95 protein-coding genes, 1 other RNA gene and 3 pseudogenes (1 of these 99 running past the window's edge) are annotated in these 115,343 nt (G+C 64.5%); 56 read left to right on the top strand and 43 right to left on the bottom strand.

Annotation, left to right across the window (positions count from 1 at the left end; genetic code table 11):
- A protein-coding gene (locus ACYVNQ_RS07185) for a hypothetical protein (RefSeq protein WP_460901796.1) crosses the window boundary here: on the top strand, positions 1-285 show its 3' end. It extends 1,695 nt beyond the left edge of the window; 285 of the gene's 1,980 nt are visible here — the last part of the coding sequence; its start codon lies off the left edge, out of view; the stop codon is at positions 283-285.
- Between the two features lie 464 nt (positions 286-749).
- On the opposite strand, the gene ACYVNQ_RS07180 is transcribed toward ACYVNQ_RS07185, so the two are convergent.
- The 3 genes from ACYVNQ_RS07180 to gcl form a co-directional block, all read right to left on the bottom strand.
- A complete protein-coding gene (locus tag ACYVNQ_RS07180) occupies positions 750-1,658 on the bottom strand; it encodes a 2-hydroxy-3-oxopropionate reductase (protein ID WP_460901795.1) in 909 nt (302 codons plus the stop codon).
- 53 nt (positions 1,659-1,711) lie between these two features.
- Complete coding sequence (hyi, locus tag ACYVNQ_RS07175; RefSeq protein WP_460901990.1) at positions 1,712-2,503, bottom strand: hydroxypyruvate isomerase; 792 nt, start codon at positions 2,501-2,503, stop codon at positions 1,712-1,714.
- A gap of 206 nt (positions 2,504-2,709) precedes the next feature.
- Positions 2,710-4,485 carry a glyoxylate carboligase gene (gene gcl, locus ACYVNQ_RS07170; RefSeq protein WP_460901794.1) on the bottom strand — a complete coding sequence of 592 codons (1,776 nt, stop codon included), beginning with the start codon at positions 4,483-4,485 and terminating at the stop codon, positions 2,710-2,712.
- Between the two features lie 215 nt (positions 4,486-4,700).
- On the opposite strand from gcl, the gene ACYVNQ_RS07165 reads away from it, so the two are divergent.
- Complete coding sequence (locus ACYVNQ_RS07165) at positions 4,701-5,609, top strand: LysR family transcriptional regulator (RefSeq protein ID WP_460901793.1); 909 nt, start codon at positions 4,701-4,703, stop codon at positions 5,607-5,609.
- Positions 5,610-5,854: 245 nt separating this feature from the next.
- Here ACYVNQ_RS07165 and ACYVNQ_RS07160 read toward each other — a convergent pair whose 3' ends face one another.
- Both ACYVNQ_RS07160 and ACYVNQ_RS07155 read right to left on the bottom strand, forming a co-directional pair.
- Positions 5,855-6,253, bottom strand: coding sequence for a cupredoxin domain-containing protein (locus tag ACYVNQ_RS07160; protein ID WP_460901792.1), 399 nt, complete (start codon positions 6,251-6,253; stop codon positions 5,855-5,857).
- Between the two features lie 9 nt (positions 6,254-6,262).
- Positions 6,263-7,159 carry a metallophosphoesterase gene (locus ACYVNQ_RS07155; protein ID WP_460901791.1) on the bottom strand — a complete coding sequence of 299 codons (897 nt, stop codon included), beginning with the start codon at positions 7,157-7,159 and terminating at the stop codon, positions 6,263-6,265.
- A 210-nt stretch (positions 7,160-7,369) separates the two neighbouring features.
- Here ACYVNQ_RS07155 and ACYVNQ_RS07150 point away from each other — a divergent pair, with 210 nt between their 5' ends.
- The 9 genes from ACYVNQ_RS07150 to ACYVNQ_RS07110 all read left to right on the top strand — a co-directional run bounded on the left by ACYVNQ_RS07150 (position 7,370) and on the right by ACYVNQ_RS07110 (position 15,519).
- A complete protein-coding gene (locus ACYVNQ_RS07150) occupies positions 7,370-8,176 on the top strand; it encodes an RNA polymerase sigma factor (RefSeq protein ID WP_460901790.1) in 807 nt (268 codons plus the stop codon).
- On the top strand, positions 8,166-9,236 hold the full coding sequence (locus tag ACYVNQ_RS07145) for an anti-sigma factor family protein (RefSeq protein WP_460901789.1): 1,071 nt from the start codon (positions 8,166-8,168) through the stop codon (positions 9,234-9,236). Before ACYVNQ_RS07150 ends, ACYVNQ_RS07145 begins: the two co-directional genes overlap by 11 nt.
- Positions 9,237-9,680: 444 nt before the next feature.
- Positions 9,681-10,055, top strand: a complete 375-nt coding sequence (rpsF, locus tag ACYVNQ_RS07140; protein WP_460901788.1) for a 30S ribosomal protein S6 — start codon at positions 9,681-9,683, stop codon at positions 10,053-10,055.
- Positions 10,056-10,103: 48 nt separating this feature from the next.
- Positions 10,104-10,403: a primosomal replication protein N gene (priB, locus tag ACYVNQ_RS07135; RefSeq protein ID WP_460901787.1), complete on the top strand. Its 300-nt coding sequence runs from the start codon at positions 10,104-10,106 to the stop codon at positions 10,401-10,403.
- A 2-nt stretch (positions 10,404-10,405) separates the two neighbouring features.
- On the top strand, positions 10,406-10,681 hold the full coding sequence (gene rpsR / locus ACYVNQ_RS07130) for a 30S ribosomal protein S18 (RefSeq protein ID WP_460901786.1): 276 nt from the start codon (positions 10,406-10,408) through the stop codon (positions 10,679-10,681).
- Positions 10,682-10,708: 27 nt separating this feature from the next.
- A complete protein-coding gene (rplI, locus tag ACYVNQ_RS07125; RefSeq protein WP_460901785.1) occupies positions 10,709-11,161 on the top strand; it encodes a 50S ribosomal protein L9 in 453 nt (150 codons plus the stop codon).
- Between the two features lie 163 nt (positions 11,162-11,324).
- Entirely contained in the window at positions 11,325-13,754 is a 2,430-nt protein-coding gene (gene dnaB, locus ACYVNQ_RS07120; protein ID WP_460901784.1) for a replicative DNA helicase, read from the top strand.
- 128 nt (positions 13,755-13,882) lie between these two features.
- Positions 13,883-14,509, top strand: coding sequence for a DUF47 domain-containing protein (locus ACYVNQ_RS07115; protein WP_460901783.1), 627 nt, complete (start codon positions 13,883-13,885; stop codon positions 14,507-14,509).
- Positions 14,509-15,519: an inorganic phosphate transporter gene (locus ACYVNQ_RS07110; RefSeq protein WP_460901782.1), complete on the top strand. Its 1,011-nt coding sequence runs from the start codon at positions 14,509-14,511 to the stop codon at positions 15,517-15,519. The genes ACYVNQ_RS07115 and ACYVNQ_RS07110 overlap by 1 nt, the downstream gene beginning before the upstream one ends.
- Positions 15,520-15,563: 44 nt before the next feature.
- Here the strand turns inward: ACYVNQ_RS07110 and ACYVNQ_RS07105 are convergent, their stop codons facing one another.
- The 12 genes from ACYVNQ_RS07105 to ACYVNQ_RS07050 form a co-directional block, all read right to left on the bottom strand.
- Positions 15,564-16,370, bottom strand: a complete 807-nt coding sequence (locus tag ACYVNQ_RS07105; protein ID WP_460901781.1) for an SDR family NAD(P)-dependent oxidoreductase — start codon at positions 16,368-16,370, stop codon at positions 15,564-15,566.
- Between the two features lie 134 nt (positions 16,371-16,504).
- A complete protein-coding gene (locus tag ACYVNQ_RS07100; protein ID WP_460901780.1) occupies positions 16,505-18,094 on the bottom strand; it encodes a C40 family peptidase in 1,590 nt (529 codons plus the stop codon).
- 309 nt (positions 18,095-18,403) lie between these two features.
- Positions 18,404-20,278: a PhoH family protein gene (locus ACYVNQ_RS07095; RefSeq protein WP_460901779.1), complete on the bottom strand. Its 1,875-nt coding sequence runs from the start codon at positions 20,276-20,278 to the stop codon at positions 18,404-18,406.
- 364 nt (positions 20,279-20,642) lie between these two features.
- The gene (locus ACYVNQ_RS07090) at positions 20,643-21,104 is read right to left on the bottom strand and encodes a peroxiredoxin (protein WP_460901778.1); all 462 of its coding nucleotides are present in this window, start codon (positions 21,102-21,104) and stop codon (positions 20,643-20,645) included.
- 165 nt (positions 21,105-21,269) lie between these two features.
- A complete protein-coding gene (locus tag ACYVNQ_RS07085) occupies positions 21,270-22,166 on the bottom strand; it encodes a polysaccharide deacetylase family protein (RefSeq protein ID WP_460901777.1) in 897 nt (298 codons plus the stop codon).
- A 57-nt stretch (positions 22,167-22,223) separates the two neighbouring features.
- Complete coding sequence (locus ACYVNQ_RS07080; protein WP_460901776.1) at positions 22,224-23,264, bottom strand: bifunctional UDP-4-keto-pentose/UDP-xylose synthase; 1,041 nt, start codon at positions 23,262-23,264, stop codon at positions 22,224-22,226.
- Positions 23,261-24,289 (bottom strand): formyltransferase, encoded by a 1,029-nt coding sequence (locus tag ACYVNQ_RS07075; RefSeq protein WP_460901775.1) that lies wholly within the window; start codon positions 24,287-24,289, stop codon positions 23,261-23,263. The genes ACYVNQ_RS07080 and ACYVNQ_RS07075 overlap by 4 nt, the downstream gene beginning before the upstream one ends.
- Positions 24,286-25,329, bottom strand: coding sequence for a glycosyltransferase (locus tag ACYVNQ_RS07070; protein WP_460901774.1), 1,044 nt, complete (start codon positions 25,327-25,329; stop codon positions 24,286-24,288). Before ACYVNQ_RS07070 ends, ACYVNQ_RS07075 begins: the two co-directional genes overlap by 4 nt.
- A 115-nt stretch (positions 25,330-25,444) precedes the next feature.
- Entirely contained in the window at positions 25,445-26,596 is a 1,152-nt protein-coding gene (locus ACYVNQ_RS07065) for a DegT/DnrJ/EryC1/StrS family aminotransferase (protein WP_460901773.1), read from the bottom strand.
- 160 nt (positions 26,597-26,756) lie between these two features.
- A complete protein-coding gene (locus ACYVNQ_RS07060) occupies positions 26,757-27,128 on the bottom strand; it encodes an SMR family transporter (protein ID WP_460901772.1) in 372 nt (123 codons plus the stop codon).
- A gap of 19 nt (positions 27,129-27,147) precedes the next feature.
- The gene (locus ACYVNQ_RS07055; protein ID WP_460901771.1) at positions 27,148-29,013 is read right to left on the bottom strand and encodes a glycosyltransferase family 39 protein; all 1,866 of its coding nucleotides are present in this window, start codon (positions 29,011-29,013) and stop codon (positions 27,148-27,150) included.
- Between the two features lie 274 nt (positions 29,014-29,287).
- The gene (locus ACYVNQ_RS07050) at positions 29,288-29,662 is read right to left on the bottom strand and encodes an Mth938-like domain-containing protein (RefSeq protein WP_460901989.1); all 375 of its coding nucleotides are present in this window, start codon (positions 29,660-29,662) and stop codon (positions 29,288-29,290) included.
- 522 nt (positions 29,663-30,184) lie between these two features.
- Between ACYVNQ_RS07050 and ACYVNQ_RS07045 the strand changes: the two genes are divergently transcribed.
- The 6 genes from ACYVNQ_RS07045 to moaE all read left to right on the top strand — a co-directional run bounded on the left by ACYVNQ_RS07045 (position 30,185) and on the right by moaE (position 36,780).
- Complete coding sequence (locus ACYVNQ_RS07045) at positions 30,185-31,432, top strand: pyridoxal phosphate-dependent aminotransferase (RefSeq protein WP_460901988.1); 1,248 nt, start codon at positions 30,185-30,187, stop codon at positions 31,430-31,432.
- Between the two features lie 56 nt (positions 31,433-31,488).
- Complete coding sequence (locus ACYVNQ_RS07040; protein WP_460901770.1) at positions 31,489-32,820, top strand: homoserine dehydrogenase; 1,332 nt, start codon at positions 31,489-31,491, stop codon at positions 32,818-32,820.
- Between the two features lie 64 nt (positions 32,821-32,884).
- The gene (gene thrC / locus ACYVNQ_RS07035) at positions 32,885-34,336 is read left to right on the top strand and encodes a threonine synthase (protein WP_460901769.1); all 1,452 of its coding nucleotides are present in this window, start codon (positions 32,885-32,887) and stop codon (positions 34,334-34,336) included.
- A 354-nt stretch (positions 34,337-34,690) separates the two neighbouring features.
- On the top strand, positions 34,691-35,977 hold the full coding sequence (locus tag ACYVNQ_RS07030) for a molybdopterin molybdotransferase MoeA (RefSeq protein WP_460901768.1): 1,287 nt from the start codon (positions 34,691-34,693) through the stop codon (positions 35,975-35,977).
- Positions 35,978-36,029: 52 nt separating this feature from the next.
- Entirely contained in the window at positions 36,030-36,287 is a 258-nt protein-coding gene (gene moaD / locus ACYVNQ_RS07025) for a molybdopterin converting factor subunit 1 (protein ID WP_460901767.1), read from the top strand.
- A gap of 10 nt (positions 36,288-36,297) precedes the next feature.
- Positions 36,298-36,780 (top strand): molybdopterin synthase catalytic subunit MoaE, encoded by a 483-nt coding sequence (moaE, locus tag ACYVNQ_RS07020; RefSeq protein WP_460901766.1) that lies wholly within the window; start codon positions 36,298-36,300, stop codon positions 36,778-36,780.
- Between the two features lie 21 nt (positions 36,781-36,801).
- Here moaE and ACYVNQ_RS07015 read toward each other — a convergent pair whose 3' ends face one another.
- Entirely contained in the window at positions 36,802-37,368 is a 567-nt protein-coding gene (locus ACYVNQ_RS07015) for a group III truncated hemoglobin (protein WP_460901765.1), read from the bottom strand.
- Between the two features lie 246 nt (positions 37,369-37,614).
- On the opposite strand from ACYVNQ_RS07015, the gene ACYVNQ_RS07010 reads away from it, so the two are divergent.
- The 4 genes from ACYVNQ_RS07010 to ACYVNQ_RS06995 all read left to right on the top strand — a co-directional run bounded on the left by ACYVNQ_RS07010 (position 37,615) and on the right by ACYVNQ_RS06995 (position 43,273).
- A complete protein-coding gene (locus ACYVNQ_RS07010; RefSeq protein ID WP_460901764.1) occupies positions 37,615-38,121 on the top strand; it encodes an Rrf2 family transcriptional regulator in 507 nt (168 codons plus the stop codon).
- A 177-nt stretch (positions 38,122-38,298) separates the two neighbouring features.
- Positions 38,299-40,896, top strand: coding sequence for an ATP-dependent chaperone ClpB (gene clpB / locus ACYVNQ_RS07005; RefSeq protein WP_460901763.1), 2,598 nt, complete (start codon positions 38,299-38,301; stop codon positions 40,894-40,896).
- 312 nt (positions 40,897-41,208) lie between these two features.
- Positions 41,209-42,090, top strand: coding sequence for a hypothetical protein (locus tag ACYVNQ_RS07000; RefSeq protein WP_460901762.1), 882 nt, complete (start codon positions 41,209-41,211; stop codon positions 42,088-42,090).
- A gap of 76 nt (positions 42,091-42,166) precedes the next feature.
- On the top strand, positions 42,167-43,273 hold the full coding sequence (locus ACYVNQ_RS06995) for a hypothetical protein (RefSeq protein WP_460901761.1): 1,107 nt from the start codon (positions 42,167-42,169) through the stop codon (positions 43,271-43,273).
- A gap of 10 nt (positions 43,274-43,283) precedes the next feature.
- Here ACYVNQ_RS06995 and ACYVNQ_RS06990 read toward each other — a convergent pair whose 3' ends face one another.
- The 6 genes and pseudogenes from ACYVNQ_RS06990 to ACYVNQ_RS06965 all read right to left on the bottom strand — a co-directional run bounded on the left by ACYVNQ_RS06990 (position 43,284) and on the right by ACYVNQ_RS06965 (position 56,068).
- Positions 43,284-43,718 (bottom strand): YidB family protein, encoded by a 435-nt coding sequence (locus tag ACYVNQ_RS06990; RefSeq protein ID WP_460901760.1) that lies wholly within the window; start codon positions 43,716-43,718, stop codon positions 43,284-43,286.
- Positions 43,719-44,074: 356 nt separating this feature from the next.
- A pseudogene (locus ACYVNQ_RS06985) lies at positions 44,075-44,521 on the bottom strand (ComEA family DNA-binding protein); the annotation flags it as partial.
- Between the two features lie 176 nt (positions 44,522-44,697).
- Complete coding sequence (gene pbpC, locus ACYVNQ_RS06980) at positions 44,698-47,265, bottom strand: penicillin-binding protein 1C (RefSeq protein WP_460901759.1); 2,568 nt, start codon at positions 47,263-47,265, stop codon at positions 44,698-44,700.
- Positions 47,266-47,284: 19 nt separating this feature from the next.
- The gene (locus ACYVNQ_RS06975) at positions 47,285-53,458 is read right to left on the bottom strand and encodes an alpha-2-macroglobulin family protein (protein ID WP_460901758.1); all 6,174 of its coding nucleotides are present in this window, start codon (positions 53,456-53,458) and stop codon (positions 47,285-47,287) included.
- Between the two features lie 572 nt (positions 53,459-54,030).
- A pseudogene (locus ACYVNQ_RS06970) lies at positions 54,031-54,630 on the bottom strand (TetR/AcrR family transcriptional regulator); the annotation flags it as partial.
- A gap of 64 nt (positions 54,631-54,694) precedes the next feature.
- A complete protein-coding gene (locus tag ACYVNQ_RS06965; protein WP_460901757.1) occupies positions 54,695-56,068 on the bottom strand; it encodes an AraC family transcriptional regulator in 1,374 nt (457 codons plus the stop codon).
- Here ACYVNQ_RS06965 and ACYVNQ_RS06960 point away from each other — a divergent pair.
- On the top strand, positions 56,052-56,996 hold the full coding sequence (locus tag ACYVNQ_RS06960; protein ID WP_460901756.1) for an AraC family transcriptional regulator: 945 nt from the start codon (positions 56,052-56,054) through the stop codon (positions 56,994-56,996). The two genes, ACYVNQ_RS06965 and ACYVNQ_RS06960, sit on opposite strands and share 17 nt — an antisense overlap.
- A 108-nt stretch (positions 56,997-57,104) precedes the next feature.
- On the opposite strand, the gene ACYVNQ_RS06955 is transcribed toward ACYVNQ_RS06960, so the two are convergent.
- Positions 57,105-57,893 (bottom strand): alpha/beta fold hydrolase, encoded by a 789-nt coding sequence (locus ACYVNQ_RS06955; protein WP_460901755.1) that lies wholly within the window; start codon positions 57,891-57,893, stop codon positions 57,105-57,107.
- A gap of 234 nt (positions 57,894-58,127) precedes the next feature.
- On the opposite strand from ACYVNQ_RS06955, the gene ACYVNQ_RS06950 reads away from it, so the two are divergent.
- Together ACYVNQ_RS06950 and ACYVNQ_RS06945 are read left to right on the top strand one after the other, a co-directional pair.
- On the top strand, positions 58,128-58,628 hold the full coding sequence (locus ACYVNQ_RS06950; RefSeq protein ID WP_460901754.1) for a MerR family transcriptional regulator: 501 nt from the start codon (positions 58,128-58,130) through the stop codon (positions 58,626-58,628).
- 35 nt (positions 58,629-58,663) lie between these two features.
- Positions 58,664-59,062, top strand: a complete 399-nt coding sequence (locus ACYVNQ_RS06945) for a carboxymuconolactone decarboxylase family protein (RefSeq protein ID WP_460901753.1) — start codon at positions 58,664-58,666, stop codon at positions 59,060-59,062.
- Positions 59,063-59,146: 84 nt separating this feature from the next.
- On the opposite strand, the gene ACYVNQ_RS06940 is transcribed toward ACYVNQ_RS06945, so the two are convergent.
- The 6 genes from ACYVNQ_RS06940 to trxA form a co-directional block, all read right to left on the bottom strand.
- Positions 59,147-60,523, bottom strand: coding sequence for an MATE family efflux transporter (locus tag ACYVNQ_RS06940; protein WP_460901987.1), 1,377 nt, complete (start codon positions 60,521-60,523; stop codon positions 59,147-59,149).
- Positions 60,524-60,643: 120 nt separating this feature from the next.
- Positions 60,644-62,404 carry an ArnT family glycosyltransferase gene (locus ACYVNQ_RS06935; protein WP_460901752.1) on the bottom strand — a complete coding sequence of 587 codons (1,761 nt, stop codon included), beginning with the start codon at positions 62,402-62,404 and terminating at the stop codon, positions 60,644-60,646.
- Positions 62,405-62,676: 272 nt separating this feature from the next.
- Positions 62,677-62,940, bottom strand: a complete 264-nt coding sequence (locus ACYVNQ_RS06930; protein WP_460901751.1) for a type B 50S ribosomal protein L31 — start codon at positions 62,938-62,940, stop codon at positions 62,677-62,679.
- Between the two features lie 209 nt (positions 62,941-63,149).
- Positions 63,150-63,980 carry a M90 family metallopeptidase gene (locus ACYVNQ_RS06925; RefSeq protein WP_460901750.1) on the bottom strand — a complete coding sequence of 277 codons (831 nt, stop codon included), beginning with the start codon at positions 63,978-63,980 and terminating at the stop codon, positions 63,150-63,152.
- A gap of 165 nt (positions 63,981-64,145) precedes the next feature.
- Positions 64,146-65,414 carry a transcription termination factor Rho gene (gene rho, locus ACYVNQ_RS06920; protein ID WP_460901749.1) on the bottom strand — a complete coding sequence of 423 codons (1,269 nt, stop codon included), beginning with the start codon at positions 65,412-65,414 and terminating at the stop codon, positions 64,146-64,148.
- A 442-nt stretch (positions 65,415-65,856) separates the two neighbouring features.
- A complete protein-coding gene (trxA, locus tag ACYVNQ_RS06915) occupies positions 65,857-66,183 on the bottom strand; it encodes a thioredoxin TrxA (RefSeq protein ID WP_006048864.1) in 327 nt (108 codons plus the stop codon).
- 452 nt (positions 66,184-66,635) lie between these two features.
- Between trxA and ffs the strand changes: the two genes are divergently transcribed.
- The 11 genes and pseudogenes from ffs (at position 66,636) to ACYVNQ_RS06860 (ending at position 78,001) form a co-directional block, all read left to right on the top strand.
- Positions 66,636-66,734: signal recognition particle sRNA small type (gene ffs / locus ACYVNQ_RS06910), an RNA gene on the top strand.
- Positions 66,735-66,925: 191 nt separating this feature from the next.
- Entirely contained in the window at positions 66,926-69,943 is a 3,018-nt protein-coding gene (dnaX, locus tag ACYVNQ_RS06905) for a DNA polymerase III subunit gamma/tau (protein WP_460901748.1), read from the top strand.
- Positions 69,944-70,019: 76 nt separating this feature from the next.
- Complete coding sequence (locus ACYVNQ_RS06900; protein ID WP_460901747.1) at positions 70,020-70,346, top strand: YbaB/EbfC family nucleoid-associated protein; 327 nt, start codon at positions 70,020-70,022, stop codon at positions 70,344-70,346.
- A 308-nt stretch (positions 70,347-70,654) separates the two neighbouring features.
- Entirely contained in the window at positions 70,655-71,251 is a 597-nt protein-coding gene (gene recR / locus ACYVNQ_RS06895) for a recombination mediator RecR (protein WP_460901986.1), read from the top strand.
- A 108-nt stretch (positions 71,252-71,359) separates the two neighbouring features.
- Positions 71,360-72,589 (top strand): CaiB/BaiF CoA transferase family protein, encoded by a 1,230-nt coding sequence (locus tag ACYVNQ_RS06890; protein ID WP_460901746.1) that lies wholly within the window; start codon positions 71,360-71,362, stop codon positions 72,587-72,589.
- A 13-nt stretch (positions 72,590-72,602) separates the two neighbouring features.
- Positions 72,603-72,722, top strand: a pseudogene (locus ACYVNQ_RS06885) (ABC transporter permease); the annotation flags it as partial.
- 276 nt (positions 72,723-72,998) lie between these two features.
- Positions 72,999-73,757, top strand: coding sequence for a 5'/3'-nucleotidase SurE (surE, locus tag ACYVNQ_RS06880; RefSeq protein ID WP_460901745.1), 759 nt, complete (start codon positions 72,999-73,001; stop codon positions 73,755-73,757).
- Positions 73,758-74,020: 263 nt separating this feature from the next.
- On the top strand, positions 74,021-75,169 hold the full coding sequence (locus ACYVNQ_RS06875) for a protein-L-isoaspartate(D-aspartate) O-methyltransferase (RefSeq protein ID WP_460901985.1): 1,149 nt from the start codon (positions 74,021-74,023) through the stop codon (positions 75,167-75,169).
- Positions 75,170-75,180: 11 nt separating this feature from the next.
- On the top strand, positions 75,181-76,104 hold the full coding sequence (locus ACYVNQ_RS06870; protein WP_460901984.1) for a peptidoglycan DD-metalloendopeptidase family protein: 924 nt from the start codon (positions 75,181-75,183) through the stop codon (positions 76,102-76,104).
- A gap of 12 nt (positions 76,105-76,116) precedes the next feature.
- Positions 76,117-77,208 (top strand): RNA polymerase sigma factor RpoS, encoded by a 1,092-nt coding sequence (rpoS, locus tag ACYVNQ_RS06865; RefSeq protein ID WP_460901744.1) that lies wholly within the window; start codon positions 76,117-76,119, stop codon positions 77,206-77,208.
- A 7-nt stretch (positions 77,209-77,215) separates the two neighbouring features.
- Positions 77,216-78,001 (top strand): 3'-5' exonuclease, encoded by a 786-nt coding sequence (locus tag ACYVNQ_RS06860; RefSeq protein ID WP_460901743.1) that lies wholly within the window; start codon positions 77,216-77,218, stop codon positions 77,999-78,001.
- Positions 78,002-78,109: 108 nt separating this feature from the next.
- On the opposite strand, the gene ACYVNQ_RS06855 is transcribed toward ACYVNQ_RS06860, so the two are convergent.
- A complete protein-coding gene (locus tag ACYVNQ_RS06855; protein WP_460901742.1) occupies positions 78,110-78,973 on the bottom strand; it encodes an endonuclease/exonuclease/phosphatase family protein in 864 nt (287 codons plus the stop codon).
- A 227-nt stretch (positions 78,974-79,200) separates the two neighbouring features.
- On the opposite strand from ACYVNQ_RS06855, the gene rlmD reads away from it, so the two are divergent.
- Positions 79,201-80,505, top strand: a complete 1,305-nt coding sequence (gene rlmD, locus ACYVNQ_RS06850) for a 23S rRNA (uracil(1939)-C(5))-methyltransferase RlmD (RefSeq protein WP_460901983.1) — start codon at positions 79,201-79,203, stop codon at positions 80,503-80,505.
- A 78-nt stretch (positions 80,506-80,583) separates the two neighbouring features.
- Here the strand turns inward: rlmD and ACYVNQ_RS06845 are convergent, their stop codons facing one another.
- Positions 80,584-81,516: an outer membrane protein assembly factor BamD gene (locus ACYVNQ_RS06845; RefSeq protein WP_460901741.1), complete on the bottom strand. Its 933-nt coding sequence runs from the start codon at positions 81,514-81,516 to the stop codon at positions 80,584-80,586.
- A gap of 52 nt (positions 81,517-81,568) precedes the next feature.
- Here ACYVNQ_RS06845 and ACYVNQ_RS06840 point away from each other — a divergent pair, with 52 nt between their 5' ends.
- The 6 genes from ACYVNQ_RS06840 (at position 81,569) to phaR (ending at position 89,261) form a co-directional block, all read left to right on the top strand.
- Positions 81,569-82,834: an RluA family pseudouridine synthase gene (locus ACYVNQ_RS06840; protein WP_460901740.1), complete on the top strand. Its 1,266-nt coding sequence runs from the start codon at positions 81,569-81,571 to the stop codon at positions 82,832-82,834.
- A gap of 198 nt (positions 82,835-83,032) precedes the next feature.
- Complete coding sequence (gene pgeF, locus ACYVNQ_RS06835) at positions 83,033-83,866, top strand: peptidoglycan editing factor PgeF (protein WP_460901739.1); 834 nt, start codon at positions 83,033-83,035, stop codon at positions 83,864-83,866.
- Positions 83,867-84,387: 521 nt separating this feature from the next.
- A complete protein-coding gene (gene phaC, locus ACYVNQ_RS06830) occupies positions 84,388-86,385 on the top strand; it encodes a class I poly(R)-hydroxyalkanoic acid synthase (RefSeq protein WP_460901738.1) in 1,998 nt (665 codons plus the stop codon).
- 150 nt (positions 86,386-86,535) lie between these two features.
- On the top strand, positions 86,536-87,717 hold the full coding sequence (locus ACYVNQ_RS06825) for an acetyl-CoA C-acetyltransferase (protein WP_460901737.1): 1,182 nt from the start codon (positions 86,536-86,538) through the stop codon (positions 87,715-87,717).
- A 100-nt stretch (positions 87,718-87,817) separates the two neighbouring features.
- Positions 87,818-88,558 carry a 3-ketoacyl-ACP reductase gene (locus ACYVNQ_RS06820; RefSeq protein ID WP_460901735.1) on the top strand — a complete coding sequence of 247 codons (741 nt, stop codon included), beginning with the start codon at positions 87,818-87,820 and terminating at the stop codon, positions 88,556-88,558.
- Between the two features lie 130 nt (positions 88,559-88,688).
- Positions 88,689-89,261 (top strand): polyhydroxyalkanoate synthesis repressor PhaR, encoded by a 573-nt coding sequence (phaR, locus tag ACYVNQ_RS06815; protein WP_460901733.1) that lies wholly within the window; start codon positions 88,689-88,691, stop codon positions 89,259-89,261.
- Between the two features lie 200 nt (positions 89,262-89,461).
- Here phaR and ACYVNQ_RS06810 read toward each other — a convergent pair whose 3' ends face one another.
- Entirely contained in the window at positions 89,462-89,794 is a 333-nt protein-coding gene (locus tag ACYVNQ_RS06810; protein ID WP_460901731.1) for a helix-turn-helix domain-containing protein, read from the bottom strand.
- Positions 89,778-90,113, bottom strand: coding sequence for a type II toxin-antitoxin system RelE/ParE family toxin (locus ACYVNQ_RS06805; RefSeq protein ID WP_460901729.1), 336 nt, complete (start codon positions 90,111-90,113; stop codon positions 89,778-89,780). The genes ACYVNQ_RS06810 and ACYVNQ_RS06805 overlap by 17 nt, the downstream gene beginning before the upstream one ends.
- Before the next feature lie 217 nt (positions 90,114-90,330).
- Here ACYVNQ_RS06805 and rimO point away from each other — a divergent pair, with 217 nt between their 5' ends.
- From rimO to ACYVNQ_RS06785, 4 genes are all read left to right on the top strand, one after another.
- Positions 90,331-91,674 carry a 30S ribosomal protein S12 methylthiotransferase RimO gene (gene rimO / locus ACYVNQ_RS06800; protein WP_460901727.1) on the top strand — a complete coding sequence of 448 codons (1,344 nt, stop codon included), beginning with the start codon at positions 90,331-90,333 and terminating at the stop codon, positions 91,672-91,674.
- On the top strand, positions 91,671-92,630 hold the full coding sequence (locus ACYVNQ_RS06795) for a sugar kinase (RefSeq protein ID WP_460901982.1): 960 nt from the start codon (positions 91,671-91,673) through the stop codon (positions 92,628-92,630). Before rimO ends, ACYVNQ_RS06795 begins: the two co-directional genes overlap by 4 nt.
- Positions 92,631-92,700: 70 nt before the next feature.
- Positions 92,701-93,327: a hypothetical protein gene (locus ACYVNQ_RS06790; RefSeq protein ID WP_460901725.1), complete on the top strand. Its 627-nt coding sequence runs from the start codon at positions 92,701-92,703 to the stop codon at positions 93,325-93,327.
- Positions 93,328-93,421: 94 nt separating this feature from the next.
- Positions 93,422-94,609 carry a cystathionine beta-lyase gene (locus ACYVNQ_RS06785; protein WP_460901723.1) on the top strand — a complete coding sequence of 396 codons (1,188 nt, stop codon included), beginning with the start codon at positions 93,422-93,424 and terminating at the stop codon, positions 94,607-94,609.
- A 119-nt stretch (positions 94,610-94,728) separates the two neighbouring features.
- On the opposite strand, the gene serB is transcribed toward ACYVNQ_RS06785, so the two are convergent.
- On the bottom strand, positions 94,729-95,574 hold the full coding sequence (gene serB, locus ACYVNQ_RS06780; RefSeq protein WP_460901721.1) for a phosphoserine phosphatase SerB: 846 nt from the start codon (positions 95,572-95,574) through the stop codon (positions 94,729-94,731).
- Between the two features lie 443 nt (positions 95,575-96,017).
- Between serB and ACYVNQ_RS06775 the strand changes: the two genes are divergently transcribed.
- The 3 genes from ACYVNQ_RS06775 to ACYVNQ_RS06765 all read left to right on the top strand — a co-directional run bounded on the left by ACYVNQ_RS06775 (position 96,018) and on the right by ACYVNQ_RS06765 (position 98,191).
- Positions 96,018-96,923 (top strand): LysR substrate-binding domain-containing protein, encoded by a 906-nt coding sequence (locus tag ACYVNQ_RS06775; RefSeq protein ID WP_460901719.1) that lies wholly within the window; start codon positions 96,018-96,020, stop codon positions 96,921-96,923.
- Between the two features lie 106 nt (positions 96,924-97,029).
- A complete protein-coding gene (locus ACYVNQ_RS06770; RefSeq protein ID WP_460901717.1) occupies positions 97,030-97,536 on the top strand; it encodes a GNAT family N-acetyltransferase in 507 nt (168 codons plus the stop codon).
- A gap of 43 nt (positions 97,537-97,579) precedes the next feature.
- Positions 97,580-98,191 carry an alpha/beta fold hydrolase gene (locus ACYVNQ_RS06765; RefSeq protein ID WP_460901715.1) on the top strand — a complete coding sequence of 204 codons (612 nt, stop codon included), beginning with the start codon at positions 97,580-97,582 and terminating at the stop codon, positions 98,189-98,191.
- Between the two features lie 32 nt (positions 98,192-98,223).
- Here the strand turns inward: ACYVNQ_RS06765 and ACYVNQ_RS06760 are convergent, their stop codons facing one another.
- Both ACYVNQ_RS06760 and ACYVNQ_RS06755 read right to left on the bottom strand, forming a co-directional pair.
- Entirely contained in the window at positions 98,224-98,610 is a 387-nt protein-coding gene (locus ACYVNQ_RS06760; RefSeq protein WP_460901713.1) for a hypothetical protein, read from the bottom strand.
- Positions 98,611-98,933: 323 nt separating this feature from the next.
- The gene (locus tag ACYVNQ_RS06755; protein WP_460901711.1) at positions 98,934-99,230 is read right to left on the bottom strand and encodes a hypothetical protein; all 297 of its coding nucleotides are present in this window, start codon (positions 99,228-99,230) and stop codon (positions 98,934-98,936) included.
- Positions 99,231-99,403: 173 nt separating this feature from the next.
- On the opposite strand from ACYVNQ_RS06755, the gene ACYVNQ_RS06750 reads away from it, so the two are divergent.
- The 4 genes from ACYVNQ_RS06750 (at position 99,404) to ACYVNQ_RS06735 (ending at position 103,854) form a co-directional block, all read left to right on the top strand.
- Positions 99,404-100,207 carry a lipid II flippase Amj family protein gene (locus ACYVNQ_RS06750; RefSeq protein WP_460901709.1) on the top strand — a complete coding sequence of 268 codons (804 nt, stop codon included), beginning with the start codon at positions 99,404-99,406 and terminating at the stop codon, positions 100,205-100,207.
- A 328-nt stretch (positions 100,208-100,535) separates the two neighbouring features.
- Positions 100,536-101,837, top strand: a complete 1,302-nt coding sequence (locus tag ACYVNQ_RS06745; RefSeq protein WP_460901707.1) for an NAD(P)/FAD-dependent oxidoreductase — start codon at positions 100,536-100,538, stop codon at positions 101,835-101,837.
- The gene (locus ACYVNQ_RS06740) at positions 101,834-102,640 is read left to right on the top strand and encodes a DUF1365 domain-containing protein (protein ID WP_460901705.1); all 807 of its coding nucleotides are present in this window, start codon (positions 101,834-101,836) and stop codon (positions 102,638-102,640) included. Before ACYVNQ_RS06745 ends, ACYVNQ_RS06740 begins: the two co-directional genes overlap by 4 nt.
- A 2-nt stretch (positions 102,641-102,642) precedes the next feature.
- Positions 102,643-103,854, top strand: a complete 1,212-nt coding sequence (locus ACYVNQ_RS06735; RefSeq protein WP_460901703.1) for a class I SAM-dependent methyltransferase — start codon at positions 102,643-102,645, stop codon at positions 103,852-103,854.
- Positions 103,855-103,891: 37 nt separating this feature from the next.
- Here the strand turns inward: ACYVNQ_RS06735 and ACYVNQ_RS06730 are convergent, their stop codons facing one another.
- From ACYVNQ_RS06730 to ACYVNQ_RS06710, 5 genes are all read right to left on the bottom strand, one after another.
- Positions 103,892-104,503 (bottom strand): lipocalin family protein, encoded by a 612-nt coding sequence (locus ACYVNQ_RS06730; RefSeq protein WP_460901701.1) that lies wholly within the window; start codon positions 104,501-104,503, stop codon positions 103,892-103,894.
- A gap of 4 nt (positions 104,504-104,507) precedes the next feature.
- On the bottom strand, positions 104,508-105,605 hold the full coding sequence (locus tag ACYVNQ_RS06725; RefSeq protein WP_460901699.1) for an SAM-dependent methyltransferase: 1,098 nt from the start codon (positions 105,603-105,605) through the stop codon (positions 104,508-104,510).
- Positions 105,606-105,655: 50 nt separating this feature from the next.
- Positions 105,656-106,435 (bottom strand): DUF1295 domain-containing protein, encoded by a 780-nt coding sequence (locus tag ACYVNQ_RS06720; RefSeq protein ID WP_460901697.1) that lies wholly within the window; start codon positions 106,433-106,435, stop codon positions 105,656-105,658.
- A 95-nt stretch (positions 106,436-106,530) separates the two neighbouring features.
- Positions 106,531-107,829, bottom strand: a complete 1,299-nt coding sequence (locus ACYVNQ_RS06715; RefSeq protein WP_460901695.1) for an Nramp family divalent metal transporter — start codon at positions 107,827-107,829, stop codon at positions 106,531-106,533.
- Positions 107,830-107,929: 100 nt separating this feature from the next.
- Positions 107,930-108,907, bottom strand: coding sequence for a ferritin-like domain-containing protein (locus ACYVNQ_RS06710; protein ID WP_460901693.1), 978 nt, complete (start codon positions 108,905-108,907; stop codon positions 107,930-107,932).
- 184 nt (positions 108,908-109,091) lie between these two features.
- On the opposite strand from ACYVNQ_RS06710, the gene ACYVNQ_RS06705 reads away from it, so the two are divergent.
- From ACYVNQ_RS06705 to ACYVNQ_RS06695, 3 genes are all read left to right on the top strand, one after another.
- Positions 109,092-109,913 (top strand): sigma-70 family RNA polymerase sigma factor, encoded by an 822-nt coding sequence (locus ACYVNQ_RS06705; protein ID WP_460901691.1) that lies wholly within the window; start codon positions 109,092-109,094, stop codon positions 109,911-109,913.
- Positions 109,910-110,629 carry an anti-sigma factor gene (locus tag ACYVNQ_RS06700; protein WP_460901689.1) on the top strand — a complete coding sequence of 240 codons (720 nt, stop codon included), beginning with the start codon at positions 109,910-109,912 and terminating at the stop codon, positions 110,627-110,629. The genes ACYVNQ_RS06705 and ACYVNQ_RS06700 overlap by 4 nt, the downstream gene beginning before the upstream one ends.
- Before the next feature lie 375 nt (positions 110,630-111,004).
- Positions 111,005-115,343: two-partner secretion domain-containing protein (locus tag ACYVNQ_RS06695; RefSeq protein ID WP_460901687.1), on the top strand; the 4,339-nt coding region annotated here is incomplete at its 3' end.

Here is a 115,343-nt window from a genome sequence, read left to right as displayed (position 1 = left end):
AACGCGGCGCCTTATCACGTGCAGGACACGCTCGCCGATCTGAAGGCGCGCATTGCCAGCACGCATGCCGGCTCGTGTGTAATCGACTACACGCCGTTTCACACCCGCCAGCAACTGCAGGACTACGTCGACCAGACCTATCCGGTGGAATTCAGCTTCGCGCCGCTCGCGGCGCAACGCTGGCGCGCGCCGGACACGATCCAGCAGCCGGATTTCGATCCGTCGGTGAAGGGCTATCTGCTGAAGATGTTTCAGCCCGGGCAATACGTGCCGTGCGCGGTGTGATGAGAGGGATCGTGACGTGTCGCGTATGCGCGCGGCGTGCTGCGGAAGGTGCGTGACCTACCGCGTATGCGCGCATTGTGATGCAGAGGAGAGAGGGCGTAATGTACCGCGCACATGCGCGGCTTGCAGCGGGCGCCGGGCTATCCGACAAGCGGACACCCGGCGACGACGTCTGACCGACCAAGGCTTCCCCGTCGCCACCGGGTGCCGCTGCGGACCCCAACATAGCCGCTCTCAGCCCAGAGCGGCCCGATTTGTCCAGCTACCAGGCATTGCACCCGGCGCCGGACGCCCCGCATTAGGGCTGCTGCGCGAACCTGCGGTCGCCCTGGATTCGACCGCAGGCCCGGCACGGCAGCCCGTGTTGCTCGTTGCTCGACGCGTTGCTTGAATCGTTGTTGCTTGAATCGTTATTGCTTGAAACGCTGTTTGTTCGCTATTCAACAGCGGTGTCCAGCGTTCTCTCAGGCCGTCTTGGCATCCGTTGCCGGCGCCTTCGCCACTTCGAAATTACCCATGATCTCGAGCGCACGCACCATCGCCGAGTGATCCCATGCCTTGCCGCCGTTCGCCGCGCACACGCTGAACAACTGCTGCGCGCTCGCGGTATGCGGCAACGCGATACCGAGCTTGCGCGCGCCATCGAGCGCGAGGTTCAGGTCCTTCTGATGCAGTTCGATCCGGAAGCCCGGGTTGAAGGTGCGCTTGGTCATCCGTTCGCCATGCACTTCGAGAATCCGCGACGAAGCGAAGCCGCCCATCAGCGCCTTGCGTACGCGCTCCGGATCCGCGCCCGAGCGTGCCGCGAACAGCAGCGCTTCAGCCACCGCTTCGATATTCAGCGCGACGATGATCTGGTTGGCGACCTTGCAGGTCTGGCCGGCGCCGTTATCGCCGATCAGCGACACGTTCTTGCCCATCAGGTCGAACAGTGGCTTCGCGTCGTCGAAGGCCTTTTGCGGGCCGCCGACCATGATCGTCAGCGTCGCATCGCGCGCGCCGATTTCGCCGCCGGACACCGGCGCGTCGAGATAATCGCAACCGAGTTCGTTGATGCGTTTCGCGAAAGCCTGCGTCTCGATCGGCGCGATCGAGCTCATGTCGATCACCAGCTTGCCTTTGCTGAGACCCTTGGCGACGCCGTCGTCGGCGAACAGCACGTTGGCGACGTCAGGCGTATCCGGCACCATCACCACGACGATGTCGGCGGCCTGTGCGACCGCGGTCGAATCCTTCACCACGCTGGCCGATTTCGCGAGATCGTCCGGTACCGGATAGGCGCCCGTGACGATCAGCGAGTGACCGCCTTTTTGCAGATTGCGCGCCATATGCGAGCCCATGATGCCGAGGCCAATGAAACCGATCTTTGCCATTGCGTGTATCTCCAGTAAAAAGTTGAAAGGTCCTGTGAGCTTCGCTTGCGCGCTTAAGCGCGGCGCTCGCCGGCGACGTGTTGTAGCCAGCCAAGCCCCTCGGCGGTCGTCGTGCGCGGCTTGTACTCGCAGCCGATATGGCCTGCATAGCCCAGCGAATCGAGCAGCTCGAACAGGAACGGGTAATTGATCTCGCCGGTGCCCGGTTCGTTGCGGCCCGGGTTGTCGGCCAGCTGGATGTGTGCGATCGATGCGAAGTTCTTTTTGATCGTCGCGGCGAGTTCGCCTTCCATCCGCTGCATGTGATAGATGTCGTACTGCAGGAACAGATTGTCGGAGCCGACTTCGCGGATCACGTCGAGGCCTTCGGCCGAACGGTTCAGCGCGAAGCCCGGAATATCGTACGAGTTGCACGGCTCGACCAGCAGACGGATGCCTTCCTTCTTCAGTTCGGCAGCGGCATAACGCAGATTGCCGACGATGGTCTTGCGCGCGTTATCGGCGCTGACGCCCGCCGTCGGAATACCGACCAGGCAATTCAGCTGCGGCACCTTGAGCGCCTTCGCATATTCGATTGCGCGGCCCACACCTTCCTGAAACTCGCCGACCCGATCCGGCAAACACGCAATGCCGCGTTCGCCGGCTTCCCAGTTGCCCGCGGGCAGGTTGTGCAGCACCAGCTTCAGCTTGTGCGTTTCAAGCAGATCGGCCAGTTCGGCCGCCTTGTACGGATACGGAAACAGGAATTCGACCGCATCGAAGCCTGCGTTCGCAGCGGCGGCAAAGCGCTCGAGGAACGGCACTTCGTTGAACAGCATGGTCAGATTGGCAGCGAATTTCGGCATGTCGTTGTTTCTCTCGAGGTCGGTCAGGTTGAGCAACAGCGCTCCGGCGGCGGGCAGTGCCGCCGGAGTGAGACCAGCAGATTGTTAGAACGTGAAGCAGGACAGGACGCGTGAAGACGCAGCACATGTCGCACGTGTTGGTACGTGTCGCCACGTCCGAGCTCAGCCGCAGGCAGCCGCGCGTGCGGCTGCGTACAGAGCCTTATTTAGTCCAGCGCGTTGATCGCGGTCGGTGCGTCCTTACGCGACGCAGCCAGTTCCTCGAACTCGTTGACCGCGTCGATTTCGGCGCCCATCGAAATGTTGGTCACCCGTTCGAGGATCACTTCGACCACCACCGGCACGTTGAACTCGGACAGCATCGCCTGCGCCTTCTTCAGCGCCGGTGCGATCTCTTCCGGTTTGAACACGCGCAGCGCCTTGCAGCCGAGGCCTTCGGCGACGGCCACGTGGTCGACGCCGTAGCCTTCCAGTTCAGGTGCGTTGATGTTGTCGAATGCGAGCTGCACGCAGAAGTCCATATCGAACGCGCGCTGCGCCTGGCGAATCAGGCCGAGGTACGAGTTGTTGACCACCACATGCACGTACGGCAGCTTGAACTGCGCGCCCACCGCCAGCTCTTCGATCATGAACTGGAAGTCGTAGTCGCCGGACAGCGCGACGATCGGCCGTTGCGGATCTGCTGCGCGCACGCCGAGCGCAGCCGGAATGGTCCAGCCGAGCGGGCCCGCCTGGCCGCAGTTGATCCAGTTGCGCGCCTTGAACACATGCAGGAACTGCGCACCGGCGATCTGCGACAAGCCGATCGTGCTGATGTAGCACGTATCGCGGCCGAACACCTTGTTCATTTCTTCGTACACGCGCTGCGGCTTGATCGGCACATTGTCGAAGTGCGTCTTGCGCAGCATCGTGGCCTTGCGCTCCTGGCATTCTTCGACCCACGCGCCGCGATGCTTCAGCTTGCCGGCAGCCTTCCATTCCTTCGCCACTTCGACCAGCAGTTCGAGCGCGAACTTCGCATCGGACACGATGCCCAGATCCGGGCCGAACACGCGGCCGATCTGCGTCGGTTCGATATCGATGTGCACGAATTTGCGGCCCTTCGTGTACACCTCGACGCTGCCGGTGTGGCGGTTTGCCCAGCGGTTGCCGATGCCGATCACGAAGTCGGACGCGAGCAGCGTTGCGTTGCCGTAGCGGTGCGACGTCTGCAGGCCGACCATACCGGCCATCAGCGGGTGATCGTCGGGAATCGCGCCCCACGACATCAGTGTCGGGATCACCGGCACGCCGAGCGTTTCGGCGAATTCGACCAGCAGGTCTTCGGCTGCTGCGTTGAGCACGCCGCCGCCTGACACGATCAGCGGCTTGTCGGCGTTGTTGAGCATCGTCAACGCGGCTTCGATCTGCTTGCGGGATGCTTTCGGCTTGTAGACCGGCAGCGGCTCGTACGTGTCGATGTCGAATTCGATCTCGGCGAGTTGCACGTCGATCGGCAGGTCGACCAGCACCGGGCCCGGGCGGCCCGAGCGCATCAGGTGGAATGCCTGCTGGAACACGCGCGGCACCAGAGCCGGCTCGCGCACCGTCACCGCCCACTTGGTGACGGGCTTGGCGATCGATTCGATATCGACCGCCTGGAAGTCTTCCTTGTACAGACGCGCACGCGGCGCCTGGCCGGTGATCGCGAGAATTGGAATCGAATCCGCGGAAGCCGAATAGAGGCCGGTAATCATGTCGGTGCCCGCCGGGCCCGACGTGCCGATACACACACCGATATTGCCGGGCGCTGCACGCGTATAGCCTTCGGCCATATGCGACGCACCTTCGACGTGGCGCGCCAGCACGTGGCTGATGTTGCCGGCTTTGCGCATGGCCGAATAAAACGGATTGATCGCGGCGCCTGGTACGCCGAACGCGGTGTCGATACCTTCTTTTTCGAGCACCAGAACGGCTGCGTCGACGGCTCTCATCTTGGCCATGATGTCTCCTCGATGTGCTGCGGATGTGGGAAATGGGATGTTCTCCGCACTTTAGGCGGGCGCTTAAGGTTTGATAAGATCAGTCCGGGTCGCTTATTCCGAAACAAAAAGTATCGAATCCGTCAGACGGGTAACGGCAGGGCACAGCGGGCGGCGCGGCATGCGCCACCCGGGCGCGCCCCGTGCCATCAACCCGCGCGCCGCAGGAGACAAAGATGGACCGCTTTAAACAGATCGAAACCTTTGTGCGCGTCGCGGACGCCGGGAGCCTCGCCGCCGCGGCGCTGGAGGAGGGCGTGTCGCCGGTGATTCTCGGGCGGCGCATCGACGCGCTCGAAAAACGCCTCGGCGTGAAGCTGATGTACCGCTCGACGCGGCGTCTGGTGGTCAGCGAAGAGGGCGCGGCGTTCCTGGAGCGCTGCCGGGGCCTGCTCAGCGAGTGGGATCAGGCGGAAAACGAACTGAGCGCCGGGCGCCGCGCGGTGTCCGGGCATCTGATCGTGTCGGCGCCGGCCGCGTTCGGGCGCAAGCATGTGGCACCGCTCGCGCCGGTGTTCGTCGCCGACAAGCCGGAACTGCAGGTGTCGTTCAATCTGACCGACCGCGTGGTGGATCTGGTGCGCGAAGGCTATGACCTGTCGATCCGCATCGGCGGCGCGGTCGATCCGAACTTCGTCGCGGTGAAGCTGGCGTCGAATCAGCGCGTGGTGTGCGGCACGCCCGCGTACTTCGAAAAGCACGGCCGGCCGAAAGCGCTCGAAGACTTGCCGCAGCACAACTGCCTCGCGTTCAACCTGCAGGGTGGGCAGAACCGCGGCTGGTACTTCCGGCGCAACGGCAAGCTGGTTACGGTGCGGGTTGGCGGGTCGCTCGACTGTAATGATGGCGAGCTGCTGCACCGCTGGGTGGCCGAAGGTCTCGGGCTCGGCTGGCGCTCGACGTGGGAGGTGCAGGCGCAGCTCGCGCGCGGCGAACTGGAAACCGTGCTCGACGAATACGCGCTGCCGGAGTACGACATTCTCGCGGTGTATCCGCAGCAGCGTTATGTGCCGGCCAAGGTGCGCTACTTCATCGATTATCTGAAAGAGGTGTACGCGCGGCCGGGGTACTGGACTGGCGGGTAGCGCGGTGGTGCGGGCGGCGCGGGTAGTGCGGTAGTGCGGTGGTGCGCGCGGTGCGGTTAGTGCGGGTAGTGCAACCGGTTACTGCGCCGCGCTGGCCGGCGGCAAGGTAGACCGGAAGTGCACGCCGCCATGCACCGCCAGGGCCGCGTCGCTGCGTCCAGCGCGCGCTGCGTAGCGCGCAACTAGTGGCGCGCAAGCGTCCGGCACGGCACCGCGTTGCCACAAGCGCCGTGCCGCTGCCCCGTCTAGCCGACAATCAGCGCGCCATTCATCGTCTCATGCCCCGAGCCGCAAAAAATGTCGCACAGAAACTCGACGGTGCCGGCGCCGCCCGCCTGCGCGGCAACCCGCACCGGCGGCCCGGGCGGCACGTCGACGCGCACGCCGTACTGCGGAATGGCGAAGCCCATCATGATGTCTTCCGACACCAGTTCGAACACGACCGCTTCGTGCGGCGCGAGCTTGATCTGGTTCGGCGTGAACACGAAGCGCCTGGCGCGCACCTGGATCACGCGGGGCTCGGCCGCGCGCGCCGGCATGCGCGCCAGCACGGCAAGCGCCACGCCGGCGCCGGCGAGTGTCAGCATTCTGCGGCGCGCGAGGCGGCGCGGCGTGTCGGCGATAGCGATGGTGTCGTTTGCCATGACGTGTCCTCACGAAACAGTGCGGATCGGCTTTTCGTTCAGCGCGAACGCGCGCGCCTCCCGGTCGACTTCCACCTGCCGCCAGCCAAGGCCGCGATACGGCGCCGACGCATCCCACGGAACGGGCAGCCGTTTTTCCTGCGAGCCTGCCACGGGCAGCGGGAACATCAGCGAGCGCGCCGCATGGTGCGCGATGTTGCCGGTTATCGTGTGATTCTCCTGATGGATGTGACCGTAGAACACCGTGACGTTCTGCCGCCGCGTCAGCACGTCGATCACCTTCGCGCCGTCGCGCGTCGCCCAGTCCCACTGCGGCGCGAGGTCGAACAGCGGCCGGTGCGTGAAGACCACGATGCGCGCATCCTTCGGCTGTTTGTCGAGATCGGCGGCGAGCCACTCGATCTGCTCGTCGCCGACCTTGCCGGCCGGGTCCGACACGTTGTCGAGCGTGATGAAGTGCACACCTTTGTGATCGAACGTGTAATGCGTCGCGCCGAACATCTCCTTATAGGCGGCGCCCGCGTCGAGGCTCGCGTCGTGTTCGCCGGGCATCAGGTAGAGCGGCTTCACGTTCAGCTGCGAGACGATCGACTGAAACTGCTTCATCCGTTCGCGGCGCACCGTCGGGTCGTCGGTGGTGTGCGTGAGGTCGCCGGTGAAGATCACGAAGTCCGGCTTGACCGGCAGCGCGTTGACCGCGGCGACCGCCTTGGGCAGCGTGCCTTTCGAGTCCGGATTGATCGCCGGGCCTTCGAAGCCCCAGTGCGAGTCCGATAGCTGCACGAAGTAAAAATCCTGGTCGCGCCCGTAACTGAAGCCGGGCAACGCCGACGCAAATGCCGCGCCGCCGACCGCAGCCAGTTTCAGGAAATCGCGCCGTTTTATGTGACGTAGGGTGGTTTTCATGGGTTTGCTCCTCGTAGAGTCCGGTTTGCCTGTGGTACCTGGCGGGCGCGGCTTTTATTCCGGTTTTGTTTTTTTCTGTGGAGAGCAAAAAGCGTCAGAAAGCGGGAATAAACTTTTTGGGCAGCCGGTATAGCTGCGGTAACGTTCGGAGGAACCCCGGTGATCGAAACAGAGTGTGATGCCGCGCAGCGTAGCGCCAGGTTTCAGCAGATGGCGCTGCCGCACCTCGACGCGGCCTATAACCTGGCGCGCTGGTTGTCCGGCAATCCGAACGATGCCGAAGACATCGTTCAGGATGCGTACATCCGCGCCTTCCGTTATTTCGACATGTTCCGCGGCGACAACGCGCGGCCGTGGCTGCTGACGATCGTGCGCCGCACCTGGTACACCGAATGGCAGAAGCGCGAGATGTCGCGCCATTCGGTCGAGTTCGACGAGAACCTCGACGATGCGGTGTTCGAAGGTTGGAGCGAGCCGCAGGCGGACCCTGAGACGCTGATGATCCGCGACCAGGACGCGCGGCTCGTGCATGCGGCGCTCGAGCAGCTGCCGCCGGAGTATCGCGAGGTGATGGTGCTGCGCGAACTCGAGGAGCTGAGCTATCGCGAGATCGCGGAGATTGCGGATCTGCCGCTCGGCACTGTGATGTCGCGGCTCGCGCGTGGGCGGCGACGCCTCGCGGCGCTGCTCACCGCGCAGCTGGGGCGCGCGGCGGCGCAGCCGGCGGCGTCGCGCGGGGCGGTGGGTGCAGCGGGCGGGGCGACGGGAGGGGCAAATTCGAGTGCGCGCACGGTGCGCGACAAGCGCTGCGGCGTGAACGCCGCGGCCGCGCCGCCTTCAGCCGCGCCACCGGGCAGTGCGCCACTGCGCGCCGGCGAGCGGCCCGACCCGGCAGACCGCGCGGGTGACCGTGCGGCTGACCGCGCGGCTGACCGGATACCCGGCAATGACCAACCGATTCGCACCCCCGGCACCGCGCCGGGCGGAATTGCTCAGGAGAGCCCAGATGGACTGTAACGACGCACGCCCGCTGCTCGACGCGAACGTCGACCGGGAACTCTCGCCGCCCGATGCCTACGCGCTGCAGCAGCATATCGATTCCTGCGCCGCGTGCCAGCGCGAAAGCGCAGCGGTACGGGCGCTTTCCAATACGGTGCGGCGCACCGCCCAATATCACCGCGCGCCGGCTTCGCTGCGTGCGCAAATCGTCGCAGCATTGCCGGCCACGCAGGCCGTGCAACGTGAGGAGACCGACCGGGCCGCGGTAGAGCGGAACGACACGCGGCAGGGTGCTGCGGCGGGCGTCGCTACGCCAGGCGCCGGTGCCCAGCCGCGGACTTTCGATGAGGATGCGCGTTCCGGCATGCGTGAGCAGCCGGCAGGACGTCGCTGGCTCGACTTTTTTCGCGGCGCGCGGCCGGGCCGCGCTGGGGCGCGCGGTTCGTCCGGCGGCGGCGCGGGTGGCTTCAGTGGCGCCGGTGGCTTCGGTGGTGGCGGTACCGCAGGCGGCACGCGCGGCGCGGGGGCGTTTGCGCTGCCGTTCGGTGCCGCGTGGCGCGGCGGTGCGCTCGCGCTGGCGATCTGCGCGGCGCTCGCCGCGGGCGTGACGGTCATGCAGCAGCGCGCTGCCGCGCCGGCCGGACTGGTCGACCAGCTAGTGTCGAGCCACGTGCGTGCGCAGGTCTCAGGGCGCGACATCGACGTGATTTCGTCCGACCAGCATACGGTGAAGCCATGGTTCAACGGCCGCATCGACTATGCGCCGCCGGTGGTCGATCTGGCGTCGAGCGGCTTTCCGCTGGCGGGCGGGCGGCTCGACTACGTCGGCCACCAGCGCGTCGCCGTGCTGACTTATACGCACCGCAAGCACGTGATCGACGTCTACGTCTTCCCGGACAACGATCCGGCCGCCGGCAAACCGGGCCCGTCGCTGTCGAGCGACGGCTACGCGGTGGCGCGCTGGCGCGACGCAGGGATGATGTGGTGGGCCGTGACGGACGCGGCGCCGGAAGCGTTGACGCAACTCGAAGCGGCACTGCGCGGGCGGCTGCAAAGCGGCGCGGCAGCGGGCGAGTGAGCGGCGGCTGACGATGGATAAGGGCGGTTGAGGGCGTCGAAAGCGGTGAGGGCGGTTGAGTGGCTCGATGGTTTGAGCGCCGCTTTGGACCCCGCTTCGAGCGCGATTGGTTCACGGGGGTGAAAGCAGGTAGACCACGGCGATAACGCCGATAAAGTCACGGGGGAAGCGGGGCCGGGTGTTCCGGCCCCGTCCGTGAAAGCGGGTGCCTGGCACGCTGTAGGCCCGCATCCCAGGCAGGCTTCAGATCCATTAGCGTGCGCAATTCCCCCCGTCGCAGGCGCAATTCATCTCATTTCAGCCGGTAAATCCTTGAAAACAAGGCCGAATCCGCTGATTGATCTTGCACTCCGGCCCTATCCGGGCTATAGTCTCGGGCTTCTCACTTGCCGCACCGGTTCCGACGCCCGGGCGGCTTTAATCCACAAGTCACAAGGAGTGTGTATGCGTCATTATGAAATCGTCTTTATCGTGCACCCCGATCAAAGCGAGCAAGTGCCCGCCATGATCGAGCGGTACAAGTCCACGATCGCATCGCACGGTGGCCAGATCCACCGCATCGAAGACTGGGGCCGTCGTCAACTGGCCTACATGATCGAGAAACTCGCCAAGGCTCACTACGTCTGCATGAACATCGAATGCGACCAGACCACGCTCGAAGAGCTGGAACACGCATTCAAGTTCAACGACGCCGTGCTGCGTCACCTGATCGTCAAGCTGAAGAAGGCCGAAACCGGCCCGTCGCCGATGATGAAGGAAGTGGCGCGCGAAGAAGCCAAGAAGGCGGCTGCTACGCAACCTTCCGAAGCGCAGGCTTAAACCCCCACATTCAAGTCATCAGAGTCAACGCGCTTTACACATGATTCAATGAACCGGCTGCAGCTCACAGCCAGCGTCGTCGAACGCGAACCGGTGCGATATACGCCCGCCGGCGTTCCGATAGCCAGCTGTACGTTGCAACACCGAACGGAAGTCGTCGAAGCGGGCATCGCCCGCCAGGTTGAACTGACGATGCCCGCGGTGGCGGCCGGCGAAGTGAGCGGCAGGCTGGAACGCTGTGCGATGGGCGTCGAAACGCTCTTCACCGGCTTCCTGGCGAAGAAAAGCCGCAATGCGCGAACTCTGGTGTTTCACATCACAGAATTGCAGGACATTGGAAAGGACTGAACATGCCCCGCCCGACTGGTAAGAAATTCGACAAGCGTCGTCAGCAACAGAACCCGCTCTTCAAGCGCAAGAAGTTCTGCCGCTTCACGGCTGCCGGTGTCGATCAGATCGACTACAAAGACCTCGATACGCTGAAAGACTTCATCGGCGAAAACGGCAAGATCACGCCGGCGCGCCTGACGGGTACGAAGTCGCACTATCAACGCCAGCTGGACACGGCCATCAAGCGCGCGCGTTTCCTCGCGCTGATGCCGTACACCGACCAGCACAAGGCTTAACCCGACGGCGCCACAAGGAGCATCCAGATGCAAATCATTCTTCTCGAAAAAGTCGTCAACCTGGGTAACCTCGGGGATATCGTCAAGGTCAAGGATGGCTACGCCCGTAACTTCCTGATCCCGAACAAGCAGGCTCGCCGTGCAACGAAAGACGCAATCGCCGAATTCGAAGTGCGCCGCGCAGAGCTCGAAAAGGTCGCTGGCGAAAAGCTGGCTGCCGCTCAGGCACAAGGCGAAAAGCTGAACGGCATGACTGTTCAGATCGGCCAGAAGGCTGGCGTCGACGGCCGTCTGTTCGGCTCGGTGACCAACGGCGACATCGCCGAAGCACTGACCAAGCAAGGTTTCACGGTAGAAAAGGCGCAAGTGCGTCTGCCGGACGGTCCGCTGAAGATGGTCGGCGACCACGCGGTGCAGGTTTCGCTGCATACGGACGTGCTGGTCGACATCACGGTTGCGGTGCTGGGCGAGCACGTCTAAGCACGCTGCCAGGTGTGATGCAGTAAAAAGCGCAGTAAAAAAGTCGCCAGAGCCGTAGTTGGCGCGAGAGCAGGGGCCGGGAAACCGGCCCCTGCTTTTTTTATCTTCGCGCACGGGTCGCCGCGCTATCCCAGCAGGCCCGTTTGCCCGATAATCCCACCCCATGAACGCACCGTCGAAAGATCCGCAAATCGAGTCGCTGAAGGTTCCGCCGCATTCGATCGAGGCCGAGCAATCGGTGCTCGGCGGTCTGTTGCTCGACAACGCCGCATGGGACCGCATCGCCGACTTCCTGTCGCAAAGCGACTTCTACCGGTATGACCACCGGATTATCTACGAGCATATCGGCAGGTTGATCGCGGCCACGCGGCCGGCCGACGTGGTGACCGTGTTCGAGGCGATGACGACCTCGGGCAAGGCCGAAGAGGTCGGCGGGCTCGCGTATCTGAACGCGCTCGCGCAGAACACACCGAGCGCGGCGAACATCCGCCGTTATGCGGAAATCGTGCGCGACCGCGCGGTGCTGCGGCGCCTCGTGTCGGTGGCCGACGAAATCTCCGCCGACGCATTCAATCCGCAAGGCAAGGAAGTCCGGCAACTGCTCGACGAGGCCGAATCGAAGGTGTTCTCGATCGCCGAAGATGGCGCGCGCGGCACCCAGGGCTTCCTCGAAATCGGACCGCTTTTGACCCAGGTGGTTGAACGGATCGACACGCTGTATCACACCGCGAACCCGAGCGACGTGACCGGCACGCCGACTGGCTTCGTCGATCTCGACCGCATGACGTCGGGCATGCACGGCGGCGAACTGATCATCGTGGCAGGCCGCCCGTCGATGGGCAAGGCGCAGCCTCTCGATGCCCGCATCAAGACGCTGACCGGCTGGAAGCGGATGGGCGACCTCGCGGTCGGCGACGCGCTGGCCTCGGTCGATGGTGCTCCGTCGATGGTCACGGGGTGCTATCCGCAGGGCGAGCGCCAGGTGTATCGCATGAGTTTCTCCGACGGGCGTTCGGCCGAATGTTGCGACGAGCATCTGTGGAGCGTCCACTATCGCGAATGGCCGGCGCCACGCATTCTGAACACCGCTGAAATCCGCACGCTGCTGACGCGCGAACGCTACCGGAACCGCTTGTGGATCGACATGCCGACAGGCGATTTCGGTCATCAGGACGCATTGCCGGTCGACGCGTGGGTGCTGGGCGCGTTGCTTGGCGACGGCGCGTTGGGTGGCACCGCGGTGCGCTTCAGCGTCAAGGCCGACGAAACGCTGGAGCGCATGCGCACCCGCGTCGGGACCGAACTGGAGCTCGCGTGGGGCGATCAGTACGACTGGCGCATCAAGCGCCGAGAGGCGGAAGACGGAGTGGCTCGCCCGCCGGTCAATCCGCTCAAGCGTGCGCTCGAGCAACTGGGTTTGTGGGCGCGCACCAGTTACGACAAATTCATTCCGCGCGCTTACCTCGACGCGAGCAAAGCGGTGCGGCTCGACCTGCTGCGTGGTTTGCTCGATACCGATGGCTGGGTCGAATTGTGGGGCACGGTGCGCTACTCGACCGCCAGCCCTGAACTCGCGCGCGACGTGTGCGAACTGGTGCGGTCGCTGGGCGGCTGGTGCACGATTTCGACGAAGCAGGGGAATTTCACGCGCGATGGTGTACGCACGGCTGGCGCCACCGCGTATCAATGCACGATCAGCCATCCCGATCCACACAGCCTGTTCCTGTTCGAAGGCAAGCGCACGCGCGTGGCGGCGGGGCGCACGCGCCGCAAGCTGCCGGTCATCGCATCGATCGAGCCGACGCGGCACACGGCCACTCAGTGCATCTCGGTGTCGCACCCATCGCGCCTCTATATCACCGACGACTACGTGGTGACGCACAACACCGCGTTCTCGATGAACATCGGCGAATACGTGGCGGTCGAGTACGGCTTGCCGGTCGCGGTGTTCTCGATGGAAATGCCGGGCACACAGTTGACGATGCGTATGCTCGGCTCGGTCGGCCGGCTCGACCAGCACCGCATGCGTACCGGCCGCCTGACCGACGAAGACTGGCCGAAGCTCACGCACGCCGTGCAGAAAATGAGCGAAGCGCAGATCTTCATCGACGAAACCGGCGGCCTGAACCCAATGGAATTGCGCTCGCGCGCGCGGCGTCTGGCGCGGCAGTGCGGCAAGCTGGGCCTGATCATCGTCGACTACCTGCAGCTGATGAGCGGTTCGTCGTCGGGTGAAAACCGCGCGACTGAAATCTCCGAAATTTCACGTTCGTTGAAGAGCCTCGCGAAGGAACTTGACGTGCCGGTGATCGCGTTGTCGCAGTTGAACCGTGGTCTCGAACAGCGGCCGAACAAGCGTCCGATCATGTCGGATCTGCGCGAATCCGGCGCTATCGAGCAGGACGCCGACGTGATCCTGTTCATTTATCGCGACGAGGTCTACAACCCGGATAGCCCGGACAAGGGCACCGCCGAGATCATCATCGGCAAGCAGCGTAACGGTCCGATCGGGCCCGTTCGGCTCACGTTCATTGGTCAATTCACGAAGTTCGATAATTTTGCGGGCGCGCAGAATTTCTACGGCGGCGACTGACGCAACCCGCGCCGCGCTGGCGGCTTTACCCCGGAAGAGCCATAAAAGACGGTGCCGCCGCCAGCGGTCAACTGTACAATGTGGCGGTTTTGTGACAGCGGGCGTCACCGCCATCTTCCGGGGTTCCAATGTTTGGTCGTTTCATGCCCACCGAGGGCAAGTTCTTCGAAATCTTCAACGCCCACGCGCGGCACATGGTGTCGGCAAGCCATGAGCTCGAGCTGCTGATCGACAATCTCGCCGACGCCGAGATCCACAAGCAGAACGTGCAGATCGCCGAGAAGGCCGCCGACAAGCTGACCCACGAAACGATCGACCTGCTGCACAAGACTTTCATCACGCCGCTCGACCGCGACGAAATCCACAAGCTGATCACCACGATGGACGACATCCTCGACCTGATGGAGGACGTCGCCACCGCGATCTCGCTATACGACGTGCGCGCGGTGACATCGGAGGCGAGCCAGCTCGCGCACATCTGCACGGCGACCTGCGAGCGCGTGCAGGACGCGGTGGGCATGCTGTCCGATATGAAGCAGGCGCGCCTGATCCTGAAGGCCTGCGAAGAGATCGACCGGCTCGAATCCGAAGCGGACCGCGTGCTGCGTTCGGCGATGTCGAAGCTGTTTCGCGAAGAAGACGACGTGAAGACGCTGATCAAGCTGAAAGCGATCTACGAGCTGCTCGAAGCGGTCACCGACAAGTGCGAGGATGTGGCGAACATCATCGAAGGCATCGTGCTGGAAAACGCCTGATGCAGTCGGTACAACTCGCTATCTGGACCGTTGCTGCGCTGGTCGCCGTCGCGCTCGCGTTCGATTTCATGAATGGTTTTCACGACGCGGCCAATTCGATCGCCACGGTGGTTTCGACCGGCGTGCTGAAGCCGCAGCAGGCGGTGGCGTTTGCCGCGGCGTTCAACGTCATCGCGTATTTCATCTTTCATCTGAAGGTGGCCGAGACGGTCGGCCGGGGCACGATCGATCCGGGCATCGTCGACCATTACGTGGTGTTCGGGGCGCTGGTCGGCGCGATCGGCTGGAATGTGGTGACCTGGTACTACGGAATTCCGTCGAGCTCGTCGCATGCGTTGATCGGCGGGCTGGTCGGCGCCGCGCTCGCGAAGTCGGGTTGGACCGCGCTGAATCTGAGCGGGCTGCTGAAGACGGTCGCGTTTATTTTCATCTCGCCGCTGCTAGGCTTCGTGCTGGGTTCGTTTTTCATGCTGAGCGTGTCGTGGCTGTATTTCCGCACGCCACCGAGCAAGGTCGACCGGCGCTTCCGGCGGCTGCAGCTATTTTCGGCGGGGTTGTATAGCCTCGGGCACGGCGGCAACGATGCGCAGAAAACCATCGGCATCATCTGGATGCTGCTGATCGCGACCGGCTACGCGTCGTCCGCCGCGGATGCGCCGCCGATCTGGGTGATCGGCGCGTGCTATCTGTCGATGGGCCTGGGCACGCTGTTCGGCGGCTGGCGCATCGTGCGCACGATGGGGCAGAAAATCACCAAGCTAAAACCGGTCGGCGGTTTTTGCGCAGAAACTGGCGGCGCGATCACGCTGTTTCTTGCGTCGTGGCTCGGCATCCCGGTGTCGACCACGCATACGATTACCGGCGCGATCGTCGGTGTGGGCGCGACGCGCAAGCTGTCCGCGGTGCGCTGGGGTGTCGCGGGCAACATCGTGTGGGCGTGGCTGCTGACGATTCCGGCCTCGGCGCTGCTGGCGGCGGCTGGCTGGTGGGTGGGGCACCGCGTACTGTAGGGCGCGGCGCGGGCGTCGATTCAACCCGCGCCCCGCGCAGGCCCCTAGATCATCGGCGCGCTGACACCATCCATCGGAATGATCGCGCCAGACACATAGCTGGCGCGGCGGCTCGCGAGAAACAGCGCGACGTCGGCGATTTCCTCCGGTTTTGCAAAACGCCCGAGCGGCACCTTCGCTTCGCCGCGCTTGCGCGCTTCCTCGACATCGACGCCTTGCTGTGCCGCTTCCAGTGCAAGCGCCTCTTCGACGCGTTCGGTGAGCGTCGCGCCCGGGTTGATCGCGTTGATGCGGATGCCGTAGCGTGCGTGATAGTGCGCGAGACCCACCGTCGCCAGCATCAGCGCCGCATTCGCCGCGCCGCCCGCGATATGGATGTCGCTGGCGATCTTGCCGCCAGTGCCGATCACGTTGACGATCGTGCCCGGTTCGCGCGCCTCGCCTGACTTCACACGCGCCACCATCCGGCGCAGCACTTCCTGCTGCGGATAGATGTACGGGAAGTACTTCGCTTCCATGGTCGCCTTGAACGCATCGGCGTCGAGCAGTTCCGGGTCGTAGCGGCGCGCGGCGCCGGCGCTGTTCACCAGCACGTCGATCGGGCCGAGCGCCTGGGTTGCTTCCTCGACCACGTCAGCCGCGCTATGCGGATCGTGCAGGTCCGCGCGCGCCAGATGCACGTGCAGACCGGCGCTGGCCAGTTGCTCGCGGGCACGCGCCAGATTGGCCGGGTCGCGCGACACGATCGCGACTTTCGCGCCTTCCGCCGCGAACGCACGCGCACACGCGAGGCCGATACCTTTGCTGCCGCCCGTGATCAGAACGACCTTGTCCTTGAGTCCGAGATCCATCGTATTCACCCCGCCTGTCTTGAAATATCGGACAGACACGATAGCAGAGCCGCGGCGGACGCGGTGCGCCGCCGGATTCTGGCTTGCAGGCGTATGCGGTGGCTTGCGCGGGGCCTTCGGGCTGGGTTGTGCACTCAGTACCGACCGCTCGCGAAGCCGGCAATCGGGTCGTCGTTGGTTTGTGTCGGCGCGGGCATGCGTTGCGGCACAGTCGACGCCCGCATGATCTGCACGTTGCCTGCCGGACGTTGTTGCCACGCCGGGGCTGGCGCTGCCGACGGCGCGATTCCTTGCGCCTGTTGTGCCTGGCGCGCGGCGACCGCAGCCGGCGGAGCCGGCTCGTAGGCATCGGCGGCGGCGTCGATCGCGTCAGGCGCCACTGCGGGCTGAGGCTGTGCGGCGAGGCGCGTCGGCGCGATTGGCTGCTGTGCATAGCCTGCTGACGCGCCGTCCCGTGTCGGCGCGGCTGCAAGCGCGGCGCCTCCTCCGGTCTTGCCTGCGCCGGACGCGGCTTGCCCGGCGGTGACGACAGCGGGTGCCACCGCACCGGCGGCGCGCGCCTGCGATTGCGCCGCGCTCAGCGCCGGTGGTGGCGGTTCGAACTGATCGGCCGCGGCCGCGTTTGTTGAAGCGCTGCCGGCGGCGGCGTAAGCGGCTGTCGCTGCGCCGGAATTCGCTGCGCCCGGAGCCGCCGCACCTTCACGCGTCACACCTTCACGGGGCACACTTGCACCGGTCATACCTGCGCCGGCCACATTTGCACCGGCCACGTTCGCACTCGCCACGCCTGGGCGGGCCGGCGCACCCGCGGCCACCATCGGACTGCCAGTTGCACCTGTAGCACCGCCGGTTGCACCCACCGGCATACGCGACCCCGTATCTGCGGCCTCGCGCTGTGCCGTTAGCGGTCCACGCTCACCGGCCACACGCTGAGCCATCGCGGCCGTAGACGTCCCGGCTGGCGCGCCTGTCGTTGTCTGCCCAACGCCAACCGCCGTCGCCCCAACCGCGACGTCGACATCAGCCGGCGGCGGCGCCGCCGCATCGTAAGTCGGCGCCTCGAATGGCGTTGGTTTCGGCGGCGCGAGCGGCGGCGCGACGCGCCGGATGCCGTCAAAGCGCTTGGCCCAGTAAGGATTGGTCAGATAGTCGAGCCGCACCGTGCCGCCCGTCGACGGCGCATTGACGAAGCGCAGCTTGCCGACGTAAATACCGACGTGCGAATGCGGCCGGCCGGTGGTGTTGAAAAAAATCAGATCGCCGGCCGCGATTTCATCGGGCTCGATCGCTGTGCCGCGCGAGCTCATATCGGCGGTGGTGCGGGGCAGGTTGACGGTCGCGGCGCGCTGCACCACGTAGTGCACCAGCCCGCTGCAGTCGAAGCCGCTATCCGGCGTATTGCCGCCCCAGCGATACGGCACGCCGACGAGGCTCATGGCCTGAATCGAGATTTCTTCGCGGCCCACGCTATGGTCGACGAAATCCGGGAAGCCCGGCGGCGGGCGGAAGGTGCGGGCGGTGGTGCTCGCCGCCGCGTTGCCCGAGCTGCTACGCACCGTCTTTTGCGGCGCGCTGGAGCAGGCCGCGAGCAGCACAGCGAGCGACAGCGTGACGAGCGTCAGAAACGACGATCGACGTGACGAACAGCCGGACGATGAGCGGGGCGAAAACCGGGCCGAAAACCCGGCGGCCAACCCGAGCGACGAAAATGCGGAACGGCGCATAAAAGGCTAGGACGAGCGCCAAGCTCGCCCGAAGCGGACGATGCCTGATAGTAGGCCTGCCGGCGTGGCTTGGGCAAGCGAACTTGATCAATTACTTGAGGTTTACGCGCTAACTGTTGTTATTTTTTGTGAGATTTCGCGCGATAGTGCGCGTTTGTCCAGCGGCCCGAACGCGGCGTCAAACCGTGCGAAACCACCCGTAACACGACGTAAAAAGGCCGCTTCCGGCAAACCGGAAGCGGCCTTTGAGATACCGCTAAATCCGCGCGCTAGCGATCAAGCCGCCAACCCGACAGAAGTCTCAGAACGCTACAGAATCTCCGACGCGTAATCCGCCAGCCGCGAGCGCTCGCCACGCGCCAGCGTCACATGTCCGCTATGCGCCCAGCCCTTGAAGCGGTCGACCACATACGTGAGCCCCGAACTGCCTTCGGTCAGATACGGCGTATCGATCTGCGCGATATTGCCCAGACAGATGATCTTGGTACCCGGGCCTGCGCGCGTCACCAGCGTCTTCATCTGCTTGGGCGTCAGGTTCTGCGCCTCGTCGATGATCAGGTACTTGTCGACAAAGGTCCGTCCGCGCATGAAGTTCATGCTCTTGATCTTCAGCCGCGAGCGGATCAGCTCCTGGGTCGCAGCGCGACCCCATTCGCCGGCCGCGTCATCGGTCTTCTGCAGCACCTCGAGGTTGTCGTCGAATGCACCCATCCACGGCTGCATCTTTTCCTCTTCGGTACCGGGCAGAAAGCCGATGTCTTCGCCCACCGGCACGGTCGCGCGCGTCACGATGATCTCGTTGTAACGCTTGTCGTCGAGCACTTGCGCAAGACCTGCCGCGAGCGCGACCAGCGTCTTGCCGGTACCCGCCTGGCCAAGCAGCGTGACGAAGTCGATCTCCGGGTTCATCAGCAGGTTCAGCGCGAAGTTCTGTTCGCGGTTGCGCGCGGTGATGCCCCACACGTTGTTCTTGTGGTGGCCGTAATCGCGCAACGTCTGCAGCAATGCGGTCTTGCCGTTGATCTCGCGCACGATCGCGTGAAACACCGGCTCGCCGTTTTGCGGCTCCAGATAGACGAACTCGTTGACCAGCATCGATCCGCACAGCGGCCCGGTCACGCGGTAGTAGGTGGTGCCGGTCTTGGTGTCCTGCCAGCTTTCCATGCCCTTCGCGTGGCGGGTCCAGAAGTCCTGCGGCAGCGCGCGAATGCCCGAGTACAGCAGGTCCTTGTCTTCCAGAACCTGGTCGTTGAAGTAATCTTCCGCGGGCAGGCCGAGCGCGTGCGCCTTGATCCGCATGTTGATGTCTTTCGACACCAGCACGACCTGACGGTCCGCGCGGTCGCGCTGCAGCGCGCGCACCACGCCGAGGATCTGGTTGTCCGCCTTGCCCTGCGGCAGGCCTTCGACCGGCTCGATATCGGTCAGCTTGGTCTGGAAGTACAGATGCCCCGACGCCTCGCGGCTGCCCAGACGCGACAGCGCAATGCCCTCGCTCATCGGGCCGGCGTTGGCCACCAGCGCGTCGAGCGTGCGGCTCACCTGGCGCGCGTTACGGGCGACTTCCGACATGCCCTTTTTGTGGTTGTCGAGTTCTTCCAACGTCATCATCGGCAGATAGACGTCGTGCTCCTCGAAGCGGAACAGGCAGGTCGGATCGTGCATCAGCACGTTGGTGTCGAGCACGAACAGCTTGCGCACTTCGACCGCGGCGCCGCGCGTGTCGCGCGACTTCGTGGTGCCGGCGGGACTGCCGGCACGTGTCGCGGTGGCCGCAGGCGCTTGTGCTTCGCTCGCGGCCGGCGCTTTGCCGCGCCGCGCGACGGCGGGTGGGGCGGCTTCGGCCTGAGCGCCGCCTGCGCTTGCTTGCTGCGGCGGAATCGGCAACAGCAGCGCGGCGGTCTGCTTCGTCTTGCGGCCTTTGGCCGGCGCGACGGGGGCGACCGCAGGCGCGTCGATTCCCGACGACTGCGCGGCGGCAACCGGCACCGAGCGCAGCGTCGTAGCGGCATTGGCCGCGTCGGTCATCGGCAGGGCGACACTGGCGCGCCCGAGTTCGGGCGACTCTGCTTGCTCCCCTTCGTGGGCCTGTTTTCGGGCGGGCCGTGCCGGCTGGGCTTTGGCCTTGTATTCGTCAGGCGGCAACAGACTGCCGAGCTTGCTGGGCGGAGTAGGCAAAGGCATAGTTTCCCTCGAAGGAATCGGGTCATATCGTGCGCCGCCTGTCGCATCCTGGACGTGCCCATGTTGCGCACGCAGTTTGCGTCCGGAGGCGCGCCTGGGTTTAGTGATGCCGGTTCGCCTGTTTTTCGATCGGCTCCTTGACGAAAGCACGCCGGGTGTTGCCTGCACGCCGGCGCGCAATGAAAAAAGCCGCCGCCCCGTGGTACGGAGCAAGCGGCTCAGCTGGATTCGTCGCATTGCGCCTGACAGGCCTCGCAGACCTTTCAGCCCTCACGTTGATGTCCGGAAGATGACGAACGTGATCAGCGCAACTGCGGAAAAAGTAGGGTAAACAGGCACTCATTGCGGCCCAATATAACGCGCCTCACAGCGCTTGTACAGCTTCCAGAATCTCATCGACGTGGCCCGGCACTTTCACGCCGCGCCACTCGCGGCGCAGTACGCCGTCAGCGCCGATGACGAAGGTCGAACGTTCGATCCCACGTACTTCTTTGCCATACATTTTCTTCAGTTTCATGACGCCGAACAACGTACACAGCTGTTCATCCGGGTCCGATACCAGAGTAAACGGCAGTTCGAGTTTGGACTTGAAGTTTTCGTGCGAACGCACGCTATCGCGCGATACGCCGACGATATCCGCGCCGGCCTTCTGGAACTTCGGATACAGATCGCGAAACTGCAGACCTTCGGTCGTGCAGCCCGGCGTGTTGTCTTTCGGGTAGAAATACAGCACCACCTTTTTGCCGCGGAGACTGGACAGCGTGAAATCGCCGCCGGTAGCAGCGGCGGTGAAGTCGGGGACGGCTTGGTCGACTGCGATGGGCACGAGGTTCTCCGTTTGTTATGGTCGGGCAGAGCGGAACGCAGGCTGGCGCGTACGGTACGCTGCCTGCTGCATCACGCCTGTCCCGGCTCGAACTTTGATGCGGGGGGAGAGTCTGGCCGGCGCAGCGCGACGATCGGCGCGCTGCAAACCACAAGCCGCAAGCCGTCAGTCGGGCTGGACGATCAATTCGCCGGAACGGCCAGGAATTTCGCCCCATGCGACAGGGTACGATGGCAACGTGTCGCGGTCTAGCGCCGCGTGATAGTCGCCCATCGTCGCAAACGTATGGCCTTGCGCGCGCCAGCCATCAAGCAGTTGTTCGAAGATCGGTGCGAGCTTCTGGCCTTCGAGTTCCGCGTGCAGCGTGAAGACCTGGTCGTGCGGATTGTGCTCGGTCTGCTTCAGCAGCCATGCGGCCACGTTGTGCGTATCGATGCCGTCCACACCGAGCACTTCGTCGAGCGTCGGCAGGGTGGTAGGCATCTGCACGTGCTCGAGCGTCTTGCCGTTCACCACCGGGAAGTACGGCGTGTGACCACGGCCGTCGGACGCATAGCGCATGCCCCATGCGTCGATCTGTTCGAATGCGTGGCCGTTCATCTGCCAGCCCGCCGCGCCGTGGGTGACAGGCGGCGCACCGAACACGTCGATAAAGCGCGTGTAGCTCTTTTCCATTTGCGCCGCGGTCCACGCGTGTTCGCGTGTGCGTACGTTGTCCTGCCAGTACACGTGGTCCCACGTATGGATGCCGCATTCGAAGCCGGCTTCGTGAATCGCGCGCATGTCGGCGGCTGCGCGCAGGCCGATGTCGGGCCCCGGCAGCAGCACGCCGTACATCAGTTGACGGATGCCGTAATGCTCGACCACCGACGTGCGCGACACCTTCTTCAGAAAGCCCGGCCGCAGTACGCGGCGCATCGCCCAGCCGGTGTGGTCCGGGCCGAGACTGAACAGGAAGGTGGCGCGCGCCTTGAAGCGGTCGAACAGGCGTGCGAGATTCGGCACGCCTTCGCGGGTGCCGCGCAGCGTGTCGACGTCGATCTTGAGAACGATGCGAGCCAAGGAAGCGGGCCTTGCAGTTAAGCGATGAGCGGGCGGAACGAACGCGTGCGGGTTCGACTATTCGACCAGCGCGCGCGCCTCGGCCACGTGGCCGCGATACGCTTCGAAGATCTTGCGCAGCGCTTCGTCGAAGGTCGACTTCGGCGCCCAGCTCAGTTCCTGCATCGTGTTGTCGATCTTCGGCACGCGGTTCTGCACGTCCTGGTAGCCCGCACCGTAGTACGCGCCCGACGACGTCTCGACCAGCTGCACTTTCTTCGCGTTGTCGGCGTACTCGGGGAATTCGGCCGCGAGCGCCAGCATCTTGTGCGCGAGTTCGCGCACCGAGAAGTTGTTCTTCGGGTTGCCGATGTTGTAGATCTTGCCCGTCGCGATGCCGTTCGCGTTGTCGATGATCTTCATCAGCGCGCCGATGCCGTCGTCGATATCGGTGAACGCACGCTTTTGCGCGCCGCCGTCGACCAGACTGATGTTCTCGCCGCGCACGATGTGGCCAAGGAACTGCGTGACCACGCGCGAGCTGCCTTCCTTCGGCGTGTAGATCGAGTCGAGGCCCGGGCCGATCCAGTTGAACGGACGGAACAGCGTGAAGTTCAGGCCTTCCATGCCGTAGCCCCAGATCACGCGGTCCATCAGCTGCTTCGAGCACGCGTAGATCCAGCGCGGCTTGTTGATCGGGCCGTAGGTCAGCTCCGACGCATCCGGGTCGAATTCTTCGTCGTCGCACATGCCGTACACCTCGGACGTCGACGGAAACACCAGATGCTTTTTGTACTTGACCGCCGAACGCACGATCGGCAGGTTCGCCTCGAAATCGAGCTCGAACACGCGCAGCGGCTGCTGCACGTAGGTGGCGGGCGTGGCGATGGCCACCAGCGGCAGGATCACGTCGCACTTCTTCACGTGATACTCGACCCATTCCTTGTTGATCGTGATGTCGCCTTCGAAGAAGTGCATCCGCTCATGGTTCAGCAGGTCGCCGAGGCGCTCGGTCTGCATGTCCATCCCGAACACTTCCCAGTCGGTCGTTTCGAGAATGCGCTTGGACAGGTGATGGCCGATAAAGCCGTTCACGCCCAGAATCAGGACTTTTTTCATCTGTTACGGGAAGGTTGGGTGAGCCGCAAGAATTCGGCAGGAGTGACGGCGCGTTCGCCGCCGGGGCTGTTGTCAGCGCCGCTGTTGGCGCTGCCATTAGCGCCGTTACCAGCATGGCCGCCGGGCTGATGCCGCAGTTCGTGAATCGCGATGGCGCGGCCATCGCCGCACATCGCAAAAAAGGCATTATCGCTTACGTGCAGCCCCGCGGGCAAATTTGCGGCGGCTTGGCCTGCGAACTGGCCTGGTGGCGCGAGACGCGCCCGGGCGATCACGAAGCGTTCGCTGCGGGTGTCGGCGCCGGCGCCAACCTCGATATCGGTGAAGGCGCCCGGATACGGCGGCGCCACTGCGCGGATCAGGTTGTACACGCGTTGCGCGGGCTGCGTGAAGTCGAGCCGGCCGTCTTCCGGCTTGCGGCCGCCGAAATAGCTGCCGTGCGCGAGATCGTTCGGCAGATGCGGCGCTTCGCCCGCGAGCAGCGCGGGCAGCACACGCCACAGCGTTTGCTCGGCGGCCACCGTGACCTTGTCGAATACCTGCGCGGCGGTATCGTCGGGCAGGATCGGCACCGGCGTTTGCGCGAGGATCGCGCCGGCATCCGGTTTCGCGGCCATTTCATGCAGCGTGGCGCCGGTTTCCGTTTCGCCGTTCAGCACCGCCCAGTTGGTCGGCACACGGCCGCGGTACTTCGGCAGCAGCGAGCCGTGCATGTTGTACGCGCCGCGCGCGGCCAGCGCGAGCAGCTCGAGCGGCAGCATATGCCGGTAGTAGAACGAGAAAATGAAATCGGGCCGCGCGGCGCTTACCGCGGCACGCAATTGCGCGCTGGCCGGATCGGCCGGCGTGATGGTTTCGATGCCGTGTTCCGCGGCGACCTGCGCGACGCTGCCGAACCAGATGTTCTCGCTAGGGTTGTCTTCGTGCGTGACCACCAGCGCGACGTCGACGCCGCGCGCAAGAAGCACCTGCAGGCAGCGCACGCCAACGTTGTGATACGCGAATACGACGGCGCGCGGCTTCATCGGCTTGGCCCCTGGTCGACGATCGGCGCAGGCTGCACCGCCTGCACGACACTTTGCCGCGGTTGCGCCGCGACCGTTTCGCCGTCGCGTTCCTCGAGAATGGTTTGCACCAGATAACGCGGCCGCGCGCGCACCTGCTGGTAGATACGGCCGATGTATTCGCCCAGCAGCCCGAGCGCGAAGATGATCACGCCCAGCAGGAAGAACGTAATGGCGAACAGCGTGAACACGCCTTGCACTTCCGCGCCGATGATGAAGCGGCGAATCAGCAGCAGCACGAACAGGCCGGCGGAGCCCATCGACAGAATCACGCCGATGAACGACAGCCATTGCAGCGGCACCACCGAGAAGCCGGTGACGAGGTCGAAGTTCAGGCGAATCAGGCTGTACAGCGAATACTTCGATTCGCCGGCAAAGCGCTCTTCATGCGCGACTTCGATTTCGACCGGGTTTTGCGCGAACGTGTAGGCCAGTGCCGGAATAAACGTGTTGATCTCGCCGCAGCGATTGATCGTATCGACGATATGCCGGCTGTACGCGCGCAGCATGCAGCCCTGGTCGGTCATCTTGATGCGCGTGATGCGTTCGCGCAGCCGGTTCATCACCTGCGAGGCCTTGCGGCGCCACAGGCTGTCGCGCCGTTGCAGGCGGATCGTGCCGACGTAGTCGAAGCCTTCGCGCATCTTCGCGACCAGCTTGCCGATTTCTTCAGGCGGATTCTGCAGGTCGGCGTCGAGCGTGATCACGATGTCGCCGCGCGACTGCTCGAAGCCCGCGAGAATCGCCATGTGCTGGCCGTAATTGCCGTTCAGCAGGATCACGCGTGTGGTGTCGGGCCTGGCGCGGAACTGCGCGGCGAGCAGCGCGGGAGATTTGTCGCGGCTGCCGTCGTTGATGAAGATCACTTCGTAGGTCGCGTCGAGCGCGTCGAGCGCTGGGTACAGGCGCGCGAACAGCTCGCCCAACCCCGCCTCCTCGTTGTAGACCGGGATGATGATCGAGACTTCGGGCCGGGCCCGGCGGTGTTCCGTTTGGCTCATGTCCGCTTGTGTTCCGCTTGGTTTTCGCTGGGGTACTTGAGGTAGCTGGGTTGGCCGGTCAGTATCGCGAGCATGGTGTTTATCTAAGGCTTGAATCGGCTGCGGGCAGTTCAGTTCAGCGGCCGTGCTGCGCGCAGATTTCGTCGACCGCGCGGCACACGCGCGCGACGTCGTCTTCGCTCATCTGCGTAAAGAGCGGCAGCGTCACCGTGCTCGCGCCGAAGCGCTCCGCATGCGGGAACATGCCTTCCCTGAAGCCGCGCGCACGGTACAGCGAGAACAGATGAATCGCCGGATAGTGCACGCCCGAGCCGATGCCGCGCTCCTTCAGTGCGCCCATGAAGCCGGCGCGGTCGAGCGCCAGCCGCTCGAGCGGCAGCGTGATCTGGAACATATGCCAGTTGCTGTTTTCGAAGTCTGCCACCGGCAGGCCGACGCCGAGCTTGACCGCCGCGCCGCCTTCGAAGCCGGAGAAGTATGCGCGCGCCAGTTTCCTGCGCTGCGCGGTGAAGCCTTCGAGACGCGGCAACTGGCCGAGGCCGACGCGCGCTGCGACGTCGGTCAGGTTGTACTTGCCGCCGAGCAGGTCGCAATCCATGCCGTCGAAGCCGGTGCGCGTGATGCCCTGCAGCCGGTATTTCTGCGCGAGCAGTGCTTCGGCTTCGTCGTTGAGCACCAGTGCGCCGCCTTCGATCGACGTCAGGTTCTTGTTCGCGTGGAAGCTGAACGACACGATGTCGCCGAGCTTGCCGATGCGTTCGCCGCGCCACGTCGAGCCGAACGCCTGCGCGGCGTCTTCGATCACGCGCAGCTTGTGCGCGCGGGCGATCTCGTACAGCCGGTCCATGTCGACCGGCAGGCCGGCGAGGTAGACGGGGATCAATGCCTTGGTGCGCGGTGTGATGGCGCCCTCGAGCAGTTCGAGATCGATGTTGCGCGTGCGCGGGTCGATATCGACGAACACCGGCGTCGCGCCGGTTTCGAGAATCACGTTGGCGGTGGCGACCCACGATGCGGGCGTGGTGATCACTTCGTCGCCGGGGCCAACCCCGGCTATCCGCAGACCGATTTCAAGCGTCGCGGTGCCAGAATTGAAGGTGCGCACCGGGCGTCCGCCGCAGAACGCCGACAGCGCCGCTTCGAAGGCCTGGTTCTGCGGGCCGGTGGTGATCCAGCCGGAGCGCAGCACGTCGGCGACGCCGGCGATGGTCTCTTCGTCGATGTCGGGGCGCACGAACGGCAAAAACGGGACGGATGACTGGGTCATGAGTGCCTTGGTCGGTAGGGTGAGGCTAGCTGAATCCGCACAGCATACTTTTCATTAGCGTTACACGAGCCTGACGGCGAAGTCGATGCGGCGGGCCACGCAAGCGCTGCGCCTGCTGCATGGCTTCCCGGCGGCTCCAGGCGGCGGGCCGCAGCAGGCGCTAGCTGCGCGCCAGCACGTACACGCCGATCAGGATGATGCCGATGCCGACGAGCTTCTGCACCGACAGCGTCTCGCCGAACAGATACCACGCCGCGAACGCATTGACCACGTAGCCGAGCGACAGCATCGGATAGGCGATCGACACCTCGACGCGCGACAACCCGACGACCCATACGACGACGCTCACCACATAGCAGGCGAGGCCGCCGATGATCGGCAACTGCGTGGCCAGCCTGAAGCCGATGGGCAGGATGTTCGCACGGGTGAATTCGAAGTGTCCAACGGCATTGGTGCCGGCCTTGAGCAGCAGTTGCGCGCACGCGTTCAGCGTGACGCCGGCGAGGATGCAGAAGAAGGAAATCGGGTTCATCGAGGCTCGTGGTTGAAAGTCAGGGCTGCGCTTGCGACGCGGCGGGGGCGGGCGCTGCCGGGGCGGCGGGAGCGGGCGCTGTGGCTGGCGCGGCGGACGCCGCCGATCCCTCGGACCCCGCGGACGCCGCCGGCTGCGCGGCGGCGGGCTCGCTGGCGCTTGCCGCGGCCGCGGTGGTGCGTGCCCCTGGCGCATCTGCCGCCGCCGGTTCCGGCTTCTCGACGATCACGCGCCGCGCATCGCGCGCGATCACCTGCATCGGCACATGTTGCGCCGCGAGATCGTCGTAGCGGCCCACCGGGATCAGCGCGAGCGCATAGCGGTCGGCGTTCCAGCGCTTGACCCAATCGGCCACCGTCGGCACCCATTTCTGCGGTTCCGCATTGATGCCGAACGCGAGTTCGTCGGTCACTTCGACCATCGTCATCGTGTGGTGCACGTAGAACGGCATCGTGTGGTCGAGCACGCCGACCGAGTAGAACGGCGTGTCGGGCGGCAGTTTCGCGAGCGCCGCGCGCACCGCGGGCGCCAGCGGCGCGCCGGAACTGAGGCGTCCGAAGGTGTCATGGCCGGTACCCGCGATGGTGCCGAGCAGCAGCCAGCCGGCGCCGAACGCGAGCGCCGCGCCGAGCACGCCGGTGCGGCTCTTGCGGTTGATCCACAGCGCTGCGAGCGTCAGCACGAACGCGACGCCCAGCGCCGCGAACACCCAGCTGCGGAACTCGACGTACAGCGCATTCGGCGTGCGCGCGTCGCCGAAGCGGCTCAGAAAAATCGCACCGAACGCGGCGACCACGAGGAACACCGCATAGCCCGCCAGATGACGATGAAAGCGTTCCTTCGTGACGAGCGGCAGATACAGGCCGATCAGGAGCGCGAGGGCCGGCGCGATCGGCAGCGTGTACGACAGCAGCTTCGAATGCGACGCGCTGAAGAACAGAAAGATGAATCCGCTCCATACCAGCAGCATCAGCACCGGCGCGAAGCCGTTGGCCTGACGCGGCGTCTGCAGTGCGCGGCGCAAACTCTGCAGGATCACCGACAGCCACGGCAAAAATCCGACGATCAGCACCGGCACGAAGTAATAGAACGCGCCGGGGCGATTCTGCTCAGGCGTCAGATAACGCCGGAACTGCTGGACCACGAAAAAGAAATTGAAAAACTCAGGGTTGCGTTCCTGCACCAGCAGAAACCACGGCGTGACGATCGCAAAGAACACGATCAGGCCGCTCACCAGATACAGGCGCCGCCACAACGCCCAGTCGCGCGCGATCAGCGTGTACAGCACCAGCACCGCGCCTGGCAGGATCAATCCGACGAGGCCCTTGGACAGCACCGCGAGCGCCATCGCCCCCCAGCACACCCACATCCAGCCGCGCGCCGCGCCGCCGGGCAGATTCGGACGCTGCGCCAGCAGCAGCGCGCACAGCGACAACTCCATCCAGAACGACAGGCCCATGTCGAGCGTGTTGAAGTGGCCCATCAGATTCCAGTACGGCGAGACGGCGAGCACCAGCGCGGCGAACACGCCGGTCGCCGTATTGAATACGCGCGCCCCGGTGTAGCCGACCACCAGCACGCCGGCGAAGCCGGTCAGTGCGGTGTACAGGCGCGCCTGCCATTCGCCGAGGCCGAACCACGCGAAACTCAGCGCATTCGCCCAGGTTTGCAGCGGCGGCTTCTCGAAATATTTGTAGCCGTTGTAGCGCGGCGTGATCCAGTCGCCGGTGACGAACATTTCGCGCGCCATTTCGGCATAACGGCCTTCGTCGCTCGGCAGCAGATGGCGCCAGCCGAGCGGCACGAACCAGATCACGGCGAGCGCGATCAAGAGGAGCAGGACAGCAGTGCGATTGAGCGGTAGCCGGGACGGCGTATCGTTCATTGATTTCAACCTTTTTCGGTACCGCGGCGGCGGCATCATTTTTTGTGGGCGGCGCCGCGCCGGCGAGCGGCCGCGTGGCGGCGGGCAAGCCGGCGATCATGGGGCGGCGAGGCTTAAGCTGCCCTTAAGCTGACTTCACGTCGCCTTCAGGTTGCCCCTTGAGCTGACTTCAAGTTGCCTTTAAAGCGCGCCCTCGAGCGCCGTTGCGCGCTCCAATCGCGCAAACGCCGCGCAGTGTACTCGATCGGCGCGGCGCTGCCGATGCTTTGCGATGCTACGCCTCGATCAGCAGCGCCGCGGCGACCTTGCGGCCTTCGGCCATCAGGATGTTGTAGGTGCGGCAGGCGGCCTTGAAATCCATCGTTTCGACACCGATGCGCTGCGCCGCCAGCGCCGCGGTGAGGCGCGGATGCGGAAAACGCAGCCGTTCGCCGCTGCCGAAAATGACCACTTCGGGCGCGGGCTCGACCAGCAGCGCGAAATGCTCGGGGGCAAGGGCCTCGAACGACGACACCGGCCATGCGATGACCGGTGCCTCCGGCAGCACGATGATGCTGCCGGCGTGACGTTGGGCATTGATTTCGACGTAGTCGGCGCCGTAACCGGTCACGGTGTTCAGGGCGCCGCTTGAATCCTGGTGTAATTTCAAACTGGTGTTCCGTGGTGGTCGTGTAACATTGCGCCGCGCGCGGTGCTGGATGGCGCGGGCATCTCGCTGGTACTGCATTGGTATTGCGCTGGAATCGACTTCGTGCGCGCTTGCGCAACCGCTGCGGGCTTGCCGCTCGCGGCCCGCCGGGCTCGACGCCCGGCGTTGGTGCATTGCGGAAGTCGGCCAAAATCCGCTAAATTATAGCTTTTTAGCCGCCCCGGCGTGCCCCGCACCCGGGCTCCGGGCGCGCGTGCCGTCACGAGCCGCACCTGCGTCAGCCGCGCAGCCACGTAGAATGCCCGAACCGGCCAGCCGTCATCGGCATAGCCGCGCTCCATCGCGAGAGGCGCTCCGGGCGCACTGGCCGTGCATCCGGGTTGGGCTGAACGCGCCAGAATGTGTTCCGCGACTTTTCGTTCCGGATGCCCGTTTCATGCTGCACGCCCGCCGGTGTCCGCCGCGGCGCTGCCAGCGCAGAAACGGTGCGGCCTCCGGGGCAATACCTTGATCCAGGACGACGTGCCCGCCGTGAAACCGATACTCAAATCCAACAAGCTGTTGAATGTCTGCTATGACATTCGCGGGCCCGTGCTCGAACACGCGAAGCGGCTCGAGGAAGAAGGCCACCGCATCATCAAGCTGAACATCGGCAATCTCGCGCCGTTCGGTTTCGACGCACCCGACGAGATCATTCAGGACATGATCCTGAACCTGCCCACTTCGTCCGGCTACTCCGATTCGAAAGGCGTGTTCGCGGCGCGCAAGGCGATCATGCATTACGCGCAGCAAAAGGGCGTGCAGGGCGTCGAACTGGACGACATCTACATCGGCAACGGCGCGTCCGAACTGATCGTGATGGCGCTGCAGGGTCTGCTCAACGATGGCGACGAAGTGCTGCTGCCGGCGCCCGACTACCCGCTGTGGACCGCCGGCGTCAGCCTGTCCGGCGGCACGCCGGTGCACTACGTGTGCGACGAGTCGAACCGCTGGATGCCCGACCTCGACGACATCCGCAGCAAGATCACGGCGAACACGCGCGCGCTGGTGGTGATCAACCCGAACAACCCGACCGGCGCGCTGTACTCGAACGAACTGCTGCTCGCGCTGATCGACATCGCGCGTCAGCACGGCCTCGTGATCTTCGCCGACGAGGTGTACGACAAGATCATCTATGACGGCCGCGAGCACACGGCGATCGGCTCGCTGTCCGAAGACGTGCTGACGGTCACCTTCAACAGCCTGTCGAAGAGTTACCGTTCGTGCGGCTACCGCGCCGGCTGGATGTGGGTGTCGGGCCTGACCGGCGAAAACCGGCGGCGCGCGAAAGACTACTTCGAAGGCCTCGGCATTCTCGCGTCGATGCGGCTGTGCCCGAACGTGCCGGGCCAGTATGCGATTCAAACCGCGCTGGGCGGCTATCAGAGCATCAACGAACTGATCGCGCCAGGCGGGCGCCTGTACCGGCAGCGCGAGCTGGCGTACGACATGCTGACGGCCATTCCCGGCGTGAGCTGCGTGAAGCCGGAAGCGGCGTTGTACATGTTCCCGCGCCTCGACCCGAAGATGTACCCGATTCACGACGACCAGCAGTTCATTCTCGATCTGCTGCTCGAAGAGCGCGTGCTGCTGGTGCAAGGCAGCGGTTTCAACTGGAAATCGCCGGATCATTTCCGTGTGGTATTCCTGCCGAACGTCGACGACCTCGCCGATTCGATCAACCGGATCGCGCGCTTTCTCGACGGCTACCGCAAGCGTCACGCGGCCTGATGCGCCTGAACCACCCGAGCGCTTTCCCAATCTCTTACTAGAAATACACACGCTGCATGGAACCGATCAAAGTTGGACTGCTGGGCTTCGGCACGGTTGGCGGCGGGACCTATACGGTCCTGCGCCGCAACCAGGAAGAAATCAAACGCCGGGCCGGCCGCGGCATCGAGATCGCACGCATTGCGGTGCGCAATCCGGCGAAGGCTGAACAGGCGCTGGGCGCGGACGCGGGCAGCGTCGCCGTCACCGACGATTTCCACGCGGTGACCGACGATCCGTCGATCGACATCGTCGCGGAGATGATCGGCGGCACCGGCATCGCGCGCGAGCTGGTGCTGCGCGCGATCGCCAACCGCAAGCACGTGGTCACCGCCAACAAGGCGCTGCTCGCGGTGCACGGCACGGAGATCTTCGATGCCGCGCATGCGAACGGCGTGATGGTCGCGTTCGAGGGCGCGGTGGCGGGCGGCATTCCAATCATCAAGGCGCTGCGCGAAGGGCTGAGCGCCAACCGCATCGGCTATATCGCCGGCATTATCAACGGTACGACCAACTACATCCTGTCGGAGATGCGCGATCGCGGGCTCGACTTCGCGACCGCGCTGAAAGCCGCACAGGAACTCGGCTACGCCGAGGCTGACCCGACCTTCGACATCGAAGGCGTCGACGCTGCGCACAAGGCCACCATCATGAGCGCGATCGCGTTCGGCGTGCCGGTGCAGTTCGACAAGGCTTACGTGGAAGGCATCAGCAAGCTGGCCGCGATCGACATCCGCTACGCGGAAGAGCTCGGCTACCGGATCAAGCTGCTCGGCATCACGCGCCGCACGGCCAACGGCATCGAGCTGCGCACGCACCCGACGCTGATCCCGGAAAAGCGCCTGCTCGCCAACGTGGAAGGCGCGATGAACGCCGTGGTGGTGCACGGCGATGCGGTCGGCACGACGCTGTACTACGGCAAGGGCGCGGGCGCGGAGCCGACGGCTTCGGCGGTCGTGGCCGATCTGGTCGACGTGACGCGCCTGCACACGGCCGATCCGGAGCACCGCGTACCGCATCTGGCGTTCCAGCGCGACCGGCTGTCGGACACGCCGATCCTGCCGATCGAAGAAGTGACGAGCAGCTACTACCTGCGCCTGCGGGTGGCCGATGTGACCGGCGTGCTGGCCGACATCACGCGCATCCTCGCCGACATGGGTATTTCGATCGACGCGCTGCTGCAGAAGGAATCGGAGCAGGTCGACGGGCATGACAAGGGCGAGACGGACATCGTGCTGCTCACGCATGAGACGGTCGAAAAATATGTGAACGTGGCGATCGCGCGCATCGAGGCGCTGCAAACGGTCGTATCGAAGGTAACGAAGCTGCGCATGGAAGCGCTGGACTAGGCGCGCAGGTGCGACAAGCGTGAAACAGGCGTGAAACAAGCGGGCAATCTGGGCGAATACACTGATGAACTACATTTCCACGCGCGGTGCCGGAGCAGGCGAGCGCCATACTTTTTCCGACATCCTGCTCGGCGGTCTCGCGAAGGATGGCGGCCTGTATCTGCCGGCCGCGTATCCGCAGGTCAGCGCGGACGAACTGGCGCGCTGGCGCGTGCTGCCGTATGCGGACCTCGCCTATGAAGTGCTCGCGAAGTTCTGCGACGACATTCCGGCCGAAGACCTGCGCGCATTGACGCGCCGCACCTACACCGCACAGACGTACTGCAACGTGCGCGACGACGAGCAGGCCGCGCAGATCACGCCGTTGAAAACGCTCGGCATCGAAAACGGCGCGCCGCTCGCGCTGCTCGAACTGTCGAACGGGCCGACGCTCGCGTTCAAGGACATGGCGATGCAGCTGCTCGGCAACCTGTTCGAGTACACGCTGGACAAGCACGGCGAAACGCTGAACATTCTCGGCGCGACCTCCGGCGACACCGGCAGCGCAGCCGAATACGCGATGCGCGGCAAACACGGCCTGAGCGTGTTCATGCTGTCGCCGCACAAGAAGATGAGTGCGTTCCAGACCGCGCAGATGTTCAGCCTGCAGGACCCGAACATCTTCAATCTCGCGGTCGAAGGCGTGTTCGACGATTGCCAGGACATCGTGAAGGCGGTGTCGAACGATCACGCGTTCAAGGCGCGGCACAAGATCGGCACGGTCAATTCGATCAACTGGGCGCGCGTGGTGGCGCAGGTGGTCTACTACTTCAAGGGCTATTTCGCGGCGACGCAGTCGAATGACGAGCGCGTGTCGTTCGCGGTGCCGTCGGGCAACTTCGGCAATGTCTGCGCGGGCCATATCGCACGCATGATGGGGCTGCCGATCGAGAAGCTGGTGGTGGCGACCAACGAGAACGACGTGCTCGACGAGTTCTTCCGCACCGGCGCCTATCGCGTGCGCACGTCGGCGCAGACGTATCACACCAGCAGCCCGAGCATGGACATCTCGAAGGCGTCGAACTTCGAGCGCTTCGTGTTCGATCTGCTCGGCCGCGATCCGGCGCGCGTGCTGCAACTGTTTCGCGACGTCGAAGAAAAGGGCGGCTTCGATCTGGCCGCGAGCGGCGATTTCGCGCGCGTGCAGCAGTTCGGTTTCGTGTCGGGCCGCAGCACCCACGCGGATCGCGTCGAAGCGATCCGCGACGTGTTCCAGCGCTACGACACGATGATCGACACGCATACCGCCGATGGCCTGAAGGTGGCGCGCGAGCATCTGCAGCCGGGCATCCCGATGATCGTGCTGGAGACCGCGCAGCCGATCAAGTTCGGCGAGACGATTCGCGAGGCGCTCGAGCGCGAGCCGGAGCGGCCGGCTGCGTTTGCCGGGCTCGAGAAGCTGCCGCAGCGGTTTGAGGTGCTGCCGGCGGATGCCGAGCGCGTGAAGGCGTTTGTGGCGTCGAAGACGGGCGCGTAGCGTTGGGCCGTGCGTATGGCGGATGCATAGGCAGCCGTCGACGTATGGCTCGAGCGGGGCGGCGCGGCGCGCGGAGTGAAGGCTCGAGACGCCCGGAGCGCTCGGCACGCTTGTGGCACTCGAGTGCAGCGGGACGGGGCGTGCCGGTGGCGTGTGGGCGGTGCAGGGTCATGCCTGACCGGTACGCGAACCGGTGTGTCACGCGCCCGCGCTTCGCGAAATCGATGCCCCGCAATCCACACGAGGTTCGCGCCGGCCCACCGAACGCCCGCTACAATATTCGCTTCAACCGCCCGCGCCGATCACGAACCGATGTCCACACCCGCCAATCCGTCCCCCGCACCGCGCGCTCCGATGCTTTCCACCGCCGACGCTCTCGCCACGCTGCTCGGCGCGGCTGTGCCGGTCGCTGGCGTCGAGACGCTCGCCACGCTCGAAGCGCTGAACCGCGTGCTCGCCGCCGACGTCGTGTCGCCGCTCGACGTGCCACCGATGAACACCAGCTCGATGGACGGTTACGCGGTGCGGCTGGCCGACCTGTCGCACGGCGACCGCCGTCTGCCGGTATCGCAGCGCATTCCCGCTGGCCACGCGCCGCAACCGCTCGCGGCGGGTACGGCGGCGCGCATCTTCACCGGCGCGACGGTGCCGCCAGGCGCGGACGCCGTCGTGATGCAGGAGCAGACCGAAACCGCCGGCGACGAAGTGACGCTGCTGCACACACCGAAAGCCGGCGAATGGATCACGCAGCAAGGCGCCGATATTCGCCGCGACGCGGTGATTCTGCCGGCCGGCACGCGGCTGACGCCGCAGGCGCTCGGCCTGGCGGCATCGGTGGGCTGCGCGCAGTTGAGCGTGGTGCGCCGCGTGAAGGTCGCGGTGTTTTTCACCGGCGACGAACTGACGATGCCCGGCGAAGCGCTGAAGCCTGGCGCGATCTACAACTCGAATCGCTTTACGCTGCGCAGCCTGCTCGACAAGCTGGGCTGCGAGGTGACCGACTACGGCATCGTGCCCGACCAGCTCGACACCACCCGCGCCACGCTGCGCGACGCGGCGCGCGAGCACGATCTGATCTTGACCTCCGGCGGCGTATCGGTCGGCGACGAGGATCACGTAAAGCCGGCCGTCGAGGCGGAAGGGCGGCTCGCGATGTGGCAGATCGCGATGAAGCCCGGCAAGCCGCTCGCGTTTGGCGCGGTGCGCCGTGCGACGGCCGCCGCCGCTACGGGTGCCGACGCGCCGCATACGCCGCCCGCTGCGCAGCCAGGTACCGCGGCCTCCGCGCAATCCACCAGCGAAGCATTCTTCATTGGCCTGCCAGGCAACCCGGTGTCGAGCTTCGCCACCTTCCTGCTATTCGTGCGTCCGTTCGTGCTGCGCCTCGCCGGCGTGCGCACGGTCACGCCGCGCTTCCTGTCGCTGCGCGCCGACTTCACGCAACAGAAGGCCGAGCGCCGCAACGAGTTCCTGCGCGCGCGCGTGAACGCAGCGGGCGGCCTCGACCTGTTCCCGAACCAGAGCTCGGCGGTGTTGACGTCGACGGTATGGGGCGACGGCCTGATCGACAATCCGCCGAACCACGCGATCAGCGCCGGCGAGACGGTGCGTTTCATCCCGTTTTCCGAGTTGTTGAACTGACCGCGGCGATCACCCGAGCAATCCCGCCCCTGCAAGCGAAGTGAAGGCGCCTATGAAGATCCAGCTGAAATATTTTGCCAGCGTGCGCGAAGCGCTCGGCCGTTCCGACGAAGCGGTCGATCTGCCCGACGGCGTCGCGACGCTCGGCGACGTGCGTGCGTGGTTGCGCGTGCGCGGCGGCATCTGGGCCGAGACGCTGGCCGAAGGCCGCGCGCTGCGCATGGCCTGCAATCACGTGATGACCGACGCCGGTACGCGCGTCACCGAAGGCTGTGAAGTAGCGTTTTTCCCGCCGGTCACCGGCGGTTGAGGAGCTTGCGATGACTGTGCGCGTGCAAACGGAAGATTTCGACCTGTCCACTGAAGTGGCCGCGCTGCGTGCGCAGAATCCGAAGGTCGGTGCGGTGGCGTGCTTCGTCGGTACGGTGCGCGACCTGAACGAAGGCAGCACGGTCGAGGCGCTGGAACTCGAACACTACCCGGGCATGACGGAAAAATCGCTGCAGACGATCGTCGCTGCCACGCGCGAGCGTTGGCCGGGCACCGAAGTGCTGATTGTGCACCGGGTCGGCAGGCTTTATCCGCTCGACCAGATCGTGCTGGTGGCGACCACGTCGGCCCATCGCGGCAACGCGTTCGCATCGTGCGAGTTCGTGATGGACTACCTGAAGACGCACGCGCCGTTCTGGAAAAAAGAAAAGACCGAAAATGGCGAGCGCTGGGTCGATGCCCGCGTCACCGACGATGCCGCGCTCGAGCGCTGGGGTCTGAGTTCCGTCAACGCGGACGCTAAAGAGCCGTGAGCACGGCGCGCCGGCCACGCGTCATTCGTCCGTTCCGCGCCCGATAAACTTTGCCGGAAACGGTTCGCCGCGCGGCCGCTGCGGCGCGTCGCGCCCGTCGTGCGCTTTGTCGTGCGCCTCGCCGTCCACCGGCTTGCGGCGCGGCGCGACCCGCTCGAGCAGCGCCTGCTGCTCGGCAGGAATCTCGTAATCCCAGCCGAAGCGGCTCAACTGCAGGCTCTGCGCAATGCGCAGCGCCGGTTCCATAAAGCGCACCGCCGCGGCGGGCACATAGCGTCCCTCGACCGTATCCAGAAACAGATAGAGCCAGCGGCTGAAATGCTGCGGCTCGACGCCTTCCAGCGGCTGGTGGCTCTGCTGCACATTGCCGCGATACTGTTTCGAGCCCAGCACGAGGCTGCCCCAGAACGCGCACATCTTCGGCAGATGCTCGTCCCAGCGGCCCGCCAGCTTCTGTTCGAAGACCGGCCCGAGCAGCGGGTCGGCGCGCACGCGCTCGTAGAACGCGTAGACCAGCTCGCGAATGTTCGGCTCGGTTGGTTCGGATTGCCGTGCGACGGCGGAGGCGGGAGCAAACGACGGCTTCATTCAATCATCAGACGAAAACGGTGTTCAGGATTGCGATTCGGCTGATACCTATACCCATCGCGGGTTTCGCAAAAAGACCCGATGGGGTGAAAGCAGAGCGTTTATAGTTACGCGAAATAACACGACATACGTCGCAATAAGATGCGTAATGCGAGCATATTATGGCGACAAAGCGTAACCGGCAACCTTGGAAAAGATGGGCCATTGTGTTGGCGGCCCGTCTTCGCCGATCGCGACTTGGCATACATGAGACTGACAGACTATACCGACTACTCGTTGCGTGTGCTGCTCTACCTTGCCGTTCGTCCTGAAGGGCTCGCAACGATCCAGGATATTTCCGACTCGTACGGAATTTCCAAGAATCACCTGATGAAGGTCGTCCAGCGCCTAGCCGAACTCGGCTGGGTCGAGACGGTGCGCGGCCGCAACGGCGGATTGCGGCTGTTCGAGCATTCGTCCGCGCTGACCGTGGGCGAGGTGGTGCGAGCGGCCGAAAGCGATTTCGCGCTGGTCGCGTGTCTGCCCGACGCCGACGGTGCGCATCGCGAATGTGCGATCCGTTCGCAGTGCCGCCTGAAGAATGTGATGGAAGGCGCGCGTAAGGCGTTCTTCGCGGAGCTCGACCGCCACACGATCAGCGATATTGCGCAGCCGAACGCGCCGCTGCTCGCGCTGCTGGGCTTTGTGCCGATGGCGGCTGCGGTGCCCGTGCCCGTGTCGGTCGAATCGGTGCCGATCGTTCCCGAAGCCTGACGCGTAGAGACGCTGCGGCGCGATGTCGCGCCGCTCGTCTTGCCACGCTGTGGCGTCGCGCGATTGATGTCGGTTCCGTGTCCAATCGGCAGATTTTGTTGTCGAAGATCGACAAAAGCGCCTTGAAACGCGCGTCAGATGCCTCATTTTGATGACATTCGAAATTGGAGGTCTCTAATGAGAATCGACAAACTCACGACAAAATTCCAGGAAGCACTAGCCGACGCGCAAAGCCTCGCCGTCGGTCGCGACAATCAATACATCGAACCGGTTCATCTGCTTGCCGCGCTGGTCGCCCAGCCGGATGGTTCGGCGCGCTCGCTGCTGTCGCGTGCGGGCGTGCACGTGCAGGCATTGCAAACCGCGCTGAACGACGCGATTACGCGTCTGCCGCAGGTGCGGGGCACCGACGGCAACGTGCAGATCGGCCGCGAGCTTACCGGCCTGTTGAACCAGGCCGACAAGGAAGCGCAGAAGCTCAACGACACCTATATCGCGAGCGAAATGTTCCTGCTCGCGATCGCCGACGACAAAGGCGACGCAGGGCGTGTCGCGCGCGAACACGGCCTCACGCGCAAGTCGCTCGAAGCGGCGATCGTCGCGGTGCGCGGCGGTTCGCAAGTGCACAGTCAGGATGCCGAAAGCCAGCGCGAAGCGCTGAAGAAATACACCATCGACCTGACCGAGCGCGCGCGTGCCGGCAAGCTCGACCCGGTGATTGGCCGCGACGACGAGATCCGCCGCTCGATCCAGATCCTGCAGCGGCGCACCAAGAACAACCCGGTGCTGATCGGCGAGCCGGGCGTCGGCAAGACCGCGATCGTCGAAGGGCTCGCGCAGCGCATCGTCAACGGCGAAGTGCCGGAAACGCTGAAGGGCAAGCGCGTGCTGTCGCTCGATATGGCGGCGCTTCTGGCGGGCGCGAAATATCGCGGCGAGTTCGAAGAGCGACTGAAGGCCGTGCTCAGCGACATCGCGAAGGACGAAGGCCAGACCATCGTATTCATCGACGAAATCCATACGATGGTCGGCGCGGGCAAGGCCGAAGGCGCGATGGACGCGGGCAACATGTTGAAGCCGGCGCTGTCGCGCGGCGAACTGCACTGTGTCGGCGCGACCACGCTCGACGAGTACCGCAAGTACATCGAGAAAGATGCGGCGCTCGAACGGCGCTTCCAGAAGGTGCTGGTCGACGAACCGTCGGTCGAGGCCACCATCGCGATCCTGCGCGGCCTGCAGGAGCGTTATGAACTGCACCACGGCGTCGACATCACCGACCCGGCGATCGTCGCGGCCGCGGAACTGTCGCACCGCTACATCACCGATCGCTTTCTGCCGGACAAGGCGATCGACCTGATCGACGAAGCCGCGTCGAAGATCAAGATGGAAATCGACTCGAAGCCGGAAGAGATGGACCGGCTCGACCGCCGCCGCATCCAGCTGAAGATCGAACGCGAAGCAGTGAAGAAGGAAAAAGACGAAGCGTCGCAGAAGCGTCTGCAGTTGATCCAGGAAGAAATCGAGCGGCTCGATCGCGAATATTCGGATCTCGAAGAAATCTGGACCGCGGAAAAAGCCGCGGTGCAGGGCAGCGCGCAGCTGAAGGAAGAGATCGAAAAGACCCGCGCGGAAATCGTGCGGCTGCAACGCGCCGGCAAGCTCGAACAGGTGGCCGAACTGCAGTACGGCACGCTGCCGCAGCTCGAAGCGCGTCTGAAGCAGGTTACGCAGGCCGAAGCGCAGGAGCAGAACAATCCGACGCGTCCGCGCCTGTTGCGCACTCAGGTCGGCGCGGAGGAAATCGCCGAAGTGGTGTCGCGTTCGACCGGTATTCCGGTGTCGCGGATGATGCAGGGCGAGCGCGAAAAACTGCTGCAGATCGAAGACAAGCTGCATCAGCGCGTGGTCGGCCAGGACGAGGCGATCAGCGCGGTGGCCGATGCGATCCGCCGCTCGCGCGCGGGGCTGTCCGATCCGAACCGTCCGTACGGCTCGTTCCTGTTCCTCGGCCCCACCGGTGTCGGCAAGACCGAGCTGTGCAAGGCGCTGGCCGCGTTCCTGTTCGATTCGGAAGAGCACCTGATCCGCATCGACATGAGCGAGTTCATGGAGAAGCACAGCGTTGCGCGGCTGATCGGCGCGCCGCCGGGCTACGTCGGCTACGAGGAAGGCGGTTATCTGACCGAAGCCGTGCGCCGCAAGCCGTATAGCGTGATCCTGCTCGACGAAATCGAGAAGGCGCATCCGGACGTGTTCAACGTGTTGCTGCAGGTGCTCGACGACGGCCGCATGACCGACGGCCAGGGCCGCACCGTCGACTTCAAGAACACGGTGATCGTGATGACCTCGAACCTCGGTTCGCAGGTGATCCAGGCGATGGTCGACGAGCCGCAGGAAGCGGTGAAGGACGCGGTGTGGGAGGAAGTGAAGCTGCATTTCCGCCCCGAATTCCTGAACCGGATCGACGACGTCGTGGTGTTCCACGCGCTCGATCGCACCAACATCCAGTCGATCGCGAAGATCCAGCTGGAACGGCTGCACGGGCGGCTTGCGAAGCTCGATATGCAGCTGGTCGTGTCCGACGAAGCGCTCGAACTGATCGGCAAGGCCGGCTACGATCCGCTGTTCGGCGCGCGGCCGTTGAAGCGCGCGATCCAGCAGGAGATCGAGAACCCGGTCGCGAAGCTGATTCTGGCGGGCCGTTTCGGACCGAAAGACGTGATTCCGGTCGACGTGCAAAACGGCAAGCTGGTGTTCGAGCGGGTCGTGCACTGACGGTACATGGTGTGACGCGTGATGCGTGATGCAGCGCGGCCTGCGCCGCCGTAAACCGCGGGCTGCAAGCGCAAAACGGGCGACGAAGCGATTCGTTGCCCGTTTTTTTTGCCTGCGCGGTGCGTTTCGCTGTGCGCTGCGTATCGAGCGACGCGTGTCATCAACGGGTATTGCCGTCGCGGGACGAGCATTTCCTAACATCGGGGCAATGCGTGACAACCCGCGATATCCGCGCCACAGACCAACGTGACGACATTCGCCAGTGCGCGGCGACGCGCATCGTTTGACGACTTCAACGAACGAGGCAGTGACATGTACACATCGTCGATTCATGAAGTGCACGAACCGCCGCCGCAGCTGCGTGGCACAGGCGAACGCCCAGCGCAGACGGGCGCAAGCGCCGCAGGCGCCGGCACACCCCGGGCGCCTGTCACAACCGCGCTGCGCTACCCGGTCGGGCCACGGCCGCCCGCAGCCCATGCTGCCGTACCCGCATGGCCCGGGAGTTACGCACTGCAGGCGACGCCCGGCGAATACGCGACGACCATCACGCCCGGCGTGCTGGTCGATCGCGGCAGCGGACAGCGCTTTATCGTCGAGCGGGGCAGGCCGTACGCCGTGGTGTACGACCGCACCGCCGCGACGTGGCGCGTGATCGATCCGCTCGATGCGGCTCGACCGCAAGTACCGGTCTGCAACGATCCCACCACCGGGCATTGGGTGCGTAACGAGCGAGCGGGGTTGAGAGGCGGCGGGCTACCGAACGAACGCGGCGATGCGGCACTCGAACGGCGCCGGCTGGAGGGGGAGAAAGCTGAAATCGAAGGAAGCCTGCAAGGCGTCAGGCATATGCGGACCACCTTGCAGGCATCGATGCAAGAATCGCAACGGGCGCGCGACGAAGCGCAGCGCCGCGTCGACGTCCACGAGAACGGCAAGCGCGAGGCGGAGCGCGGGCGCGACGCGCTGGAACTCAGACTGCAACTGGGAGAGGTGCAACTCGATGCTGTCGTGAGGCTGCAGCAAAACGAGGTACGCGAGTGGGATCGCCAGTTGCGGCAGGCGCGCGATGAATTGCATATCAGAACGGACGAGTTCGATTCGCGCGCGCGGGCGCTGCACGATACAGAGGCGGATTTGCAACGACTGGAAGGGGAGCGCGCCGATGTGGAACTGGCAATTCAACGTCTCTAGCCGACTCGGCCCGGCGGGTGTCGGGCAATCGCATGTGCCCGAGCCGCGTGCGCCTCAGGGGCCTCAGATGCCTCAGATGTCCCGGGCACCTCAGATGCCGCGCCTCGCGGGAGTGCCGGTCGGTTCGCTTGCGAGCGTCGGCGGCGGCAGCGGCCACTCGTCGGGCCGGCCGACCGGTCAAGCGGGTGCGGTACCGACGCAGCATCGACTGGCGCTCGGGGCCGCATGGCCGGAACACTACGCGCTCGACATGCATCCGTCTTTTCAATGCACGGTGGGGGCGCAGCCGGGTAGTTTCGCGATCATGGGCAACCCGCGGCAATGGATCCTGCACGATGGCAAGGCGTACCGGCTCGTGCTGGATACGCAGAACGCGACTTACGCGGTGGTCCACTGGCGGGATCCGGACAGCGCGCGCTATCCGGTTCGCTACGATCGCGCTAGCGGCGCGTGGCTTTACGACGGCGCCCCGGCCGCTGCCACCGCTGCCGCCACTGCCGCTGCCATCGACGCCACGGCCGGTGGTCCACACGACGGTCCGGAGCGCGAGCGCAAGGTGCATGAGCTGCTCGGGCATCTGTCGCTTCAGGATCTGCTGCTGCAAAGCAAGCAGAGGCTGGCGTCCGAATGGGGTCTGCAGCTTGACGAGCGCGTGCGCACGCGTGAGCGTCTCGCGCAGGTAGCCCAGTGGCGGCTGAATCACGAGATGCGGCGTGCCGCGCAAGGCGCACCGGAGCAGCGTGCGCAGGCTGAAGCGCTGCGCAACCACGCGCGAATGCGGCGGCTCGAGGCGCGCGACGCACGTAGCGAGTACCTTGGGTTTATCAGGCTTCAACCCGCGCTGCACTTGCAGCGGCAGCGCTACGAGGTATGGCGTTTATCGCACAAGGTGGCTGCGGTGCAGCCTCGCGCGGACACGCGGGTGCTGGACCCCATGCCACCTGCGATTGCGCTTGGCAAGGCGCCGGCGGCTGAGGCGGGAGGTGTTGAAACGCGAGGTGTTGCGCGTCAGGGTGACGCGACGCAGGGCGCAACAACGCGGGGCATCCCGACGCCGGTGACCACGACGCAGGCCACCACAACGCCGGTGACCACAACGCCGATCGCCTCACCACAGGCGAGTTCACCACAGGCCACCGCCATCGAAAGCGCCGCCGCCGAAACCACCGTGCGGCAGCACTAGACAACACCCGTTACGCGTTGCGGTTACCGCCCAACAGCCCGGAAAGCGCACCGAGCACACCGGACAGATTCGACGTATCGACCTTGCCGTCGGCGGGCACTTCACCGTTCGGCGTCGCCGCGTCGACGACGTGCGGCAGGACCTGCGACAGCAGTCCGGTGACCTGCTCGGGCTCGACGCCGGCCTTTGCCGCCAGATTCGTGACGGTTTCCGAGCCCAGCACCTGATGCAGCGTATCGGCGCTGATCGCCTTGTTTTCACCGCTGCCGATCCACGAACTGATGACGTCGCCGGCACCGTTTTCACGGAAGCGCTGGATCAGGCCATTCAGGCCGCCCGGCTGGTTGTTGATGAATTCGAGTGCGGTCGCGACGAGCGCCTGTTGGCCGCCACCGCCTTCGGGCGATTTGCCGAACATGGATCCCAACGTGTCGAGTAGGCTCATGACAGTCTCACTTGAGAGAGAAGGCCGGCGCACGCTGTGCGAACCGGCGATAAATACGCCGCGCGCTGCACGGCACCCAGGAAGCTTGCGGTCGTTGCGCATGCAACGGTCCGCATAAACCACAAGCACACGCGCGCCGCCGGTGGGGAATGCCGGCCGCGCCCGGCGCAATGCGCGACCGATCGTCTAACGACTACGGATCAGCGACCAACCGGTGACCAACCCGTGGCGACTCCGTCCCCGTCCTCGCGCAAAGCATGCGACACGCAAAGCATGCACAGCGTCTCGAGCACTGCGCGTGAACTCAGCGCGCTATCCCACTCACAGCCATCTCACCGCCAACCACGCGGCGCTCAGGCGCCCGACGCAGCCGGCGCCGAAGCGGCCTTGCTCTTTTTCTTCGACTTCGACGGCTTGCTGTCCGACGCGGCCGCCGGCGCACTGGCCGCTGCAGTAGCGGGAGCCGCCGCGGGGCTTTGCTTCGTCGTCTTGGTGCTGGACTTCGTGCTCGGCGCACCCGACGGCGGCGCACTCGAACCATTGATGGTCAGGCCAGCCGCTTCGAGGTTCTTTACGGATTTCGTACCGATGCCCTTGACGCGTGTCGCGAGGTCGTCGGCGTCCTTGAAGGGGCCGTTCTTGGTGCGTTCGTCGATGATGGCTTTCGCGTGGACCGGGCCAATGCCCTTGACCGATTCGAGCGCGGCCTGATCCGCGCTATTTACTTCGACGGCCGCCGCGAAACCCGCGGAGAACGTCAGAACCAGCGCAAGGCAAAGCATCATCCAGAGCTTCTTCAACATGGCAGGGAACTCCATTGAGGGCAAAACAGCCGGGAACGGACCATACATCCTGTCAGCAAGCGCTGCGTCAAGCATAGAACACTTTGTGCGTCATTATTGCGAAAACGGTACGTATAAGGCGACTTATTTGCCAAAACGCATATAACGAACGACCGGTGCGTGCACCCAACGCGCGCTCAGTTTTTTGCCGGGTCTTTTGCCTGATCTTTCGTCTGATTACGCCCACCCGCGTGCGGCGGTGCCGCGCTGCGCACGGCTGCGCCGCGTACTTCGAAGTGCACGGTATCGGTGCTGCTGCCGTCTGCTTCGACCAGTTCCAGCTGGTGGCGGCCAGGCCACGGCGGCCACATGACGCGCGCCGCGCTGCCGAGCAGTTTGCTGTCGAGCCGCCACACGCTCTGCGCGGATGCGCCGCTGGCACGCTCGAACGCGATGCGCTGACGCGCTGCCGGGATATCCGGGTCGAGCGCGAACAGCGTGCCGTCGGTTGGCGCGCCGATGCGCGCCGCGCCGCGCGGCAGGTCGCGGGCAGCGTCGCGGGCCGCCGCAGGCGTCGCATCGCGGGCTGCGTGACGAACCGCATCACGCGAGGATGAACCGCGAAGCTGTCCCGCGCTCGAAGTCGCGGCTGAGACCACCGGCGCCGCAGCGGGCGAGGCCGCCTGCGATGCCTCTGCCGCGCTGCGTGCATCGGCGGCGAGTGCCACGGTCTGCATTTGCGTGCCGCGCAGAAACCATTCGTCGCGCGCCGGTTCGACCGCGCGCTCGAACGCGATGCGCGTGCGGACCACGCCCGGCGGCGCCGCCGGCGGCGTGCTGGGCACGCGCCGATGCAGGTAGCCGACGATCGCGGCCCATACCGGCGCCGCGCCGGTGACGCCCGACACGTCCCACATCGGCGCGCCGTCGGCATTGCCGACCCACACGCCGACCGTATAGCGCGACGTGAAGCCGATCGTCCAGTTATCGCGCATGTCCTTGCTGGTGCCGGTCTTGACGGCGGAAAAGAAGCGCGTCGCCAGCGGGCTGTCGAAGCCGAAGGTGCGCGTGCGGGCGTTGTTGTCGGCCAGCACGGTGGTTACGATAAAGCTCGCGTCGGCGCTGAATACGCGGTGCGCGGCGGCTTGCGGCGCTGCACCGCGCGGTGCGGCCGGATGTGGCATGACATCGAAGGTGGGGGCGGTGAGCCCGCCGTTGGCCAGCGCGCGGTATGCATTGGTCAGCGACAGCAGCGTCACGTCCGAGCTGCCGAGCGCGAGACTGTAGCCGTAGTAATCGCCGCCTTGTTCGAGCGGCAGCCCGAGCGCAACCAGCGTATGCGCGAAGCGGTGCGGCGTGACCAGCACCAGCGTGCGCACCGCCGGCACGTTCAGCGATGAGCCGAGTGCGGTGCGTACGCTGACCCAGCCTTTGAAGTCCTTGTCGTAGTTCTGTGGAATATAGAGGCCGCCGCCCGCGGCGAGGTCGAGCGGTGCGTCGTCGAGCAGCGTCGCGCTGGTCAGACGGCGCTCGTCGAGCGCCTGCGCGTACAGGAACGGCTTTAACGTCGAGCCGGCCTGGCGGCGTGCGAGCACCGCGTCGACCTCGGGCGCGGCCGACAGCGCACCCGACGAACCGACCCACGCGAGCACGTCGCCGCTCGCGTTGTCGAGTACCACCACGGCGCCGTCCTGCACGTTGCGTGGATGTGCGCGTGCGTTCAGCTCGGTCAGCGCGCGCGTCAGCGTGGCACTGGCGAAGCGCTGCAGGTTCGCATCGAGTGTTGATCGGATGCGTGCGCCGGCGGCTGGATGCTGTTCGCTGGCCACGCGCCGCGCCAGATGCGGCGCGGCCGCTTCGGCGTCGGGAGAAGTAGTCAGCAGCGCCGGCGCCGGGCGCGCGAATGCAAGCTGGACGAAGCTGTCGAGGTTCGTGCAGCGTGCGGGCGCCTGCATGTCGCGCAGAATCCGGCAGGCGCGCGCCGCGACCTTCTGGTATGGCGCGTTCGGTGCGCGCACCAGCGCGGCGGCTACCGCGGCTTCGCGGTCGTCGAGCCCGGACGGCGCCTTGCCGAACAGCGTCAGCGATAGCGCGGACAGGCCGATCGTTTCGCCGCGAAACGGCACCAGGTTCAGATAGGCCTCGAGGATCTGATCCTTGCGCCAGCTGCGTTCGAGGCGCAACGCGTCGAAGGCCTGGCCGGCTTTCTGCGCCAGCGAGCGTTGCCCGGAGTGCTCGCGCTGGTCGGCGAGCAGACCGGATAGCTGCATCGTCACGGTGGACGCGCCGCGCGTGCGTGTATTCCAGAGGTTTGCCCACGCGGCCGCGGCCGCGCCGTGCCAGTCGACGCCGCTATGTTCGTAGAAGCGCTTGTCTTCGGAGACCACGATCGCCTCGCGCAGCGCCGGCGAGATGTCCGGCAGCGCAACCCATTCGCCGCGCCGCTCGCGGCGGTCGATTCGCGTGCGCTGCAGCGTCTGGCCGTCGCGCGCGAGCAGCAGCCAGTCGGAGCTGCGCCATTGTGTGTGCACGTCGTCGAAGGTGGGCAGTGCGAACGCTGTCAGCGGTAGCAGGCACAAGCTTGCGCTGATGACCGCTGCGCGCAGGATGTGCCGTAGGTGGTGTGTGCGACGCAGGTCGCTCACACCGCTCACACCGCTCACACCGCACAAGCCGCACAAGCCGCACAAGCCGCTAAAGCCGCGCAAGCTGCGCGCGCCCGTAACGAGCCGTAGCGGCAGGGCGGGCGGATAGCGCGGGTTCATCGCGGCGGCCTCGCGTGCGTCAATGCGCGGCGGAGGCCGCTGTCGCAGCCTGCGCGCCGCCCGCCGGCTGCACGATGACGGGTTCGTTCGGCAGCACGCCATACGTCGACGGCGCGTACAGCGCTTCGACGCGCGTCGGCGGCAGGCCGAAGGTGCCGACGTTGTTCAGCCGCTCGGTGTACTCGACCGAGAACTTGCCCTTCGGCAAGAACTCGTAGTACGCGCGATAGCCGTCGAAGCCACGCTCGACGAAGCTTGGCCACGCGCCGTCCGGCATCTTTTCGCCGTGCGTGGCGGCTTCCGAATCGCGGCCCAGCCCGGAGCCGAGGATCGTCGCACCGGCCGGCACCGGGTCGTTGACCACTACCCACGTCATGTCGGTTTGCGCGTCGATGTCCAGATGCACGCGCACCACGTCGCCGCGCGTGTAGACACCCTTGACGGCCGGATCGAGCGGCGTGACGGTCTTCGTGATTCGGTAGCCGGCGGCGAACGGTGCCTTCAGCGCGATTGCCGCGAGGCTTTCGATGGTCGCCCACGGCTTGCCGCTGCCGTCTTGCGTGAGCGTCAGCGGCTGCGGCCCGGATTGCGCCGGCGGCCACGGCAGCAGCAGACTGCGCGCGGCGGCACTGCGGGTGGCCGGCGTCGCCGAAGCAGCAGACGGTGCTGAACCCGCCGAAGCCGCAACCGAAGCCGCAACCGACGCCGCACCAGGCGCGGCATTGCCCGCATCGGTCGCCGCGTCCTGCCACGCAATCGTGCGTTCGAGCGTACCCAGTTGCAGCCTCGTGCGTCCGCTAACCGGCTCGCTCTCGAACGCACGCGAGAAGCGCTCGACCGCCAGCGACCCCCACACATTCGACGTGGTGGTCTGCCACGCGCCGTTGTGCTGCAGCGCGAGCAGTCCGCCCACGACGCGCGGCATCTCGTCCTTCCAGCCCGGTGCATCGACGAAGGTCAGCGCAAGGCGCGCCGCATTCGTTTCGGGACCGGTCATCAGCCACCACAGGTCGTCGTCGGTCTCGGTCGAGAAGGTGAGGCGCGTGCCCTGATACGTGAGCCGTGCGCGCAGCATCTGCTCGACCTGCGCGAGCTTGTCGTCGCGCTGTGGAATGCCCTTCACGCGCGACAGCACCGCGTAGTAATCGAGCACCGCCGAAGTGGGCCACTGGTTCGGCGAGACTTCGAGCGAATCGAGCATGCGCGGCTCGACCGCATTGAAGCGCGACAGCGCTTCGAGCGCGGCCAGCTTGCGCAGATCGAGGTCTTTGCGCGGCGCCCACGTGTTGCGTTCGAGGCGTCCTTCGACGAACGCGATCAGCCCGCCCTCGAGCTTGCTGCGCAGGTCGTCGGGCAGCGCGAAACGCGCGTCGAGTTGCGCGGCCTCGTCGCTGGCCGCGAGCAGGTAAGCGGTCAGCGTGGTGCTGCCGGAGTCGCGGCTGTCGTCGCCGGGCGGGAAATAATTGGCGAGGCCGCTACGGTCCAGATACACCGGCATCTTCGCGATCACCGATTGCCACATCTGCAAGTCGCGCAAGCCGAGCGCGCGCGAACTCTGCTGTTCGAGGCAGTTGTACGGATAGCGCTCGAGCCAGCGGCGCACGCCAGGCAAGCCGTCCGCGAGCTTGCTTTGCAGCGATACCGCAAGGCCGCCGCGCACCACGCCGCTTTGGGTGGCCGTCGCGTCAGGCGGCGCGGCCACCGGCATCGACAGCGTGCCGTCCACCTGCGCGAGGGTCGCCTGCTGAACCGTCACCGGGATCGCCGCGGCGACGCGCTGCGTGATCTTCAACGCGTCGGCGGCGTGCGGGCCGCCCTGTTCGGCGGCGCCGACGGTCCACGTCAGCGCGGGCAGTGCGCTGTCGGCGAGGCCGTCGGGCGCGGTCACGTTCCACGCGATCTCGCGCGCCGAGTTCGCCGCCAGCTCGACGGTTTGCGCCGGCAGCGCGAGGCCCGGCGCTTTCGCATCGACCACGACCTTCATCGCGCGCGCAGTGGTGTTGCGCAGCGTGAACTGCGCGCGGAACTGGTCGCCTTCGCGCACCAGCGGCGGCAGCCCGGAGATCAGCTGCAGGTCCTGGGTGCTGCGGATCGACGTGCTGCCGGTGCCGAACGTGCCGCTGCCGACCGCCGCGATCGCGACGATCCGGAAGCTCGTCAGCGAGTCGTTCAGCGGGATGTCGAGCGCCGCTTCGCCGTTCGCATCGAGTGTGACGCGCGGGTTCCACAGCAGCAGCGTGTCGAACAGCTCGCGGTTGGCCGTATGGCCACCGCCGCCGCCCGCCGGCACCGCCTTGCGGCCGAAGTGCCGGCGCCCGACGATTTCCATCTGCGCGGTGGCGGTTTCGACGCCGTATTCGCGGCGCGTCAACATCGCTTCGAGCAGATTCCAGCTGTCGTTGGGCATCAGTTCGAGCAGCGCCTCGTCGACCGCGGCGACCGCGATCTGCGTGCCGGCCGGCGCCGGCTTGCCGCCCGGCATCTGCACGCGCAGCTTCACATGCGCTTTGCCGCGCACCGTGTAGGACTTCGCATCCGGCGTGACGGTCACAGCAAGCTTGTGCGCGGCGGTGCCGACCTTGATCTCGGCGAGACCATAGCGGAACGCCGGCTTCGACAGATCGACCAGCGCGGTCGGCGCTTCGTAGTAGCGGCCTTCGTACCAGAACGCGCGCGCCCATTCGAGCGGCGCTTTCCAGCCCCACGTGAAGAACGAATACCACGGCACGTCGCGAATCCGCCCGCGCAGCGCGAGCACCGACACGTACACGTTCGGCCCCCACGACGGGTCCACCTTCAGCTCGATGGTCGGGTCGTTGCCGTTCAGCTGCACCACACGCGTATCGATGATGCCTTCGCGCTCGACCGCGACCAGCGCGGTCGCCTGGCGGAACGGCATGCGCACCTGGAAGCGCGCGGTGTCGCCCGGTTCGTATGCGTGCTTTTCGGGCAGCACGTCGATGCGGTCGGTGTTCTCGCCGCCGAACCACAACTGGTCCGCGCGCGTGACCCACACCGAGGTGGTCGCGGTGGACGCGCGGCCGCTGTCGTCCTTTGCCGTCACCACCAGATCGATGTTGCCGGTGTCGTTCAGCCGTGCGTCGCAATTGTAGAGACCGTGGTCGTCGCTCTTGCCGCTGCACAGCGTGCCGAGGTCTTTGGTTTCGGTGTGGTTGTCGTACGCGTAGAAGCCGCCGACCATACGCTTTCTCGACGACGTCGTGATGCGCGCGATGCCATGCACTTCGAGCGCGACACCCGCGCGCGGCTTGCCCTGCAGGTCGAGCGCGAGCGCCTTGACCGGCACCTCGCTGCCGACCGACACCCATTGGCCCGACCTGACGCCCGCCACCACCGCGGCCGGCCACAGCGTCGCGTTGCCGCGGATGGTCTGCACTTCGCCGTTCGGGTCGGCGAAGGTCGCTTCGAGCGCGAGGCGTTTGGGCGCATCGACGGCCGGCAGGTTTTTCAGTGTCAGCGCGCCGGAGCCGTTGCGATCGAGCGTCACCGGCTCCTTGTCGGCGACCAGTTTCGCCCCGTCGTCGGGTGTGGAGGCGGAGGGTTCGGCGTCGCTGTCGTCGCTGCTGCTGTCCGAGCCGGCTGCGTTATCGTCGGCCGGTTTTCGATACGGTGCGAAGCTGTAGTCCGGCCAGGCGTCGGTGAAGGAGGGCGAGGTGTTCTGCATCAGCGCCGACACCTGCACCGGCAGGCCCGACGCGCCGCCACCCGACGTGTAGTCGATCTGTACCGCGACCGGCGCCTGTTGCACGGCGACCAGCGGATGCGCGTTCTCGTCGCGCACCGCGATCGAGCCTTTGAGTACCGGCAAGCGGAATTCCTCGACGCGGAAGCTGCCGGACAGGTAGTTGACCTGCCGCGCGCCCTGGTCGGCGTCGGCGTCGCTGTCGTTGTCCTGATTGCCGCTATCGCCTGTGCCCGACGCGTTGGCATTGGGGTCGCCGTCGTCAAGCGACACGCTGTATTCGCCGAGCTTCGCGGCCGCGGGAATCACAAAGGTCGAATCTGCGGTGTGGTCCGCGGCCCACTTCAGCGGCAAGTGGTAGGTCTGGCCGGTGCCGAGGTGGCGGATCGTCACGCGCGTCGGATAAGCCGGCGGGAACGCGAAGCCTTGCAGCGTGCGCACGCGGATCAGATGCTTCATCGACACCGTCTCGCCGGCGCGCAGCAGCGTGCGGTCGAACACCGTATGCGCTTCGACGCTCGGCTGCACGCTCATGTCGGTCGGCACGTTGAAGCGCCACGACTCGATGCCGCGATTCCACTCGCTGCGCACGAACGCCATGTCCGGGCCGGTCTTCGGATCGTCGATGCGGGCCGACACGAACAGGCCCTCGTAGTTGTCGTCCTTGCAGCGATCGGCCGGCCGCAACGTCTTGCCGATGGTTAAAAGGCCGCGCGCATCGGTCTTGCCGGTCGCGAGTTCCGCGCCGTTGCAGTCGCTCACGCGCACGTCGGCGTTCGGCACCGGCTGGCCCTTGTCGAGCGTGGTGACCCACACCACGCTGTTCTCGCGCCCCTGCTTGAAGTGCACGCCGAGATTGGTGACCAGCACCGCCGTGCGCACGTACATCGGCGCCGGCTTGTCGAGCAGCGATGCACCCAGGCGCGGCGACGCGAGCTCGATCACGTAGAAGCCGGGCTTCGGCACCGGTACGCCGACCACTTCGAACGGGCGCAGCGCTTGCGGATCCGCGGGTTTCGGCAGCATCAGCGTTTCGACGCCGCTCTGGCCGGCCAGCAGCGACAGCGAGCGCACGTCGATCAGCCGCTCGTTTGCCTTCGGCGGTGTTTCGCCCGGCGCGGTCGGCACGTAGACCGGATGCGGGTTGTGCGCGAGCAGATCGGGCATCTCCTTGCGGATCGACGCGCGGTTCATGCCGTACTGATCGAAGCGTTCGATTGCGCGCATCCAGTGGCGGATGTCGCTGTCGGCATCGACGCGCAGCTTGCTGAACTGCGCGTTGCCTGCGTTGAGACCGGCGATATGCAGATCCGCTTCGACGTTGCGCAACGTGACCGGTACCAGCGCAGGGGTATCCGGCTCGGCGAAGCGCTCGATGATGCCAAAGGTGCCCGACGAGAACTTCGCGAGCGGCGGCAGCGGCGCGGTGCTGGTTTTCAGCGGGAACAGGTCGGCGTTCGACAGCGTGCGGCCGCTGACGTCTTTCAGGTTGGCCGGCACGTCGATCGTCAGTGCGGCATGTTCGGGCAGCGGCGCGGCGAATTCGACGGTGTCGACCTGCGGGCTTTTGTCGTCGGGTGGGAAGGTCGGCGCGATGGTGGTGCCGCCCGCACCTTGCAAGCGGATCTGGTCGGCATCGGCGCGCGCGATCGGCGCGTTGAACTGCAGCCGCAACGGCCGCAGCGGCGTGCAGGGCGCCTTGGCGTTTTCCCGCTCGCACGAGAAGCTCGCGGCAAACGGCGCGCGCACGGTGTAATCGAAGCGTTTTTCGACGTCGTTCGCGATGCCGCTCGGGCTTGCCACGCCGATGCCGTAGACCAGCTGCATCTTCGCGTTCGACGGCAGCGTTTGCTGGCATTGCAGCGTCAGCACGCGCGCGGCTTCCTTCTGCAGCCTGAAGCGCGCCAGCAACGCAGTGCGCGAGCTTGCGTCGAGGGTCTTCACCGGCACGCGGTTGCCGAGGCCACTGGCCTCGCACCAGATGTGCTCGCGCACCGAGGCTTCGGTCGCGGGGCCGTTCAGGCGGACGACGAAAGCCTGGTTTTCGTCGATTTCGCCGCCGTACGGTTGCACGCCCAGCACGGCCGGGCCGCCGGTTTCGAAGCTATAGCGGCGCGGGCCGGTCAACGCGCGGCCGGCGCTCGACTTCAGCGTCGCACCGAGCTCGACCGAACAGCGCACGCCCGGCGGCAGGTCGGCCTTGAAATTCCACGCCCAGGTTTTTGCGTCGATCCAGTTGCCCTGGCCGGCGCTCGCGGCCGCGTCGCTGCAATGCACGCCGGCCGGATCGGGGGCGTTCGCCGTGCCGAATGCGACCATCGCTTCGTCGAACTTGACGACCACCTGGCGCACCTGCGCAACTCGCCCTTGCGGCGACACCTGGGTGATGCGTGCGGCATCGGCGCGCCACGCGCCGGTGGTCATTCCGCCCAGCGCGATTAACGCGGCGGCTGCCCATTGCCATTTTGGTTTGCTGGTGCCGCTGCGCATCGACCGCGCTCCTGATCGTGTTCAGAACGCTGGCGATTCTAACCGAGCAAGGTGTACGTTCCCAACCCTTTGATCGGCGCAGCGTGCCTGCTACGCGGCATGGTGGGGCGTGGCGATGCGAGGGGAGTGGGGCGGTTGATGCGTGATGGCTTTTTTGTTGATTAGGGATGCTGGCGGAAGGGTACGCATTTCGCAGCGCTGACGACGACGGTGCGCGGCGCGAGGAGGGCGCGTGAAGGGCGCGTGAAGGGCGCGTGAAGAGCGCGTGAAGGCGGCCGCGGTGGTGCGCGCTACGTTTAGCGCGCTGGGCCTGGACGTTTGCGGGAGGATGCTTTTGCGGAGGCCGCCTTCGCGGAGGCCGCCTTCGCGGAGGCCGCCTTCGCGGAGGTCGCCTTTGCAGAGATCGCTTTTACGGGCGCCGTCTGTGCGAAGACCGCCGCAGACGCCGAGGTGGTCACCTTTGCGGAGCCCACTGGCGTAGCGCCCGCGCTGGCGCGGGGCTTCTTCGTGTGCGGCGCCGTTGTGCCGGGCTGGCGCGCAGGCGCACCGGCCGCATCCGCCGCAATGCCGGACAGATACCCGGTCACCGCAACATAAACCCGCCGCTGCAAGCCTTCCGCATCGGTTTCGCGTTGCTCGCCCGCCACGTCGACGATGCCGCGCGTCATCGCCAGCACATCCTGCGCCGCCAGTTCGGGATACGCGACGCGCGGCGCATCGGGGCGCTGCAGCGCATCGACGATAGTTTGCTGCAGCAGCGCGGCCATGCTGCGGTTGTGCGTGTGCAGCGGCAGCCGCCGCTCCTCGAAATCGATGATCCGCGCCAGCGCCGGGCGGTTCATCTGATGCTCGACCGCGGCGCGCGTCAGGTAATCGAGAATGGCCGCGCAGCTGTCGAGCTGTTGCGAAGTGCGCACCGCAGTAAGCAGGCCGGCGGTCTCGCGCTCGATCAGCGCGGCGGTCAGCGCATCGCGATTCGGGAAGTACTGATACAGCGAGCCGATGCTGACGCCGGCCAGCTGGGCCACCGCGTTGGTCGTGTAGCCGCCGAAGCCTGTGGTCTCGAGAATGCGTGCAGCGGCTTCGAGAATCGCCTCGACGGTGGCAGCGGAGCGCCGCTGCAGCGGCGCCTTGCGGGGCGCGAGCGGGTCGATCGGGGCTTTACGGGGCATCGGAGCAATGCGAGCAGTGAATGAGAGCAAACGCTCATATTCTACGTGCTCGTTGCGCGCCCGCTCAGACGCGCGGTTTCGCGGGGCGATCCGCCCGTTCCGAAGGCCGCGTCTCGGCGCAGTCCGCCGCGAAGATCTCGGTCTGCGCGACGTGGCGCGTGTCGCGCGGCGGATAGCCAAACTGTGCCTTGAAGGCCCGGCTAAACGCTGCCTCCGACGTATAGCCGGCTTCGTGGGCGACCTCGACCACCTTCGATGTGCCGGCGCGCAGCAAGTCGGCTGCGATCGTCAAACGCCAGCGAGTCAGATAACGCCGCGGGGGAATGCCGATCGCCGCGGTAAACCGCTCGGAGAAGATCGAGCGCGACATCGTGGCAATCTCGGCAAGCGACTTCACCGTCCACGCGCGAGCGGGATCCAGGTGCATCGCGTTCAGCGCGCGTCCGATACGTTCGTCGCTCAGCCCGGCAAGCCATCCTAGGCGCTCGCCCTGACTGCAGATCCATGCCCGCAACGCGCGCGTCACAAGCAGTTCGATCAGGCGTGGGATCATAAACAAAGACCCCGGGCCGACGTTGCTCGCTTCTTCATTCAGAAGCTGAGATATGGTCGCCAACCATGGCGGCATGCCACCGTCTTCGCATTTCAGATGGATCAGTCGCGGCAATCCCGATAACAGCGAGCGCAGTGGTCGGCCGTTGATGTGGAACGCGCCGGCGAGAAAGTAGCCTGCGATATCGTGGTTCTCCGCCCACCTGATTGCCTGACCGGGTGCATTCGCGACAGCCGACGGATGCGCGTCGAAGCGTCGAAGTCCCGCTCCCTTCGCCTGATCGCGTAACGTGAAGCCATCCTGATTGAGCACCAGTACGAAGTCGCCCGGCCGCAACAACACGCACTCGCCGTCGGGCTGGGAGATCCACGCTTCACCGTCGAGCAGATGCAGAAAGCTGGCCGGACCCGGTGCAAAGGTCACTTCCGTCAAAGCACCCAGCTCGCCATGAAAGGCGGTATCGCCACGAGGTCGAATTCGCTTGAGCGCCTCTGACAATGCATCGCCATGCTTTAACAACACGGATTGTTGCTTGAGCATGTCGACAGATGCCGTCTCGCGCCGGCCTGGAACAGCATGGATACCGCGGCACAGGGCGTCGCGGTAAATATTACGAAATACTTGCGCATGGGGGCTCGAACCACGGTTTGCGACAGCGATCTTCCTTTGCTGGACAATTGAAGCAGTTTGGCCAGCTACTGTAGAGAAGGTCGATACGCTCGGCCATATCGCTGCGTCCGGTTTGCATGATGCATCGTACGATCCGCAAGGCGCGGCACCAGGCTGTCGGCGCGATGTGATCTGATATGGTATGGATGACGAACTCCCTTCTCTCGAGCAACCGATGCCGCCGGAACACCTTGATGTATTGTCCCAGGTACTCAAGCTGATTCGCCTGCGCGGTGACCAGGTGTTTCATGGCGAATTGGGTCGCGCCGCGCAAGTGGATTTCCCGCCGGGGCCGGCGACCTTTTTGCATCTACGCACCGGCGAGCTGTGGGTTTCGCAACGCGATGGCGAAGGCGTGGCGATGCGGCCGGGTGACTTCGTGCTGTTGCCGCATGCCGATGGCTCGACGATTCGCGGCGAACCGGACGCCGAGGCGCCGCGGTGCTTCGATGCGGATGTGCGCGCCCGCTCGCAAGTGGCCCAGACGTTCAGATGGGCAACCGATGACGGCATCGCCGCGACCTTTCTCGCCGGCGCCTTCTATTTCGATGGCGCGCCGTTGCGATCTCTGCTCACGGGCCTTCCCGGAATGATTCACCTGACCTGCGACAGGGCCACCGACCCGCCGTGGCTCGCGTCGATCTCGCACTTTCTCGATGTGGAATCGCGGGCGGACAGTCCGGGCGCATCGCTGATGATCTCGCGGCTGATCGACCTGCTTGTGATCCGCACGCTGCGCATGTGGGTAAGCCGGCAATCGGATCGGGCCAGCTGGCTGTCGGGACTCAGCGATGAACGGGTTGGGCGGGCCTTGAATGCGATGCACGCAGCGCCCGACCGGGCGTGGACCGTCGAGTCGCTGGCCGAGATCGCGGCGATGTCGCGTTCGATGTTCTCGGATCGTTTTACCGCGGTGGTCGGGCTGCCGCCGTTGCGGTATCTGACGCGCTGGCGCTTGACGATTGCCGCGGACCTGTTGCGCACCGGAACGCTGAAGGTGACCGACGTTGCGTATGGTGCGGGCTACGGCTCTGAAGCGGCTTTTAGTCGCGCATTCAAGGCGCAGTTTGGTTATCCGCCGAGCGACGCGCATCGGCTTGCCCCGAGCGGCGTGTTTCGGGCGCGCAGTTCGGACCTTGCCTGACCCGCGTGGAGTTCAGGTTCATGCGGCGTGTGCAGCGTGTGTGTTTCGGCGCCGGCAAGACGACCGGGTCGCCTTGCCGGGCTTTCCTTTGAAAGAAGAGCGGATTCCTTATTTGGCCGCGGCCTCAATCGCTTTTGCCAGGCCGTCCGGATCGGTCAGGAACGGCGTATGGCCGGTCTGCAACGTGTACTCGGCGCGTACCGGGGTGCTGGCCACCATCTTTGCCTGGAACGACGGGCTGATCACCTGATCCAGCGCGGTATGGATATACACCTTGTCGACCTTGCCGAAGGCGGCGGCCGTGACGTGCACAGGCGTGGCAAGCGGGCCGACCGGTTCATCCAGGATCAGATCCGGAATCGCCTTGCGCAACGCGTCGGGACCTCCATTCGCGAACAGATCGGCGCGTGCGGAATAGTCGATCGACGCAATGCCTTTTTCCTTGTCGATTTTCAGGCTCGGGCCGATTTTGGCGTCGGCGTCCTGCTGTGCCATCGAGACGAGCGAGTCGCCGTCGTGCGGCAGGTAGGCGGCAAGGAACACCAGCGTCTTGATCTTTTTGGGCGCTTTCTCAGCCACCGCGGAGATCACGATGCCTCCAAAGCTGTGACCGACCACGACCGCCGGGTGATGCAGCTTGTCCAGCGCCGTGACCACCGTGTCGCGGTACAGGTCGAGGCTGACCTTGTCCGGTGCAGCGGGGTTGCCGGGGCGGCCGGGCAGATCGACCGCGACCACCTTGTAGCCGTCGGCTTCGAGTTTGGCGGTGACATGGCCCCAGACCTTGGCGTTTTCGAACGCGCCGTGGACCAGCACTATAGGCGGCTTTTCCGCGGCTATCGCGCTGGCGCTGAAAGCGAACGCGGGAGTGAGGAGAGCAGCGAGGAGGCGTTTCATGCGCGAAGCTTCCTTAAGTAGGAATGGCATCCATCAATGCCGATGCCGGGAGTGGGGATCGCTGCTCACTCTAGGGAAGGTGACCGGGGCTGGCCATATCGCGGCGTCTGGTTCGCATGATCGATCGTACGGCCGGTGGTTTTCGGTGCGCGGCGGCGCGGCCTGATCGATAGCGTTTCATGATTCGTTTCGCTTGACTTAGAGTGCACTTGAACCTCTAACCTGAGTTCCGTCATGTCCAAAGCACTCACGATCGGTCAGGTCGCCGCGCAAAGCGGCATCTCCACGCACACGCTGCGCTATTACGAGCAGGCTGGGCTGCTGCGCGCGATCGGCCGCAACACGGCTGGACACCGTCTGTATGCGCCGGCCGATCTCGACTGGCTGCAGTTCGTGATGCGTCTCAAGGCGACCGGCATGCCGATCGCGGGTATGCAGGCGTTTGCGCAGCTGCGCGCGGCCGGCGACGCGACCGTGGGTGCGCGCCGCGAGATGCTCGCGTCGCATCGCGATGCGGTGGTGGCGCGCATGGCAGAGCTGCAGTCGAACCTCGCGGCGATCGTCGAAAAGATTGCGCATTACGAGGCGATCGAGCGGGATGAAACGCGGGCTGCAGCGCGGGATGCTTTGGCGGAGGGTCCGCAGCACACACCGCGCGATGCACGACCGGACACTGCCGCGCAAAGCGTCGCGCGGCAACCCGGTGCGCGGCGAACCGCACGCGGTCGGACATGACACCTCGACAACCCGCAGGCGAAGGAGAGTTCACGATGCAACAGGCAGACAACGAACGCTATGAACGCGGCTGGGACAAGCTGAAAGAAATCGACGGGCACGCCGGCGAGCAGGTGCTCGATGCGCTCGCCCCGATCGCACCGGATTTCGCGCGCTATCTGATCGAGTTTCCGTTCGGCGATATCTACAGCCGCCCGCAACTCGATCTGCGTGCGCGAGAGATCGCGACGATCGCCGCGCTGGCGGCGCTTGGCAATGCGCAGCCGCAACTGAAGGTGCATATCGAAGCGGCGCTGAACGTCGGCTGTACGCGCGACGAGATCGTCGAAGTGTTTATGCAGATGGCCGTGTATGCGGGATTTCCGGCTGCATTGAACGCGCTGTTTGCGGCTCGCGATGTGTTCGCCAAACGCGACGAGTGTGTCGTGGCGTAGCGTGGCAGCGGTGTGAAGGCAGCGTGAGGCAGCGTGAAGCGGTGCGAGAGGCGAAGCAGTGCGGGCGGCGCGGACGCGACGTTTTCAGAGCGTTGCATCGCGCGCGCCTGCGCCGCTTCGCACGTCACGCACGCTGATCTTGCGCCAGTAGAACAACAACCCAAGGCCCGCCACCGCAAGGCTCGCGGAATTGGCCACCCAGAAACCACGCGCGCCCGTGAGCCACACAGGCACATGGCCGCCGACGCCGAAACCAAGCATATAACCACCGCCCAGCCCGACGCCCCACAGCGCAACCGCATAGATCACGGTCGGCACGATCACGATGCGATGCGCCCGCAGCACGAACGCGGTGGTGACCTGCAGCGCATCGAACAGGTGATAGAACGCGACGATCAGCACCAGCGGCAGGGCGGCCGCGGCGACAGTCTCGTCGGTCGTATAACCGGCGATGATCAATCCGCGCAGTGCGATCACGGCTACGCAGAAAGCACACGCGAGCCCGCACGCGAGCAGGATGCCGTGCCGCGCGAGCGCCTGCGCTTGCCGGTGCCGCTCGCCGCCGAGCGCGCGGGCGACCAGCGTCGAGGTTGCGATGCCGATCGATAGCGGCGTCATGTACAGCACGGCGCCGAGATTCGCGGCGATCTGATGACCGGCCAGCGTGGTCGTGCCGAAGCGCGCGATAAACAGCGCCATGAACGTGTACGACGTCACCTCGATCAGATACGACAGCCCCATCGGAATGCCGAGCTTCAACAGCGCGAGCTGGCGTTGCCACACCGGCCAGCAGAAGCGGCCGAAGATCGCGAACGGCCGGAACACGTCGAGCCGCGCCAGCAACAGCAAGCCGACGCCGCCGAGCATCCAGTTGATCAACGTGCTGGCGAGCGCGCAGCCCGGTCCGCCGGCGGCGGGCACGCCCAGCCCGCCGAAAATCAGCCAGCGGTTCAGCGGGAACTTCAACAGCAGCGCGCCGACCTGCAGGAACATCACGAGGCGCGGCTGGCCGACCGCGGTGGCGAGCGAGCTGTACACGCGAAACACGAGGCTCGCGGGCAGGCCGAACGACAGGATCTGCAGATACGCGATGGTGCGCTCGCGCAAGGCCTCGGGCGCGTGCGCGAGCTGCAGCAGCCGCGCCGGAAAATACAGGATCAGAAAGCCGATCACGGTCAGCGCCGCGGCGAGCCACAGCGCCTGGCGCGTGTCCTCGCCGATTTCGGTGAGGCGCCCGGCGCCGTACGACAGGCCGACGGTCGGCTGCAGCGCGGTCAGAATGCCGGTCAGCGCGATGTACACCGAGATGTAGATCGATGCGCCGAGGCCAAGCGCGGCCAGATCGGTGGCCGAGTAGCGGCCGACCATCGCGGTGTCGATCACGCCGAACGCGATGATCGCGAGCTGGCCGATCAGTACTGGCCACGCCAGCGCAACGATTTTGCGAATGTCGGCGAATATCATCGAAGGGTTGGTTGGGTCATCGGGCTGCGGTGCGCATCCAGGTGTCGGTGCGCGGGGCGGGGCGGTTCGGTGCCCCGCGGCCGCGGCACGTGCCGCGGGTTCGCTTACTGCGGCAGCTTACTGCGGCAGTTTAGGCCGCGGATTGCGCCGTTTGACGGGCGGCGTCGGCCGGTCGATGCGCACGTACAGACGGAAGCGTTCGTCGCGGTCGGCCGCGCGCCGGCCTTCCCACACCAGCTTCCAGACGAAATTCGACATCGAGCTCGGTTCGCCGAAGTCCTGCGTGTCCTGACGCAGGATCACGTCGCAGTCGTCGTCGTTGAACGAGAAGTGCATGCCGCCGAAATACGCGAAGGTCGCGATCTGCGCATTGCCGAGGCGCACCGGCGAAATGCACGAATAGTCTTCCGGCAGATGCGTGGCGATGTGCTGCGCAACGTCCTTGTAGGTACGGCTGTAGTTGACGAACGGCAGCCATAGTGTCATCAGCAGCACCCACATCAGCGTGGTGCCGGCGCTCGACAGCACGACACTGCGCCACAGTACCTTCGGATGCCGTGCGACGCGCCATCGCACCAGCACGATCCAGCACACCGTCACCGCGATCGCGCAGATCAGCGACAGGATCTTGAATTGCGGCGTGTAGCCCGGCACGAGCCGCGACAGATTGCGCGCGAGAAAGAACGGAAAGCCCGTCATCGACGCGAACCACACCAGCCACACGAACGAGCTGAGCACCGTGAAGCTCAACACCGCGAACCAGTCGAATGCGTTGATCGCGCCGCGCTTCAGGGTGGGCAGCGCGAAGGCCGCGAGCACCGCGAGCGCGGGCAGCGGCAGCATGTAGAGACGATTGGTCTCCGAGCTTTGCAGGATGACCAGCATGAACAGCGGCACGATGACCGACAGCGGTATCGCGATGTGCGGCGCGCGGCGCAGCCCCGACCAGCTGATCCATGCCCAGATCGCGAGCGGCCACGCGGGCCAGGTGAAGAGAGGCAGGTTCTTCAGCGCGTACATCAGCACCGGTCCGAACGGGCCGGTGAACGAGTTCAGACTGCCGCGCATCCACTGGTTCAGGAACCAGACGCCATCGGCCGGGAACGCGGCGAGCGTCGCGAGCGGCCACGCGAGCGCCAGCGCCAGCGCGATCGGCAGGCCGACCGGCAGCAGCCAGCGCGAACGCGCTTCGCGCACGATCAGCATCATGGTCAGCGTGCCGACCAGCAGCGCGCCGACCAGCACCGGGCTGCTGGTCAGAGCGACCAGCCCGAGCCCGGCGCCCCAGATCAGCGCGCCCTGGATCGGCTTGTCGAGCGTGCGCACGAGGCCGTACACCAGCATCGCGATGCAGACGAACTGGGCGAGCGCCGGTGTGGTTTCGTGACCGCGCTCGGCGAGGCCAAAGCAGGCGAGCAGGATCAGCAGCGCGCCATCGGCGAGCGTGCGGCCGTAGTCGCGCGGTTCCGGCTCGCCGCCGAACGCGAATTTGAACGGCTGCACTTCGGTGCGCCGGCCAAGCAGATACGCCGCATACCAGACGAACGCGCACGCCGTGCAGAACATCAGGCCGGTAAATACCCGCGAGGCGTTGCTGGCATCGACCCACGGCGCGAGTGCGCGGATCGCCAGCGCGCCGGGCCAGTAGCCGCCTGGGCCGTCCGACGTGATGTACTTGCCGACCAGGTTGGGCAGCAACCAGTCGCGCAGGTTGCCGTTGGCCATCGTCCACATCACGCCGAAACCGGCCGCATCCTCGTTTTTCCACGGGTCGCGGCCGAACAGGCCGAATGACGCGTAGATCACGCAGATGGTCAGCAGCAGCCAGCGTGGCAGTGCGCTGGTTGCGGAGGCGGTAAGACGGACGACGGGTCTCATGCAGTGTTATTGATAGCGATGATGCGTTTTCTCGTGACGCGGTGACGAGACCGCAAGCAGCCCGGAAACCCGGCCGGTTTCGAACATCCGGCATTGTAGACGGGTGGGCTGGCGCACGTCATGAGCGGGTTCGCGGCGCGTCGGCTGCAGCGAGCCGTAAAGCCCAGACGATAAAAAAGGGCAGCCTACGCTGCCCTTTTTGTGTCGTTGCGGCCACATCGAAATATCGAGACATCGATCAGCCCAACGCGTGCCGGATACCGGCGCAATGCTTACTTGACTGCCTTGCCGTTGGCGCGGGAGCCGAACTTCTTGTTGAACTTCTCGACACGGCCGGCCGTGTCCATGATCTTTTGCTGACCCGTGTAGAACGGGTGCGATTCCGACGACACTTCAATCTTCGCGAGCGGGTAGGTCTTGCCGTTGAATTCGGCGGTTTCGCGCGTGTTGATGGTCGAGCGGGTGACAAACTTGAAGTCGTTCGACATGTCGATGAACAGGACTTCGCGGTAATTCGGGTGAATGCCTTCTTTCATGGTCTTTCCTCTGTTCGGGCGGTAGCCAACCCGCAATGCGCGAGCCACTTGCCTAAGGTCGAAAAACGGCGATTATGCCAGAAAATCAGACGGTTGACGATAATTTGGCGAGCTTTTCCGAGGTTTGGGGCCGGGTGGGGGCGCAGCGGGGGCGGCGGCGTTCGTGGACGGGCTTAAACCCGGGCTTATTCCCGCGTTGAAACTCAGGCTCAGCCACCTTCCAGCGCGCCGGCGCGGGCCGGGTCCTGCCGGTAGTAGCGGGCCAGCAGCCGGTACAACTCCGGATACTCGTTTTCAAAGGCATGCGGTTTCGCGAACAAGGCCTCGCTGCAGACCGCGAAAAATTCGGACGGATGGTCTGCCGCGTACGGGTCGATCAGCGATTCGCGCTCGAAGCGCGCCCAGCGCCGCTCGGGCACCGCATCGACGCGCGCGCAGAAATGATCGTAGGCGTGATCGAACACGTCCGCCCACGCGGCGCTGTCGAGCGGCGCATGCAGCCGCCTGAATAACGGCGGGTGGCCATCGGCGGCGCCCGTGATCATGTCGATCTTGTGCGCGAACTCGTGGATCACGACGTTGTAGGCATCCGTACCGTCGGTCATCTGCGCGTCTTCCCACGACAACACGACCGGGCCGCCTTCCCATGCCTCGCCGCTCGCGTCGTGCTCGACTTCGTGGACTACGCCGTCTTCGTCCTCGACCGTCTTGCGGATCACGAATTCGCCGGGATAGACGATGATGCCGACCCAGCCCTTGTACAGGTCGAGGCCCAGATTGAGCACCGGCAGGCACGCCTGCACCGCGATGCCGACCGTCATCGCGTCGGTCAGCTCGAGCTCGTGCGCGGTCGAGAATTCTTTCTGTGCGATGAACAGGCTGGTCAGCTCGCGCAGCCGGACGAGATCGGGCGCGTCGAGATGCGTCAGAAACGGCAGGCCGGCGAGGGTGGTTTGCCACAGCGCGTCGGAGATCGCGTGGCTGCGCAACACGCGTTCGCGGCGGCGCGTGCCGAACCAGTGGGTGAGCTTGGATAGCATCGCTGAACTCGGAGTGGCTGTGCGGCTCAGGTCGAAATGGCGCTGAATGACAACGGTAAGCGAAGCAGCGCCGAACGAAACAACGCCCGCAAGCGCGGGCGTGGGTTACAGCCGTTTCACAGCAGCAGGCCGGCCGCGCGTGCGCAGCCGGATCTCAACCGGGCCTCAACTGCTGCCGCCGCGGCGCATCATGTCGAAGAACTCGGAGTTGCTCTTCGTTTGGCGGATCTTGTCGAGCAGGAATTCCATCGCTTCGACTTCGTCCATGTCGTGAATGAACTTGCGCAGCACCCAGATCTTTTGAAGGATCTCGGGCTTGATCAGCAGTTCTTCGCGACGCGTGCCGGACTTGTTCAGGTTCAGCGACGGATAGACGCGCTTTTCCGCAAGACGACGCTCGAGGTGCACTTCCATATTGCCGGTGCCCTTGAACTCTTCGTAGATCACGTCGTCCATGCGGCTGCCGGTTTCGATCAGCGCGGTGCCGATGATGGTCAGCGAACCGCCTTCCTCGATATTGCGCGCGGCGCCGAAGAAACGCTTCGGACGCTGCAGTGCATTCGCATCTACACCACCTGTGAGCACCTTGCCCGAGGCCGGCACGACGGTGTTGTACGCGCGCGCCAGACGCGTGATCGAGTCGAGCAGAATCACCACGTCGTTCTTCATTTCGACGAGGCGCTTCGCCTTTTCGATCACCATTTCGGCGACCTGCACGTGACGCGCAGCCGGTTCGTCGAAGGTCGACGCGATCACTTCGCCGGCCACCGAGCGCTGCATTTCGGTCACTTCTTCAGGACGCTCGTCGATCAACAGCACGAACAGCACGACGTCCGGATGGTTCTGCTTGATCGCGTGGGCGATGTGCTGAAGCATCACGGTCTTGCCGGACTTCGGCGAGGCCACCAGCAAGCCGCGCTGGCCTTTGCCGATCGGCGCGATCATGTCGATGATGCGGCCCGTGACGTTTTCTTCGCCACGCATTTCACGTTCGAGCAGCAGCACCTTGTTCGGGTGCAGCGGCGTCAGATTCTCGAACATGATCTTGTGCTTCGACGCTTCAGGCGGCTGGCCGTTGACCTTGTCGACCTTCACCAGCGCGAAATAGCGTTCGCCGTCTTTCGGCGTGCGCACTTCGCCTTCGATGGTGTCGCCGGTATGCAGATTGAAGCGGCGGATTTGCGACGGGCTGATATAGATATCGTCCGTGCTTGCGAGATACGAGGTTTCGGGCGAGCGCAGGAAACCGAAGCCGTCCGGCAGCACTTCGAGCGTGCCGTCACCGAAGATCGTTTCGCCCGTCTTCGCGCGCTTTTTCAAAATGGCAAACATCAATTCCTGCTTGCGCAGGCGGTTTGCACTTTCGATCTCGAGGCCATTGGCCATTTCGATCAACTGTGACACGTGCTGAGTCTTAAGCTCGGATAAATGCATACGGAGAACCCGCGGGAGAAGGTGCGACTGGAAATGAAATCTGGGAGGAGAGTTGAGCGGAACCGCTCAAGGACTTACTCGTCTTTTCGACGTTTTCTGGATTCTAGCATAGCACACGCCAATTCCCGCTTGCTTTGCAGATCGGCAGGTTCGCGGCGCGCGTGTTGTCAGACGACAACAGGCAATGCTCATCATCAGCGCGCGGCCGCGCCTTTCAGATCATCGCTCTGCGGGAGCGGACTGTGGGGACCTACTGCAGGGACCAGCGACACGAATGGCGAACTGCGGGCGAACGGCGGGCTAACTGCGCAAACCGGTCGGACTGAATAACCAGTCCGGATAAATCAGATTCGATAAATCGGTTCGACAGGCGAATCCGGCGCGCTGTGCGTTACGCGTTGCGCGCGTGCCGGATATGCGTATTGAAGCGAGCTTGAGGCGATTAAAGGTTGCCGTCGAGGAACGCGGTGAGCTGCGACTTCGACAATGCGCCAACCTTTTGTGCCGCGACCGCGCCGTTCTTGAACAGGATCAGCGTGGGGATGCCGCGCACGCCGAACTTGACCGGCGTCGACTGATGCTCGTCGACATTGATCTTGGCGATTTGCAGACGGTCTGCGTAATCCTTCGCAACTTCGTCGAGGATCGGTGCAATCATCTTGCACGGGCCGCACCATTCTGCCCAGAAGTCGAGCAGGACGGGTTTATCGGATTTCACGACGTCCTGTTCGAACGACGCGTCGCTGATGTGCTTGATTTGTTCGCTCATTATGAATACCTCACTCGGTTCGGGGCCGGCCTGAATGCTCGCCACGATACATGAAACTGAAAAAATTTACCGTTCGCTTTGCCGCAAAGAAAGGTCGAACCGAATGACTTTCGAGGGTCTTGCACACAAGCTGCAAGAACCTGCGAAAGGCGCCCGGGACTTGACTTTACGGGTCACTTGCACGCCAGTTTAGCCTAATTCGCTATGCGCTGCCGGTGGTGATAGTACCCATTCGGACGGTGCGGCGGGCCATGCTGGCGGGCTCGTTTGCGGCCTTTACCGCAGCTATCTGGTGGTGCTGCCGACGAACACAAGGGCGTGCGCTGACGTTCTGGTTACGCTGCGGTTGCATCGGCCGAGCCCACTCTGAAACGCCCGTCGCGCAGGCTCGCGATCCATCTGGCGCGTTTTACCTGTCGCCATGCAAGGCCGCCGATGATAGAATGCTTCGTGACGGGCCTCCTCGCATGGAGGTGCGGTCAACCTGGTCAGGTCGGGAACGAAGCAGCCACAGCCGTTTTCCACCAGTGCCGAGGGTCAGGCTCGTCACCTTTCGCTTTCTTCTGTGCTTCTGTGTTTTCCCCCGATCCGTTCATCATCAGATCCCGGCATGCGTGTTCATCCGGTCTTTTTCTATAGCCCCAGTAGCAAAATACAATAGAGCACCGACGGTTCGCCGCGCGTTCTTGCGCTGCCATGCCGAACCGGCTGTGCGCATAAGCGTTGCTGATACAATTTCCCGATGACCTATCAAGTTCTCGCACGCAAGTGGCGGCCGAAGGATTTCGCTTCGCTCGTCGGACAGGAGCACGTAGTGCGCGCGCTCACGCATGCGCTCGACGGCGGGCGTCTGCACCATGCCTATCTGTTTACTGGCACGCGCGGCGTCGGCAAGACGACGCTGTCGCGCATTTTCGCGAAAGCGCTCAATTGTGAGACCGGCGTCACGGCCACGCCGTGCGGCGTATGCCGGGCGTGCCGCGAGATCGACGAGGGGCGTTTCGTCGACTATGTGGAAATGGATGCGGCAAGCAATCGCGGCGTCGACGAGATGGCCGCGCTGCTCGAGCGCGCGGTGTATGCGCCGGTCGATGCGCGCTTCAAGGTCTATATGATCGACGAAGTGCACATGCTGACCAACCACGCGTTCAACGCGATGTTGAAGACGCTCGAAGAGCCGCCCGCGCATGTGAAGTTCATTCTCGCCACCACCGATCCGCAGAAGATTCCGGTCACGGTGCTGTCGCGTTGCCTGCAGTTCAATCTGAAGCAGATGCCGGCCGGGCATATCGTGTCGCATCTCGAGCGCATTCTCGGCGAAGAGCAGGTTGCGTTCGAAGCGCAGGCGCTGCGGTTGCTCGCGCGCGCCGCGGACGGTTCGATGCGCGATGCGCTGTCGCTGACCGATCAGGCGATCGCCTATTCGGCCAACCAGGTGACGGAAGAAGCGGTGCGCGGCATGCTGGGCGCGCTGGATCAAAGCTATCTGATCCGGCTGCTCGATGCGCTGGTGTCCGGCGACGGCGCCGCGGTGCTGGCGGTGGCCGATGAAATGGCGCTGCGCAGCCTGTCGTTTTCGACCGCGCTGCAGGATCTTGCCAGTTTGCTGCATCGGGTCGGCTGGGCGCAGGTCGCGCCGTCGTCGGTACTGGATGAATGGCCTGAGGCGGCTGATTTGCGCCGCTTTGCCGATCAGTTGAATCCGGAGCAGGTGCAACTGTTCTATCAGATCGCGACGATCGGCCGAAGCGAGCTTGGCCTGGCTCCCGACGAATACGCGGGCTTCACGATGACGTTGTTGCGCATGCTTGCGTTCGAGCCGGCAGTGGGCGGTGTCGGCGCAGGCGGTGCGGGACCGGTGTCGCGGACGGCCGGGCAGGGTGGCGCGGTCGGCGGCAAGCGCGCCGGGGCGCCGGCAGTGACGGCGCAGCAGGCTGCGGTGTCGGCTGCTGCACCGACGAACAGTGCGATGCCCGCGCAAGGTGCGGCGAGTACGCCGCGCGAACCTGCGGCGCAGGTGCTGGCGGCCGGCGATGTCACGGCGAACACGGGATCGGTGGCTGCAATTCCGACGTCGGTTTCCGCTGGGAACGAGCCTCAACCCTCTGACGCGAAAGCGGCGGGCGATGCGGCTTCGGCCATCACGAAATCGACGCAGGATGTCGAGCCTGTTGCAGCAATGCAGCCGGCCAAGGCCAAGGTCGACGAGCCAGCGGTAGTCGCAAAGCCGGATGCGGTTGACGAAGGAACCGACGCCAGGCAGTCGGCAAGCGTCGACGAGCCAGCGGCGACCGCGAAGCTGGACACGGCTGACGAAGGTGTCGACACGACGCGGCACGCAAGCGTCGAAGAGCCAGCGGTAGAAGCGAAGTTGCGCACGGTTGATGAAGGCGCCGAAGCGACGCGATCGGCAAGCGTTGGCGAGCCGATGTCCGTTGCGAAGCTGGACACGGTTGACGATGGAACCGGCGCTGTGCAGCGGGCAGGCATCGACGAGCCAGTGGCCGTCACGAAGTTTGATACAGCGGATGAAGGGCGCGACGCGGTGACGCCGGTCGCGAGCCTCGAGCCGTCTGCACCCGTGCAGTCGTTGGCTGCTGCGGAAGTGGTCGCAACGCCGGCTGCAGCCGAGCCTGCCAACGACCAGAGCATCGAGGCCGAACAACATGCGTCGCGTCAGGCCGAGCCCGCAGCGGCCGCGATGCCTGCAGACTCCAGCAACGCAAAGCCGGCGGCCGTCGTCGTCGCGCAAACCGCGCCTGAGCCGACGCAAGCGCCGTTGCGCACGCAGCCGGCTGCATCGAACATCGACGAAGGCACGCAACAGCAACCCTTTCCCGCCGAAGCGCAAGCCGACACCGCGCCGCGCCGCGCCGGCGGCGCAAGCGCCGCGCTCGACGTGTTGCGCAGCGCCGGCATGAGGCTGTCGGGCAACCGCGCCCCAGCCGCAGCCGCCGCGCCCGCGCCGAAGGCAGCGGAAGCACGGCCGAAGCCTGCCGCACCGCGCGTGGTGGTCCCGACGCCGGATCCCGCGCGCCGCGCCGCGCAGCAGGCACAAGCCGCGCCGGCCCGCAACGCCGCCGGCGCACGACAAAATGGCGGCGCAACCGTGCCGCCATGGGAAGAAATCCCACTCGACGCCCCCGGCGCGCTCGACGACTACATTCCCGCCTCGTCGGACGACGCGTTTTTCGCGCCGCCCGACGACGGCTACATGCCGGTATTCGACCAGGGTCCCGACGATGTGCGTATCGATGCGCGTGCTGCGTCGCCAGCCAGCGCTGCCGCAGCAATGCCGCTCGATACCCGCCCGTTGCCGCCCGCGGTCCCGCTCGACGCACTCGGCTTCGAAGGCGACTGGCCGGCGCTTGCCGCCGGGCTGCCGTTAAAAGGCATCTCGTACCAACTGGCATTCAACAGCGAACTGATGGCGCTCGACGGCGCCACGCTCAGGCTGAACGTACCGGTCCCGCAATACGCTGACGCCGCGCAGGTCGCCAAGCTGAAAGCCGCGCTTGACGAGCGTCTCGGCAAGCCGGTCGAGGTGGTGGTCGAAGTCGGCCCGGCGCGCCGCACCGCGGCGGCATTCGATGCAGCCGAGCGTGCGCAGCGTCAGAAGGAAGCGGAGCGCGAGATCGGCACGGACCCGTTCGTGCAGTCGCTGATTCGCGAGTTCGGCGCGAGCATCGTGCCGGGCTCGGTGCGGCCGCTTGCGGCATCCGCGCCAGGCACGGCCGGCGCAGCGGGCGCCGCCCACTGATTTTCGCCACGCGCAGCGCATTGCCGCTGGCTGTAGCGTGGTTGCACATTTCATACGATCAAGAAGGAGCACGTCCATGATGAAAGGCCAACTCGCCGGGCTGATGAAGCAGGCCCAGCAGATGCAGGAAAACATGAAGAAGATGCAGGAGGAGCTCGCGAAGATCGAGGTCGAGGGCCAATCCGGCGCCGGCCTCGTGAAAGTGACGATGACCTGCAAGAACGACGTGCGCCGCGTGTCGATCGACCCGAGCCTGCTGGCCGACGACAAGGACATGCTGGAAGACCTCGTCGCCGCCGCGTTCAACGATGCGGTGCGCAAGGCCGAAGCCACGTCGCAGGAAAAGATGGGTGGCATGACGGCGGGTTTGCCGTTGCCGCCGGGTTTCAAGCTGCCGTTCTGAAGTCGTGTGCGGCGCGCGCCGACGCAAGCCTGCGCGCGCCGCAACACAACCAGGGCTCGCAGCCGTGCCGCAGCGCGCCGCGTCGCTGGTCTTTTCGCCGGTACGCGGCGCGTTTTGCATCACACGACGTCGGCGCACCCTGTGTGCGCCCCGCGCGCTGCTTGCGGCCCGCTGCAGCTGGCGCTCGCGTGTCGGCATGACAAAACACGCAGCACAATGCGCGGCAGAACCTCCCGCCAAGCTCAGCCGTTGCTGCAATTCGCTCCGTTATCCCAGACAGAAAGCCGGCATCCGCGCCCATGACTCGCATCAAACAACCTTCCGCCTTGTCGGCACTCGTCGAAGCACTGCGCGTGCTGCCCGGCGTCGGGCCGAAGTCCGCGCAGCGTATGGCCTACCACCTGATGCAGCATGACCGCGAAGGCGCTGCGAAGCTCGGGCGCTCGCTGCTCTATGCAACCGAGCATCTGCAGCACTGCGAGAAATGCAACACGTTCACCGAAGCGCAGATCTGCGAAGTCTGCAGCGACGAGGAACGCGACGCGACGCTGCTGTGCGTGGTCGAAACGCCGGCCGACCAGATCATGCTCGAGCAGACGATGACCTACCGCGGGTTGTACTTCGTGCTGATGGGGCGTCTGAGCCCGCTCGACGGTATCGGCCCGAAGGAGATCCATTTCGAGCGTCTGGTGCGGCGTGCGTCGGATGGTGTCGTCAAAGAGGTGGTGCTGGCCACCAATTTCACCAACGAAGGCGAAGCGACCGCGCATTACCTCGGGCAGACGCTGAAAGCGCGCGGCCTCGCGGTGACGCGTCTCGCGCGCGGCGTGCCGGTGGGCGGCGAACTCGAATACGTCGACGCGGGCACGATCGCGCGGGCGATGCTGGACCGGCGCACGATGTAGCCGGTGCGCGCCCGCCGCACGCAGCGCATCGCGTGATCCCATGCGGCACATGCAGAGGCACGCGCAAAGGACGCACAGAGGCACACGCAAAGGCAACGAAGGAGACACATGAGCGCAACGAACTCCACGCAGACCCCACCGGCGAGCGGCCCGCTTGCCGGCGTCAAGGTGCTCGAACTGGGCACGCTGATCGCGGGCCCATTCGCCGCGCGCTTTCTCGGCGAGTTCGGCGCCGACGTGATCAAGATCGAAGACCCGAAGGGCGGCGACCCGCTGCGCAAATGGCGCAAGCTCTATCCCGAGGCGGGCGGCACGTCGTTGTGGTGGGCAGTACAGGCCCGCAACAAGAAGTCGGTGACGATCAACCTGAAGGCCGACGAAGGCAAGGAAATCGTGTGTCGGCTCGCGCAGGAAGCCGACATCGTGGTCGAAAATTTCCGGCCCGGGCTGCTCGAGAAACTCGGCCTCGGCTATGACGTCCTCAGCGCGCACAACCCCGGCCTCGTGATGGTGCGCCTGTCCGGCTATGGTCAGACCGGTCCATACCGCGATCGGCCGGGTTTCGGCGCGATCGCCGAATCGATGGGCGGCTTGCGGCACATCACCGGTTATCCGGATTTGCCGCCGCCGCGCATCGGCATTTCGATCGGCGATTCGATTGCCGCGCTGCACGGCGTGATCGGCGCGCTGATGGCGCTGCATCACCGTCAGGCGAATGGCGGCAAAGGCCAGGTGGTCGACGTCGCGCTGTACGAGGCCGTGTTCAACATGATGGAAAGCGTGGTGCCCGAATACGGCGTGTACGGCATGGTGCGCGAGCGCACCGGCGCGTCGCTGCCGGGCATCGTGCCGTCGAACACCTATCCGTGCCGCGACGGCAGCATCGTGATCGGCGGCAATAGCGACCCGATCTTCAAGCGGCTGATGAGCGCGATCGGCCGCGACGATCTGGCCAACGACCCGGCGCTCGCGCACAACGACGGCCGCGTGCCGCGCACCGAAGAAATCGACGGCGCGATCGCGCAATGGCTGGCACCGCGCACCATCGACGAAGCGCTCGCGGTGCTGAACCCGGCCGATGTGCCGGCGGGCCGCATCTACAGCGTCGCGGACATGTTCAGCGATCCGCAATACCTTGCGCGGCAGATGATCCAGAACTTCAAATGGCAGGACGGCCGCGACATTGCGTTGCCGGCGGTCACGCCGAAGCTGTCGCTGACGCCTGGCGAGACGCGCTGGCTCGGGCCGGAACTCGGGGAACACACCGATGAAGTGCTGCAGGCGCTAGGCTATGATGCCGACCACATCGCAAGGTTGCACGCGCAACAAGTGGTCTGAATCGAGCCAGCGCGTGTTTGCCGGCATTCTGTTGCTGAGCGCGTTTGCGCTGATTCTCGATGCGCTGGTGGGCGTGGCCGAACGACGTCTGATGAAGCGGCAGCCTGCCAGCAGCGAGACCGGAAAACTTTAGCCGCCGTGTCATGCGTGCAAAGCACGCTCGAACGACCGTGCGCTTTACTCGCGGCGCATGTTTCGCCGGTTCTGCTGTCGCGTCTTTTCGAAGGTGCCTGCATGCGGCTGCAATGCTTTCGCGGTCTCCCGCGCGCGGTGCACAGCGCGCGTCGCAAGCAGGGTCGCTGGCACGACCGCGCATGGGCCGCAAGTGCCTGTCGCAACGCCGCTGCAGCGCGCGTGAGCGCCCTCCAGTGTCGTTCGCGTGCCTTCTTTCCTCGGTTACAATCGCCGGATGCGAATCCTACTCAGCAACGACGATGGTTACCTGGCGCCGGGCCTCGCCGCGCTTTACGAAGCGCTGAAGCCGCTCGCCGACGTCACGGTGATGGCGCCCGAGCAGAACTGCAGCGGCGCGTCTAATTCGTTGACGCTGTCGCGGCCGCTGTCGGTGCTACGTTCCGCAAACGGCTTTTACTATGTGAACGGCACGCCGACCGACTCGGTGCATATCGCGCTGACCGGCATGCTCGACCACACGCCCGATCTGGTGGTCTCCGGCATCAACAACGGCCAGAACATGGGCGAAGACACGCTGTATTCGGGCACCGTCGCGGCGGCCACCGAAGGTGTGATGTTCAACGTGCCGTCGATCGCGTTCTCGCTGGTCGACAAAGACTGGGTGCACCTCGAATCGGCGGCGCGCGTCGCGGCCGAAATCGTCCGGCACTATCTGGACAATCCGCTGCCGGGGCATCCGTTGCTGAACGTCAACATTCCGAACCTGCCTTACGACGAGCTCGGCGCATGGCGCATCACGCGCCTCGGCAAGCGCCATCCGTCGCAGCCGGTGATCCGCCAGACCAACCCGCGCGGCGAGCCGATCTACTGGATCGGGCCGTCCGGCAGCGCGCGCGACGCGAGCGAAGGCACCGATTTCCATGCGGTCGCGCACGGCTTCGTGTCGATCACGCCGCTGCAGCTCGATCTGACCCACACCGAGATGTTGCCCGCGACGCGCGACTGGGCGCGTGCCGGGAGCGGCGCTTCATGACTGGCGAGCGCGCCAGGCGCTTTCCGCTCGGTCTCGAAGACCTGGTGCGCGAACCGCGCGGTAGCGTCGGGCGGCCCGGCGACGCGCGCAGCGTGACGCCGCAGGCGGCATTGAGCGATGCGCGCGCGGCGAAATCGCAGCTGCCGGCCTTGCATGAGCGTGGCGCGAAGCCGCAAGGATTGGTGTCGACCGATGCGCGTGGCGCGAAACCACAAGGCACGGCGTTGACCGACGCGCGCGGCGCGAAACCACAAGGCACGGCGTTGACCGATGCGCGTGGCGCGAAACCACAAGGCTCGACATTGACCGATGCACGTGGCGCAAAGCCCCAAGGCCCGGCTGCGCCCACCGCGGCGCGCGCGGCGAAGCTGCAAGGATCAGCAACAATCGATGCGCGCAGCGCAAAGCCACAAGGATTGGCATCGACTGGCGCGCGCGATGCAAAACCGCAAGGCCCGGCGTCAACCGGTGCGCACGGCGCGAAGCCGAAAGCTTCATCGCTGACCGGCGCACGCGTTGCAAAGCCACAAGCACCGTCGCTGGCCGGCTCGCGTACCGTGCAGCCGAAAGCTGCGGCAGGCACCACCGCGCGCAGCGCGAAGCCACCCATCTCGCCCGACGCACGCGCATCGGCCGTGCGCCAGCCCGGTGCGCCAGCCGCCTCCGCCGGCATGCGCAGCGACAGCGCGCGCCAGCCGGCGCTGCGCCTGCCCGCCGCGCCGCTCGAGCGCAGCGGCGCGCCCAGTGTGCCGTTGACCCGCGCCCATGCGCTGACGTCGGAACGGGTGCGCGAGCGGATGGTCGAACGCCTGCGGGCCAACGGCATCAGCGACCCGCGCGTGCTGAACGCAATGGCCACCGTGCCGCGCCACATGTTCGTCGACCCGGGGCTCGCGACCCAGGCTTACGAAGACGCGGCGCTGCCGATCGGTCATCACCAGACAATCTCGAAGCCGTCGGTGGTGGCCCGCATGATCGAACTCGCGGCGGCGGGGCGCACGCTAGGCAACGTGCTGGAAATCGGTACCGGTTGTGGCTATCAGGCGGCCGTGCTGAGTCAGGTGGCGCGCGACGTGTATTCGATCGAACGCATCAAACCGTTATACGAGCGCGCGAAAACCAACTTGCGGCCATTGCGCATTCCGAATCTGCGCCTGCATTACGGCGACGGCCGGCTCGGTTTGCCCAAGGCAGCGCCGTTCGACGCGATCGTGATCGCGGCCGCCGGTCTCGACGTGCCGCAGGCGCTGCTCGAACAACTCGCAATCGGCGCACGTCTGATCGCGCCGGTCGGCACGCACGACGGTCAGACGCAGGTGCTCACGCTGGTCGAGCGCACGGGGCCCGCACAATGGCGGGAGTCGCGTCTTGATCGTGTTTTCTTTGTACCCTTAAAATCCGGAGTGATTTGAATCCGATGACTATCAGTAAGTTGCGCACGATGCAAAGAACCAGTCAGAACATCCGCCTCACCGTGGCGCAGCGTAGTGTGTGCGTGCTTGCGCTGTCATTGCTGGCGGCGTGTGCTACAAGGCTCGATAACGCGCCTGTCGTCGATCGCTCAGGCGCGTTGAGCACCCAGACCGCGCAGCAGAGCGCGCCGGCGCCGGTGCCGCTCGGCCCGCCGCCTCCGGGTTATTACCGGGTCAAGCCGGGCGATACGCTGTATCGGATCGCGCTCGAGAACGGCCAGAATTATCGCGACATCGCGTCGTGGAACAACCTGACCAACCCGAACCAGATCGAGGTCGATCAGTTGCTGCGCGTCGCGCCGCCGGGTGCCAACGTCGCGGCTGCGCCGATCGTCGGTGGCGGGGTGCAGAGCGCGCCGTTGAATGGTGCACCGGCTGCTGCACCGGGCAGCACGGGCGCGCCGCCGCTGTATGGCGCGAACGGTGCGCCGCCGGCTTCGACACCGGGCGCGACGGCCACCACCGTGCCGCCGCAGCCGGGTGCGAGCGACGCGGCAGCCGCTCCGAGCGCCGTGAGCTTCGCATGGCCGGTGCGCGGTCCGCTGCTGAACACGTTTGACGATTCGAAAAACAAAGGTTTGAATATCGGCGGGGCGGCGGGCGATCCGGTGAAGGCCGCTGCGGACGGTCGGGTGGTTTATGCGGGAAATGGGCTGCGCGGTTACGGCAATCTCATTATCATCAAGCATGACGCTACGTACCTTACCGCCTATGCACACAACCGTGCTTTGATGGTAAAAGAGGGGGACGCGGTTACCAAAGGGCAGAAGATCGCCGAAATGGGAAACAGCGATTCGGACCGTGTGATGTTGCATTTCGAAGTTCGCCGGCAGGGCAAACCTGTCGACCCACTGAAGTATTTGCCGCCGCAATAAGCGATTACGACCATGCCGAAATCGAAGCGCCGTCCACCGCAAGCCGAGACTGACACCATCAGCCGTGCCACGCATGTCTCGGTGGAGGAGGCTGGCGCTTCCGATGCCGACGACGACAGCGCCGACGATCTCGACAATGGCGCCGAGCTGGACGAGCGCCAGTCCGGCGAAGAGAGCGGCGATTCGCGCAGCAGCGCCAGCGACGCCCCTTCCGATGCCGACGACTTCCGCGCGCTGCTGCAGGCCGAGCTGACCGCGGACACGATCCAGCATTACCTGAACCGGATCAGTGTGAAGCCGCTGTTGACGGTCGAGGAAGAGCAGCGCTATTCGCGGTTGGCGAAAGCGGGCGAGTTCGAAGCCCGCCAGGTGATGATCGAGCGCAATCTGCGGCTGGTGGTCAGCATCGCGAAGGGCTATCTGAACCGCGGCGTGCCGCTGCTCGATCTGATCGAAGAGGGCAACCTCGGCCTGATGCACGCGATCGAAAAATTCGATCCGACGCGCGGCTTCCGTTTTTCGACTTACGCCACGTGGTGGATCCGTCAGAGCATCGAGCGCGCGATCATGAACCAGGCGCGCACCGTGCGGCTGCCGGTGCACGTGATCCGCGAGCTGAACCAGGTGCTGCGCGCCAAGCGCCATCTGGAAAAGAATTCGATGAATTCCGGCGACGCGGGCGACCGCCGCGACGCGAGCATCGACGATATTGCCTACCTGACCGGCAAGACCAGCGACGAAGTGACCGATATCCTCGCGCTGAACGAGCACACCGCGTCGCTCGATGCGCCGCTCGACCTCGATCCGGCGAGCAGCCTGCTCGATTTGCTGTCGGACGACCAGAGCCAGTCGCCGGACGCCGAAGTGCAGCACCGCGAGCTCGAAACGCTGACGCGCGCGTGGCTGGCGCGGCTGTCGGACAAGCATCGCCATGTTATCGAACGGCGCTTCGGCCTCAATCACATCGAGCCCGCGACGCTCGAAGAACTGGCCGACGAAATGGGGCTCACGCGCGAGCGCGTGCGCCAGATCCAGCAGGAAGCGCTGGTGCGGTTAAAGCGCTTCTTCGCATCGAACGGCGTACGCAAGGACGCCGTGCTCTGAAGCCTCGATGACTCCGATTCTCGTATTCGACATCGAGACGATTCCCGATGTCGCCGGTATTCGCCGGCTTGAAGACCTGCCTGCCACGCTCTCTGACGAAGAAGTGGCCGAGCACGCATTCGCCGCGCGCCGCGAAAAGACCGGCAGCGATTTTCTGCCGCACCATCTGCAGCGCGTCGCGGCGATTTCATGTGTGTTTCGTGACAACAACGGGTTTCGCGTGCGCTCGCTCGGCACCACGACCGATGGCGAAGCGGCGCTGGTGCAATCGTTCTACCGCGTGATCGAAAAGTACACGCCGCAGCTGGTGTCGTGGAACGGCGGCGGCTTCGACCTGCCGGTGCTGCATTACCGCGCGCTGGTGCACGGTATTGCGGCGAGCCGCTACTGGGACCTCGGCGAAGAAGACCGCGACTTCAAGTGGAACAACTACATCGCTCGCTATCATTCGCGGCACACCGATTTGATGGATGTGCTGGCGATGTATCAGGCGCGCGCCAATGCGCCGCTCGATGCGCTGGCGAAGCTGTGCGGCTTTCCCGGCAAGCTGGGTATGGACGGCGGCCAGGTTTGGCATGCGTTTCGCGATGGGCAGATCGAAGCGATCCGCAACTATTGCGAAACCGACGTGGTGAATACCTATTTGCTGTATTGCCGGTTTCAGCTGATGCGCGGTGGCTTCTCCGCGCAGGAATACGCGGATGAAATCGCGCTGGTGAAGCAGTCGCTCGCGCAGGAGACGGCGCCGCACTGGGCCGAGTATCTGGCCGCGTTCGAGAACGCGGCGAGCTGAGTTCGCTGACTTGCGCGACGCTGCCACTGCAGTTGCCCGCATGCGGCGCGGCAGACACATGCCGCGCCGCGTATCACCCACCGTTATTACATCCCGCTGCCGCCACGCTCAATCGATCTCGAGCACGATCGGCTGATGATCGGACGCACGCGTCGCACCATCGATCTCGCAACGGCGTATCCGGCTGCGCAAGTCCTCGGTAACGAACACGAAGTCGCACGTGAGCGGGCCGTCCGCCCATTGTTCGGTATCGTAGACGCCAGCCGTGTGCGGTGGGTTTGCACCCGCATGCAACGCGGTCCATGCATCGACGAACGGCGGGCTGCCGGCCAGCGGCTCGAGCATGCGCCGGTACGCTTCGCTGTCGTGCGCGCAGTTGAAGTCGCCGCAGACGATCGCGCTGACGGGCCGTGCAGTATCCGTGAACGGACCGATCGCGTTTTCGGCCGGCGCCGGGCGCGCCGCATGCGCGGCCGCTTCCTGCTGGATGCGGCGCAGCGCATCGACCTGCGCGAGCCGCTGCGGCAGCGAATAGAACTCCAGATGCGTGACGATCACGCGGATTGGCCCGCCCGGCGCGCGCAGCACCGCTTCGAGCGCGACCCGCTGCATTGACGGCGCGTCCGCATCGGCCGGCCACGGCAGTGAATGGCGGATCACACGCTCGACCGGCAGCCGCGTCGCAAGCGCATTGCCGAACTGGCGGCGTGGCGCGCTCGGGCCGTCGAGCTTCAGCGGCGCGAGATCCGCGCCGATCGCATCCAGCACTGTAAAGCCGGGCAATTCGTCGGCGAGTTCGGCGAACTGGTCGTCGCCCGGATGGCCGGCCAGCACGTTAAAGCCGCGCGTCACCTCCTGCAGGCACAGCACGTCGAAATCGGCGAGGCGGCGCGCCTCGCCGACCATGCGCGGCAGGCTGACGTCACCGCGTGCACCGCGTCCCCACTGGACATTCCAGCTGATCAGTCGCATCGTCAAATCTCCGTCCGGGTTTGCCGTTCGTCTACAATCTTGCCTTTACTTCACCGTCTGTCAGGAAGTTGCTGGTGTCAGAAATCGTCCCCCGTACCGCCCCCGCCACCGCCGTCAAAGCGCCGCGCAAGGCGAAAAAACGCGCGTCAGGCGCGCCGCATGCCCATTCGCCGGGCACTGTCGAACCGGGCGCCGTTCTGCCTGTGCTCACGATCGAATCGCTCGACATGGAGGCACGTGGCGTCGGCCGCACCGTGACGGAAGACGGCACACCGGGCAAGGTGATCTTCGTCGAGGGCGCGCTGCCCGGCGAGCGTGTCACCTATTCAAGTTATAGAAAGAAGCCGAGCTTCGAACAGGCACAAGTTGTCGATATCTTGCAGGAAAGCGTGATTCGTACCAGGCCGAAGTGCACGTTCTTCGGCACCTGCGGCGGCTGCTCGATGCAACATCTGGAGGTGCGCGCGCAAATCGCGGTCAAGCAGCGCGTGCTCGAAGACAACCTTGCGCATCTGGCGAAACTGCGTGCGGAAACGATGTTCCGGCCGATTCACGGGCCGTCGTGGGGCTACCGCTATCGCGCGCGCCTGACGGTGCGCAACGTGGCGAAGAAGGGCGGCGTGCTGGTCGGTTTTCACGAGCGCAAGAGCAGCTTCGTGGCCGACATGACGAGTTGCGAAGTGCTGCCGCCGCACGTGTCGGCGATGCTGGTGCCGCTGCGGCGGCTGGTCGAGGCACTGTCGATTTGCGAGCGCATGCCGCAGATCGAACTGGCGGTGGGCGCTTCGGTAACGGCGCTGGTGCTGCGCGTGCTCGAGCCGATCAATGCCGCCGATGAAGCCTTGCTGCGCACGTTTGCCGACGAGCACAACGTGCAGTTCTGGTTGCAGCCGAAAGGCCCGGACACGGTCGTACCGTTCTATCCGCTCGACCGGCAGCTCGACTACACGCTGCCCGAGTTCGGTATTCGCATGCCGTTCATGCCGACCGATTTCACGCAGGTGAACCACCAGATCAACCGCGTGCTGGTGGGCCGCGCACTGCGGCTGCTGGCGCCGCAGCAGGGCGACCGGGTGCTCGATCTGTTTTGCGGCATCGGCAATTTCACGCTGCCGCTTGCACGGCTGGCGCGTGAAGTGGTCGGCATCGAAGGCAGCGAAACGCTGACGGCCCGCGCACTGGCGAACGCGAAGGAAAACGGCGTGGACGGCCATACGTCGTTTGCGTGCCGCAACCTGTTCGAAGTGAGCGCCGACGACCTGCGTGCGCTTGGGGCGTTCGACAAGTTCCTGATCGATCCGCCGCGCGAAGGCGCACTGGCGGTTTCGAAGGCGCTGGCGGACATCGCGCAAAGCGGCACAGGGCCGCTGCCGCAACGCATCGTCTACGTGTCATGCAATCCGGCCACGCTGGCGCGCGATGCAGGGCTGCTCGTGCATGAAGCCGGTTATCGGCTGAAGGGCGCGGGGGTGGTCAACATGTTTCCGCATACGTCGCACGTCGAATCGATCGCGCTGTTCGAGCGCGATTGACGGCGCTGACGCCCAGAAAACAAAAAAGCCACGGCATGCCGTGGCTTTTTTGTTGCAGCGCGCGTGGCGTCTGGAAGCCTAGAACTGCCACCACGACTTTTCCTTGCCCGGCCGTGCGTGACCCGTGATGTACGGGCTGTCCGGGAAAGTACCGGCGAGCACACGCTTCGTGTCGTCGGCGAGTTGCGGCTGGTCGAGCTTGTCGTACGACAGCCACATGATGTGCAGCGCGTCCTCGATAGCCGGTGCGTTCTTGTATTCCTTGATCGCGAGCTGTGCGCGGTTGATTGCCGCGACATACGCGCCGCGCCGGTAGTAGTAATCGGCCGCGTGCACTTCATGCGAAGCCAGCGCATTCACGATGTAGCGCATGCGCTGCGCCGCGTCGGGTGCGTACTTGCTCTGCGGATACTTGTCGACTACGACCTTGAACGCGTCATACGACTCGCGTAGCGACTTCGGGTCGCGCTCGCTCATGTCCTGGCCGGAGAAGCGGCCGAACAGACCGAGGTCGTCGTTGAAGTGGATCATGCCCTTCAGGTAGTACGCGTACGCGATATCCGGATGATCCGGGTGCAACTGGATGAAGCGGTCGATCGCCTGATCCGCCGCGGCGGTTTCGCTGTCTTTCCAGTTGCAGTACGCGACGTTGATCTGCGCCTGCTGCGCAAAGTGGCCGAACGGATCGCGGCCTTCGAGCGCTTCGAAGTATTTCGCGCATTTGCCCCAGTCGCTACCCGACAGGGCGTCCTGCGCCTCCGTATATAATTTGTTGTTGTTCCACGTGGCCGTTTCGTCAGTCTTCTCGGGCAGGCCGTGGCAAGCTGCCACTAGCGCTACCGCGCAGACACACGCGATGTATCGGACCACGCGCGTTGCCACGAGTCGGGCCACGTTGTGGCCAACGCCGAGGTCAACGCTCTGGGCAATTTTCCCCGCCGTTTCGCGGGCCGCTGCATGGCGCGCTGCCGCACTTTTGGCCATATTGGTAATAATGTTCAAGGCTCGCATTTTCCAGTCCAGCTTCACGTCAAGCGCTTTTACGTCCAGGTAACCAGTCTCGATGACCCGCTCAAATACTCCGCGTGCCGCAGCCGGCTCACGGAATAGCGACAAAGATTATAGCCGATGCGCGCAGCCCTCCGAAGCTGCGGCAGCCGATACGATCGCTTCGCCCACTACGCCCGATGACAATCCCGCTGCCGGAGCGCGCTCCAGCGCGGCCCCGGCCGGTGCCGCGGGGGCGCAGAACGAAGCGCCGCGGCTCGTCACCGTGCCGCCCGAATTCGCCGGCGAGCGGCTCGACAAGGTGCTCGCGAAGCTGTTCCCCGAGTTCTCGCGCAACCGGCTGCAAAGCTGGATCGAAGCGCAGCGCGTGCGCATCGACGGCGCGCCGGCAAAGATCCGCCAGCCGGTGCCGCTCGGCGCGACGATCGAGCTCGTGCCCGACCTGCTGCCCGAGCAGCTCGCGTTCACGCCGGAGCCGGTGCCGCTCGACATCGTCTATGAAGATGCCACGCTGGTCGTGATCAACAAGCCCGCTGGGCTGGTCGTGCATCCGGCCTCGGGCAACTGGAGCGGCACGGTGCTCAACGGCCTGCTGCATCGCTACGGCGACGCGGCAGCCGGCCTGCCGCGTGCCGGCATCGTGCACCGGCTCGACAAGGAGACCTCGGGGTTGATGGTGGTGGCGCGCACGCTTGCCGCGCAGACCGACCTCACGCGTCAGCTGCAGGCGCGCACCGTGAAGCGCCGCTATCTCGCGCTGGTGTGGGGCGGCATGCCGGAAGAGGGCACCATCGATGCACCGATCGGCCGCGATCCGCGCGAGCGCACGCGCATGGCGGTGGTCACCGGTGCGTCGGGGAAGCCCGCGCGCACGCATTTTCGTCGTGTCGACACAGTAGTGTGGCAACGTCAGCCGGTGTCGGCGATTCATTGCGATCTCGATACCGGGCGCACGCATCAGATTCGCGTGCATTGCGCGCACATCGGTCATCCGCTGCTGGGCGACCCGGTGTATGGCCACGCGCGCGGCAAGCGCTCGGTAACGCCGTTGCCGGACGGTTTTGCGCGCCAGGCACTGCATGCGTGGCGGCTCGGCCTGATTCATCCGCAGACGGGGCGCGCGATGCAATGGCGCGCGGATCCGCCGGACGACATCGTGGCGTTGTGCGCGGCGCTCGGCTTTACGCGCGACGACGACGCGGGCGAGTTCGACGGCGAATACTACGAGCACGAAGAGGGCGACGATGAAATCGTCGATGCAGACGGCGGCGATGGCGAGGACTGGGAAGAAGACGCACATGAAGACAATGAAGGCGACTGAACGCCAGCACTGAACGTCCCACCAGACGCACGCACAGACCAGCCGCGCGCGCGACCGGCCGCATGCATCGCCCGCAACGGCGCGCAACCGGCCGTTCGCAAGGCACGCGAGATGCGCAGATGCACAACAGCACGCGGTCGTACACAACCGGAACGCACGCACCGCGCAAAGCCCAACCACACCGAGGACTCACCCCGTATGCCCGCGCCTTTGACCTACGCCGATCTGCTGCAACCGGACTGGCGCGCCGCGCCGCGCGTGCGCGCGCTGATCACGACGCGTAACGGCGGCGTGAGCCAGCCGCCTTATGGCGCGTGGCGCGACGGCGTCGATCTTCCCGGCGGTCTGAGCCTGGGCCGGCGCTCGGGCGACATGCCGGAACACGTCGAGCAGAACCGTGCGCGGCTGCTTGCGCTGGCGGGTGTGACCGCAGCGGCGTGGCTGGAACAGATTCACAGCGCCACCATCGTCAGTGCCGATGCGGTACTCGACAACGCCCGCGCGGGTGGCGCGCCGGTGCGCGCCGATGCGAGCGTGACCGACCGGGCGGGCAGCGTATGCGTGGTGATGGTGGCGGACTGCATGCCCGTGTTGTTCTGCGATCCGGCGGGGCGTGCCGTGGGCGCCGCGCATGCGGGCTGGCGCGGCCTCGCGGCGGGCATCGTCGAGCAGACTGCACAGCGCGTGGCCGCTTTGGCAGGCGTCGATCCGGCGACGCTCTACGCATACCTCGGGCCGTGCATCGGACCGACCGCGTTCGAAGTGGGCAGCGACGTGCGCGACGCTTTCCTCGATACCGCGCCCGGGTCGCAGCGCGAGGCGAGCGAGCATGCGTTCGTGCCGCGCGACGGCGCGCCCGGCAAGTACTTCGCGGACCTGCCGGCGCTTGCGCGACTGCGGCTGGCGCAACTTGGGCTGACGCAGGTCACGGGCGGCGATCAATGCACGTACACGCTGCAGGAGCGTTATTACTCGTACCGGCGCGACCACGTGACCGGCCGCATGGCCGCGTTGATCTGGCTGGCCGATTGAGCATCCGCACGGTATTCGCGGCGCGTCGGCAGAGGGCATCGCCGTCGTGCCACCCCGCGTCGTGCTGCGTGACATTGAACCGCCGACATTGAACCGGCGCGTCGCAGTGCATGCATCCGCCGGCTTTTGCGGGCGCCCACGCGTGCGTGGACCAACCTGTTTTGCTGCGCTGCGCAAACACGCCTTGAGTGCGGTGCAGGCTTTCACATGCGCTGCGCGCGCTGCAGCATGCGGGTCTGCCCACCCCCCGGAAAACCCTGATCGCACGGGCTGGCTGTCTGAATTGCACGGCATCGGCGGCGCGCTCGCGCGGCTGCGTTCCCTTACATGGGGAAAACGATAATTAAAAAAATATCGCACTGCGGCAAAATCGGGATCAAGCATTGACATGCCTCGCAATGGGGCCAAGAATGTTCCCCACCAATGGGACAGGGCGTGACGAGGCGCGAGTGAGCGCCCTCCGTGCGCGCAGGTGCCTGCCTCTCAACCCGTCCGCGAGGACTCACCGGTCAAAAGCAGGTATGGTGGCAGCTCAACACTCCTCGACTTCCTCACGCACGAATACTTCATCGGATCGCACGCAGGCGCAGGCGGGCGACCAGCAGGCGAGCGCGAATGCCGCCGGGGTTCAACAACTCTTCGACGCATGGCTGAATGCATGGCGCACGCTCGGCGCGCCGGCTGCCGCGAGCGGCAACCCGTTTGCGATGCCGTCGATGCCCGACTTCAGCCAGGCCGCTGCCGGCATGCCGCAGTTCGCCGAGCAATTTGCGGCGCTGGCCAAGCAGTTCGGGCAGTCGCCGTTCAATGCCGGCGCGGGCCAGCCGACGATGGGCCAGGCCGCAATGGCCCAGGCCTTTGCCCAACCGTTCGCGCAGTTCGCCAATCTGACGCTGCCGCAACTGCCGAATCTGCCGTCCGCAGCCATTCCGCCCGAGCGCCTGCAGCAATTGCAGTCCGGCTATTCGCGTGAAGCGATGCAGTTGTTCCAGCAGGCAACGCAAGCGTCCGCTGCGATTCCCGAACTGAAAGACCGCCGCTTTAGCGCGGAAGCCTGGAAGACCACGCCGATCTACGCGTACACCGCGGCCTGGTATTTGCTGAACGCGCGCTATCTGCAGGAACTCGTCGACGCACTCGACACCGATCCGAAAACGCGCGAGCGGATCCGCTTTGCGGTTCAGCAATGGACCGCGGCGACCTCGCCGAGCAACTTCTTCGCGCTCAATCCGGAGGCGCAGAAAACGCTGCTCGACAGCCATGGCGAAAGCCTGCGTCAGGGCGTGATGAATCTGCTCGCCGACATGCAGCGCGGCAAGATCTCGCAGACGGACGAATCGGGTTTCGTGGTCGGCAAGAATCTGGCAACCACCGAAGGCTCGGTCGTATTCGAGAACGAGCTGATCCAGCTGATCCAGTACAAGCCGCGTACCGCATCGGTGAGCGAGCGGCCGTTGCTGATCGTGCCGCCGTGCATCAACAAGTTCTACATTCTCGACCTGCAGCCGGAAAACTCGCTGGTCGCGCATGCGCTCGATGCCGGACATCAGGTGTTCCTGGTTTCGTGGCGCAACGCGGATGCATCGATTGCGCACAAGTCGTGGGACGACTACGTCGAAGAGGGCGTGCTCGACGCGATCGACACCGTGCGGCAGATCAGCGGCCGTGAGCAGATCAATACGCTGGGCTTTTGCGTCGGCGGCACGATGCTCGCTACCGCGCTTTCGGTGGCGGCGGCGCGCGGCGAACATCCGGCCGCCTCAATGACTCTTCTCACCGCGATGCTCGATTTCGGCGACACCGGCGTGCTCGACGTGTTCGTCGACGAGCAGCATGTGCAGATGCGCGAGCAGACCATCGGCGGCAAGAACGGCACCGCGCCGGGCCTGATGCGCGGCCTCGAATTCGCGAATACCTTCTCGTTCCTGCGGCCCAACGATCTCGTGTGGAACTACGTGGTCGACAACTATCTGAAGGGCCGCACGCCGATGCCGTTCGATCTGCTGTACTGGAACAGCGATTCGACCAGCTTGCCCGGCCCGATGTACGTCTGGTATCTGCGCAACACGTATCTGGAAAACAGCCTGCGCGAGCCGAACCGGCTGACCGTGTGCGGCGAGCCGGTGGACCTGTCGCGTATCGACGTGCCCACCTTCATCTACGGTTCGCGCGAAGACCATATCGTGCCGTGGCAAACCGCCTATGCGTCGGTGCCGCTGCTGAGCGGCCCGTTGAAGTTCGTGCTGGGCGCGTCGGGCCATATCGCCGGCGTGATCAATCCGCCCGCCAAAAAGAAGCGTAGCTACTGGAGCCTCGACGGCGAACAGAAGAGCTTGCCCGAGCACGCCGACGACTGGTTCGAAGTCGCCACGGAAACCGCGGGCAGCTGGTGGCCCGAATGGACCACGTGGCTCGACCAGTACGGCGGCAAGAAAGTGAAGCCGCGCGCCGAAGCCGGTTCCGCCGAATTCCCGGTGATCGAACCGGCGCCGGGGCGTTACGTGCAGCGGCGCGAGTAGGACGCGAAGGGCGGCTGCAGGTGGCGCGAGCAGGTGCCGCGCGGCCGCTTCGAAGCAGGCAGCAGGGGTCGCCCTCGGGCTGACAGACCGGATCTTTAACTTGACGGGATAGCGCGGCGCATCGGGCTGCGCGACCCGGAGGAAATGGAAATGACCGACGTAGTGATCGTATCGGCAGCCCGCACGGCTGTCGGCAAATTCGGCGGGTCGCTGGCGAAGATCGCCGCGCCCGAACTCGGCGCCACCGTGATCCGCGCGGTGCTCGAACGCGCGGGCCTGAAGCCCGAGCAGATCAGCGAAGTCATCATGGGCCAGGTGTTGACGGGCGGCTCGGGCCAGAACCCGGCGCGTCAGGCGTCGATCAAGGCTGGCCTGCCGTTCATGGTGCCGGCGCTGACTATCAACAAGGTATGCGGCTCGGGCCTGAAGGCCGTGATGCTGGCCGCCAACGCGATCATCGCGGGCGACGCGGAGATCGTCGTCGCGGGTGGTCAGGAGAACATGACGGCTGCACCGCACGTGCTGCCGGGCGCGCGCGACGGTTTCCGGATGGGCGACGCGAAGCTGATCGACAGCATGATCGTCGATGGCCTGTGGGACGTGTACAACCAGTACCACATGGGCGTGACCGCGGAGAACGTCGCGAAGGAATACGGCATTACCCGCGAGCAGCAGGATGCGTTCGCCGCGCTATCGCAGAATAAGGCGGAAGCCGCACAGAAGTCCGGCCGTTTCGATGATGAAATCGTGCCGATCATGATTCCGCAAAAGAAGGGCGATCCGCTCGCATTCAAGACCGACGAGTTCGTGCGCCACGGCGTCACCGCCGAATCGCTTGGCGGGCTGAAGCCGGCGTTCTCGAAGGAAGGCACGGTAACGGCCGCCAACGCATCGGGTATCAACGACGGCGGCGCCGCGGTGATCGTGATGTCGGCAAAGAAGGCGGAAGCGCTCGGCCTGAAGCCGCTCGCGCGCATCAAGGCGTACGCGAACGCGGGCGTCGATCCGAAGGTGATGGGCATGGGCCCGGTGCCGGCTTCGCGCCGCTGCCTCGAGCGCGCCGGCTGGAGCGTCGACGACCTCGATCTGATGGAAATCAACGAGGCGTTCGCCGCGCAGGCGCTCGCCGTGCACAAGCAGATGGGCTGGGACACGTCGAAGGTCAACGTGAACGGCGGCGCGATTGCGATCGGCCACCCGATCGGCGCATCGGGCTGCCGCGTGCTGGTCACGCTGCTGCACGAGATGCAAAAGCGCGATGCGAAGCGTGGCCTTGCGTCGCTGTGCATCGGCGGCGGCATGGGCGTGGCGCTCGCGCTCGAGCGTCCGTAACAGGGTAGGCCGCGGGCGTGTCCTGCACGGCGAAGAGGGAGCAGGGTAAGCGGGGAGTTGCCGGCCGGGCGCTTCCGCAAACGATAACGGAGTCAGATTTATGTCACAGCGAATTGCATACGTAACGGGCGGCATGGGCGGCATCGGCACGAGCATTTGCCAGCACCTCGCCAAGAAAGGCTTCAAGGTGGTCGCCGGCTGTGGCCCGAACTCGCCGCGCCGCGTGAAGTGGCTGGAAGATCAGAGTGCGCTCGGGTACGAGTTCATCGCATCGGAAGGTAACGTCGGCGACTGGGAATCGACCAAGGTCGCGTTCGACAAGGTGAAGAACGAAGTCGGCGAAATCGACGTGCTGGTCAACAACGCGGGCATCACGCGCGACGTCGTGTTCCGCAAGATGACGCACGAAGACTGGACCGCGGTGATCGACACGAACCTGACGAGCCTGTTCAACGTCACGAAGCAGGTGATCGACGGCATGGTCGAGCGCGGCTGGGGCCGCATTATCAACATCTCGTCGGTGAATGGCCAGAAGGGTCAGTTCGGTCAAACGAACTATTCGACCGCCAAGGCCGGGATTCACGGCTTCACGATGTCGCTCGCGCAGGAAGTGGCCACCAAGGGCGTGACGGTGAACACCGTGTCGCCGGGCTACATCGGCACGGACATGGTGAAGTCGATTCGCCCCGATGTGCTGGAAAAGATCGTCGCGACGATTCCGGTGCGCCGTCTCGGCTCGCCGGAAGAAATCGGCTCGATCGTCACGTGGCTGGCGTCGGAAGACTCCGGCTTCGCGACGGGAGCGGATTTCTCGCTGAACGGCGGTCTGCATATGGGCTGAGCCACGTGGCTCCCGCGTGGGCGTGCGGGAGCAGCAAGGTTCAGGTGTTTTCGGCGGCGTCTCGCGTGGGCAACCCGGTTGCGTGCGAAGGGCGCCGTTTCCGCGCTGTGTTGGCGCTCAAAGGCGTTACATGACCACTACTACAAAGAAAACAGCCGAACGACTCATCAAGAAATACCCGAACCGTCGGCTGTACGATACGGAGACGAGCACCTACATCACGCTGACTGACGTCAAGCAACTGGTGCTGGATCAGGAGGAGTTCAAGGTCATCGATGCCAAGAGCAACGACGACCTGACGCGCGCGATCCTGCTGCAGATCATTCTTGAAGAAGAGAGCGGCGGCTTGCCGATGTTTTCTTCGATCATGCTGTCGCAGATCATCCGTTTTTACGGCCACGCGATGCAGGGCATGATGGGCACCTACCTGGAGAAGAACATCCAGGCGTTCATCGACATCCAGAGCAAGCTCGCGGATCAGTCGAAGGGCCTGTACGAAGGCAAGACGATGAACCCCGAGGTCTGGTCGCAGTTCATGAACATGCAGGCGCCGATGATGCAGGGCATGATGACCAGCTACATCGAGCAGTCGAAGAACATGTTCGTGCAGATGCAGGAGCAGATGCAGAACCAGGCGAAGACGATGTTCAGCACGTTCCCGTTCACGCAGCCCGCGCCGAACGCGGAGCCGGAAAAGAAGTGATTGTGTGGGCGTAGCGGCGGTTCTGATCAGATCGCGGCCGGGCAGCGACGCGGCCGGATGGTTTGGGGCGGCCGCCGCATGCCCGGGCGCTGATGTGCCGGCTACGCCGCAAAAATGTGACCGCTACGCTGCGACTACATGGCCACGCAATGGGCACAGGATGGCCGCGTGATGACTGCTTGATGGCTGCCTGATGGCCACTACGCGAACGAGATAATGAGCCTCTTGCCGCACGCCGCTGCGTACTTGCGCAGCGTGGCGAACGACGGCGAATGCTTCTCGCTGACCAGCGACGCTTCGAGCCGCGACACTGCGGATGCGGTGGTGCCCATACGTTCGGCGATCTGCGCCTGCGTGAGCCCGGCCTCGCGGCGCGCCGACAGGATGACGCGCAACGCCGCGTATTCGTCGTCGAGCGCATCGTAGGCGGCGCGCACGTCGCCGCGCGCGAGCAGTTGCTCCGTGTCCGCCTTCGTATGGGCGACCGGGGCGAACCCTTCGGTATGGCGGGTGTGATCAGTTGCCTTGGCCATTGCGAACCTCCTTCAAACGCTGGCGGGCCGTGTGCAATTCGTCTTCAGGGGTTTCCTGCGTCTTCTTGACGAACGAATGCAGGACGACGACTTGCTGGCCCGCTTGCATGCAGTAAAACACACGCCCGATGCCTTCCCGGCCCCTCGGACGCAACTCGAACAGACCATCGCCCATTGCACGCGAGTGCGGCATACGCAAATCGGCACCAAACTCATAGATGAGTTCGAGAAGCCGCAGATAACCGGCAAGAATGCCGGCCGGCAGGGCAAAGACCTCGCGCTTGACCCGTTCATTGAAATAAGCGACGGTCCAAGTCATAGGCAAATATTAGCAAATTTGCTATTTTCAGGCAAGCACTTTGTGCGTTGCAGTTTGACGGGGCGATTCATTTGAACTGACTCCTTGCCGAGCTCGCGCTGCGGGTAAAATGCGGTCAGTCAGTCTACTTACGGGGCGCTTTTTGCGCCCCTCGTCCGGAAGTCATAAGTTGAATACCCCATCACACTCAGACACCAAGCCCTCTGCGGCCCCGAAAGTGGGATTCGTCTCACTCGGATGTCCTAAGGCATTAGTCGATTCCGAACAGATCATCACGCAGCTAAGAGCCGAGGGGTACGAAATCTCCGGCACTTACGACGGCGCGGATCTGGTCGTCGTCAACACCTGCGGTTTTATCGACGAGGCGGTGCAGGAAAGTCTCGATGCGATCGGCGAAGCGCTGACCGAAAACGGCAAGGTGATCGTCACCGGCTGCCTCGGCGCGAAGAAAAGCGCGAGCGGCAGCGGCCTGATCGAGGAAGTGCACCCGAAGGTGCTGGCCGTGACCGGCCCGCATGCACTGGGCGAGGTGATGCAGGCGGTGCACAACCATCTGCCCAAACCGCACGATCCGTTCGTCGATCTGGTGCCGGCCGCCGGCGTCAAGCTCACGCCGCGCCACTACGCCTATCTGAAAATCTCCGAAGGCTGCAATCACCGCTGCACGTTCTGCATCATCCCGTCGATGCGCGGCGATCTGGTGTCGCGCCCGGTGGCGGAAGTGATGCTCGAAGCGGAAAACCTGTTCAAGTCCGGCGTGAAGGAACTGCTGGTGATTTCGCAGGACACCAGCGCCTACGGCGTCGACGTGAAATTCCGCACCGGCTTCTGGAACGGCAAGCCGATCAAGACGCGCATGACGGACCTGGTCGGCGCGCTCGGTGAGCTCGCCGCGCAATACGGCGCATGGGTGCGGCTGCATTACGTGTATCCGTATCCGAGCGTCGACGACGTGATTCCGCTGATGGCCGAAGGTCCGCTGAAGGGCCATGTGCTGCCGTATCTCGACGTGCCGTTCCAGCATGCGCACCCGGAGGTGTTGAAGCGCATGAAGCGCCCCGCCAACGCCGAGAAAGTGCTCGAGCGCGTGCGCGCGTGGCGCGAGATGTGCCCAGACCTGACGATCCGCAGCACCTTCATCGCCGGCTTTCCGGGCGAGACCGAAGAGCAGTTCGAAACGCTGCTCGATTTCATCCGCGAGGCTGAACTCGATCGCGTCGGCTGCTTCGCGTATTCGCCGGTGGAAGGCGCGAGCGCCAACGAACTCGACGGCGCGCTGCCCGACGAGGTGCGCGAAGCGCGCCGCGCGCGTTTCATGGAAGTGGCCGAGCAGGTGTCGGCAAGGCGCATCCAGCGCAAGATCGGCAAGACGCTGAAGGTGCTGGTCGACGAGATCAATGCGGACGGCGGCATCGGCCGCACTGCGTCAGACGCGCCGGAAATCGACGGGGTGGTCTACATCGCGCCCACGACCAAGGCGTCGAAGCGTTACAAGGTCGGCGATTTCGTGTCGGTGAAGATCACCGGCGCGGATGGCCACGACTTGTGGGGCGAGGTCTGATCGTGGCGGATCCGGCGCAGCCAGACGTCGCGGGGAGCGCGCCCGCGGCGATCCTCGCGCTCGGCGAGGCGATGGTCGAATTCAACCAGGCCGAGCCCGGCCAACCGGCTTATCTGCAGGGCTACGGCGGCGATACGTCGAATTTCTGTATCGCGGTCGCGCGCCAGGGGGCATCGGCCGGCTTCGTGTCGGCGGTGGGCACGGACCACTTCGGCCAGTTGCTGCTCGACCTGTGGCGCAGCGAGCAGGTGGATACGTCGTGCGTGCGCATCGACCGCGACGCGCCGACCGGCGTCTACTTCGTTTCGCACGGGCCGACTGGGCATCAGTTCGACTATCTGCGCGCCGGCTCCGCGGCGAGCCGCTACGCGCCGGCCGATTTACCGCTCGCCGCGCTCGCGGCGGCGCAGGTCGTGCATCTGTCCGGCATCAGTCTGGCCATCAGTGTCAGCGCCTGCGATGCCGCGCTCGCCGCGATTGCACACGCGCGCGCGCACGGTGCGCGGGTCAGTTTCGATACCAACCTGCGCCTGAAGCTGTGGCCGCTGGCGCGGGCGCGCGCGGTGATGCTCGAAGCGCTTCGCCAGACCGACATCTGCCTTCCGAGCTGGGACGACGTCACGGCGCTGACCGGTTTGAGCGGGCGCGACGAGATCGTCGATTTCCTGCTCGCACAAGGGCCGCGCATCGTCGCGCTGAAGCTCGGGCGCGACGGCGCGTACGTCGCGACGCCCGACGAACGGCGCGTAGTCGCGGGGCTTGCGGTGAATGCGGTCGATGCCACCGGCGCGGGCGACTGTTTCGGCGGCGCATTTGTCGCCCGCCTCGTGGCCGGCGACGATCCGTTCGCCGCGGCGCGTTATGCGAATGTTGCCGCGGCGCTGTCGACGCAAGGCTTCGGCGCGGTGGCACCGATTCCGCGGCGTGCCGCGGTCGAGCGTTTGCTGGCCGCGTGAAATGACGCAGCGCGCGGCCGTGCATCGCGGCAAGCCGTCGGCAACAAACAGCAAATCACGGGATATACGAATGCAGCAAACCAAACCGAAGCATCGCAACGCGCGCGGCATCGTCTGCGCGCTGATCGTTGCATGCGCATCGATCGCGCCGCACGCCTATGCACAGAGCGACGCGGTCAAGCAACTGGCCGCGCCGCCACCGATCCAGCTGCCGCTCAAGCCGAGCCCCGAGTTTGCCAGGTTTCCGCGCTATGCGGGCATGCTCGGCAAGCGGCAGATCGTGCTGCGCCTCGGCGCGAAAAGCGACGATCCGTCGGGCGTGCACGGCGAATACCAGTTCACCGATACCGGCGAGGTGATCCTGATCGCCGGCGACCGCGCGGACGATACGCTCGAAGTCGAAGAGTCGAACGACGGCACGCATATCACCGGCAACTGGGTCGGCAAGTTTGCCGCAGATGGCACGCTGTCCGCAGAACGGATGAACGTCGACGATTCAGATCCGCAGCCGGTCGATCTGCGGCCGCTCGCGGTGGGCGCGCCAATACCGCCTGCTGTGCCGGTTGCCCCAGCGGCCGCACCGGCGCCTGCAGCAGCATCACCAGCGCCTGCGCCTGCCGGCATGGCACCCGCAGGCACGGCGCCCGCGAACGACCACGCGGTGGGCGGCGTGAGCAACCTGCGCACCGGCGAGTGATACCACGCCGCGGCGCGCGCCACGCGAGGCGCCGCCGCGTGGCGGCTTGCCTGTTCCGACCATACCGATAACCGATCACCGACAAGAATCTGCCATGACCCAAGCCCCTCCGAAACACGGTCTGCAAACCCGCATCGTGCATCCGCAGGACGATCTGACGCCTGGTTTCGCGTCGTTCTCGGTGCCGGTCACGCGAGCCTCGACGGTCGTGTTCCCCGATCTCGCGACGATGCGCGCGCTCGACTGGCGCAACGACGCGCAATGGCGCTACGGCCTGCACGCCACGCCCACGTATATCGCACTGACGCAGCGCCTTGCGGCGCTCGAGGGCGGCAACCATGCGCTGCTGCAGCCGTCGGGGCTATCGTCGATCTCGAACGTGTACTTCGGCTTCGTCAGGTCGGGCGACGACGTGCTGATCCCGGACAACGTCTATTCGCCGAACCGCGATCACGGAGAATGGCTCGCGCGCGATTTCGGTGTCAGCGTGCGCTACTACGATCCGCTGATCGGCGCCGGCATCGCCGACCTGATCCAGCCGAACACGAAGCTGATCTGGCTCGAGGCGCCGGGCTCGGTCACGATGGAAGTGCCCGACGTAGCCGCGATCACCGCAGCGGCGCGTGCGCGCGGCGTAGTCACCGCGATCGACAATACGTGGTCCGCCGGCCTCGCGTTCCGCCCGTTCGAGCACGGCGTGGATATCTCGGTGCAGGCGCTGACGAAGTACCAGTCGGGCGGCGCGGACGTGCTGATGGGGGCGACGATCACCGCCGACCGCGCGCTGCATTTAAAGCTGAAGCTCGCGCGCATGCATATGGGCATCGGTGTGTCGTCGGACGACTGCTCGCTGGTGCTGCGCAGCCTGTCGAGCATGCAGGTGCGTTTTCAGCAGCACGATCGCACGGCACTCGCACTCGCGCAGTGGCTGAAGACGCGTCCCGAGATCGCGGCGGTGCTGCATCCGGCGCTGCCGGACTGCCCGGGCCACGAGTTTTATCAGCGCGATTTCACCGGTGCGGGCGGATTGTTCTCGGTGGTGTTCGACGAACGCTACAGCGCGGCGCAGATCGATACGTTCTGCGAGTCGCTCGAACTGTTCGCGATCGGCTGGAGTTGGGGCGGTGCTGCCAGCCTTGTGATGCCGTACGACGTTGCGTCGATGCGCAGCGCGGGCGGGTGGCCGTATCGCGGCACGCTGGTGCGGTTTTACATGGGGCTGGAGGAAGAGGCGGATTTGCGCGCCGATATCGCGCGTTGCCTTGACGCGCTGGCAGGCTGAGCCGGCTGCGTGCCAGAACGCACGCCGACGCATTGCGGGCTGCAACGCGTCGGCATGTCGCGATCGGCGGAACGCGACCGGCGCAATGCAGCCAGCGCAACGCAGTCAGCGCAACCCGATCACGCGTCGAACAGCCGCAACAAACCGTCGAGCCCGACATAGTTAAACGCGACGCTCGCCGCCTCGCGCACCACCGGCTTCGCACGAAACGCCACCGACAAGCCCGCCTCCGCCATCATTTTCAGATCGTTCGAACCGTCGCCGAGTGCCATCGCGCGGGCCGGCTCGATGCCGAGCGTCGCGCAGGTTTCGCGCAGCGTGCGCGCCTTCACCTCGGCGTTGACGATCTCGCCGAGCACACGTCCGGTCAGCTTGCCGTCGACGATTTCAAGCGTATTGGCGCGGGTGAAATCGAGGCCGAGGCGTTGCTGCAGCTTGCCGGTGAAAAACGTGAAGCCGCCCGACACCAGCAGAGTCTTCAAGCCCGCCGCTTTCGCACCGGCCAGCATGGCTTCGGCACCCGGCGACAACTGCAGCCGCTCCTCATAAACCCGTTCGAGCGCGCTCGCGTCGAGCCCTTTGAGCAGGGCGACGCGGCGTGTCAGGCTTTCGTTGAAGTCCTTGATTTCGCCGCGCATCGACGCTTCGGTGATCGCCGCTACTTCGGCTTTCAGCCCGCAGAAATCGGCGATTTCGTCGATGCATTCGATTGTGATCAGGGTCGAATCCATGTCCATTGCGACGAGGCCGAAGTCGGTCAGACGCCGGCCTGCTGCGACGAACGCATAGTCGAGCCGATGCGCGGCGCAATACGCTTCGAGGTCGGGGCGCTGCGCGAGATTCGCATTGGCGACGCGGATCGCGTAGTCGTCGATGACGACGGCGGGTGAGCCTTGCGCAAGTGCGGCGAGAGGTTTGCGATGATCGGCGGAAAGCGGCGCGGGGCTTTGAATGACGAGGTTCATGTCGACGCGTGGCGAGTGCGAAAAGCGGTACGAATGGCGGGTGCGGCAGGCAGCTGCAACAAGGCGGGCCGCAAGCAGGCACGAAAAAGCGCGCGGGAAACACGTGAAAACCGCGTGAAAAACGCGCGCGAACAGGTCGGCGGCGCGCTGCAAACGCGGCAGCATCGCCGAAAATCCGGCTATTGTAACGGGTCGGCCGTAGTGGTCCGCATCCGGCATCGCATGCGTTGCCCGTGGCAAGCGCCGTACACAATGTGAAAGACAATACCCACGCGGAGCACCGTTATGTTCTCGCCCGATACGGATGTCACCGATGCGCGTACCTTGGCGCGCGATTTCGGCTTGCGTGAGCTGCGCCCGTCGTTCTACACGAGCCCATTGCTGCCGCGGCGCGTCGCTTGCTGCGGCGCAGCCGCCTGTGCTGACGACGAGGTGCGCCGCGCATGAAAATGGACTTGTTGGGCTTGCAGATGCTGGTGTCGGCGATCGAATCGAAGAGCCTGTCGAAGGCCGCCGAGCGTGAGAATCTGGCGACCTCCGCCGCGAGCAAACGCATCGCGGAACTCGAGCGGCGGCTGGGTGCTGTACTGCTGGTGCGACACGCACGCGGCGTCGAGCCGACCCCGGCGGGCGCGGCACTTTATCACCGCGCGAAGGCGATCTTGCGCAGCGTCGAGCTCGCGCAGAACAGCGTCGCCGAGTTCGGCGCGGGCGGCATGCCGAAGATCCGTCTGGCGGCCAACCGGTCATCGATCATTCAGTATTTGCCGCCGGCGCTAAGCCGCTACTTCGCGCATGAGCCCGGCGCGCAGATCGATTTGCAGGAGCGCTATAGCTACGATATTCCGCGGCTAGTCACCGATGGGGAAGCGGACCTGGGCATCTACCACGCGCTCGCGCCTGCGCCGGGTGTGCATTCGCTACCGTATCGGCAGGATCATGTGGTGCTGGTGGTGCCGCTCGATCATCCGCTCGCGCGTTTCGACGAGACGATGCTTGAAGCGGCGAAGGACTATCCGTTTGTCGGGTACTTTCCGCGGCACTCGTATGAGGCGTTTTTGTCGCTGGCCGAAGCGAGCTTGTCGCAGCCGCTCAATGTGCGCATCGAGGTGTCGAATTATGAAGCGCGTTGCCGGCTGATTCGCGAGCAGGTCGGGATCGGCATCATGCCGGAACTGATTGCGGCTTCGTATATGTCGCGGTATGGGCTGAAGGCAATACGGCTGACCGACGGCTGGGCGACGCGGCAGTTTTATATCTGCATGACCGCGGGCGAGCGCAGCGCGTTACGGCCTGCGCTGGCGGGGTTTGTCGAGCATTTGCTGGTGGAGGAGGGTGGCTTGGCGTGAACGGCGACGCGAGTGGGATTCATGATTCAGTCTCCGTGGAGCGAGGTGACCGTGAGCGGAGCCTCCGATATGATCGGCGGTTGACGGCATACCCGGAACATGGCTCATGGTCACTATTCGCCCGCTGGAAGCCAGCGACGCAGCAAGCTTCAAGGCGCTCCGCCTGCTGGGAGCAATGACATCGCCGACTTCCATGGTGCCTACGTATCAGGAAGAAGAGGGGCGTTCGATCGATGAAATGGCGGCGCGAATCAGGCCGTCGGATACGCAGACGGTATTCGGTGCGTTTGTTGCGGATGCACTGGTTGGGATCGTCGGTGTGCGTCGTGATGCGCTCGTGCAGATTCGTCATAAGGCGGTGATCTGGGGCGTATTCGTCGACCCCACTCACCGGCGCGCCGGGATTGCGCAAGAGCTACTCAACGCAGCAACTGAACACGCATCGCGAACCTGGCGCTGCGTTCAGCTCACGCTGTGCGTAAATACCGGGAATGTCGCGGCGAAAAAACTCTACGCTTCGGCCGGCTTTGTTGCGTTCGGCGTCGAGCAACGCTCGATGTGCGTCGACGGCCAGTTTTACGATGAAGAGTATATGTACAAGAAATTGCAGTGACTGGGTCAGTCGTTCACTGCATCTAACGATGAAAGGATTGCGCTTGTCCACTCCGTCGAAACTGCTCTTTCTGCCGGGTGCATCGGGGAATACTGCGTTCTGGCAACCGCTGTCTCGCTTGCTGACGAATCAGGCGGAGAGGGACATCCTCGCTTATCCCGGGTTCGGTGAAGAACCCGCTGTTGGCGATGTCGGCAGCTTCGAAGATCTTGTCGGGTTGGTGGTGTCCCGTATGGATCAGCCGACTGCGTTGATCGCCCAGTCGATGGGCGGCGTGATTGCGATTCGTGCTGCGCTGGAGAAGCCGGAACTGGTCACGCATCTGGTTCTGGCAGTGACATCGGGTGGCGTCGACACGCGAGGGCTGGGGGCGCAGGATTGGAGAAAGGGATTTGTCGATGCCAATCCGTCTTTTCCGGATTGGTTTGTCTCGTTCGAATCGGATCTCACTCGCGAGCTAGGGCGGATCGTGCAGCCGGTGCTTTTGCTTTGGGGAGATGCCGATCCGTATAGCCCGGTGGCAGTTGGGCAGAGGTTGCTGGAGGCGCTGCCCGATGCGCGGTTGCATGTTGTGACTGGTGGGAATCATGACCTGGCGCGTGATTACGCGTCGCAACTGGCGCCGTTGGTGGATGCGCATCTGTTGCGGGGTTGATCACGCGCAGCGCCTGGGGTTGGGGCTGCTTCCTATTGGATACTTCCAGCACGCGGTGAAGGCAACGCGAACCATAGCCCTCCAGGATCACAATCTCCCGCCCCCGAAGCAAGCCACTCGTTCATGACTGTGTCCGCAATTTCCTCGTTTGTTTCGCCATAGTGCGGCTGAAGTATCCAGTCGTACTGTGTCCCACCACCGCCGACGACAGGCTTCGCACCGTGCGTCAACAGCGCTAATACGCATCGGCGGACAAATTCGCCAAGATCATCTCCATTCAGCCCAAACCCTTGACGACCAGTAGGAACGATTTGCCACAAACCAACGGCATCATTGGGCAATTCGCCAGGAACCGTCTGGATGTATTCCATGACAGTCTGACCAAAAAAACGATCTATAGCTTGAAGGTTCAAAGTCATTTTTGATGCACCTTAAATCCAGGAGCAAACAGTTCTGTGTGTGGCAGCATTCGATTGACAAAGAATGCGCATAGCTCCCACTTGAATTTGAAATCGTCAACAGCACCGGAGTTAACATTCTGTGGTAACAAACCTCTAGCCCCAGGAACCATGCAGTATTCCACTAGCGTCGACCCGCAAGATTTCAATTTGATGTCCCTCGCAGGAACTTGATTTCCTTGTTTTGCGTGGTTCCGGTAGATGCTTTCGGCAACCCGATGGTCCATGCGGGACCGGTTTGCGATTGTGACGAATGGGTATGGAAGAGAATCATGGACGAGCATTCACCTCAGCGTGAAATACCAATTGCCCTTGAAGTCACGGTCGACCGTTTCCTGAGATTGGAACGAAAACAGGATTTTCGGCAGAGTCGCCTCTGAGTATCCGCGATGCCGAAAGATCTGTTTGAATTCGTCCAGCAATGGCAGATTTGCGAGAAGTAGATCGCGTTCTTTGTCGGTCTTCGTCTTAATCCAGGCCGTTGGCGCATCGGATTCAATGTCGACACAGTCGACGACGCAGTGTGTCACATAGCGTTTCGCGACAGCACTCATCTCGACTTCGATGTAGTGAATGACCAATCGAATGTCCGATCGCATTTCCAAAGGCTCTGTTGATGATAGGCAATCAGGCTAGCAGAATTTGCTGCCGATATAGGAGAATCGAAGGGATCAACACCGCATGGTTTCTTCTACTTGAAAGGCCTCCGTTTCGCTCAGGTACACTGCAACTCCCGCCATAAGCAGGGCAAGGCATGGACAGTCAGCTTCTCGTCATATGCGGGCTTACTTTTGTAATCCATGTGGTCGCGACGCTGGCCTACGCCGTGCGTATCGCTGGCGTTCGCACGCGCCGTATCGCGGTGTCGTTCTCACTCTTCGGCATCATCGCGCTCGTCTCGCGGACCGCGAATTCCTTGCAGGGCCCATTCATAGCGAAGCGGGTCGAACTGGATATCGCGCGTCATATGGGAAGCGGCTTGCTGACCGACTTTCGCTTGTTCCTGCTGAGCGCCACCGTGGCGAGCATCGCCGGAGCATTTCTGATCCCCACGTTCCAGCGTTATTTCAGCCGGGCGGTGGAGCACTTCCAGGCCAAACGATCCGTGCCGCGGCTGTTGCTGCATATTTTCAGTCGCGGGGGCATTAACTACCTCCGCATCGGCGCACGGCTTCCTTCGCCGCAGAACGTTACGCAACTGGCCACAGGTGCGGGCGTTTCCAGAACGGTCATCGCGCTAAACGTCGCCGCCATGGCAATCTGGACGGTCGGCGTGTTCGCGTCGCTATATGCGGGATATCTGAAGCCCGAGTTGCGGGTGACATGCGCGAATCTGTCGTCGGTGATCAATGGCTTTGCGACGGTTGTCCTGGCGGTCGTCATCGATCCGCAGGTGTCCATGATGACGGACGACGTCATTGAGGGGCGCATATCGGAGAACGCCTTTCGGCGGGCGATTACAACGCTGGCGGGCGCGCGCGTGCTTGGAACGTTGTGCGCGCAAGCAATGCTGTTGCCGGCGGCATTCATCATTGTCCGCGTCGCCGAACTCATTTGACGCAGCGCACGGGCGCAATTGCCCGTTGCGTCCGTAGCCTTGCCACAGTTACTGCCCACTTACTCTCGTGTCGCATGAGGCCTCCGTCTGTGGCCAGATCTAAGCCGTTCGTGTAACTGCATTCGTCAGATAAGCCCGGCATCTGATAAGCCCGGCATCCCCGACGCCGTTCGCATCGACGCGACGCTTCGCGTCCGTTAAATCACAACAAATCGTGGCCGTCCACGCCATTTGTCTGCATCCGTTTCGCGTTGTCGTGCGTAGAAAAGGAATGGCGCGCCGCCGTTCTCTTCCCTGGCTATCGACGCGTCGCTGATGGAGATTCCCCATGGTTGTGCAGACGGCCACTCACCCCGTTTCGCCGGGCAGCCGCATCGCCGTGATCGGCGCCGGCATTGCCGGGCTGGCGAGCGCGTATCTGCTGGCCCGTCGTCATCGCGTCACGCTCTATGAAGCGGCTGGTTACGTGGGCGGCCACACCAATACCGTCGACGTCGAACTCGATGGCCTCAGCCATCCTGTCGATACCGGTTTTCTGGTCTTCAACGATCGTACTTACCCGAACCTGATCGCGCTGTTCGACGAACTGGGTGTTGCATCGCACGAAAGCCAGATGTCATTTTCGGTCTCGCTTGACCACGGGCGGCTCGAATGGGCGGGCACCAGTCTGAATACCGTGTTTGCCCAGCGGCGCAATGCGATTTCTCCGGGCTTTCTCGGCATGCTGCGCGACATCTTGCGTTTCAATGCAACCGCCGAGGCCCATCTTGCCGCCGCCTCCGTCAGCGGTTGCTCGGTCGGCGAACTTTTGACGGCAGGCCGTTACGGCACCCCGTTCAGGCAGCACTATCTGCTGCCGATGGCCGCCGCGATCTGGTCGTGCGCGACTGCCGACGTGCTGCGTTTTCCGGCCGCGACCTTTCTGCGTTTCTGCCTGAACCATTCGCTGTTGCAGGTCAATCGCCGCCCGTGCTGGAAGACCGTCGCCGGCGGCGCACGCGAATACGTGCGCCGCATCGTCGCCACGCTCGACGACGTGCGCACGAACGCGCGCGTCGTGGCGGTGCGCCGCGAGCCGGACGGCGTCACCGTGACCAGCGAATCCGGCGTGGAGTGCTTCGACGCCTTGGTTCTTGCGACGCACGCGCCGGACACGTTGCGCATGCTCGAAGATGCGAACCTGGCCGAACGCGACGTGCTCGGTGCGATCCGCTATCAGCCGAACGTCGCGTGGCTGCATACCGATGCGGCCTTGCTGCCGCGCCGCGAGCGGGTATGGGCCGCGTGGAACTACGTGTCGTCGCACGCGGCGGACGGCTCGCGCCCAAGCTGCGTGAGCTACCTGATCAACCGCCTGCAACCGCTGCCATTCAAAAAACCGGTAATCGTTACGCTCAATCCGTCGCGGCCGCCTTCGCCAGAAACCGTATTGAAGCGCTTCGACTACGATCATCCGTTGCTCGACCGTGCGGCAGTGGCCGCGCAAAGCCGCGTCTCGTCGCTGCAGGGCGTGAGGCGCACGTGGTTCGCGGGCGCATGGACAGGCTACGGTTTTCATGAAGACGGCCTGAAATCGGCGCTGCGCATCGCCGCTGACTTCGGCGTCGAGCCGGCATGGTCCGTGCGATGAGCGGCCATTCATCCGATCGCGCCGCGTGGCTGATGTCCGGCCGGGTGATGCACGAGCGGCTGCGTCCCACCCGTCATCGTTTCGCGTATCCGGTGTTCTGCATTCGATGCGATCTGTCGCGGCTCGCGGAACTGGATTGCTGGTGGTTCGGCGTCGACCGGCTGCGCCCGTTGAGCCTGATGACGCGCGACTACGGCGCGTGCGATGGCACCGATCCGCTTGTGTGGATACGCGGCAAGCTCGCGGCAGCGGGTATCGACCTGGAAGGCGGCGCGATCTGGCTGCAGACTTTCCCGCGCCTGTTTGGCTACGCATTCAATCCCGTCAGTTTCTGGTTCTGTCACGACCGCGACGGTCGTCTGCGTGCGTTGCTCGCCGAGGTGCGCAACACGTTCGGCCAGCGTCATGCCTATTTGCTGCAAGCGGAAGACCGCGGTCCGATCGACGCAAACACCCAACTCGATTGTGCAAAGGCACTGCACGTGTCGCCGTTTTGCACAGTCGACGGGCATTACGCATTCCGTATCCGCGAAAGCGAGCGTGGCTCGTCGATTTCCATCGACTATCACGACGCGCGCGGGCTGCTGATTCGCACTGCCATTTCGTTAGCAAAGCGTCCGCTCACGCGCGGGCTCGCGCTGCGCGCACTGATGCACCAACCGTTTCTGACAGTGGGCGTGATCTTGCGCATTCACTGGCAAGCGCTGCGCCTGTGGCTCAAGAAAGTGCCGTTCTACGGCAGGCAGCCGTCGCGGACTTCGCCTCACTCATCTTCAACAACGACAATCAACGAGGAATTGTGATCATGATGTTTTTACGTGCGTTCTACGACGCCAGCGATGCTCCGGTCTTCGGCCGCGTATTTCTTTCGTTGCTGGGGCGTATGCGTGTCGGTCATCTTGTGCTGACTACACCGCGTGGCGAGCAGCGTGTGTTTGGCGATCCGCATGCCCAGCCGGGTGCACAACTGGTGCTGCACGACTGGCGGGCGTGCCGCGCAATCCTGAAGGCAGGCGACATCGGCTTTGCAGAAGCGTATCGCGCAAGATGGGTGGACACGCCTGACATGGTGGCGCTGCTACGCCTTGCCATCCGCAATGAAGCGGCGTTGCCGCGCACCGTGTCTGGCAGCGTGCCTGCACGGCTGTTTTATGGATTGCGACACTGGTTGCGCCCGAATACACGCAGCGGCAGCCAGCGCAACGTGCACGCGCACTACGATCTCGGCAATCCGTTCTACGCGTTGTGGCTCGACCCGACGATGACCTATTCGAGCGCGTGGTTCGACGGCGACGCGAACCGTTCGCTGGAAGACGCTCAGGCCGCGAAGTATCAACGTATCGTCGATATGCTCGGGTTGCGCCCGGGCATGCGCGTGCTGGAGGTGGGCTGCGGGTGGGGCGGTTTTGCGCTGCACGCGGCGCGTCAGGGCATACGCGTGCATGGCATCACGATTTCCGCGGCGCAGCACGAGTGGGCACGCGAACGTGTGGCACAAGCCGGCCTCGGCGATTTCGCCACGATCGAGCTACGCGACTACCGCGATTTGCGGGGCATCTACGATGCGGTGGTATCGATCGAGATGTTCGAAGCGGTGGGCGAGCGCTACTGGCATACGTATTTCAGTGCGCTTAAACGCCTGCTGAAGCCGGGCGCATCGGCGCTGATCCAGTCGATCACGATGGACGATGCGCGCGTGGCCCAATACCGGACTTCGAGTGACTTCATCCGCGAGTATATTTTTCCGGGCGGCATGCTGCCGGGTCCCAAACGCTTTTGCGCCGCGGCAAAGCGCGCGAATATGACGCCCGTCGCGTCGCTATCGTTCGGGCTCGACTATGCGCGCACGTTGCAGTGCTGGAGCGAGCGTTTCGAGGCAAACATCGATGCGGTCCGGGCGCTTGGTTTCGACGACGTGTTCATCCGTACGTGGCGGCTCTATTTTGCGTATTGCGAAGCGGGCTTTGCGGAGCGGCGTACGGATGTCCGGCAGTTCGTCGTCACGGCCGGCACGTGACGTGTGTGCGTATCGGGCACGCGGTGCGTGTCAGGCCTCAGTTGTCTTGCGGCAGAAATCCGGACTTGCCGATCTGCTCCGGATGCTGAGGCACTCGGCGAAAGCGCGACACGTCATAGCCCAACGCATCGAATCGCGCAAGCAGCGAACGATACACGGCGTCGCTCATATCCGGCTCGCGCGCAAAGATCCAGCCAAGACTTTTGTCCTTCAGACCGAGCAGCGTATAGCGGTAGTCGTCGTCGACATAAAGCGTCAACTGGGTCACATAGATTGGCCAGAATATCCGTACCGACCACTCGCCGTTTCCGCTGCCCGGCACGACGCTATCGACGAAATGAAACTTCGACGGCTCGGCGTCGAAGGTTTTCGGGTGTGCGGTGTAGCGGTCGTCGATCTTGCCGTCTTCCCTTAGTGTCCAGTCCGCATGGCTGCCGACGTATTTGCTTTCGAGCGCATACGGGATGATCGCGATGACGTACCAGCGGCCCATGTATCGCGGCAGATCCACGCTGGCGGCTTTCAGCGGCACGTCGGCGCGCGGATTCGGATTGGCAGGCGCTTGCGAGCAGGCCGACAGCAGGATGGCCGACGCAACGGCGGCTGTCAGTGCCAAAGCAATACAGGTACAGCGTGTCGGACGGTTCATCGCATCACCGCTTGTCGAACAGATAATGCGCAACGCCCCATTCGTTGCCCTGTGCGTAACCGAACAGTTCGGCTACGGCCATGTAAAACATTCGCCAGCGCTGAAACCAGAGTCGCGCGTGATCGGTGCCGTAAGCGAGCGCAAGCTGCGGCATCACACGCTCGCGCGCCTGGTCGAGATTTTCCAGCCAATGCTCGGCCGTGCGCGCGTAGTGCGTACCGCTGACCCACCATTGCCGGTTGATCCGCAGGTCTTGCTGAAAGTGCAGCAACAACGCTTGCGAAGGCATCGTGCCGCCAGTGAAAAAATACTTCGCCATCCAATCCGTCGAGTCCTGGGTCTGAAAGTGATAGGCGAGGGTTCGATGCGCGAAGATATGGACGAACAGTTTTCCATCGGAGCGCATCCAGCGTGCCACGCGTTCGAGCAGCAAGCCGTAATTCTTCATATGCTCGAACATCTCGACCGATAGCACGCGGTCAAAATAGCCGTTGCCGAATTCGCGCTCCAGATCGAACTTGACCACATTGCCCGTCACCACGCGCAGATTCTTGATGCCCGTTGCGGCAGCCCGCGATTCGATGAATTCGCGCTGGCCGTGCGAGTTCGACAGCGCCACGATCTGCGAATTCCGATAGTGCGTGGCCAACCACAGCGCGAGCGCACCCCAACCGCAACCGAGGTCCAGAATGGTCTGGCCATCTTCGATCTGCGCCCGCTTCGCATAGAGTGCGAACATCGCATGCTCCGCCTGCTCGAGTGTCTCGTCGCCGCGTGGATACAGGCAACACGAGTACTTCAGATGCGGCCCGAGATGCGCGTGAAAGAACGATGCCGGCAGTTCGTAGTGTTGCGTGTTCGCGGCGTCGGTTTCGATTGCGATCGGACTTGCACGCAATTCATCTAGCAATGCGTTGAAACGCTGTGCACCCAACTCGCCATCCACCGCGCCTTCGTCGATCAGACGCTGCCGCATCAGGCGGCGCATGCCGATGCGGATCAGCCAATCCGGTATCCGACGACGCTCGCATGCGCGGATCAGCCAGCCATCGCTGTCGTCTGCAGGGTGGTCTAGCGGATGCTGAGTTGCCGTGACTGTCATGGTGAGTACCGTTCAAGCGGGTTGGAAACGTATCGGAAATGCACGGAAAACTAGCGGCGTCGCGGCGGCCACGGAATCAATGCGCTGGTGTCGCGCATATAGTCGGCGTAGCCGGGTCGCGATTCGACCAGATGCGCTTCGACAAGCGGCACGCCTGACAGCTTCATCAGCAGGAATGCCATCAGCGCGGGCGGAATCAGCGTGAGCCAGATCCACGGCGAACCGATCGACAACGCGACATAGGCCACCCAGTGCAAACACTCGAAGAAATAGTTCGGGTGCCGCGAATAGCGCCACAGTCCGACGCGGCACACTTTGCCGCGATTCGCGGGAGCGGCGATAAAGCGCCTGAGCTGACTGTCTGCTATCGCTTCGCCTGCCACCGATGCGATCCAGATCAGCACCGCAAGCAGGATCCACACGGTGGAGGGGCGCTCCGCACGCCATGCAGGCACCGCGAAAGCCAGCGACAGCACCAACGAAACGACGGTTTGAAACTCGAGGAACCAGAACATCTTGCGTCCCGCCGCCGCACCCCATTGCTTGCGGAAGCGGTGATAACGCGGGTCTTCGGGTTTACCAGCGTTACGTCGCCACAGATGCCAGCCGAGCCGCGCCCCCCAGATCCCACCGCCTGCCGCGACAAGTGTGCGCATAAGCGGATCGGCGTCGCTCGCGATGCCGTAGAACACGGCGACCGCGCCCAGCGAGAACGCCCAGATCGGGTCGATCATGCCGGCGTTTTCGCTTTTCAATTGCCACGCCCAGAAGGCCGCAAACAGCACGACCAGCCCAACGAACGCAATCGACGCTGCGGCCGCGACAGACATCGGAAGCTCCCTGGTCGAAGGACCTGTGTGGTATCAGCAGCGTATACGCACGACGTCGGCGTGCGGATGCATGGGCAACGGGCGGGGCCGCAAGATCAGGCGCGAAAGGTCTGTACGATCAGCACAACGTTCAGACACAGCACGATCGCCGTGCCGATCAGGCCGCCCGCGTTCATGATCCTGCTGTTGCGAAAACGCCCCATTACGGTGGAACGCGAGGTAAACCAGATCAACGCGATCATCGGCACCGGCAACGCGACGCTCAACACGACCTGGCTCAATACCAGCGCGCGCGTGGCGTCGACTCCGAGTGCGACCACTACGAATGCAGGCGCCATCGTCAAGAGCCGTCGAAGCCAGATCGGAATGTGAAAGCCGACAAAACCCTGCATGATCATCTGCCCAGCCATCGTGCCGACCACCGAGCTCGAAATGCCGGACGCAATCAACGCAGCAAGGAACAGCCCCGCGGCGGCGCTGCCAAGAAGCGGCGTGAGCGTACGCCAGGCGGTCTCGATGCTGGCGATCTCAGGGTTGCCGTGATGAAACGCGCCAGACGCCATGACGACCATCGCCATGTTGATCAGACCCGCGACGCCGAGCGCCACGACCACTTCGATATTCGAGAACTTCAGCAGCGTGGCCTTCTCGCGATCGTTACGCGCCGAAATGCGGTTTTGCATCAGCCCCGAATGCAGAAACAGCGCATGCGGCATCACCGTTGCGCCGACGATGCCCACCGTCAGCGTCAACGCATTGCTGTCGGGAATCGCCGGCGTGACGGAATGCTGGAGCAGCGCGCGCCAATCCATCTGCGTCATGGTCAGTTCGGCAAGGTACGACAAGCCGATTACGCCGACGAGTGCCGCGATCGCCAGTTCCAGCGGGCGAAAACCGCGTTTCTCCAGTTGCAGCAGGCTGTATGTGACGGCGGCAGTGATGCACATCGCCGGCAGCATCGGCAAGCGGCACAGCAACGAAACGCCGATCGAACCTCCGGTGAATTCGGCAAGATCGGTCGCCATGGCGGCCAGTTCGCTGATCATCCACATCGCAAACACACAACGTTGCGGCAAGCTGTCGCGACACAGCTCAGCGAGATTGCGCCCAGTGACGAGGCCGAGTTTCGCCGATAGCGACTGGAACAGCATCGCAATCAGATTCGATAACAACACGACCCACAGCAGCGTATAGCCGTAACCCGCACCGGCCTGGATGTTGGTCGCGAAGTTGCCGGGATCGACGTAGGCCACCGATGTGACGATGGCTGGCCCGGCAAACGCCAGCAGCGCACGTGGCCCGCGATGCGCGCCGGATAGGGCGGCGTGCATGGTGGTGCGCGAGCGCTCGGTGAGGGACGCCGGCATCACAGCGCGAACAGCGATTCTGTTCATCAGGGGCTCCGGTGCGCCGTTGCGCACGTCAGACGGAGAAAAAAACAGCGGGCGAAGGAGTGCGCGCCACCCGCTGCGGATCAACCCACCCGATGCGAAGTCAGGCGCTCATGTTGAGCGAACCGTTCACGCCGTTCGGAAAGAAGCCGCCCTTGAGGGCCGCGGAGCTGGTCAGATAGACGATGTTCAGCACGTTGGCGAAATTGCGGCTAAACGCGATGCCGTTGCTGTCCAGCGGTGCGATGTTGGAAATGTCCGCCGTCGCACCCGAAATGCCCTGGTCGTCCTGGCCATTGTTGTCGAGGCTGTCGCGTGCAGCGGAAATCGCGTTGGCGGACGACACCAGGCTTGCCGTGTCGATGCCCTTCGAGAACAAGGTCGTGCGGATCAGTCCGGCGTGATACGCCTCGGCCGCGAGAATGCCAGCCGCCGCTTCGAGAAAGGTCTTGTTCGTGATCAGCGGCGAAGCGCCTTTGTAGGCCGTGACACCGACGTCTTCGAAGATGAACGCGCCGAGCAGAAAGTTGTTGTCGTTAGCGTACGGGTTGAATGCGGCGCCTGCACCGACCAGGCCCGCCGCGCGCGCTGCATTCGAGAACGCGCCATTCGGATCGGTACCGCCGACATCGATGGCAGGCTGCGCGACCGCCGATGTGCCGAGCGCGTTACGCAGAAACGTAACGTGTTCGCGCTCGTCTTTCGCAATCTCGTTTGCATAGGCTTTGACGACCGGGTCCTGAAAGGGCACCTGTTGACCCGGAATCACATTGCCCATCGTGCCGACACCGGTGGTCATCGAGGCGGGCAGGCCGGCGCCGGTCGTTGCGAAGCTGTAGAACTGCGACTCGAGATATTCGAGGTTCAGCGCGAAGTTGAGAATCTCGGCGTCGGTGGGTGCCATGGTGGCCGCGGCGCTGGCGTTATTGCCCGATCCGCCGCCGCATGCGCTGATGAGCGTACCGCTCGCAAGGCCAAGACCCAGGCCGCCTGCGTTTCTGAAGAACTGACGGCGATTGTTGCGACGCTCGGTGCGGCGGTCGAATGCGTCGATGAGTGCGTTTGTATTTGCTTCTGACATGATCCAGCTCCTTGGGGGGCAAGTGAACGCATGCACGGCTCGTGCGGTGCGTGACAGCCATGTCAAGCATGGCGATACACGCACGCACAATCGATGCATGGAGGCGGACACCGACTAGTCGTGGCCGGCGACGGTCGCGTCTTCACTTGCAATACGGAGCCCACGCCGGAGCGGATGCAGCACGTTGCGATTTATTTTCAGAAAAATAAAAAGCGGTAAGACCTTACCGCCATGCATCCGCGATGGGTGCAGCAACGTAAAAAGGAAACATACGAAGTTCGCAGCGCTCAAGGAAATTCCGATGCTCACACAACTATTCGCAATTGACAGGTCACGGGGGACGTATCGTGCTGCTACACTGGATGAATCAACGCGTACCCCGTATCGTCAGCACGGATGGCACATGTCTTCAAGGCAGCAAAGAGCAATAGGCGAAGCAACGGGTACGCCCGCGACTTCGGACACCGCCGGGCGCGACGACCTGGATAGCATGCTATCGGCCGCGGCCTTGCGCGACCGGGTGGCGTTCGAAACGCTCTATCGCCGCACATCGCCGAAGATCTTTGCGATCTGCATCAAGCTGCTGCGCGACCGCCCGGAAGCGGAAGACACGCTTCAGGACGTGTACGTCACCGCGTGGAACCAGGCAGGCACGTTTAATCCTCAGCTTTCCAGCGCCATTACATGGCTCGGCACGATCGCGCGCAATCGCGCGATCGATCGCATCAGGCGGCGTCGCACCCAGCCGCTTGACGAAGCCGCCGCCGAAGAGATCGTCGACGAAGCGCCGACACCTGCGGCACTTGCCGAATCGAGCCAGGAGCGGCAGCGGCTCGAAGTGTGTCTGCAGGCGCTGCCGGATACGCAGAAGCAGGCGATCAGGGAAGCGTTCTTCGCGGGTCTGTCGTACCCCGAACTGGCTGCGCGCATGAGTGTTCCGCTGGGTACCATGAAGAGTTGGATCCGGCGCAGTCTGATTCAGTTGAAAGCATGCCTGGAACGATGAATACGCCCACCTCATCCGACGAAAACGACCTGCGCTGCGCAGAGTACGTATTGGGCGTGCTCGGCGAAGACGAGCGCCGTGAAATCGAGCTCGCGCTGCAGCAGGAACCGGGCATGGCGGAGTCGCTGGCGCGCTGGCAGGCGCGGTTGATGCCTTTGATTGAAGATATCGAAGCGGTGAGTCCACCGTCGTATCTGTGGGAGCGTTTGCAAGCGCGATTGGGTTGGGAGCAGCGGGAGCGTCGTGCGGGGTTGTGGAATAGCCTGAAGTTCTGGCGCTGGGCGGGGTTGACTTCGGTTGTTGCGGCTTGCGCCTTGGCTGTTGTGTTGACGCGGACGGTGTCGTTACGTAATGAGGCTGTCCCGGCGGCTGGGACGCAGTATCTGGTTGCGACGCTTGAGCGGCAGGGTTTTGGACCGGCGTGGACGGCGACGGTCGACGCGCAGCATGGGCAGATTGTGGTCGTTCCGGCACGTGGCTTTGCGATTGCGGCAAACCAGTCCGCGGAAATGTGGATGATTCCGCCTGGGGCTAAGCCGATCTCGCTTGGGGTGATCGATCCGGAGCATCCGACGATCTTGCCGGTTGCGCAGGCGAAGCTTCAGACGCTGGGGTTGCAGACTACGCTGGCGGTGTCGCTTGAACCGCATGGTGGGTCGCCGACGGGGCAGCCGACGGGGCCGGTGCTGGCTGCGGGGCCGGTGAAGGGGATTTGATGCGTTGGAAATTGAGTGGGTGATGTGGCTTACCCGCTCATGCGGAGTGATGCTCGATGGTCGGGGCGTGCCTGCGGTTGAGGGCGCATAGTCCGTATGGTTTCGAAGCGGGCATAGCTGCGTGCCTTGCGTCTCGATGAACTCGCAATAGCGTTGGCGGATCGCACGAGTGGTGCCCTGTGTGATCCGTTCAAAATGTTCATTTCTTTGCATGAACAATCCATTCGCTGAGCGAGCTACACAAATTCAAGAGACTGCTCGATCAGAAAATTCCTATTTGCTGTTATCTGTTGTATTCAGCTCAGCAAGTGATCACATTTGTATCTTTGGACGTTAGTTTACAAGTCTTCAAAACTTGGCGTTCCGAAGTAACGGATGAACAGCAATAACTATCGGCTTGTTTTTAGCCGGATCAGACGGATGCTTGTCGCGGTTGGTGAGACGGCTACGGCGGCGGGTAAGGAACCAGGACAGACGTCTTGCGGTGGTACGCCGTCCGTTTCGTCTGCGCCGTCAGGCCAGGTGTTGAGGGTCCGACAGATCGCATTTGCGGCGCTCGTGTTGCTGGGCGTGATACCCGCATGGTCCAATGCGCAGATGGTGCCTGGTGGTGCGAACGCGCCTTCTGTGATCCAGACGCAGAACGGGCTCGACCAGGTCAACATCAACCGGCCATCGGGCGCAGGTGTCTCGATGAACACCTACGGCCAGTTCGATGTGCCGCAGCGCGGTGCGATCCTCAATAACTCGCCGACCATCGTGCAGACGCAGCAGGCGGGGTTGATCAACGGCAATCCGAACTTCGGGCCCGGCCAGGCTGCGCGTGTGATCGTCAACCAGGTCAACGGTGGTGCGGCGAGCCAGATCAACGGGCATCTCGAGGTCGCGGGCCAGCGCGCGGAAGTCGTCATTGCGAACGGATCGGGGATCAGCGTGAACGGCGGTGGGTTCATCAACACGTCGCGGGCGATTCTCACGACGGGTACGCCGAACTTCGCGCCCGATGGATCGCTGTCGGGCTTTAACGTCAGGGGCGGCGATATCGCGGTGCAGGGCGCGGGGCTGAATGCGTCGAACGTCAATCAGGTCGATCTGATCGCACGGGCGGTCAAGGCCAATGCAGCGATCTTTGCGAAGAATCTGAACGTAGTGACTGGCGCGAACGCGGTCGATCATGACACGCTTGCGACTACGCGGATCGCGGGTGAAGGCGATGGCCCGGTCACCGGTGTATCTATCGACCTGGGTGATCTGGGCAGCATGTACGCGGGCCGGATCTTTCTGGTTGGAACCGAGAACGGCGTGGGTGTCTCGACCAAAGGCATTCTCGCCGTTGATGCGGGCGACCTGATCCTGCAGGCGGATGGCAAGCTGGTGCTCGCAGGCCAGACCAGTGCGAGCGGCGATATCAGGGCGAGTGCGCGTGACGGCATCGACAACAGCGGCACGACGTTCGCGCAGCAGAGCGTCAATCTCAGTACGTCGGGCGTGCTGGCGAACACTGGCGTAGTGGCTGCGCAGCAGAACACGACAGTCAGTGCGGGCAGCGTCGCCTCGACCGGTACGTTAGGCGCAGGCGTCAACAGCGATGGCACGACGGCGGGTACGGGTGACCTGAGTGTGAACGCGACGGGCACCGTCAGCAATGTCGGCGGCACACTGTCGGGCTCGGCAGTGACGGTGGCCGCCTCCTCCATCGACAACACGAACGGCGAGATCAGCGGCGATACGCTCAGCCTGTCGGCGACCGGTGATCTCGTTAATCGCGGTGGCAGGCTCACGCAGTACGGCACCGCTGATGAGTCCATCCACGCGGGTGGCACGATCGACAACAAGGACGGCACGATCGTATCGAATGCCGGCAATCTTCGTATCGCTGCAGGCAGCATCGCGAACGATGACGGTGCAGTCGAGCACGCCGGAGCGGGAGAACTGACGGTCAGTGCTTCGGGCGCGTTGTCGAATGCGTCGGGTGCGATCCAGACCAACGGTGCGCTTGCGGTCAGCGGCACAAACGTGAACAACACCAGCGGCACATTGATCGCGCAGAAGTCCGCACAGGTCATCGGCTCGACCGGCATCGTCAACCGTGGTGGCACGATCTACGGTGGCGAGGCGCTTGCCCTCTCGACCCAGCGTAACATCGACAACACCAGTGGCTCGGCGCAGACCGGAGGCAATCTGGATCTGGGTGCAGGCGGCGCGCTGGTCAACACGCAGGGCACCGTGTCGGCCAACGGCGCACACAGTGCGCTGAATGTCACAGCCGGCGATATTGACAACACTTCCGGCAAGCTCGCGAACGCGGGCGATGGTTTAACGAACGTCACAGCATCGAACGTGACCAATACCGGCGGCACGCTCGGTGGTAACGGCGACGTCACGGTTAATGCGCAAACGCTCGTGAACGATGCAGGCGCGAATCTCGTCGCAGGCAGTGCCGCGAACCTGAACGTCACGCAAACGGTAAATAATACGGACGGCACGCTTTTCAGCGGCACTACGCTGAAGCTGAACCAGGCCGCCGTGAACGTCATCAACGCCGGCGGCACCATTCTCGGCGGTCTCGACGTATCGCTTACCGTCGGCGCGCTGTCGAATGCGGGCGGCTCGATCCGCGCAAACCGTGATGTGAGCGCAAGCGGCGCGATGAGCGGCGACGGCGACATGATCGCCGGCCACGACCTGGTGCTTGCAGCGACCGGCGACTACACGAACGGCGCCGCGAACAACCTGCGCGCCGACCACGACATGACGGTCAGTGCAAGCGGCACGCTGGCCAATACGGGAACACTCGCCGCAGGTGGCGCACTGACTGCGAGCGGTGCGAATGTCATCAATGCCGCGAGCGGCGTGCTCAACTCGTCCGCCACCACCGTCAATGCAGCTGGCACATTGGTCAACGACGGCCGCATCGAGGGCGACGCGGTCCGCACGCACAGCACAGCGCTGGCGAACACCGGCACGATCATCGGCAACGACGTCCAGCTGTTCGCGACGGACATGACGAATTCTGGCGAGAGCGCCGTGATCGCGGGCGCCCAGTTCGTCGGCCTGTACGCATCGAACTCGGTCACGAACGCCGATGGCGCGCTCATCTACAGCATGGGCGACCTGGAGATTGCGAGAAACAACACACGCGACGCCGCGGGTCTCCTCGCCAGCCAGACGGATACGCTCACGAACCGCGCCGCCGATATCTCCGCGGACGGCAACATCGACATCGCCGCGCACACGCTGACCAACGTCCGCACGGGCGTGCTCACGCAGGCAGGCGCCCCGCAAACCACCGCCACGCAGACACTGACACTCTGGACAGCGGGCATCCCGATCGGCGACCTGCTCAGAACGCACAGCAGTTCGACCTTTGCACAGTGGAACTGGACACCGGACAAGGCCCCGCTGAAAGGGGAAATGATTGACAGGCTGAAGGCGCCAGTCAGCGTGACCGTGCCCCGATCACAGGTGAGCAGCCTGGACACGGCCGCCCAGACGTTTTCGCTAACGCAGCCGCTCATTGAGGTCTACTCCGACGCTTCAAAGACGACCGCGTTCTGTAACGACCACGGCTGCCAGCAAAGGCCGGTGCCGCAGGCACGCGATATCGCGACGAACCCGGTGCAGTGGTACAACAGCATCACCGATAACGGCGACTCATACACCATCACGTTCTGGCCGGATTTCGATCCGCAGAAGCATATCCGGCCGGACCAGGCCAGGGTGGATGAAACACTCGGTGACGACAAGCACGACTATGTCGAAACCTCGCGTACGGTAACGACCACCACCGCCACCGACACACTCATCAGCGCCGGCCGCGCGGCGACGATCCAGGCGCAGGGTGCGATCCGCGTGAACGCGGACGGCGGATCGGTCAGCAACGAATCATCGACGATGGCCGCCGGTGGCAATCTCGTGCGCCGCGCGAACGGCGGCAGTGTGAGCGACACCGGCACCGTGCTACGGCAGACCGTCACCGGCGAACAGACATCGACGTTCTACTGGCACCAGAAGACGGGGGATGATAGCGACACGAAGACGGTCGAAACCGCCATCGCCGGGAGTGGCGCCACGGTGGACGCCCTGCCGGCGATTGCCTCGTCGAATGCGACGGTGCAGACCGATGCAGCGACGATCACGATCGCGTCCGTGGATCGTAACGGGCAGACGGTGACCGGCTCCGGCGTGACGGGCGGCAGCGCGGATGGAACCGTAACTGGACAACCGGTCGTGCCACTGCAGACACTTGGCGGCGCAACAGGCGGCATCCCGAACCTGAAACTGCCGGCCGGCGGCCTCTATACGTACCACCCCGCTCCTGATACGACCTATCTGGTCGCCACCGATCCGCGTTTTACGCAGTACGCGAACTTCATCAGCAGCGACTACATGCTGGGCCAGCTCGGGATCGACCCGATGAAAACGATCAAGCGGCTTGGCGACGGCATGGTCGAGCAGATGCTGATCCGCAACCAGATCACACAGCTGACCGGCCGTACGTTCCTGGCGGGCTATACGGACAACATGGCCGAATACACGGCGCTCATGACGAACGGCGTCGCGTACGCGAAGGAATTCGAACTCACGCCGGGCATCGCGCTGAGCGCCGCGCAGATGCAGCAGCTGACCACCGACATGGTGTGGCTGGTGTCGCAGGACGTGACCCTGCCCGATGGATCGCACCAGACGGTGCTGGTGCCGCAGGTGTATCTGG

This window comes from Paraburkholderia jirisanensis (assembly GCF_054782355.1).
Note: the sequence above shows the minus strand (reverse complement) of the source record. Positions and strands in the feature narration are given on the sequence as shown.

What these genes read in the sequence shown, in the direction of transcription:
- ACYVNQ_RS06990 (WP_460901760.1), bottom strand. Translation starts at nt 43,718, where the DNA reads ATGAGCCTACTCGACACGTTGGGATCCATGTTCGGCAAATCGCCCGAA.
- thrC (WP_460901769.1), top strand. Translation starts at nt 32,885, where the DNA reads ATGAACTACATTTCCACGCGCGGTGCCGGAGCAGGCGAGCGCCATACT.
- ACYVNQ_RS06930 (WP_460901751.1), bottom strand. Translation starts at nt 62,940, where the DNA reads ATGAAAGAAGGCATTCACCCGAATTACCGCGAAGTCCTGTTCATCGAC.
- rho (WP_460901749.1), bottom strand. Translation starts at nt 65,414, where the DNA reads ATGCATTTATCCGAGCTTAAGACTCAGCACGTGTCACAGTTGATCGAA.
- ACYVNQ_RS06790 (WP_460901725.1), top strand. Translation starts at nt 92,701, where the DNA reads ATGCAGCAAACCAAACCGAAGCATCGCAACGCGCGCGGCATCGTCTGC.
- ACYVNQ_RS07110 (WP_460901782.1), top strand. Translation starts at nt 14,509, where the DNA reads ATGCAGTCGGTACAACTCGCTATCTGGACCGTTGCTGCGCTGGTCGCC.
- ACYVNQ_RS06805 (WP_460901729.1), bottom strand. Translation starts at nt 90,113, where the DNA reads ATGACTTGGACCGTCGCTTATTTCAATGAACGGGTCAAGCGCGAGGTC.
- ACYVNQ_RS07115 (WP_460901783.1), top strand. Translation starts at nt 13,883, where the DNA reads ATGTTTGGTCGTTTCATGCCCACCGAGGGCAAGTTCTTCGAAATCTTC.
- ACYVNQ_RS06735 (WP_460901703.1), top strand. Translation starts at nt 102,643, where the DNA reads ATGATGTTTTTACGTGCGTTCTACGACGCCAGCGATGCTCCGGTCTTC.
- ACYVNQ_RS06810 (WP_460901731.1), bottom strand. Translation starts at nt 89,794, where the DNA reads ATGGCCAAGGCAACTGATCACACCCGCCATACCGAAGGGTTCGCCCCG.
- hyi (WP_460901990.1), bottom strand. Translation starts at nt 2,503, where the DNA reads ATGCCGAAATTCGCTGCCAATCTGACCATGCTGTTCAACGAAGTGCCG.
- priB (WP_460901787.1), top strand. Translation starts at nt 10,104, where the DNA reads ATGAACCGGCTGCAGCTCACAGCCAGCGTCGTCGAACGCGAACCGGTG.
- ACYVNQ_RS07160 (WP_460901792.1), bottom strand. Translation starts at nt 6,253, where the DNA reads ATGGCAAACGACACCATCGCTATCGCCGACACGCCGCGCCGCCTCGCG.
- ACYVNQ_RS06820 (WP_460901735.1), top strand. Translation starts at nt 87,818, where the DNA reads ATGTCACAGCGAATTGCATACGTAACGGGCGGCATGGGCGGCATCGGC.
- ACYVNQ_RS06715 (WP_460901695.1), bottom strand. Translation starts at nt 107,829, where the DNA reads ATGAACAGAATCGCTGTTCGCGCTGTGATGCCGGCGTCCCTCACCGAG.
- rpoS (WP_460901744.1), top strand. Translation starts at nt 76,117, where the DNA reads ATGCCGAAATCGAAGCGCCGTCCACCGCAAGCCGAGACTGACACCATC.
- ACYVNQ_RS06730 (WP_460901701.1), bottom strand. Translation starts at nt 104,503, where the DNA reads ATGAACCGTCCGACACGCTGTACCTGTATTGCTTTGGCACTGACAGCC.
- ACYVNQ_RS07180 (WP_460901795.1), bottom strand. Translation starts at nt 1,658, where the DNA reads ATGGCAAAGATCGGTTTCATTGGCCTCGGCATCATGGGCTCGCATATG.
- ACYVNQ_RS06995 (WP_460901761.1), top strand. Translation starts at nt 42,167, where the DNA reads ATGTCCCGGGCACCTCAGATGCCGCGCCTCGCGGGAGTGCCGGTCGGT.
- ACYVNQ_RS07065 (WP_460901773.1), bottom strand. Translation starts at nt 26,596, where the DNA reads ATGACCCAGTCATCCGTCCCGTTTTTGCCGTTCGTGCGCCCCGACATC.
- phaR (WP_460901733.1), top strand. Translation starts at nt 88,689, where the DNA reads ATGACCACTACTACAAAGAAAACAGCCGAACGACTCATCAAGAAATAC.
- ACYVNQ_RS06710 (WP_460901693.1), bottom strand. Translation starts at nt 108,907, where the DNA reads ATGTCAGAAGCAAATACAAACGCACTCATCGACGCATTCGACCGCCGC.
- ACYVNQ_RS07150 (WP_460901790.1), top strand. Translation starts at nt 7,370, where the DNA reads ATGGCGCTGCCGCACCTCGACGCGGCCTATAACCTGGCGCGCTGGTTG.
- ACYVNQ_RS07055 (WP_460901771.1), bottom strand. Translation starts at nt 29,013, where the DNA reads ATGAACGATACGCCGTCCCGGCTACCGCTCAATCGCACTGCTGTCCTG.
- ACYVNQ_RS07105 (WP_460901781.1), bottom strand. Translation starts at nt 16,370, where the DNA reads ATGGATCTCGGACTCAAGGACAAGGTCGTTCTGATCACGGGCGGCAGC.
- trxA (WP_006048864.1), bottom strand. Translation starts at nt 66,183, where the DNA reads ATGAGCGAACAAATCAAGCACATCAGCGACGCGTCGTTCGAACAGGAC.
- ACYVNQ_RS06845 (WP_460901741.1), bottom strand. Translation starts at nt 81,516, where the DNA reads ATGCGAGCCTTGAACATTATTACCAATATGGCCAAAAGTGCGGCAGCG.
- gcl (WP_460901794.1), bottom strand. Translation starts at nt 4,485, where the DNA reads ATGGCCAAGATGAGAGCCGTCGACGCAGCCGTTCTGGTGCTCGAAAAA.
- surE (WP_460901745.1), top strand. Translation starts at nt 72,999, where the DNA reads ATGCGAATCCTACTCAGCAACGACGATGGTTACCTGGCGCCGGGCCTC.
- pbpC (WP_460901759.1), bottom strand. Translation starts at nt 47,265, where the DNA reads ATGAACCCGCGCTATCCGCCCGCCCTGCCGCTACGGCTCGTTACGGGC.
- ACYVNQ_RS07080 (WP_460901776.1), bottom strand. Translation starts at nt 23,264, where the DNA reads ATGAAAAAAGTCCTGATTCTGGGCGTGAACGGCTTTATCGGCCATCAC.
- ACYVNQ_RS06955 (WP_460901755.1), bottom strand. Translation starts at nt 57,893, where the DNA reads ATGAAACGCCTCCTCGCTGCTCTCCTCACTCCCGCGTTCGCTTTCAGC.
- ACYVNQ_RS06745 (WP_460901707.1), top strand. Translation starts at nt 100,536, where the DNA reads ATGGTTGTGCAGACGGCCACTCACCCCGTTTCGCCGGGCAGCCGCATC.
- clpB (WP_460901763.1), top strand. Translation starts at nt 38,299, where the DNA reads ATGAGAATCGACAAACTCACGACAAAATTCCAGGAAGCACTAGCCGAC.
- ACYVNQ_RS06785 (WP_460901723.1), top strand. Translation starts at nt 93,422, where the DNA reads ATGACCCAAGCCCCTCCGAAACACGGTCTGCAAACCCGCATCGTGCAT.
- ACYVNQ_RS06890 (WP_460901746.1), top strand. Translation starts at nt 71,360, where the DNA reads ATGAGCGCAACGAACTCCACGCAGACCCCACCGGCGAGCGGCCCGCTT.
- ACYVNQ_RS06750 (WP_460901709.1), top strand. Translation starts at nt 99,404, where the DNA reads ATGGACAGTCAGCTTCTCGTCATATGCGGGCTTACTTTTGTAATCCAT.
- ACYVNQ_RS06770 (WP_460901717.1), top strand. Translation starts at nt 97,030, where the DNA reads ATGGTCACTATTCGCCCGCTGGAAGCCAGCGACGCAGCAAGCTTCAAG.
- ACYVNQ_RS06945 (WP_460901753.1), top strand. Translation starts at nt 58,664, where the DNA reads ATGCAACAGGCAGACAACGAACGCTATGAACGCGGCTGGGACAAGCTG.
- ACYVNQ_RS06950 (WP_460901754.1), top strand. Translation starts at nt 58,128, where the DNA reads ATGTCCAAAGCACTCACGATCGGTCAGGTCGCCGCGCAAAGCGGCATC.
- ACYVNQ_RS07145 (WP_460901789.1), top strand. Translation starts at nt 8,166, where the DNA reads ATGGACTGTAACGACGCACGCCCGCTGCTCGACGCGAACGTCGACCGG.
- pgeF (WP_460901739.1), top strand. Translation starts at nt 83,033, where the DNA reads ATGCCCGCGCCTTTGACCTACGCCGATCTGCTGCAACCGGACTGGCGC.
- ACYVNQ_RS06840 (WP_460901740.1), top strand. Translation starts at nt 81,569, where the DNA reads ATGACCCGCTCAAATACTCCGCGTGCCGCAGCCGGCTCACGGAATAGC.
- ACYVNQ_RS06860 (WP_460901743.1), top strand. Translation starts at nt 77,216, where the DNA reads ATGACTCCGATTCTCGTATTCGACATCGAGACGATTCCCGATGTCGCC.
- ACYVNQ_RS06700 (WP_460901689.1), top strand. Translation starts at nt 109,910, where the DNA reads ATGAATACGCCCACCTCATCCGACGAAAACGACCTGCGCTGCGCAGAG.
- ACYVNQ_RS06900 (WP_460901747.1), top strand. Translation starts at nt 70,020, where the DNA reads ATGATGAAAGGCCAACTCGCCGGGCTGATGAAGCAGGCCCAGCAGATG.
- ACYVNQ_RS06740 (WP_460901705.1), top strand. Translation starts at nt 101,834, where the DNA reads ATGAGCGGCCATTCATCCGATCGCGCCGCGTGGCTGATGTCCGGCCGG.
- ACYVNQ_RS07075 (WP_460901775.1), bottom strand. Translation starts at nt 24,289, where the DNA reads ATGAAGCCGCGCGCCGTCGTATTCGCGTATCACAACGTTGGCGTGCGC.
- ACYVNQ_RS07040 (WP_460901770.1), top strand. Translation starts at nt 31,489, where the DNA reads ATGGAACCGATCAAAGTTGGACTGCTGGGCTTCGGCACGGTTGGCGGC.
- ACYVNQ_RS06760 (WP_460901713.1), bottom strand. Translation starts at nt 98,610, where the DNA reads ATGACTTTGAACCTTCAAGCTATAGATCGTTTTTTTGGTCAGACTGTC.
- ACYVNQ_RS07030 (WP_460901768.1), top strand. Translation starts at nt 34,691, where the DNA reads ATGCTTTCCACCGCCGACGCTCTCGCCACGCTGCTCGGCGCGGCTGTG.
- ACYVNQ_RS07015 (WP_460901765.1), bottom strand. Translation starts at nt 37,368, where the DNA reads ATGAAGCCGTCGTTTGCTCCCGCCTCCGCCGTCGCACGGCAATCCGAA.
- serB (WP_460901721.1), bottom strand. Translation starts at nt 95,574, where the DNA reads ATGAACCTCGTCATTCAAAGCCCCGCGCCGCTTTCCGCCGATCATCGC.
- phaC (WP_460901738.1), top strand. Translation starts at nt 84,388, where the DNA reads ATGGTGGCAGCTCAACACTCCTCGACTTCCTCACGCACGAATACTTCA.
- ACYVNQ_RS06775 (WP_460901719.1), top strand. Translation starts at nt 96,018, where the DNA reads ATGAAAATGGACTTGTTGGGCTTGCAGATGCTGGTGTCGGCGATCGAA.
- ACYVNQ_RS06855 (WP_460901742.1), bottom strand. Translation starts at nt 78,973, where the DNA reads ATGCGACTGATCAGCTGGAATGTCCAGTGGGGACGCGGTGCACGCGGT.
- ACYVNQ_RS07155 (WP_460901791.1), bottom strand. Translation starts at nt 7,159, where the DNA reads ATGAAAACCACCCTACGTCACATAAAACGGCGCGATTTCCTGAAACTG.
- ACYVNQ_RS06725 (WP_460901699.1), bottom strand. Translation starts at nt 105,605, where the DNA reads ATGACAGTCACGGCAACTCAGCATCCGCTAGACCACCCTGCAGACGAC.
- moaE (WP_460901766.1), top strand. Translation starts at nt 36,298, where the DNA reads ATGACTGTGCGCGTGCAAACGGAAGATTTCGACCTGTCCACTGAAGTG.
- ACYVNQ_RS06975 (WP_460901758.1), bottom strand. Translation starts at nt 53,458, where the DNA reads ATGCGCAGCGGCACCAGCAAACCAAAATGGCAATGGGCAGCCGCCGCG.
- rlmD (WP_460901983.1), top strand. Translation starts at nt 79,201, where the DNA reads ATGGAGGCACGTGGCGTCGGCCGCACCGTGACGGAAGACGGCACACCG.
- dnaB (WP_460901784.1), top strand. Translation starts at nt 11,325, where the DNA reads ATGAACGCACCGTCGAAAGATCCGCAAATCGAGTCGCTGAAGGTTCCG.
- rpsF (WP_460901788.1), top strand. Translation starts at nt 9,681, where the DNA reads ATGCGTCATTATGAAATCGTCTTTATCGTGCACCCCGATCAAAGCGAG.
- ACYVNQ_RS07010 (WP_460901764.1), top strand. Translation starts at nt 37,615, where the DNA reads ATGAGACTGACAGACTATACCGACTACTCGTTGCGTGTGCTGCTCTAC.
- ACYVNQ_RS07100 (WP_460901780.1), bottom strand. Translation starts at nt 18,094, where the DNA reads ATGCGCCGTTCCGCATTTTCGTCGCTCGGGTTGGCCGCCGGGTTTTCG.
- ACYVNQ_RS07095 (WP_460901779.1), bottom strand. Translation starts at nt 20,278, where the DNA reads ATGCCTTTGCCTACTCCGCCCAGCAAGCTCGGCAGTCTGTTGCCGCCT.
- rplI (WP_460901785.1), top strand. Translation starts at nt 10,709, where the DNA reads ATGCAAATCATTCTTCTCGAAAAAGTCGTCAACCTGGGTAACCTCGGG.
- ACYVNQ_RS07000 (WP_460901762.1), top strand. Translation starts at nt 41,209, where the DNA reads ATGTACACATCGTCGATTCATGAAGTGCACGAACCGCCGCCGCAGCTG.
- ACYVNQ_RS06925 (WP_460901750.1), bottom strand. Translation starts at nt 63,980, where the DNA reads ATGCTATCCAAGCTCACCCACTGGTTCGGCACGCGCCGCCGCGAACGC.
- ACYVNQ_RS06720 (WP_460901697.1), bottom strand. Translation starts at nt 106,435, where the DNA reads ATGTCTGTCGCGGCCGCAGCGTCGATTGCGTTCGTTGGGCTGGTCGTG.
- ACYVNQ_RS07070 (WP_460901774.1), bottom strand. Translation starts at nt 25,329, where the DNA reads ATGAGCCAAACGGAACACCGCCGGGCCCGGCCCGAAGTCTCGATCATC.
- rpsR (WP_460901786.1), top strand. Translation starts at nt 10,406, where the DNA reads ATGCCCCGCCCGACTGGTAAGAAATTCGACAAGCGTCGTCAGCAACAG.
- moaD (WP_460901767.1), top strand. Translation starts at nt 36,030, where the DNA reads ATGAAGATCCAGCTGAAATATTTTGCCAGCGTGCGCGAAGCGCTCGGC.
- ACYVNQ_RS06825 (WP_460901737.1), top strand. Translation starts at nt 86,536, where the DNA reads ATGACCGACGTAGTGATCGTATCGGCAGCCCGCACGGCTGTCGGCAAA.
- ACYVNQ_RS07060 (WP_460901772.1), bottom strand. Translation starts at nt 27,128, where the DNA reads ATGAACCCGATTTCCTTCTTCTGCATCCTCGCCGGCGTCACGCTGAAC.
- ACYVNQ_RS07165 (WP_460901793.1), top strand. Translation starts at nt 4,701, where the DNA reads ATGGACCGCTTTAAACAGATCGAAACCTTTGTGCGCGTCGCGGACGCC.
- ACYVNQ_RS06935 (WP_460901752.1), bottom strand. Translation starts at nt 62,404, where the DNA reads ATGAGACCCGTCGTCCGTCTTACCGCCTCCGCAACCAGCGCACTGCCA.
- dnaX (WP_460901748.1), top strand. Translation starts at nt 66,926, where the DNA reads ATGACCTATCAAGTTCTCGCACGCAAGTGGCGGCCGAAGGATTTCGCT.